General features: G+C 69.2%; 86 protein-coding genes, 4 tRNA genes and 1 pseudogene (2 of these 91 cut by a window edge). 51 read left to right on the forward strand and 40 right to left on the reverse strand.

Going from position 1 to position 115343, the window contains the following annotated elements; genetic code table 11:
• Positions 1-341: the beginning of a flagellin N-terminal helical domain-containing protein gene (locus AC4D2F_RS14435; protein ID WP_490911150.1), read on the reverse strand. Its footprint begins 499 nt before the window's first position; 341 of the gene's 840 nt are visible here — the first part of the coding sequence; its start codon is at positions 339-341; the stop codon falls past the left edge of the window.
• Between the two features lie 269 nt (positions 342-610).
• Here AC4D2F_RS14435 and AC4D2F_RS14440 point away from each other — a divergent pair, with 269 nt between their 5' ends.
• The 5 genes from AC4D2F_RS14440 to AC4D2F_RS14460 all read left to right on the forward strand — a co-directional run bounded on the left by AC4D2F_RS14440 (position 611) and on the right by AC4D2F_RS14460 (position 6132).
• A complete protein-coding gene (locus AC4D2F_RS14440) occupies positions 611-2869 on the forward strand; it encodes a putative bifunctional diguanylate cyclase/phosphodiesterase (protein ID WP_490911151.1) in 2259 nt (752 codons plus the stop codon).
• Positions 2870-2985: 116 nt separating this feature from the next.
• Positions 2986-3483, forward strand: coding sequence for a flagellar protein FlgN (locus AC4D2F_RS14445; protein WP_490911152.1), 498 nt, complete (start codon positions 2986-2988; stop codon positions 3481-3483).
• Between the two features lie 7 nt (positions 3484-3490).
• A complete protein-coding gene (gene flgK, locus AC4D2F_RS14450; protein WP_490911153.1) occupies positions 3491-4876 on the forward strand; it encodes a flagellar hook-associated protein FlgK in 1386 nt (461 codons plus the stop codon).
• 12 nt (positions 4877-4888) lie between these two features.
• Positions 4889-5764, forward strand: coding sequence for a flagellar hook-associated protein FlgL (gene flgL / locus AC4D2F_RS14455; protein ID WP_490911155.1), 876 nt, complete (start codon positions 4889-4891; stop codon positions 5762-5764).
• Entirely contained in the window at positions 5761-6132 is a 372-nt protein-coding gene (locus AC4D2F_RS14460) for a flagellar assembly protein FliW (RefSeq protein WP_490911157.1), read from the forward strand. Before flgL ends, AC4D2F_RS14460 begins: the two co-directional genes overlap by 4 nt.
• 135 nt (positions 6133-6267) lie before the next feature.
• Here AC4D2F_RS14460 and AC4D2F_RS14465 read toward each other — a convergent pair whose 3' ends face one another.
• Positions 6268-7107, reverse strand: a complete 840-nt coding sequence (locus AC4D2F_RS14465) for an aldo/keto reductase (protein WP_104166964.1) — start codon at positions 7105-7107, stop codon at positions 6268-6270.
• 120 nt (positions 7108-7227) lie between these two features.
• Between AC4D2F_RS14465 and AC4D2F_RS14470 the strand changes: the two genes are divergently transcribed.
• Positions 7228-8895, forward strand: coding sequence for a hypothetical protein (locus AC4D2F_RS14470; protein WP_490911159.1), 1668 nt, complete (start codon positions 7228-7230; stop codon positions 8893-8895).
• Here the strand turns inward: AC4D2F_RS14470 and AC4D2F_RS14475 are convergent.
• Genes AC4D2F_RS14475 through AC4D2F_RS14490 form a run of 4 tightly spaced genes read right to left on the reverse strand, consistent with a single transcriptional unit; the run spans position 8889 to position 11930 of the window.
• Positions 8889-9344 carry a hypothetical protein gene (locus AC4D2F_RS14475; RefSeq protein WP_104166968.1) on the reverse strand — a complete coding sequence of 152 codons (456 nt, stop codon included), beginning with the start codon at positions 9342-9344 and terminating at the stop codon, positions 8889-8891. The two genes, AC4D2F_RS14470 and AC4D2F_RS14475, sit on opposite strands and share 7 nt — an antisense overlap.
• Before the next feature lie 7 nt (positions 9345-9351).
• Positions 9352-9936 (reverse strand): bacterial proteasome activator family protein, encoded by a 585-nt coding sequence (locus tag AC4D2F_RS14480; RefSeq protein ID WP_104166970.1) that lies wholly within the window; start codon positions 9934-9936, stop codon positions 9352-9354.
• Between the two features lie 36 nt (positions 9937-9972).
• Positions 9973-10575, reverse strand: a complete 603-nt coding sequence (locus AC4D2F_RS14485) for a response regulator transcription factor (RefSeq protein ID WP_490911161.1) — start codon at positions 10573-10575, stop codon at positions 9973-9975.
• Positions 10572-11930: a sensor histidine kinase gene (locus AC4D2F_RS14490; RefSeq protein WP_490911163.1), complete on the reverse strand. Its 1359-nt coding sequence runs from the start codon at positions 11928-11930 to the stop codon at positions 10572-10574. Before AC4D2F_RS14490 ends, AC4D2F_RS14485 begins: the two co-directional genes overlap by 4 nt.
• 113 nt (positions 11931-12043) lie before the next feature.
• Between AC4D2F_RS14490 and AC4D2F_RS14495 the strand changes: the two genes are divergently transcribed.
• Entirely contained in the window at positions 12044-13051 is a 1008-nt protein-coding gene (locus AC4D2F_RS14495; RefSeq protein ID WP_490911164.1) for an ABC transporter ATP-binding protein, read from the forward strand.
• Positions 13052-13083: 32 nt separating this feature from the next.
• Positions 13084-13857, forward strand: coding sequence for a hypothetical protein (locus AC4D2F_RS14500; RefSeq protein WP_104166978.1), 774 nt, complete (start codon positions 13084-13086; stop codon positions 13855-13857).
• Positions 13858-13925: 68 nt separating this feature from the next.
• Here the strand turns inward: AC4D2F_RS14500 and AC4D2F_RS14505 are convergent, their stop codons facing one another.
• The 3 genes from AC4D2F_RS14505 to AC4D2F_RS14515 all read right to left on the reverse strand — a co-directional run bounded on the left by AC4D2F_RS14505 (position 13926) and on the right by AC4D2F_RS14515 (position 17582).
• Entirely contained in the window at positions 13926-14135 is a 210-nt protein-coding gene (locus AC4D2F_RS14505; RefSeq protein WP_104166980.1) for a YbdD/YjiX family protein, read from the reverse strand.
• Positions 14135-16411, reverse strand: coding sequence for a carbon starvation CstA family protein (locus AC4D2F_RS14510; RefSeq protein WP_490911165.1), 2277 nt, complete (start codon positions 16409-16411; stop codon positions 14135-14137). Before AC4D2F_RS14510 ends, AC4D2F_RS14505 begins: the two co-directional genes overlap by 1 nt.
• 196 nt (positions 16412-16607) lie before the next feature.
• Positions 16608-17582: an NAD(P)H-quinone oxidoreductase gene (locus AC4D2F_RS14515; RefSeq protein ID WP_490911166.1), complete on the reverse strand. Its 975-nt coding sequence runs from the start codon at positions 17580-17582 to the stop codon at positions 16608-16610.
• 63 nt (positions 17583-17645) lie between these two features.
• On the opposite strand from AC4D2F_RS14515, the gene AC4D2F_RS14520 reads away from it, so the two are divergent.
• Positions 17646-17733, forward strand: a tRNA-Ser gene (locus tag AC4D2F_RS14520).
• A gap of 107 nt (positions 17734-17840) precedes the next feature.
• On the opposite strand, the gene AC4D2F_RS14525 is transcribed toward AC4D2F_RS14520, so the two are convergent.
• Positions 17841-19274, reverse strand: a complete 1434-nt coding sequence (locus AC4D2F_RS14525; protein ID WP_490911167.1) for a DUF2252 domain-containing protein — start codon at positions 19272-19274, stop codon at positions 17841-17843.
• A gap of 303 nt (positions 19275-19577) precedes the next feature.
• Between AC4D2F_RS14525 and AC4D2F_RS14530 the strand changes: the two genes are divergently transcribed.
• From AC4D2F_RS14530 to AC4D2F_RS14540, 3 genes are all read left to right on the forward strand, one after another.
• Positions 19578-21173, forward strand: coding sequence for an MFS transporter (locus AC4D2F_RS14530; RefSeq protein ID WP_490911168.1), 1596 nt, complete (start codon positions 19578-19580; stop codon positions 21171-21173).
• Positions 21174-21210: 37 nt separating this feature from the next.
• Positions 21211-21876, forward strand: coding sequence for a septum formation family protein (locus AC4D2F_RS14535; protein WP_490911169.1), 666 nt, complete (start codon positions 21211-21213; stop codon positions 21874-21876).
• Between the two features lie 220 nt (positions 21877-22096).
• On the forward strand, positions 22097-26689 hold the full coding sequence (locus AC4D2F_RS14540; protein ID WP_490911170.1) for an ExeM/NucH family extracellular endonuclease: 4593 nt from the start codon (positions 22097-22099) through the stop codon (positions 26687-26689).
• Positions 26690-26836: 147 nt separating this feature from the next.
• Here the strand turns inward: AC4D2F_RS14540 and AC4D2F_RS14545 are convergent, their stop codons facing one another.
• Positions 26837-28900: an FAD/NAD(P)-binding protein gene (locus tag AC4D2F_RS14545; protein WP_490911171.1), complete on the reverse strand. Its 2064-nt coding sequence runs from the start codon at positions 28898-28900 to the stop codon at positions 26837-26839.
• Positions 28901-28990: 90 nt separating this feature from the next.
• Between AC4D2F_RS14545 and AC4D2F_RS14550 the strand changes: the two genes are divergently transcribed.
• From AC4D2F_RS14550 to AC4D2F_RS14560, 3 genes are all read left to right on the forward strand, one after another.
• Complete coding sequence (locus tag AC4D2F_RS14550; RefSeq protein WP_490911173.1) at positions 28991-31078, forward strand: prolyl oligopeptidase family serine peptidase; 2088 nt, start codon at positions 28991-28993, stop codon at positions 31076-31078.
• Positions 31079-31193: 115 nt separating this feature from the next.
• Positions 31194-31281, forward strand: a tRNA-Ser gene (locus tag AC4D2F_RS14555).
• Positions 31282-31410: 129 nt separating this feature from the next.
• Positions 31411-31923 (forward strand): helix-turn-helix domain-containing protein, encoded by a 513-nt coding sequence (locus AC4D2F_RS14560; protein WP_490911174.1) that lies wholly within the window; start codon positions 31411-31413, stop codon positions 31921-31923.
• A 42-nt stretch (positions 31924-31965) separates the two neighbouring features.
• Here AC4D2F_RS14560 and AC4D2F_RS14565 read toward each other — a convergent pair whose 3' ends face one another.
• Positions 31966-33030, reverse strand: coding sequence for a hypothetical protein (locus AC4D2F_RS14565; protein WP_490911176.1), 1065 nt, complete (start codon positions 33028-33030; stop codon positions 31966-31968).
• A gap of 288 nt (positions 33031-33318) precedes the next feature.
• A complete protein-coding gene (locus tag AC4D2F_RS14570) occupies positions 33319-35433 on the reverse strand; it encodes a RecQ family ATP-dependent DNA helicase (protein WP_490911178.1) in 2115 nt (704 codons plus the stop codon).
• Between the two features lie 48 nt (positions 35434-35481).
• On the opposite strand from AC4D2F_RS14570, the gene AC4D2F_RS14575 reads away from it, so the two are divergent.
• Positions 35482-36933 (forward strand): phosphomannomutase/phosphoglucomutase, encoded by a 1452-nt coding sequence (locus AC4D2F_RS14575; RefSeq protein ID WP_104166996.1) that lies wholly within the window; start codon positions 35482-35484, stop codon positions 36931-36933.
• A 105-nt stretch (positions 36934-37038) separates the two neighbouring features.
• Here AC4D2F_RS14575 and AC4D2F_RS14580 read toward each other — a convergent pair whose 3' ends face one another.
• On the reverse strand, positions 37039-38880 hold the full coding sequence (locus tag AC4D2F_RS14580; RefSeq protein ID WP_104166998.1) for a phosphoenolpyruvate carboxykinase (GTP): 1842 nt from the start codon (positions 38878-38880) through the stop codon (positions 37039-37041).
• Positions 38881-39171: 291 nt separating this feature from the next.
• Here AC4D2F_RS14580 and AC4D2F_RS14585 point away from each other — a divergent pair.
• Both AC4D2F_RS14585 and AC4D2F_RS14590 read left to right on the forward strand, forming a co-directional pair.
• Positions 39172-39247 (forward strand) — tRNA-Arg (locus tag AC4D2F_RS14585).
• 91 nt (positions 39248-39338) lie between these two features.
• Positions 39339-40757 (forward strand): dihydrolipoyl dehydrogenase family protein, encoded by a 1419-nt coding sequence (locus AC4D2F_RS14590; RefSeq protein ID WP_490911180.1) that lies wholly within the window; start codon positions 39339-39341, stop codon positions 40755-40757.
• Positions 40758-40770: 13 nt separating this feature from the next.
• Here the strand turns inward: AC4D2F_RS14590 and AC4D2F_RS14595 are convergent, their stop codons facing one another.
• From AC4D2F_RS14595 to upp, 3 genes are all read right to left on the reverse strand, one after another.
• Positions 40771-41304 carry a SixA phosphatase family protein gene (locus AC4D2F_RS14595; RefSeq protein ID WP_181033593.1) on the reverse strand — a complete coding sequence of 178 codons (534 nt, stop codon included), beginning with the start codon at positions 41302-41304 and terminating at the stop codon, positions 40771-40773.
• Between the two features lie 37 nt (positions 41305-41341).
• Positions 41342-42154 carry a winged helix-turn-helix domain-containing protein gene (locus tag AC4D2F_RS14600; RefSeq protein ID WP_104167004.1) on the reverse strand — a complete coding sequence of 271 codons (813 nt, stop codon included), beginning with the start codon at positions 42152-42154 and terminating at the stop codon, positions 41342-41344.
• A gap of 453 nt (positions 42155-42607) precedes the next feature.
• Entirely contained in the window at positions 42608-43243 is a 636-nt protein-coding gene (upp, locus tag AC4D2F_RS14605) for a uracil phosphoribosyltransferase (protein WP_104167006.1), read from the reverse strand.
• A 23-nt stretch (positions 43244-43266) separates the two neighbouring features.
• Between upp and tadA the strand changes: the two genes are divergently transcribed.
• The 5 genes from tadA (at position 43267) to AC4D2F_RS14630 (ending at position 48590) form a co-directional block, all read left to right on the forward strand.
• Positions 43267-43761 (forward strand): tRNA adenosine(34) deaminase TadA, encoded by a 495-nt coding sequence (gene tadA, locus AC4D2F_RS14610; protein WP_490911184.1) that lies wholly within the window; start codon positions 43267-43269, stop codon positions 43759-43761.
• Positions 43762-43822: 61 nt separating this feature from the next.
• Positions 43823-44311 (forward strand): pyridoxamine 5'-phosphate oxidase family protein, encoded by a 489-nt coding sequence (locus AC4D2F_RS14615; RefSeq protein WP_490911185.1) that lies wholly within the window; start codon positions 43823-43825, stop codon positions 44309-44311.
• A 59-nt stretch (positions 44312-44370) separates the two neighbouring features.
• Positions 44371-44460, forward strand: a tRNA-Ser gene (locus AC4D2F_RS14620).
• A 564-nt stretch (positions 44461-45024) separates the two neighbouring features.
• Positions 45025-45981: an AAA family ATPase gene (locus AC4D2F_RS14625; RefSeq protein WP_490911186.1), complete on the forward strand. Its 957-nt coding sequence runs from the start codon at positions 45025-45027 to the stop codon at positions 45979-45981.
• Between the two features lie 173 nt (positions 45982-46154).
• Positions 46155-48590 carry a S8 family peptidase gene (locus tag AC4D2F_RS14630; protein ID WP_490911187.1) on the forward strand — a complete coding sequence of 812 codons (2436 nt, stop codon included), beginning with the start codon at positions 46155-46157 and terminating at the stop codon, positions 48588-48590.
• Positions 48591-48656: 66 nt separating this feature from the next.
• Here the strand turns inward: AC4D2F_RS14630 and AC4D2F_RS14635 are convergent, their stop codons facing one another.
• The 6 genes from AC4D2F_RS14635 to AC4D2F_RS14660 form a co-directional block, all read right to left on the reverse strand.
• Positions 48657-48809: a transposase gene (locus tag AC4D2F_RS14635; protein WP_490911188.1), complete on the reverse strand. Its 153-nt coding sequence runs from the start codon at positions 48807-48809 to the stop codon at positions 48657-48659.
• 519 nt (positions 48810-49328) lie between these two features.
• Positions 49329-50039 (reverse strand): Fic family protein, encoded by a 711-nt coding sequence (locus AC4D2F_RS14640; RefSeq protein ID WP_490911189.1) that lies wholly within the window; start codon positions 50037-50039, stop codon positions 49329-49331.
• A gap of 443 nt (positions 50040-50482) precedes the next feature.
• The gene (locus AC4D2F_RS14645) at positions 50483-51223 is read right to left on the reverse strand and encodes a hypothetical protein (RefSeq protein ID WP_490911190.1); all 741 of its coding nucleotides are present in this window, start codon (positions 51221-51223) and stop codon (positions 50483-50485) included.
• Complete coding sequence (locus AC4D2F_RS14650) at positions 51220-51705, reverse strand: hypothetical protein (protein WP_490911191.1); 486 nt, start codon at positions 51703-51705, stop codon at positions 51220-51222. The genes AC4D2F_RS14645 and AC4D2F_RS14650 overlap by 4 nt, the downstream gene beginning before the upstream one ends.
• Positions 51702-51905, reverse strand: a complete 204-nt coding sequence (locus AC4D2F_RS14655) for a hypothetical protein (RefSeq protein ID WP_490911192.1) — start codon at positions 51903-51905, stop codon at positions 51702-51704. The genes AC4D2F_RS14650 and AC4D2F_RS14655 overlap by 4 nt, the downstream gene beginning before the upstream one ends.
• A 316-nt stretch (positions 51906-52221) precedes the next feature.
• Complete coding sequence (locus AC4D2F_RS14660) at positions 52222-52512, reverse strand: hypothetical protein (RefSeq protein WP_490911193.1); 291 nt, start codon at positions 52510-52512, stop codon at positions 52222-52224.
• A 175-nt stretch (positions 52513-52687) separates the two neighbouring features.
• On the opposite strand from AC4D2F_RS14660, the pseudogene AC4D2F_RS14665 reads away from it, so the two are divergent.
• Both AC4D2F_RS14665 and AC4D2F_RS14670 read left to right on the forward strand, forming a co-directional pair.
• Positions 52688-52993 (forward strand): annotated as a pseudogene (locus tag AC4D2F_RS14665) (phage integrase central domain-containing protein); the annotation flags it as partial.
• Positions 52994-53008: 15 nt separating this feature from the next.
• The gene (locus tag AC4D2F_RS14670; protein WP_490911612.1) at positions 53009-53671 is read left to right on the forward strand and encodes a site-specific integrase; all 663 of its coding nucleotides are present in this window, start codon (positions 53009-53011) and stop codon (positions 53669-53671) included.
• Positions 53672-54145: 474 nt separating this feature from the next.
• On the opposite strand, the gene AC4D2F_RS14675 is transcribed toward AC4D2F_RS14670, so the two are convergent.
• From AC4D2F_RS14675 to AC4D2F_RS14700, 6 genes are all read right to left on the reverse strand, one after another.
• On the reverse strand, positions 54146-55054 hold the full coding sequence (locus tag AC4D2F_RS14675) for a hypothetical protein (protein ID WP_490911195.1): 909 nt from the start codon (positions 55052-55054) through the stop codon (positions 54146-54148).
• A gap of 7 nt (positions 55055-55061) precedes the next feature.
• On the reverse strand, positions 55062-56054 hold the full coding sequence (locus AC4D2F_RS14680) for a hypothetical protein (RefSeq protein ID WP_490911196.1): 993 nt from the start codon (positions 56052-56054) through the stop codon (positions 55062-55064).
• 762 nt (positions 56055-56816) lie between these two features.
• Complete coding sequence (locus AC4D2F_RS14685) at positions 56817-57593, reverse strand: hypothetical protein (protein WP_490911197.1); 777 nt, start codon at positions 57591-57593, stop codon at positions 56817-56819.
• 224 nt (positions 57594-57817) lie between these two features.
• Positions 57818-58615 (reverse strand): hypothetical protein, encoded by a 798-nt coding sequence (locus tag AC4D2F_RS14690; protein WP_490911198.1) that lies wholly within the window; start codon positions 58613-58615, stop codon positions 57818-57820.
• Between the two features lie 15 nt (positions 58616-58630).
• Complete coding sequence (locus AC4D2F_RS14695) at positions 58631-64387, reverse strand: DUF6531 domain-containing protein (protein ID WP_490911199.1); 5757 nt, start codon at positions 64385-64387, stop codon at positions 58631-58633.
• Positions 64388-64672: 285 nt separating this feature from the next.
• A complete protein-coding gene (locus tag AC4D2F_RS14700; protein WP_104167018.1) occupies positions 64673-64954 on the reverse strand; it encodes a pyrophosphorylase in 282 nt (93 codons plus the stop codon).
• 217 nt (positions 64955-65171) lie between these two features.
• Between AC4D2F_RS14700 and AC4D2F_RS14705 the strand changes: the two genes are divergently transcribed.
• The 4 genes from AC4D2F_RS14705 (at position 65172) to AC4D2F_RS14720 (ending at position 76069) form a co-directional block, all read left to right on the forward strand.
• A complete protein-coding gene (locus tag AC4D2F_RS14705) occupies positions 65172-68306 on the forward strand; it encodes a hypothetical protein (RefSeq protein ID WP_490911201.1) in 3135 nt (1044 codons plus the stop codon).
• Positions 68303-69652, forward strand: a complete 1350-nt coding sequence (locus tag AC4D2F_RS14710) for a hypothetical protein (protein WP_490911202.1) — start codon at positions 68303-68305, stop codon at positions 69650-69652. Before AC4D2F_RS14705 ends, AC4D2F_RS14710 begins: the two co-directional genes overlap by 4 nt.
• A 58-nt stretch (positions 69653-69710) precedes the next feature.
• Positions 69711-74003, forward strand: coding sequence for a type VII secretion EssC family protein (locus AC4D2F_RS14715; RefSeq protein ID WP_490911203.1), 4293 nt, complete (start codon positions 69711-69713; stop codon positions 74001-74003).
• 83 nt (positions 74004-74086) lie between these two features.
• Positions 74087-76069, forward strand: a complete 1983-nt coding sequence (locus tag AC4D2F_RS14720; protein WP_490911205.1) for a serine/threonine-protein kinase — start codon at positions 74087-74089, stop codon at positions 76067-76069.
• 58 nt (positions 76070-76127) lie between these two features.
• Here the strand turns inward: AC4D2F_RS14720 and AC4D2F_RS14725 are convergent, their stop codons facing one another.
• Positions 76128-76895 carry a type 1 glutamine amidotransferase domain-containing protein gene (locus AC4D2F_RS14725; RefSeq protein ID WP_490911207.1) on the reverse strand — a complete coding sequence of 256 codons (768 nt, stop codon included), beginning with the start codon at positions 76893-76895 and terminating at the stop codon, positions 76128-76130.
• A 77-nt stretch (positions 76896-76972) separates the two neighbouring features.
• On the opposite strand from AC4D2F_RS14725, the gene AC4D2F_RS14730 reads away from it, so the two are divergent.
• The 7 genes from AC4D2F_RS14730 (at position 76973) to AC4D2F_RS14760 (ending at position 87252) form a co-directional block, all read left to right on the forward strand.
• Positions 76973-77428, forward strand: a complete 456-nt coding sequence (locus tag AC4D2F_RS14730) for a 23S rRNA (pseudouridine(1915)-N(3))-methyltransferase RlmH (protein WP_490911208.1) — start codon at positions 76973-76975, stop codon at positions 77426-77428.
• Positions 77429-77503: 75 nt separating this feature from the next.
• Positions 77504-78256: a DUF4232 domain-containing protein gene (locus AC4D2F_RS14735; protein WP_490911210.1), complete on the forward strand. Its 753-nt coding sequence runs from the start codon at positions 77504-77506 to the stop codon at positions 78254-78256.
• Between the two features lie 59 nt (positions 78257-78315).
• Entirely contained in the window at positions 78316-83328 is a 5013-nt protein-coding gene (locus AC4D2F_RS14740) for an Lhr family helicase (protein ID WP_490911211.1), read from the forward strand.
• Positions 83321-84139, forward strand: coding sequence for an Fpg/Nei family DNA glycosylase (locus tag AC4D2F_RS14745; protein WP_104167036.1), 819 nt, complete (start codon positions 83321-83323; stop codon positions 84137-84139). Before AC4D2F_RS14740 ends, AC4D2F_RS14745 begins: the two co-directional genes overlap by 8 nt.
• A gap of 39 nt (positions 84140-84178) precedes the next feature.
• A complete protein-coding gene (locus AC4D2F_RS14750) occupies positions 84179-85087 on the forward strand; it encodes an RluA family pseudouridine synthase (protein WP_490911212.1) in 909 nt (302 codons plus the stop codon).
• Positions 85088-85241: 154 nt separating this feature from the next.
• Positions 85242-85877: a DedA family protein gene (locus AC4D2F_RS14755; RefSeq protein WP_258069811.1), complete on the forward strand. Its 636-nt coding sequence runs from the start codon at positions 85242-85244 to the stop codon at positions 85875-85877.
• Entirely contained in the window at positions 85840-87252 is a 1413-nt protein-coding gene (locus AC4D2F_RS14760; RefSeq protein ID WP_490911213.1) for a TspO/MBR family protein, read from the forward strand. The genes AC4D2F_RS14755 and AC4D2F_RS14760 overlap by 38 nt, the downstream gene beginning before the upstream one ends.
• A 38-nt stretch (positions 87253-87290) precedes the next feature.
• On the opposite strand, the gene ppc is transcribed toward AC4D2F_RS14760, so the two are convergent.
• The 3 genes from ppc to AC4D2F_RS14775 all read right to left on the reverse strand — a co-directional run bounded on the left by ppc (position 87291) and on the right by AC4D2F_RS14775 (position 91029).
• Positions 87291-90116: a phosphoenolpyruvate carboxylase gene (gene ppc / locus AC4D2F_RS14765; protein ID WP_490911214.1), complete on the reverse strand. Its 2826-nt coding sequence runs from the start codon at positions 90114-90116 to the stop codon at positions 87291-87293.
• A 170-nt stretch (positions 90117-90286) separates the two neighbouring features.
• Complete coding sequence (locus tag AC4D2F_RS14770; protein WP_104167040.1) at positions 90287-90640, reverse strand: DUF202 domain-containing protein; 354 nt, start codon at positions 90638-90640, stop codon at positions 90287-90289.
• Positions 90641-90642: 2 nt separating this feature from the next.
• Positions 90643-91029, reverse strand: coding sequence for a YidH family protein (locus tag AC4D2F_RS14775; RefSeq protein ID WP_258069912.1), 387 nt, complete (start codon positions 91027-91029; stop codon positions 90643-90645).
• A gap of 223 nt (positions 91030-91252) precedes the next feature.
• On the opposite strand from AC4D2F_RS14775, the gene AC4D2F_RS14780 reads away from it, so the two are divergent.
• The gene (locus tag AC4D2F_RS14780; RefSeq protein WP_104167044.1) at positions 91253-92443 is read left to right on the forward strand and encodes a hypothetical protein; all 1191 of its coding nucleotides are present in this window, start codon (positions 91253-91255) and stop codon (positions 92441-92443) included.
• Between the two features lie 16 nt (positions 92444-92459).
• Here the strand turns inward: AC4D2F_RS14780 and murJ are convergent, their stop codons facing one another.
• The 3 genes from murJ to AC4D2F_RS14795 form a co-directional block, all read right to left on the reverse strand.
• Positions 92460-93977 carry a murein biosynthesis integral membrane protein MurJ gene (murJ, locus tag AC4D2F_RS14785; protein ID WP_490911215.1) on the reverse strand — a complete coding sequence of 506 codons (1518 nt, stop codon included), beginning with the start codon at positions 93975-93977 and terminating at the stop codon, positions 92460-92462.
• Positions 93978-94105: 128 nt separating this feature from the next.
• Entirely contained in the window at positions 94106-95266 is a 1161-nt protein-coding gene (locus tag AC4D2F_RS14790) for an acyl-CoA dehydrogenase family protein (RefSeq protein WP_490911613.1), read from the reverse strand.
• A gap of 42 nt (positions 95267-95308) precedes the next feature.
• Entirely contained in the window at positions 95309-96094 is a 786-nt protein-coding gene (locus tag AC4D2F_RS14795; protein WP_104167048.1) for an SDR family NAD(P)-dependent oxidoreductase, read from the reverse strand.
• Positions 96095-96239: 145 nt separating this feature from the next.
• On the opposite strand from AC4D2F_RS14795, the gene AC4D2F_RS14800 reads away from it, so the two are divergent.
• Together AC4D2F_RS14800 and AC4D2F_RS14805 are read left to right on the forward strand one after the other, a co-directional pair.
• Positions 96240-97265: a glycoside hydrolase family 76 protein gene (locus tag AC4D2F_RS14800; RefSeq protein WP_490911217.1), complete on the forward strand. Its 1026-nt coding sequence runs from the start codon at positions 96240-96242 to the stop codon at positions 97263-97265.
• Positions 97266-97277: 12 nt separating this feature from the next.
• Entirely contained in the window at positions 97278-98510 is a 1233-nt protein-coding gene (locus AC4D2F_RS14805; RefSeq protein ID WP_490911218.1) for a saccharopine dehydrogenase family protein, read from the forward strand.
• A gap of 6 nt (positions 98511-98516) precedes the next feature.
• On the opposite strand, the gene AC4D2F_RS14810 is transcribed toward AC4D2F_RS14805, so the two are convergent.
• A complete protein-coding gene (locus AC4D2F_RS14810) occupies positions 98517-99119 on the reverse strand; it encodes a YdeI/OmpD-associated family protein (RefSeq protein ID WP_490911219.1) in 603 nt (200 codons plus the stop codon).
• A gap of 91 nt (positions 99120-99210) precedes the next feature.
• Between AC4D2F_RS14810 and AC4D2F_RS14815 the strand changes: the two genes are divergently transcribed.
• Complete coding sequence (locus AC4D2F_RS14815) at positions 99211-99924, forward strand: VOC family protein (RefSeq protein WP_490911221.1); 714 nt, start codon at positions 99211-99213, stop codon at positions 99922-99924.
• 57 nt (positions 99925-99981) lie between these two features.
• On the opposite strand, the gene AC4D2F_RS14820 is transcribed toward AC4D2F_RS14815, so the two are convergent.
• Positions 99982-101499 (reverse strand): GDSL-type esterase/lipase family protein, encoded by a 1518-nt coding sequence (locus tag AC4D2F_RS14820; protein ID WP_490911223.1) that lies wholly within the window; start codon positions 101497-101499, stop codon positions 99982-99984.
• 305 nt (positions 101500-101804) lie between these two features.
• On the opposite strand from AC4D2F_RS14820, the gene AC4D2F_RS14825 reads away from it, so the two are divergent.
• The 3 genes from AC4D2F_RS14825 (at position 101805) to tgt (ending at position 104618) form a co-directional block, all read left to right on the forward strand.
• Positions 101805-102344 carry an NUDIX hydrolase family protein gene (locus AC4D2F_RS14825; RefSeq protein ID WP_104167058.1) on the forward strand — a complete coding sequence of 180 codons (540 nt, stop codon included), beginning with the start codon at positions 101805-101807 and terminating at the stop codon, positions 102342-102344.
• A 117-nt stretch (positions 102345-102461) separates the two neighbouring features.
• Positions 102462-103316 (forward strand): DUF6707 family protein, encoded by an 855-nt coding sequence (locus AC4D2F_RS14830; protein ID WP_490911224.1) that lies wholly within the window; start codon positions 102462-102464, stop codon positions 103314-103316.
• 99 nt (positions 103317-103415) lie between these two features.
• Positions 103416-104618, forward strand: a complete 1203-nt coding sequence (gene tgt / locus AC4D2F_RS14835; RefSeq protein WP_490911614.1) for a tRNA guanosine(34) transglycosylase Tgt — start codon at positions 103416-103418, stop codon at positions 104616-104618.
• A 51-nt stretch (positions 104619-104669) separates the two neighbouring features.
• Here tgt and AC4D2F_RS14840 read toward each other — a convergent pair whose 3' ends face one another.
• Complete coding sequence (locus tag AC4D2F_RS14840; RefSeq protein WP_490911226.1) at positions 104670-105200, reverse strand: hypothetical protein; 531 nt, start codon at positions 105198-105200, stop codon at positions 104670-104672.
• Positions 105201-105278: 78 nt separating this feature from the next.
• Between AC4D2F_RS14840 and AC4D2F_RS14845 the strand changes: the two genes are divergently transcribed.
• From AC4D2F_RS14845 to AC4D2F_RS14870, 6 genes are all read left to right on the forward strand, one after another.
• Complete coding sequence (locus AC4D2F_RS14845) at positions 105279-107549, forward strand: L,D-transpeptidase family protein (RefSeq protein ID WP_490911228.1); 2271 nt, start codon at positions 105279-105281, stop codon at positions 107547-107549.
• Between the two features lie 175 nt (positions 107550-107724).
• Positions 107725-108390 carry a TetR/AcrR family transcriptional regulator gene (locus AC4D2F_RS14850; protein WP_104167064.1) on the forward strand — a complete coding sequence of 222 codons (666 nt, stop codon included), beginning with the start codon at positions 107725-107727 and terminating at the stop codon, positions 108388-108390.
• Positions 108387-108833, forward strand: a complete 447-nt coding sequence (locus AC4D2F_RS14855) for a hypothetical protein (RefSeq protein ID WP_490911230.1) — start codon at positions 108387-108389, stop codon at positions 108831-108833. Before AC4D2F_RS14850 ends, AC4D2F_RS14855 begins: the two co-directional genes overlap by 4 nt.
• 20 nt (positions 108834-108853) lie before the next feature.
• Positions 108854-109801 (forward strand): TIGR01777 family oxidoreductase, encoded by a 948-nt coding sequence (locus AC4D2F_RS14860; RefSeq protein ID WP_490911232.1) that lies wholly within the window; start codon positions 108854-108856, stop codon positions 109799-109801.
• Positions 109802-109805: 4 nt separating this feature from the next.
• Positions 109806-110633 (forward strand): hydroxymethylpyrimidine/phosphomethylpyrimidine kinase, encoded by an 828-nt coding sequence (locus AC4D2F_RS14865; RefSeq protein WP_490911235.1) that lies wholly within the window; start codon positions 109806-109808, stop codon positions 110631-110633.
• A gap of 10 nt (positions 110634-110643) precedes the next feature.
• Positions 110644-111219 (forward strand): DUF6328 family protein, encoded by a 576-nt coding sequence (locus AC4D2F_RS14870; RefSeq protein WP_490911237.1) that lies wholly within the window; start codon positions 110644-110646, stop codon positions 111217-111219.
• 34 nt (positions 111220-111253) lie between these two features.
• Here the strand turns inward: AC4D2F_RS14870 and AC4D2F_RS14875 are convergent, their stop codons facing one another.
• Positions 111254-112747, reverse strand: coding sequence for a helix-turn-helix domain-containing protein (locus tag AC4D2F_RS14875; protein WP_490911239.1), 1494 nt, complete (start codon positions 112745-112747; stop codon positions 111254-111256).
• Positions 112748-112871: 124 nt separating this feature from the next.
• Between AC4D2F_RS14875 and aceA the strand changes: the two genes are divergently transcribed.
• Together aceA and aceB are read left to right on the forward strand one after the other, a co-directional pair.
• The gene (aceA, locus tag AC4D2F_RS14880) at positions 112872-114206 is read left to right on the forward strand and encodes an isocitrate lyase (protein ID WP_490911241.1); all 1335 of its coding nucleotides are present in this window, start codon (positions 112872-112874) and stop codon (positions 114204-114206) included.
• A gap of 42 nt (positions 114207-114248) precedes the next feature.
• On the forward strand, positions 114249-115343 hold the 5' portion of the coding sequence (gene aceB, locus AC4D2F_RS14885) for a malate synthase A (protein WP_490911243.1). It continues 534 nt past the right edge of the window; only the first 1095 of its 1629 coding nucleotides appear in the window; it begins with the start codon at positions 114249-114251; the stop codon falls past the right edge of the window.

The raw sequence follows: 115343 nt of genomic DNA on the forward strand, positions 1-115343 counted from the left end.
GTTGTGATCGCCGTTCGAGCCTCGGTGTTGTTCGAATCGTTGCCTGCCTGGACCGCAAGGTCGCGCATGCGCTGCAGGATGCTGTGGACCTCGGTCAGCGCACCTTCAGCGGTCTGGACCACGCTGATGCCGTCCTGGGCGTTGCGGGCTGCAACTCCCAGGCCACCGATCTGCGAGCGCAGGCCCTCGGAGATCGCCAGACCAGCGGCGTCGTCGGCTGCACGGTTGATGCGGAGACCGCTGGACAGCTTCTCGAGCGACTTGGACATATCGCCCTGGGTGCTGGAGAGGTTGCGGTATGCGGTGTTGGCCGCGGTGTTGGTGTTGATCTGGAAACCCATGATGTATTCCTCCGTGAAAGGGTTGCTATCGCAGGCCCATCCATGGGCCTGCAACCGTAGCTATCGGAAGCGGTCCCACGGAGTGTTAGGAATCCGTCGAACTTTTTTTCCGTGCACGTGAAGCGGCGTGGTCAAACTCAAGGAAGCCCCAGTTTTCGCCGTGGGTTGGGCCGGAACAGGCCGGATCGGGGATCGGGCCCGCGGGGCGGCCGTAAGCTCGCTGTTCGGTCAGGTGCCTGATCCTGATCCTGAACGGAAGGAAGTGCCGGATGCATGCTGATGCCCGTGTATCCGATGGCAGCAGTGTCACGCAGCCGCAGATCTCCCGGATCCCGGTGATCGTGCTGGTCACCATCTCGGCGCTGTATGTCGTCGCCCTGCTGCTCGGCGCCCTGGTGCGGTTCGACGTCCTCGGCGTGTGGCTCGGCGTCATCGCCGAGCTCTCCGCCGTCGCCGTGTGCATTGCCGCGGTCCTGAGGACCCGCCTGTCGCGATGGCAGGTGGTGCTCGGAGCCGCGGCCGTGACCGCCTACACCGCAGGCGATGTCTACTACCTGTCGACACTCAACGGGCAGCAGGCCCACGACGTCGTCTCGGCCGCGGACGTCGCCTACCTCGCCTTCTACCCCCTGATGCTCGGCGCCCTCGTCGTGACCGTGCGGAAGCTGAAGGGCGCGGCCTGGCCCCTGCTGCTGGACAGCCTGGTGGGAGCACTGGCCGCCGCATCCCTCATGGCCCTGATCCTCGCGCCGGTCCTGCGGTCCGGCGCCGGCGGCGGCACGACGTTCGGGATGGTCGTCGTGGTCATCTACCCGCTGCTCGATCTCCTGCTGATCACAGCCGTCGGCGGCCTGCTGGCCTCCCGCGGGCTCGATCTCGGGCCGCGCTGGTTGGTGCTCGTCGTCGGCCTGATCCTCTTCGCCGCTGCGGACATCGGCTTCGCGCTGGGCGCGCAGGAGTACGCCGTCGGCTCGATCGTCGACAGCGGGTGGATCCTGGGTATCGTCGCCATCGCGCTGTGGATCGACGGCGTCGCCCGCGCCGGGACGACCTTCCGCCACCAGGACCGCGGGCTGCCCGCCTTCACCACGCTGATGGTGTCCACGACCTCGGCCCTCGCAGTCCTGATCATCGGGTGCCAGATGCCCATCTCGCCCCTCGCCCAGGTCCTCGCCGCCCTGACCCTTCTCCTCGCCGCGGCACCCCTCCTGTTCAGGAACCGGCTGCTGGTCACCCTCGCGACCACGGACGACCTCACGGGACTGCCGAACCGCCGGGGATTCGTCACGGACCTTCACGGACGCCTGGGCAAGCATCGACCCGGCGCCCTGTTCTTCCTGGACCTCGACCGCTTCAAGGACGTCAACGACGCCCTGGGGCACAACGTCGGGGACGCCCTCCTCGTCCAGGTCAGCGAGCGCTTCGCCGGGGCGCTGAGGCATGACGATCTCCTCGCACGCCTCGGCGGCGACGAGTTCGCGGTGTTCCTCGACGGCCTGTCCCAGAAGGAAGCCCTGATCGTGGCGCGACGACTGGAAGCAGAACTCGCGGAACCCATCCGGGTCGGGACGGCCTCCCTGAAGATCAGCGTCAGCATCGGTATCGCCCTCACGCCCGAGAACGGCTCGGACATCAGCCTCCTGATGCGGAAGGCGGACATCGCCATGTTCCGGGCGAAGGCCACCCGCAGCGGACACCATCTCTACAGTTCGATGGACGACGACGGCGGCGCCCGGAAGCTCAGGACCCTGCAGGAGCTCCGCACGGCTCTGGTCGAGCGGCAGTTCGAACTGCACTACCAGCCCAAGGTGCACCTCTCCGACCACGCCGTGACCAGCGTCGAGGCCCTGGTCCGGTGGAACCACCCTGTTCTCGGCCAGCTGCCGCCGACGTCGTTCCTCCCCCTGGCGGAGGAAGCCGGCCTCATGCCCCAGCTCTCCGAGCTCGTGCTCGAGGCCGCAGTGGACCAGGTCTCGCGATGGCATGCCGACGGGCTGGCGATCAGCGTTGCCGTGAACCTGTCCGGGTCCTGCATCCAGCAGTATCTGCCCCGGCAGATCCTCACCCTGCTCGAGCAGCACAACACGCCGCCGGAGTGCCTCATGCTCGAGATCACCGAGGACATGCTGATGGCCGACCCCGCCCATTCCGCGAAGATCCTCGCACGCCTTCGCAGCGCCGGTATCCAGATCTCGATCGACGACTTCGGGACCGGTTACAGCTCCCTGGCGTACCTGCGCGACCTTCCCGCCGACGAGCTGAAGCTGGACCGCTCCTTCATCACCGCGATGCGCACCGACCCACGCGCCGGCGGGCTCGTGGGTTCCATCATCGACCTCGCACACAGCCTCGACCTGCGGGTGGTCGCCGAAGGAGTCGACAATGCAGAGACACTCGTGGAACTGCGTGCGCTGGGGTGCGATCTGGCCCAGGGCTTCCACTTCGCCAAGCCGCTGCCGGCCGCGAAGGTGGTCCCCTGGCTCACCAGGCATGCCCGGCCCGCAACGGCCACGAGCGTTCTCGGATGAGCGCCTGCTGGTGGGTTGTCGGCGACGCGCCTGACGACAATCCCTTACATCGCTGCAGGCACCGCCGATAGTTCTCCCGGTTCCACCGTTCGTGGCACCGGGGAGGAGGTAGAACCGTGAGCGCCCAGAATCTGTCGGCACTGCTCTGGCAGGAGCGTGAACTGCTCGAGCTCCTCGTCTTCAAACTCGAGGAGGAACAGCTCCTCCTCACCTCCGGCAGGACCCGCTGGCTCCACCACGCCACCCGTGAGGTGGAACAGGTGCTCGAGCGGCTCCGCGACACAGGCCTCGCCCGTGCCGTGCACGCCTCCGGTGTCGCGAAGGACTGGGGCATCGATGGCACCGCCACCCTCCGTGAGCTGGCCGCAGCAGCCCCCGACGAACCCTGGGGTGAACTGCTGACCGCGCACCTCCAGGCGATGACGGTCCTCGTGGCGCAGATCGGTGCGCTGCGCGACAGCAACCAGCACTTCCTGAAAGCGGCCAGCCGATCCGCCCAGGAGACCCTCGCGGGGATCGGCACCGGCGCAGGCACATACGCCGCAGACGGCGCTGCGGCCCGCGGTCACCGCCAGGGCCACGCACAACCCACCCTCCTCGACAAGGACATGTAGCGCGACGATGAGCACATTCAGCGGACTCACCACGGCGTACTCCGGACTGGCCGCAGCGCGCGCAGGCCTCGACGTCACCGGGCAGAACATCGCCAATGCGACCACGCAGGGGTACACGCGGCAGCGGCTCGAGACCGCTTCCGCCGCCCCGGCCCGGCCCTCGCTCTTCACCACCGGCATCCGTCCCGGCGAAGGCGTCCTCACCACGGGCATCGCCCGACTCGGAGACGCCCACCTCGAGGCACGCGTCCGGATCACGGCCGGCGCCGCCGGCTACACCGCTGTCCGCGCGCAGGCCTTCGCCACACTCGAGGACGGGCTGCGGGAGCCCGGCGCCCACGGCGTCTCGGCGTCCCTCCAGGACTTCTGGGCCGGCTGGCAGGAGGTCTCCAACGCACCCGAGAAGGGCGCCCCGGCGTCGACGCTGCTCGCAGCCGCAGGGCAGCTCACCTCCCGCATCGCCGCGGGCTACCGCGAGGTCGAGACCCAGTGGGCAACCTCACGATCCGCGGCCACCTCCCTCGCCACCGAGGTCAACGACGCCGCCGCGCTGGTCGCCGACCTCAACCGGCAGATCCGCTCCGCCGTCAACGCCGGTACCTCCGCCAACGAACTCATGGACCGCCGCACCACGCTGACGGCGACTCTCGCAGGGCTGACCGGTGCCACGGTCCGCGACAACGCGGACGGCACGACCGACGTCCTCGTGGCCGGCAACCCCCTCGTCTCCGGCACCACCGCCCTCACACTGCAGGTCACCGGACCGGCTGGGCTCGGCGGCGCCGGGACCGTCCAGGTCGAGTGGTCGCACCGCCCGGGGACTCCGGCCGGCGTCGAGAGCGGAGAGCTCGCCGCGACGCTCTCCCTCCTCGCCCCCGCCGGCGACGGCGGTCCCCTCGCCCAGGCAGCGGCCGGGTACAACGCATTCGCGACGACGCTCGCCGACCAGGTGAACACACTCCACAGCGACGCAGGCAAGGGTCCGTTCTTCGCGTACCAGCCGGACCGCGCCGCCGCCTCCCTCGACGTGCTGCCGACCCGCCGCGAGGACCTCGCGACCGGCGCACCGGGAGCGGGCGGCCTCGACGGCTCCGTGGCCGACAGCATCTCGGCGCTCGGCACGGGCAGCGGATCGCCCGACGCCGCATGGTCGGCGTTCGTCGTCGATCTCGGTGCCGTAGCGCGCACCGAGCGGCAGGCCTACTCCCTCGCTGAGGTCTCCGCCACCAGCGCCCTGCAGCAGCAGCTGAGCGCCACCTCGGTCAGCATGGACGAGGAACAGGTCAACCTGCTGCAGTACCAGCACGCCTACCAGGGCGCCGCGCGCGTGATGACGGCCGTCGACGAGATGCTCGATGTCCTCATCAACCGCATGGGAATCGTCGGACGCTAGGGAAAGGCCACCATGATCACGCGCGTCACCAACCACACCATGATGCAGGGAGCCCAGCGCTCACTGCAGCACAACCTCGCGCGGCTCGCCGAGCTGCAGGAGAAGGCGTCCAGCCAGAAGGCGATCAGCCGCCCGTCCGACGATCCGGCCGCCGCAGGGGAGGCGCTGCGCGTCCGCGCCGAGATCCGCGCGAACGAGCAGTACGCCCGGAACATCTCCAACGGCGAGGGCTGGCTCTCGCAGCTCGACAACGCGATGACGACGTCGAAGCGTGCGCTCGACCGCGTCAACGACCTCACGCTGCAGGGCTCGAACTCCGCCCTCCCCCCGGCCGCCCGGGAAGCCCTCGCACTCGACGTCAAATCCCTGCGCAGCGAACTCGCTGCCCAGGCCAACGCGACCTACGCCGGCCGGTTCCTGTTCGCCGGGAACACCGACGCCGACGATGCCCTCCGTGCGGATCTCACGTTCGAGCCCGGCGGGACGGTGGAGCGGAGGGTCGGCCCCGACCAGAACATCCGCGTCGATGCGGACGGCACGGCCGTCTTCGGCAGCGGCACCGGCTCGGTCTTCGCCCTGCTGGACGCCATCGCCGCGGACCTGGACGCCGGCAAGGACGTCTCGGTGCACCTCGCGCCGCTCCAGCAGCGCATCCAGGCCCTCACCACCGAGCACAGCGAGATCGGCACCCGCCACGCGCGCCTGCTCGAAGCCAAGGACGCCGTCGCCGATGCCTCGCTGACCCTCGAAGGAGAACGCGCCACCGTGGAAGACGTCGACCTCGCCTCCATCATCCTGGACCTCAAGCTCCAGGAGACCGCCTACCAGAGCGCGCTCGCCGTCTCGGCCCGCGTGCTGCAGCCCTCCCTGATGGACTTCCTGCGATGAGGGCCGCGTTCGTCACCCCTCCCCCGGGGCTCGCGCCGCTCACGGACTTCCACCTCGAGCAGGTGCAGGGCGCGGACGGGCTGTTCACGCTCACCGCGGCGCTGGACACCGGCGTGCGCCTGTTCCTCCTCGACGCCGCCACGTACGTCCCGCAGTACAGCCCCCGCTTCTCGGACGCGCAGCGCGACGTCCTCGGAGCGGACGTCCCGGAGGCCCACCTGTTCGTCGTCGCCAATCCCGGTCCCAGCGGTACCACCGTCAACCTGGCCGCGCCGATCGTCCTGGATCCGACCACGGGACGCTGCGCTCAACTGATCCTCGAGGGAACCGACTACCCGCTCCGGGCGTCCCTGGCCCAGGCCGCCTGACAACGGATCGGAGACGGAAAGAGCCGCCCGGCGATGCCGGGCGGCTCTTGTCATCTCACGTCGTCGTGCAGGTGTGGCGGGTCGCGCTGTCGCGCACCCACCACAGCTGCTCAACGAGCGGACGGTGCGCGGAGGCTACGCGAAGTCGGCCGTCGCGGGATCGGCGCCGATGCGGCCGGCCGCGCCCTTGTCGAGCCCGTTGATGGCCTCGATGTCCTCGTCCTCGAGCTTCACATCGAGGGACTCCCAGTTCTCGATGATGCGCGACTCCGTGACGGACTTCGGGATGACCACGTTGCCGAGCGCGAGGTGCCAGGCGAGCACGACCTGCGCGGGGGTGGCGTTGCGCTTCTGCGCGATGTCCTGCAGCACGGCGTCGTCGAGCAGTCCCTTGCCGGAACCGAGGGGCGACCACGACTGGTGGAGGATGCCCTTCTCGGCCTCGAACGCGCGGAGCTCGGCCTGGTTCAGGAAGGGGTGCGTCTCCACCTGGTTGATGGCCGGGACGACGCCGGTGGCGTCGATGATCTCGTTGAGGGCCTCGATGGTGAAGTTCGAGACGCCGATGCTCTTCACGCGTCCCTGCTTCTGCAGCTCGATGAGGGCCTTCCAGGTGTCCAGGTACTTGCCCTGCTTGGGCTGCAGCCAGTGGATGAGGTAGAGGTCCAGGGTCTCGAGGCCGAGACGCTCCATCGACTCCTCGAACGCCTTGAGGGTACTCTCGTAGCCCTGGTCGGCGTTCCACAGCTTGGTGGTGATGAACATTTCGTCGTGGCTCAGGCCGGACGACGCGATGGCACGGCCCACGCCGGCTTCGTTCCCGTAGATCTTGGCGGTGTCGATGTGGCGGTAGCCGACCTTGAAGGCCTTGCCGACGACGTCCTCGGCAACGTTGTCCTCGACCTGCCACACACCGTAGCCGAGCTGCGGGATCGTGTGGCCGTCGTTGAACGTAAGATTCGGTGATGTAGTCATATAGGCGGGAACCAACGATGCAGCCCGTTTATTTCTGTTCCCACCGACAACTATCAGCCAGCGTGCTTTCGGACCGGCCCTGGCGGCCGCGCCGGTCGGCCCGCGGGACGGGGGTGGGACGTGCTCGACGACGACCAGGCAGCCCTGCATGACGCCGCCTACCGGTATGCCTTCCGCCGATCGCTCTCGGCACGGCTCGCGTCCTCCGCCGCCCGCGAGGCCATCGAGTCGCTGGACGCCGGACCCGTCACCGGACCTCCCGGTCCGGGCGACGACGGATTCTCCGCACCCGAGGCCGGCTCGGACCGCGACGCCGTCCTGCGGGCGACCAGGGCCGTCCTGGAGCGTTACCTTCCCTCGACGCTGCCACCGCGCGCCGGCGGCGATGCCTCCCTGCAGGCGGCCCTCTCCGACCTCTCCCCCGCCGACCGCGAGCTCCTCCTCCTGCACCATTGGGACGGTCTCACGGCCGAGGACGCCGCGCGGGTGGCCGGGGGCGAGCCGGGACGCCTCCCCGCCGTCGAGGCCGCCTGCGCCCATCCTGCCCTGCGCGGGAGTGGGACGGCCGGTGAGCTGCCGTCCGGCGCTGCGCTCTCCGCCGCACTGGCCGCCGCCGACCCCGCCGCCGTGGTCACCTCCGAGGACCTCGCCCGCAGCCGCCGCGGCCTTCCCGGCATCGGAGTCGCGCCGTCGACCGATGAGCGGCGTGCCTCCCCTCCGACGAGCGAGCGGCGTGCCGCCGCCACCCCAGGCACCCCAAACACCCGGGTCACCCCGGCAGTACCCGCCGCTGCTGCGGCGGACCACGCCCCGGCGGTGCGGGAGGACCTCCCCCGGCTCCTCGCCCGCGCCGGGATCCCCCGCGGGCGGGTCCAGGCGGTCCTGGGGACCCTCCTCCTGCTCGTCGTCGTCGCGGGTCTGGCCACGGCCCTCATTCCGCGCGCCGCCCCCGGCCCTGCGGGCGACGTCGAACGGCTGTTCGCCCTCGCCGACGTCGTGGCCGTCGTGTCCGTCGCAGCTGTCGAACCCACGACGGTCGACGGCGAACTGCGGATGCTGCAGGCCTCCTCCGTGGTGCAGATCGTGAAGGGGGACGCCGACGGAACCACCCTGACCGTCGACGTCACCGGGCGGAGCACTCTCGAGCGCCCCTACGGCCGGGAACTCTTCCCACCGGACCGACTCGTGTTCCTGGTGCGTGATGGCGACGGCGTCCTCTCGCCGATCGAGGGGGAGGGGTCCGTCCTGACGCTGATCGACCGCCGGTCCCCGGAGGCGGCGACGATCGACGGAGACCCGGCGCCGCTGCCGGACGAGCTCCGCGACGCCATCCGTGCCCTACCCGCGGAGGAGCTCACGCTGGACACGAACGGGAGGGCACCGGGGTCGCTGCCTGCCGAGTCCGTCGTGGGCACCCGCCCGGCCGAGGGCCGCGACGTCCAGAACCTGCCCGCGGACCGGCTCGGCACGTTCCGCGTCCTGCCCGCGGGGGACGGCCGGGCGTGCGTGGTCTTCGAGTACACCGGGCGGTCGGTCCTCCTCCGCTGGCCCGAGGGCTTCTCCGCCTACGAGCGCATCGAGGTCCTGTCCTATCCGAACGGGGACCCCCGGCGCGGTCGGCAGGTGCTGACGGTCCTGAACGACCGCGGCTACCCGTACGTGGACGAGCAGCGGCAGGCCCCGTTCATCGGCGGCATGCCGACCGGCGAACAGGGCGAGTGCGGCGGACAGGAGCTCGAGGTCTGGGACATCGCCGTGGAACCCGGGACCACGCTGCTGTCCTACTGACCGCCGGGCATCGCCCGCTCGGCCTCCTCGACGTCCTCCGCCACGAGCTGGGCGCGGCGGCGTACGTTGTCGAGGCCCGAGGACGCGACCCCCCACCGTTCGCCGTCGAGCCTCGTCATCGCAGCGGCCTCCGCGGTGGTCGCGAGGGTGTTCCCGGCCCGGGACAGCGCCCGGTGCACCTGCAGGAGGGCGCCGGGGATGTCGAGGCCCGTACTCGGGGACGAGGCCTGGGCGCTCACGCAGATGGCCCGCACACGCGGCAGCATCGCGCCGAGCTCGTCGGCGACCGCCACGAGCTCGTTGTAGACGTCGTCGTCCTCGATGCCTTCGAGAATCTGGTGATAGCGGTCGAGGCCCCGGCGGAAGCGGTCGTGCGCGCGGCGCCACACCCCGGTGCCGAGCTCGGCGTCGTCCCTGCGACCCTGCCGCGCCGCTGCGAAGAATGCCACCTGGCTGTTACAGGTACTGGCCGGGGCCGTGGCCCTCGGCCTGGTTCGAGGCGGCCTGCCGGCCGGGCAGGGTGCGTTTCGGTTCGCCGTCCTCGCCGATGACCACACCGGGGGCTATCACGGTGCCGGGAGGAAGCTGGCGGAGCTGGAGGCGGGCCGCCAGCTGCTGGTTGGCCATCTGCTGCGCCGCGAGCGCCGTCTGGATGCCGTGGAAGAGGCCCTCGAGCCAGCCCACGAGTTGCGCCTGTGCCACGCGCAGCTCTGCGTCGGTGGGAACCACGCCCTCGTCGAAGGGCAGGTTGATACGATGCAGCTCCTCGACCAGCTCCGGGGCGAGTCCGTCCTCGAGCTCCCGCACCGAGCGCTCGTGGATGGAGGCGAGCCGGGTGCGGCCGGCGTCGTCGAGCGGCGCGCTGCGGACCTCCTCCAGCAGCTGCCTGAGCATGGTACCGATCCGCATGACCTTGGCCGGTTCGTCGACGAGGTCCGTGAGCGAGGCCGTGCGCCCCTCGGCGGGCACGGGGAGGCTCTCGCCCTCGGCGGGTGCCGCGGGCGCCGGGTCGGACGGACTGGCAGGCTGCTGTTCAGTCATCCCGCTATGCTCCCACAACCGTCCGGGGCCGATACGTCAGATCCAGCCCTGCTCCCAGGCGAGCGTCGCGGCCTCATAGCGTGACGGCGCGTCCAGCTTGGTCATCGCGGAGGACACGTAGTTCCGTACCGTGCCCGGCGCCAGGTGGAGCTCGCGGGCGATCGTCTGCAGGCTTGCCCCCTGCCGGCTGTGCCGCAGGACGTCGAGTTCGCGGGCGGTGAGCGGACACGATTCGCCGGTGAGGGCACTGGCCGCGATGTCCGGATCCACGTAGCGGCGGCCCGCGGCGACATCCCGGATGACATCCGCCAGCTTGTCGGCGGGGGTCGACTTCGGGACGAACCCGGACACCCTGCTCGCCAGAGCACGGCGCAGCACGCCGGGCCGGGCATGCCGGGTGACGATCACAACCCGCGTCGCCACCGTCCGGAGGATCTCCTCCGCGGCGTAGATGCCGTCGGTCGGCGGCATCTCGAGGTCCAGGACGCACACGTCGGGGGTGTGCTCCTTCGCGAGGCGCGTCGCGTCCGTCCCGTTGTCCGTGCTCGCCACCACCTCGAGGTCCGGTTCCAGTCCCAGCAGTGCCTCGAGCGCACCACGGATGAGATGCTCGTCGTCGGCGAGGACCACCCGGATCACGTCCGGTCCCCTCGGGCACCGGTGGTCCCGGCGAGGGCGGAGGCAGCTGAGGAGACCACGGCCGTCTCCGTCGGTGCAGCCGGCACGGAGACCGGGCCAGGGGTGGCGCGGCTTGCACCCGAAGCCCCGAGGGCGGTGCCCGGGAGCCCGGGTGTGGTGGCCGTGAGCACGAAGAGCCCGTCCTCCTGCCGGACCTCGATCCCTCCCCCGACGGCTTCGAACCGCCGTCGGAGCCCGTCGATGCCTGATCCGCCGGGGCGGGCTTCGGCGCCGACGCCGTCGTTGATCACGGTCAGGACGGATCCGGTCCCGGTCCGGGCGAGGCGCAGCGTGACCGCGATCGCCTCGCTGTGACGGAGGATGTTGGTCGTGGCCTCGCGGATCACGAGGCCGAACAGGGTCCTCTCCTCCGCGGGCAGCGTATCGGCGTCGACGTCCACCGAGCATTCGATGCCCGCGGCGCGGAGGACCTCGGCGGCATTCGCGGCCTCGGCGGAAAGGGACACCGTCCGATACCCGTGAACGAGGGCCCGGGTGTCCTCCAGCGCGGTCCGGGCCAGCTGCTGGGCCTCCGTGATCTGGACACGTGCCCCTTCGGGATCGGCGTCGAGCAGTCGGCCGGCGAGCTCCGTCTTGAGCGCGATGACCTGGAGGTGGTGACCCTGGATGTCGTGCAGGTCCGCTGCGAAGCGCAGCCGCTCCTTGGCCACTGCGAGCTCCCCGGAGGTGCGGCGGCTGTCGTCGAGGCGCAGCACGATGTCCCACCACCAGATACTCGCCACGAAGAGCATGGGGGTCATCAGGGCCCAGACGGCGAGGGAGGCCACGGTGCCGCCCTCCCAGGACGGACCGCCGACCGTGTGGCCGAGCAGGAGTCCGAGCGGCCCGTGCACGAGGAGCACAACCAGCCCGACACCGAGGATCCACCACCGGGGCCGCAGCCCGACGACGACGGCCAGTGCGTTGCAGGCCAGCCAGAGCGGGACGGCCCCCACCCACAGGGTGTGCGGCTGTCCGAGGCCGATGAACCAGAGGGCGCCGCCCGGCAGCAGCAGCCACAGGGTGTAGTGGCGCGCAGGCAGTCCGCCGCCCAGGCCTCTCCTGAAGAACCAGCAGTAGCGGACCAGCGATGCAGCGGAAGCCAGCGCGAGCACGAGGATCACGAGGTCGGGCAACTGCAAGCCGTACTCGCCGCCACCGAGCATCACCAGGGTCGAGACCGCCGTCACGAAGAGTCCGTAGGCTGCGATCGTCCCGACCGTGTAGCGCCAGGTCGCCCTGACTCCGCGCCCGGGCTCCGGCTGCTCCGTCGTCTCCCCGTTCCGGGTGCTGCGTCGAGCAGTGAAAAGCGCCATGGTCACCATGGTAGGACCATGACATTTGTCATGGTCCCGGTGTGGAGACCATCAGGTGAGGTCATGACGGACGGCCACTGACGCGTGCCGGCGCGGCTGGCGAGGATTGACCCATGACCACATCACCCAGCACCCAGGCATCCCCGTCCAGGCAGGGCCGGCGGGCCGCGTCCGAGGCACCCGCCGACACCATCGCGGTCTCGGCCGAGGGCCTGCGCTGCGCCTACGGCTCATTCGAGGCCGTGCGCGGCATCGACCTGTCCATCAGGAACGGGGAGTTCTTCGCGCTTCTCGGCACCAACGGCGCAGGCAAGACCACCACCATGGAGACACTCGAGGGGCACCGCCGTGCCTCGTCCGGCAGCGTGTCGGTCCTGGGTGGCGACCCCTACAGCGACAGGGCCTCGATCCGCCCCCGCCTCGGCATCATGCTGCAGGAAGCCGGGTTCGCCGACGACCTCACGGTCGAGGAGACCTGCCGCCTCTGGCTCCGGCTTTCGTCGGCCCATCCGCGGACCGGGAGCCAGGCGGAGGTGATCGCGAGCGGACTGGAGGTCCTCGACCTCGCGGCGAAGGCGACCACCCGGGTCAAGATGCTCTCGGGCGGTCAGCGGCGGCGCCTCGACCTCCTCCTCGCGACGGCGAACGAACCGGACCTCCTGTTCCTCGACGAACCCACCACGGGCCTCGACCCGGAATCCCGGGAACGGACGTGGGAGCTCGTCCGGGGCCTGAACGACGCCGGGACCACGGTGGTCCTCACGACCCACTACCTCGAGGAGGCCGAGAGCTACGCGGACCGGCTCGCCATCATGCACGACGGTCGGATCGCCGTGGAGGGCACCCTTCCGGAGGTGCTGCGGCGCGAGCCGTCGGTCATCTCCTTCGAGGTGGATGCGTCCGTCGACGTCCTGCAGCTCGGCGGCCTCGGGCTGTCCCCCGACTTCACCCCTACCCCTGCCCGGACCCGGGTGACCGTGCCGTCCCTGGACCTCCAGCAGGACCTCTGGAGGGTCCTGTCGTGGGCGGAGGGGGACGGCGTCCGCCTCGACCGCCTGTCCGCGTCGGAGGCCTCCCTCGCCGCGGTCTTCCGCCGGGTCAGCCTCGGCGACACCGCCTAGCTCCCGATCCAACAGTCCGACAGGAGAAAACCATGACCACCCTCGCAGAGGCCCACTCGACGCCCCGCGGTCCTTCCGCCGCCGGCCGCATCACGTCCATCGCACTCATGGAGCTGCGCATCATCTTCCGCAACAAGACGGTGCTCCTCGGCGCCGTCCTCATGCCGATCGCCATGGCCGTGTACTTCTTCTACTTCGGTGCGGAGCAGATGGTCGGGCCCTCGGCCACCGCCGTCATGGCGGGATTGACCCTCATGATCGTCGCCCTGCTCGGCGTCTACCTGACCGCGACGACGACGATCGCGACGCGGCGCGAGGAGCTCTTCCTGAAGCGGCTGCGCAGCGGTGAGTCCTCCGACACCGTCATCTGGCTCGGCATGCTGGCACCGATCGTCGCCCTCGTCGCCGGGCAGCTCGCGATCATCGCCGTCGGCTTCGGGGTGGCGGGGATGGACGCCCCGGCACGGCCGCTCGTGGTGCTCGGCGCCGTCCTCGGGTTCCTCGCCCTCTGTGCGACCGCCGGCATGCTGACCAGCATCTACACGCCCTCCGCGGCGGCCGCCCAGATCACCACCCTCCCCTTCCTCGCGGTCGTCATCGGCACCTTCTTCTGGACCGCCTTCGACGACGGTTTCGAGGCCGTGTCCCGGCTGACCCCGGGCGGCGCGCTGCAGAACCTGCTGATGGCGGGGTGGGGCGCCACCGAGCTGGACCTGACAGTGGCCGGTGCCGCCGCCGCCCTCCTGGCATGGATCGCGCTTCCCTACCTGGCCGCCGCGAAGCGCTTCCGGTGGGAGAAGCGCTGACCTCCCGGGGACGACGAAGCCCGACGCCGATCCTCCGGCGTCGGGCTTCTTCGTGCGTGAGGTGCCGACTAGCAGCAGCGACCCTCCGGGTTGGCGTCCTGGCGGTCCGTCTTGTCCCGCCAGAACTCCCGCTCGGTCATGGGCCGGCCACCGGCGTGCGTGCGCTCGTGGTGGTCGAGGTACGCCTGGTAGGCGTTCTCCCCCATGATGCCCTTGAACAGCCAGGCCAGCTCCCGTGCGGTGTCGCGCACCCGGGTGAGGCTGTGCGGCACAGTCATCAGTGGCCCGTCCTCGCCGGACGCTTGCCGGGTTCGAGGGCCGCCCACTGGGCCTCCAGGTCCTTCTCGGCGGGGGTGGCGATCAGGCCGGCCGGCGCGAAGACACGCGAGGCCACGGGAGCATCCTCGGCATCCGCCCCGCCACCGTGCCGGTAGGCCTTGATGGTGGCGATGATCGAGGTGGTGATCACGATGATGGCCAGCACCACGAAGACGATCGACAGTGTGCCCTGGATGAAGGTGTTGCGGACCACCGCCTCCATGGCGGCGACGGTCTGCGCTGCGCCGAAGCTCTCCTCCCCCGCCGCGAGCGCGTCGCGGAACGCCCTGTGCTGCGCCCAGTAGCCGATGGCCGGGACCGGCGAGAAGATCTTCAGGAACGACGCCGTGATGGTCACCACGGCGGCGAACGCCAGCGGCAGGGCGGGGATCCACAGGAACTTGAAGTACCCGCGCTTCGCGCAGATCGCCATGCAGACCGCGAGCGCGATCGCCGCCAGCAGCTGGTTCGCGATGCCGAACAGCGGGAACAGCGTGTTGATGCCGCCCAGCGGGTCTGTGACGCCCATGATGAGGATCGCCCCCCAGCCGGCCACCATGATCGCGGTGCAGATCCACGCCCCGGTACGCCAGGAGGTGTCGCGGAAGCGGGGCACGAAGTTGCCGATGCTGTCCTGCAGCATGAACCGCGCCACGCGGGTACCGGCGTCGACCGCCGTGAGGATGAACAGGGCCTCGAACATGATCGCGAAGTGGTACCAGAACGCCATCATCCCCGCGCCGCCGAAGACGCCCTGCATGATCTGGGCGATGCCGACGGCCAGGGTCGGGGCGCCACCCGTGCGGGAGACGATCGACTCCTCACCGACGTTGGAGGCCATGGTGCTGAGCGCCTCGGGAGTCAGGCTGACGCCGGTCAGGCCGAGGCCGTTGACGAACGCGACCGCACCCTCGATGGTGCCGCCCGTCGCTGCCGCCGAGGAGTTCATGGCGAAGTAGATGCCGCGGTCGATCGACAGCGCCGCGACGAGGGCCATGATCGCCACGAAGGACTCCATGAGCATGCCGCCGTAGCCGATGAAGCGCGTCTGGCGCTCCTTCTCGATCATCTTCGGCGTGGTACCGGAGGCGATCAGGGCGTGGAACCCGGAGAGCGCACCGCAGGCGATGGTGACGAAGAGGAACGGGAACAGCGTGCCCGCGACGACCGGGCCCTGCCCCGAGCTCGCGTACTCGGTGACCGCGGGGACACTGATCTCGGGACGCGTGACGACGATCGCGACCGCGAGCATGATGATCGTGCCGATCTTCATGAAGGTGGAGAGGTAGTCGCGCGGGGCGAGCAAGAGCCAGACCGGCAGGACGGCGGCGATGAAGCCGTAGATGATGATGCCCCAGGCGATGGTGATGCGGTCGAGCGTGAAGAGCTCGACGCCCCACGCCGTCTCGGAGATCCAGCCACCGCCGATGATGGCGAGCAGCAGCAGCACGAACCCGATCACGGACACCTCGGTGACCTTGCCGGGCCGGAGGTAGCGCAGGTAGACGCCCATGAACAGGGCGATCGGGATGGTCATCGAGACGGAGAAGACGCCCCACGGGCTCTCGCCCAGGGCGTTCACGACGACGAGGGCGAGGATCGCGACGATGATGATCATGATCGCGAGGGTGGCGATGAGCGCCGCCGTGCCGCCGATGACGCCGAGTTCCTCGCGCGCCATCTGGCCGAGCGAGCGGCCGCCCCGGCGCATGGAGAAGAACATCACGAGGTAGTCCTGCACCGCGCCCGCGAAGATCACGCCGATGATGATCCACAGGGTCCCGGGAAGGTAGCCCATCTGCGCGGCGAGCACCGGGCCCACGAGGGGGCCGGCTCCGGCGATGGCGGCGAAGTGGTGGCCGTAGAGGACGCGGCGGTCGGTGGCGGCGTAGTCCTTGCCGTCGGCCTTGTACTCGGCGGGGGTCGCACGACGGTCGTCCGGCTTCAGCAGGTTCCGCTCGATGAACTTCGAGTAGAACCGGTAGGCGATCAGATACGTGCAGACCGCCGCGAAGACGAACCAGATGGCGTTGACGGTCTCCCCGCGGACGATCGCGAGGATGGTCCAGGAAACACCGCCGAGGAGGGCGATGCCCACCCACAGGGCGATCTTCGCCGGCGTCCACCGGCGGTCTTCTGCTTCAGCCCGCTGCGGGTCGACGGCGACCGGCGGCAGGTTCGGGTCCGTCACCAGCACGTCGGCGTGCCGGTGGGACCCGTTCTGCTTCTTACTCATGTTGCTCCTCGAAGGCGAGAGTGTGATGCACACGAAGGTAGCAACTTAGTGAGGCGTACATCACAGCGCAAGCCCTTCGAGCCGTGGGTTGCGCCGAACGCGCCCGGACCTGCGGCGAGTGGGCGGCGCTTCCCGCCACTTCCCGGCGCTTCCAGCCGCCTCCGGTGCCGAACCCGGCCCGTGGGAACCAGCGATCCTAGGTCATGGTCAGCAGGACCTTGCCGGTGTGCTCCCCGGAGTCGAAGTAGGTGTGCGCGTCCGCGACCTCCGCGAGCGGGAAGCTCCGGTCCACGAAGGGCCGCACCGCTCCGGACGCCACGAGCGGCCAGACGTGCTCCTGCACAGCGCGCATGATCGCGGCCTTCTCCGCGACGGGACGGGACCGCAGCGTGGTGCCGGCCACGCTCGCACGCTTGCCCATCAGCGCCGCGAGGTCGAGTTCCGCCTTCGCCCCGCCCTGCAGCCCGATCACCACGAGCCGCCCGCCCGTGGCGAGCGCATCGAGGTTGCGCGCCAGGTATCCCGCGCCGACGACGTCGAGGATGACGTCCACGCCCCGACCGTCCGTTGCCGCCCGGACCTCCGCGACGAAGTCCTGGTCCCGGTAGTTGATCAGGGATCCCACGCCCAGGGACCGGGCGACGTCGAGCTTGGCAGCCGATCCCGCTGTGACGTGCGGGACCGCACCGAGGGCGAGGACCACCTGGGTCGCCATCAGGCCGATCCCGCCGGACGCCCCGTGGATCAGGACGTGGTCACCGGCCTCGAGTCCGGCCTGCAGCACGAGATTGGACCAGACGGTCGCGGCGGTCTCGGGGAGCGCGGCGGCCTCCACGAGGCCCACGCCCGCCGGCGCCAAAATCACCTGCCCCGCCGGCACGGCGACCTGGTCGGCGTATCCGCCGCCGGCCAGCAGTGCGACGACGGCGTCCCCGACCGCGAAGCCGGTCTCGCCCGGGTCCGCCACGTGCCCCGAGACCTCCAGCCCCGGGACGGCGGACGCCCCGGCGGGCGGCGGGTAGAAGCCGCGCCGCTGCTGCACATCGGCGCGGTTGAGGCCCGCGGCGAGGACGTCGATGAGCACCTCGCCGGCGGCCCGCACCGGTGCGGAGACCTCCTCCACCGAGAGCACCTCCGGCCCACCAGCCCCCTCGATCACGACTGCGCGCACGCCGACCTCCACTCTCTCCCGGGTATTTGGGCGTCACCTGCCCCGCATGAAACACTAACGGCGGGAAGGTTGTCCGAGCGGCCGAAGGAGCTGGTCTTGAAAACCAGTGGGCGGTTACCCCGTCTCAAGGGTTCGAATCCCTTACCTTCCGCGAGAGCGCCGCACCTGCGCTGACACGAGGCCGGTCGGGCCGATCGAAGGATCGGCCCGACCGGCCTCTGTCGTTGCGCAGGCCTTCTCGCGGGCCGGACGGTATGCCTATACGGCGTCGGATGCCTCCAGGCGGCCCGAACGGACCGCCTTCGCGAAGGCCTCGTAGTCGCGTTCGTTCTGATCGGAGTAGCGCTGTGAGAAGTCGGTGACGGAGCGGTCGAATTTGTCGCTCTTCCCGAGGTAGGCGGAGATCGCGATCGGGTCGCCGGAGCGGGCGTGCGCCCGGGCCAGGGTCCAGCCGCAGGCGTCGGCGTAGAAGGTCAGGGCGAGCGGTCTCATCTCCTCGACGACGGCCGAGCCCTTCATGTCGCGCAGTTGCCGCCAGTACAGGTACCGGTTGTCCTGTACACCCTTGGTCCATCCCAGGAAGATGTCGCTCGCGGCCTGCATCATCCGCTGCCCCTGCACCACGCGCTCGCCCGGCTGCTTGAACCGGCTCTTCGGCAGGTGGTCCTCCAGCACCGACCTCGTGGCCTCCTTGACCTGCAGGAACAAGGGATCCTGCTGGTCGCGGCCCTGCAGCAGGGCGATGAACGCCCGCGTCCCGACGCTGCCGACCCCCACGACCTTCCGGGCGACGTCGACGACCTCGAAGCGTTCCAGCAGCTGGCGCCGGTCGGCGGGCAGGGTGGCACGGTAGGACCGCAACTGCTTACGGATGGCGGGTCCCACCTCATCGGGCGACATACCGTACACCTCGCCCAGCTCCCGCACCGGGATGACGATCGGTGGCTGACTGACGATCCGGTACTTCCCGTCCACGAGCTCGGCAAGTTTGGACAGTGCGTGCAGGCTGTCCCGGGCGCGGGCCTTGTCGACGTTCCGTCGAGCTGCCTTCGCCCCGCTCTCAGCCTTCTTCAGGGCCTTGCCCTTCTGGGTACCCACGGCCAGGTCCATGGCTTCCATCAGCCGCTCCTCGGAGAAACGGGCGTACCAGATGTCCAGCGTGCGCATCTGCGCGAACCCCGCCATCGCTTCGCGGTAGGCCCGCACGGCCGTGAGCGTCACGTCGCGCACCTCCTCCGCGGTGAACGCGTTGTTCCGTGCAGCGATCGTGAAACTCGCGGCCATGCGCTTGACGTCGTACTCGAACGGTCCCGGAAGGGTCTCGTCGAAGTCGTTCAGGTCGAACAGCAGGTTCCGCTCCGGCGAGGCGAAGACGCCGAAGTTGGACAGGTGGGCGTCCCCGCACAGCTGGGAGACCAGGCCCGCCCGCGGAGTGTCCTTCAGGTCGGCGGCCATGATCCTGGCCGCACCCCGGTAGAACGTGAACGGTGAGGCCATCATCCGCCCGTGCCGCACCGGCAGGAGATCCTGGTCGCGGGTGAGGTTCTGTTCCTCGAGCAGCGCGACCGGATCCGGGCGGTCGGACGAGGGGACCCATCCCTTGTGGCCGGAAACCGGCGACTTCTCCCGGCATGCCTTGCCCCTCGCAGCACGTTCCTCGGCACTCCTGTGCTTGACCTTGGTCTCGGCCATGATCGGTGGCCTCCCTCTTCCGTCAGGGAACCGGCACCGGGGGTCCGGGGGGCGGTCCGTGCTCAGCGCGCGAACGCGCCCTGTCTTGGTGTTCCACGGCGAACCCGGCGGAATGACGAGTGCGCCGCCGGTCACGGTAGTGCTCACGATCGTCGTGTACCTCCTCCGCAGGGGGTGACCACGCGGACCGCTCGGCCATCGCCGTCGGGTGGGGCTTTGTCCTCTGGCCGGACCGCCCGGAGGGCGGGAGACTTGTCCGGGCCCCTACGCCATCCCGAATCCCGCGAGTCGAGCAGGTACCTGATGAGCCTTCCGAGCAGAGGCGGCGTCCAGACGGCGCCGTTCAACCAGCGACTCGCCCTGCTGCTGGCGACGGCGATGTTCGTCCTGGTCGTCGACACGTCGATCATGAACGTCTCGATCTCCGCGGTGGTGGACGACATCGGAGCGACCGTCAGCGGGCTGCAGTCGACGATCGCCCTCGAGGCACTGGTCTCGGCGGCCTTCATCCTGATCGGCGGCAAGATCGGCGACCTGATCGGCCGGAAGCGCGCCTACGTGATCGGGCTGTGCTGCTACGCCATCGGCGCCGTGGCGATGACCCTGGCCCAGAGCCTCCTCCCGATCATCATCTTCTGGGCCCTGATCGGCGGCCTGGGTGCCTCGCTCCTCCTCCCCGCCATGCAGTCCCTCATCCATGGCAACTTCGAAGGAGACGCCCAGAAGCGGGTCTACGCCCTGGTCGGCGCCTCGGCAGCGATCGCCGCCGCCGTCGGGCCTCTGCTCGGCGGCTTCATCACCACGTTCCTGTCCTGGCGCGTCGCCTTCCTGCTCGAGGCCCTCCTCATCGTGGTCGTCCTCTCGGGGATCAGGCTGGTCCGCGACGTCCCGTACACGGGTCCCCGGGAACTGGATGTCGTCGGATCGATCCTGTCCATCGTGGGCATGGGCGGAGTGGTACTCGGCATCCTGGTGTGGCAGGAGGGCGGCGAATCGGTGGGAGCCCTCCTGGCGGTGGGCGTCGTGGGACTGGGCAGCCTGGTCTACTGGCTCGTTCAGCGCAAACGCCACAGCAAGCCGACGCTGCTGGACCCGGACCTGTTCCAGGCGAAGACCTTCCGCTTCGGCGCCACCGGCCAGATGCTCCAGCAGATCGCCCTGGGGGGCACGATGATCGTGCTGCCCATCTACCTGCAGATGGTGCTCGGCTACAACGCGATGGAGTCAGGGCTGTCGATCGCCCCGCTCTCCCTCACCATGTTCGCCGTCGCCCTGCTGGTCGGGAAGAAATCCGGCGCGCGACGCCCGGCGGGTCTCATACAGTGGGGCTTCCTGCTGCTGCTCGTGGGTCTGGCACTGCTGGTCCCGGTCGTGCCGCGCGCGGACTCCGGCTGGTGGCTCCTGATCCCGCTGGTCATCGCCGGTGGCGGGCTCGGACTGCTGGTGTCCCAGCTCAACAACTACACCCTGTCCCCCATTTCGGACGAGCGGGTCAGTGAGGCCGCCAGCGTGAATTCGGCCGCGGGATCCTTCGGTCTGTCGTTCGGGCTCGCCTTCGCCGGCGGGATCATGCTGGCGTCGCTCTCCACCATCTTCATCGGCATGGCGACCTCCAGCACCGTCCTCCCGTCCGCCGAGCAGCAGCAGGTGGCGACGGCCCTCGAAGAGGACGCCCAGGTGGTGAGCAACACCCAGCTCGAGGAGATCCTCGTGGGCCAGCCGGAGGAGATCCAGGACGAGATCATCCGCATCAACACGGAGGCACGGCCCCTTGCCCTCCAGATCGCCCTGTTCGTCCCTATCCTCGCCGGGCTCGCAGGGCTCGTCACATCCTTCCGTATGATGCGGATCCCCGACCCCAAGCCTGCCGGTACCGGCGGGGGGAGCGTCCTGGGCTGAGTCCCCGACCGCCGGGTCGGGGCGTCGCGCCTCGACAGTGGCCTCCGCCGTGGTGCCCCGCGCCGTCGTGCGGTACTGTCCCGAGGAGCAGCAGCCGCGCCACGAATGCGTGGCCTGGGACAGGGGTTCTATGGGTAGCCGGCAGGGCGGACGGGCGTCGCGGCGCCGTCGGGGTGCAGCGGTGTCGGTCCTGGCGTCGGTCGCGACGACCGCCCTGATCGCAGGGTGCGGCGTCTTCGGGTCGGAGGAGCCGGAGCGCCGACCCGGCTCCACCGGGACGGCCGAGACCCCCACGACGGAGCCGGAGCGCCGCGCGGGCTCCGCCGGGACGGCCGAGACCCCCACGGCGACCTCCCCGATCGCCGTGGGTGATTGCATCAATGATCCCGGCATGGAGGACCACTCGGACATCGCCGTGATCCCGTGCGATGAACAGCACGTGTTCGAGGCCTTCGCCACCACGCAGATGCCCGAGGGCGAGTATCCCGGCCAGGGCGGGGCCAACACCGCGGCCACCGACTTCTGCGCCGAGGAGTTCAAGAGCTTCATCGGCGTGGACTACGACACCTCCGTCCTCGAACTGCTCTATTTCTATCCCGTCGAGGAGAGCTGGGACGCCGAGGGCGACCGGGAGATCCTGTGCTTCGTCGCGGAACAGGAGGAGACGCCGGTGACAGGAACTCTGCGAGATGCGGGTCGATAGCACCATTCGTCCATGGATGACGGCCAGAGGCCCCGGATCTTCCGGGGCCTCTGGTGTTTTAGTAACCCGTTGTTAACGATGTTCTGGTTGGCTACTCCTGGGGATAGGAATGTCACCTGCGTCACATACGGTGCACATGCCAACACGTCCACCCACCACGGGTCGGCGGGCTTCACTCGCGGCCGCTGTCGCGGCCATCGTCAAGGAGAAGAAAGAACGAATGGCTAATTCGTCATGGAAGGGAGCGCTCTGTGCGGCGCTGTCGGTAGGGCTCATGGCCTCACCGATGATCGCACTGCCGGCCAACGCGGTCGAGACACCCCCGGGTACGGCGTCCGTCACAGGAGACGGCGTCATCATCAACGAGGCGTACCTCACGGGCGGTTCTTCGGGAACACCCCTCAGCAACAAGTACGTGGAGCTCTACAACCCGACCGACGCTCCGGTGAGCCTCGACGGCTGGTCGCTGCAGTACCGCGCACCGGGCTCCACCGCCACACCCGGTGCCACCGTGCTCCGCGGCACCATCCCGGCCAAGGGCTACTTCCTGATCCAGGGCGGCAGCAACGGTGCGAACGGCGCGGCCCTGCCCGCCCCTGACCTCACCAGCGGCTTCAATCCCGGCGCGCCGGGCGGCGTAATCATCCTGGCGAACCAGACCACCAGTGTCGGGGTCCTGCCGCTGGGCAGCATCGTGGGCACGCCCGGCGTCGTCGACGCCCTGGGTTACGGCACCGCGAACGCCTTCGAGGGCACCGCCGCCGCCACACCGGGCGCGGGCAGCACGAAGTCCGCCAACCGCACCGGATTCGTGGACACGGACAACAACGGCGCCGACTTCACGCTGCAGGACACCACGCCGATGAACGCGACCGGCCAGGCCGGCACGCCCACCCCGACGCCGACCCCGACGCCGACTCCGACGCCGACCGACCCCCCGGTGCCGGGCGTCGTCACCCCCATCCGTGACATCCAGGGCTCCGGCTCCGCCACACCCCTGGCCGGACAGACCGTCACCACGCGCGGGAAGGTCACCGCGGCCTACCCGACGGGCGGCTTCGCGGGCTTCTACCTCCAGGCCGCCGGCAGCTCGGCAGCCGCCGACCAGACCGCCTCGGACGCCATCTTCGTCTACTCCCCCGCAACCGTCGGCTCCGTCGCCGTGGGCGACTACGTAGAGGTCACCGGCATCGCCGGCGAATTCTTCAACCTGACGCAGCTCACCGTCGCCGCAGGCGGCACGGTCAAGCTCACCGAGCCCGCCGAGGAAGCGAAGGCCTCCGCCATCGCGCTCCCCGCCACGGATGCCGCGCGTGAAGCAGTGGAGGGCATGCTCTTCCAGCCCTCCGAGGCCTTCACCGTGGCCGACAACTACGCCCTGAACCAGTACGGCGAAGTCACCCTCGCGGCCGGGGCCGAGCGCCTCCGCCAGCCGACCGACGTCGCACGCCCCGGCACGCCCGAGAACGCTGCGGTCATCGCCGACAACGCCGCCCGGAGCATCAGGCTCGACGACGGTGCGTCCACCAATTTCTTCACCCAGGTCAACCGCGGCGAGGTGCTGCCGTACCTCACGCCGTCGCAGCCCGTCCGCGTCGGCTACAGCGCGCAGTTCACCTCCCCGGTGGTCCTCGACTACCGCAACAGCGCCTGGAAGTTCCAGCCGCTGGCCGAACTCGACGGCGCCCGCCCGGACGGGGTCCAGCCCGTGCAGTTCGCCGGCGAGCGCCCTGCCGCCCCCGAGGAGGTCGGCGGGAACGTCAAGATCGCCTCGTTCAACGTGCTGAACTACTTCGCGACCACCGGTGAGCAGCTCACGGGCTGCACCTACAACACGGACCGCGCGGGGAACCCCATCACGGTGAGAGGCGGATGCGACGCCCGCGGCGCCGCGAACCAGGAGAGCTTCGAGCGCCAGGAGGCGAAGATCGTCTCGGCGATCAACGCACTCGACGCCGACGTCGTCACCCTCATGGAGATCGAGAACTCGGCGAAGTTCGGCAAGGATCGCGACTTCGCCCTCAAGACCCTCACCGACGCGCTCAACGAGCAGGCGCCGGGCACCTGGGACTACGTCCGCTCCCCCGCGGCCCTGCCGGCGCTGGAGAACGAGGACGTCATCCGCACGGCCCTGATCTACAAGAAGGCCACAGCCGAGCCCGTGGGCGAGTCCGTCATCCTCGACGACAACGTGGTGTTCACCAACGCGCGCAAGCCCCTGGCGCAGGCCTTCAAGCCCGTCGGCGGGACCGAGGACGAGACCTTCCTCGCCATCGTCAACCACTTCAAGTCCAAGGGATCCGGTCCGAGCTCGGGCACCAACGCCGACACCGGTGACGGCCAGGGCGCGTGGAACGCCGCGCGCGTGGACCAGGCCCGGGCCCTCGTCGCATTCGCCGATTCCATGAAGACGACGGCGAAGACGGACAAGGTCCTCCTGACCGGCGACTTCAACTCCTACACGCAGGAGGACCCCATGCAGGTCCTCTACGAGGCGGGATACGTCAACCAGGCCGAGAAGGACGACAGCTTCTCCTACGTCTTCTCGGGCCTCAGCGGCTCCCTCGACCACATCCTGGCGTCGCCGACGGCGGACGCCACGGTGTCCGGGGTGGACACGTGGAACATCAACTCCGTCGAGTCGGTGGCCCTCGAGTACAGCCGGTACAACAACAACGTCACCGACTACTACCAGGCGGATCCGTACCGCGCCAGCGACCACGACCCCGTGGTGGTCGGCCTGAACCTCGCACCGGCCGATACCACCGCGGAACTCAACCTGCTGAACATCAACGACTTCCACGGTCGCATCGACTCCAACACGGTGCGCTTCGCCGGGACCGTCGAGAAGCTCCGTGCCGAGTTCGGCGATGAGAAGACGGCCTTCCTCTCGGCCGGTGACAACATCGGCGCGTCCCTGTTCGCTTCGGCGCTGCAGGACGACCAGCCGACGATCGACGTCCTGAACACCCTGGAACTCCGCGCATCCGCCGTGGGCAACCACGAGTTCGACAAGGGCTTCGGCGATCTGACCGGCCGTGTCGCCGACGCCGCGGACTTCTCGTACCTGGGCGCCAACGTGTACACCAAGGGCACCACCGAGCCCGCCCTCGACGAGTACTCGATCATCACGGTCGACGGCGTCGACATCGCGGTGATCGGTGTGGTCACCGAGGAGACCGCGTCACTCGTCAGCCCCGGCGGCATCGCGACCGTCGACTTCGGGGATCCTGTCGAGGCGGTCAACCGCGTCGCGCAGGAGATCGAAGCACAGGACCTCGCCGACGTCATCGTCGCCGAGTACCACGAGGGTGCCGGGGACGGCGCCGTCGAGGGTGCAACCCTGGAGCAGGAAGTCGCAGCAGGTGGCGTGTTCGCCGAGATCGTCACGGAGACGACGCCCCTCGTGGATGCCATCTTCACCGGCCACACGCACAAGCAGTACGCGTGGGACGCCCCCGTCCCCGGCGCCGCAGGCGAGACCCGGCCCATCCTCCAGACCGGGTCCTACGGCGAGTTCGTCGGCCAGATCACGCTGACCGTCGACACCACGACGGGCGACGTCGCGTCCTACACGGCCCGCAACGTCGCACGCTCCACCGAGACGGATGCAGCCCTCGTCGCGGCCTACCCGCGCGTCGCCGCGGTGAAGACCATCGTCGATGCGGCCCTCGCGCAGGCGAAGGTCATCGGCGACCAGCCGGTCGGTGCGGTCACCGGGGACATCACCACGGCCTTCACGGGTGCAACCCGTGACGACCGCGCCAACGAGTCCACCCTGGGCAACCTCGTCGCCGACTCCCTGCGGGCCAGCCTCGCACCGGCCGAACGCGGCGGTGCGCAGATCGGCGTCGTCAACCCGGGCGGGCTCCGCAACGAGCTCTACTACGCTCCGGACGGCGTCGTGACGTTCGCCGAGGCGAATGCGGTCCTGCCGTTCGTCAACGACCTCTGGACCACCACCCTGACCGGTGCGCAGTTCAAGGCGATGCTCGAGCAGCAGTGGCAGCCGGACGGCAACACGCGGTCCTTCCTGGCCCTCGGCCTGTCGGACAACGTGAGTGTCACCTACGACCCGGCCCTCGCCCGGGGTTCGAGGATCACCTCGGTGACGATCGACGGCGCACCGCTCGATCCGGCCAAGGACTACCGGATCGGCACGTTCAGCTTCCTGGCGCAGGGTGGCGACAACTTCACGGTCTTCCGTGAGGGCACCGACACCCGCGAATCGGGACTCGTTGACCGTGACGCGTGGATCGACTACGTGCGCGCCAACAGCCCGCTGTCGCCGTCGTTCGACCGCCGCAGCGTGCAGGTGCAGGGTGCCCCGACCACGGTGAAGGCCGGTGACGCCGTCTCCTTCACGGTGTCGAAGCTGGATCTCACCTCACTCGGCAGCCCGACCAACACCACGCTGGCCGCGAGCTTCGTGGCTGCGGACGGCACGGTCACCGAGCTGGGCAGTGTCCCGGTCACGGCCGGCAGCGCCACGGTGAACCTCACCGTTCCCGCAACGGCAAGCGGACAGGGGCGCATCGTCCTGACGGCCGCTCCGAGCGCGACGACCGTGACCCTGCCGGTCACCGTCGAGGCCGTCACCCCGACGGAACCGCCCGTGCCGCCCGCACCGGAGAAGCCGGAGAAGCCGGTCAAGCCCGTCAAGCCGGAGAAGCCCGTCAAGCCCGTCAAGCCGATCAAGCCCGGCAAGCCGGCCTGCTCCGAACCGACGGCACCGGCCGAGGGCGCGAACAACGGCAGCTGGGTCAGCTACCGCGCGCACCTGGCGAACTACGACCGCTGCCTCAAGGGCTAGGTCGGCCGCCGGTCGCCCCGCGACCGGTCGGAGATGACAGAGGGACCCCCGCCGGTTCGATACGGGCGGGGGTCCCTCTGTCGTTCGACGTGCCGGGTGCGGACTCCGTTGTCCGTCCGGCCTTCCGCCCCTGACCGGAGGCGGGCGTCAGCCCGCCGCCGACGCGTCAGCTGGGGTCCAGGCCTCGTTCAGCTCGGCCCCGGAGCGCCGCTCGCCCGACGACGGAACCACACGCGGTGTCCGCGTCGACGCCCGGTCCAGGACGGCGCCCGCGATCGCGTCGGCGTCGAGCAGGGTCCTGCTGCCCGCCTCCAGCGCCGCGCCGGCGTGGGCGGCGATCGCCGTGCCCCACTGCACGGACGTGAGCTGGAGGCCGATGACGAAGAGGGATTCCTGCTCCCGGCCGGATCGGTCGACGGCCCGGTACGGCGGCGGGGTGACATCCAGCCCGTCGGAGGTGACGGGGGTTCCGGTCTCCCCCATGAACGTCGCCGGCCGGACGATCCCCTGCTGCAGCATCTGGCGCATCAGCGGGGAGAGGCTCGTGGACACCCGGTTCGCCGGCATCATCGCCTCGACGAGATAGTGCGCCGTGAACGAGTCCCCCGAGACCCACGGTGAGGCAGCCCGGAACAGACCGGCCTCCGGGTCGAAACCGAAACCGGGGTTGGGCCCGACGAAACGGACGATCCCGGCCCGGACGAGCGCCGCGAGCTGTGCGATGCGCAGCGGGGGCGGGCCGCTCGCAAGGCCCTCGACCAGCGGCTCGAACCACCCGCGCAGCTCCGCGTTCCAGGACGAGACGGAGATCCCGCCGTCCGCCACGGCCTGCTTGATCACCGTGCGCCCGGCATTCAGGGCACCGATCGCCATCTTGAGCGGGTCGTCCTCGCCCTTCGCCGACCCCGCGGCATCCGCGTCGAGGTAGGCGAGCACCGTCGCGGTGAAGGCTGCGCCGTCCGCGAAGCGACGTCCGGCGAAGGGGTGGGCGAGGGCTTCGACGTCGAGCCTCAGCTCCACCGGCACGGCCCGCGCGACGGCCTCCCCGGCGGCGGCCTCCCAGCCCGGTCCGTCGCTCACGAGGGCAGCATCGAGTCCGGCGAGGAACGTATCGGGCGGCGTGAGGAGCGCAGCAGGCGCGGTGCGGCTGAGGGTCGAGTAGTAGGTCCAGAGCACGTCGCGGTGCAGGAGGGGCCAGAGGTCGTGGTCGAAACCCGGCTGGACGCCGGACGCCCGGAACGCGAGGGCGTGTTCGGGGGTGCAGAAACGCAGCACGACGCTGCGCGGGAAGTACGAGTCGAGGGACGCCTTCGCACGGTAGGGGACGCCGCGTCTCGACCCGGCCACGAGGCGGGGCTCCTTCCCGGACGGCGTGTAGACGAGCCGACCGTCGTCCTCGCTGGAGAACCGGCCGCCGCGACCCTCCGTCAGCTGGATCATGGCGTCGAAGAAGTTGAGCCCGAGTCCGCGGACCAGGACGGTCTTCCCCGCCGGAAGGCGGTTCCAGGCGACGTCGGCCGGGACTGCGGGCGGCCAGTACTGCAGTCCGTGCCGCGCCGCGGCGTCCTGGAGCCGGCCCTGGTCCGGGGTCAGGGTCGCCGCGAGATGGCCGAGCGCCAGGACGACGTCGTCGGCATCGAACTGCGACCCGTCGTCGAGGGTGATCCGCCACTCCCGGCCACCGCGTCCGGCGGAAGCGTCGCGGTGTCGAGCCGCCGCGCTGTGGTCGAGGCCGACCGCCTCGTTGCGGTGATGGACCACTGCGACACCCGGCGGCGCCGTCCGCACCACCTCGGTGAACACCCAGGCGAGGTACCGGCCGTAGAGCGCCCTGCTCGGGAAGTCCCGCGAGGCGAGTCCCCTGCATTCCGCCACGTCGTCGCCGTCGAGCCCCGGGACGAGGCCGGCGACCGCACGCTCGCGCCACGCGTCGAAGGACAGCCCCACGGACGACTCCGGGATGCTCGCGGCCGGGGCCCCGACCGGCACCACCGTCGGATACAGGCAGGGCGTGTTCATCAGGAAGAGCCGTGACTGGTCCGGGCGCCAGACGTGGCCCGGCCCGGGGTCGTGCGGTTCGACGACGCGGATGACCAGCGCGGGAGCGGACGCCCCGAGGGCCCGATGTCCGGCGATCAGCCGCTCGACCACGGAGGTGCCGCGAGGTCCACCACCGATGACGGCCACCTGTCGTGCGTCCTGATTCTCCACCTTGCAAGAGTATCCAACGTGGCGCCTGCGCCGGTCCGCCGGGGATGCCGGGCTTGGTGACGCTTCCACGTCCCTGCATAGGATGGGCGCATGACGCTGCACACGGATGACCCCGCCATGACGGACGACCCCTTCCTCTGGCTGGAGGACATCTACGGCGAGCGCCAGCTCGACTGGGTGCGCGCCGAGAATGCCCTGACGGAGGATGCGCTGGTCACCCCGGACTTCGGGGTCCGCGAGCGCGGGATCCTCGAAGTGCTCGACTCCACCGACCGCATCCCGATGGTGGGCAAGCACGGCGACTTCTACTACAACTTCTGGCGCGACGCCGCGCACCGGCAGGGCATCTGGCGTCGCACGACCTGGGAGAGCTATGCCTCAGACGACCCGCAGTGGGAGCTCCTCCTCGACGTCGATGCCCTGAGTGCCGCCGAGGGCACGGACTGGGTCTGGGGTGGCGCGCTCTTCCTGCGCCCCGCGGACGGCGAACCCCACGGGCGGGTCCTCGTGGTGCTCTCCCCCGACGGAGGCGACGCCGCACGGTACCGCGAGTTCGACCTCGACACCCTGGCCTTCGTGGACGGCGGGTTCGACATCCCGGCGGCCAAGAGCCGCATCACGTGGGCGGGGCCGGACACCCTGTATGTCGGCACCGACTTCGGGCCCGGCTCCATGACATCGAGTTCCTACCCCCGGACCGTCCGCACCCTGCAGCGCGGCGGCAGCCTGGACGACGCCGACGAGTACTTCGGCGTGGACGAGGACCACATGATGGCCCTCGTCCTGCACGATTCCACTCCCGGCTTCGTGCGCGATGTCGCCGTCGACACCATCGACTTCTACACGCGCCGCACCTACCTCCGGCGGGACGGGTCGTGGCGGCTGATCGAGGTGCCGGAGGACGCGAGTATCTCCCTGCACCGCGAATGGCTGATCGTGCGCCCCCGCACGGACTGGACCGTCGACGGCAGCACGCACGCCGCCGGGTCGCTGCTCGTCATCGGGTTCGAGGCGTTCCTCGCCGGCGGGCGCTCCTTCGCCACCGTGTTCGCCCCTGACGCGTCGACGTCCCTGCAGTCCTGGAGCTGGACCCGGGACTACCTGCTGTTGAACCTGCTGCGCGACGTCTCCTCAGAGATCCGCATCCTCGACCCCGCGCAGGGCTGGGCGGCGGAACTCCTCGACGCCTGCCCGCCGCTGCACTCCGTGGACGCCTACGCCGTCGACGACGAGGACGACGACGCCGGCAACGACTACTGGCTGATCGCCACCGGCTTCCTCACACCCTCGACGCTCTACCGCGGGACCATCGGCGGGGACCACACCGCCGTCAAGTCGTCGCCGTCGTACTTCGACGAGGACCGCTACGCGGTCGAGCAGCACTTCGCGGTCTCCGACGACGGCACGCGGGTCCCGTATTTCCAGATCGCCGCGAAGAACCTGGTGCTCGACGGCGGGAACCCCACCCTGCTCTCCGGGTACGGCGGCTTCGAGCACTCCATGACGCCCGCCTACAGCGGCGTGATCGGCCGCGGCTGGCTGGACCGCGTCACCGACGACGGCCGCGCCGGTGTCTACGTGCTGGCGAACATCCGCGGCGGCGGCGAGTACGGACCCGCGTGGCACCGCGCAGCCCTGCACGCCGATCGGCACCGCGCGTACGAGGACTTCGCGGCGATCGCCGAGGACCTGGTGCGGCGCGGCGTCACGGCGCCGGCCCTGCTGGGCTGCACCGGTCGGAGCAACGGCGGCCTCCTCGTGGGCAACATGCTCACCAACTACCCGCACCTGTTCGGCGCCGTCTCCTGCGGTGTCCCGCTGCTGGACATGCGCCGGTACACGAAGCTCTCCGCCGGGTACTCGTGGATCGCCGAGTACGGCGACCCGGACAAGCCGGAGGAGTGGGAGTACGTCCGGACGTTCTCGCCCTACCACCTGCTGCGCGACGACGTGGCCTACCCGAAGACCCTGATCTGGACGGCGACGAGCGACGACCGCGTGGGGCCTGTCCAGGCCCGCAAGATGGCCGCGAGGATGAAGGACCTCGGCGTCGGGAACGTCTGGTTCCACGAGGCGCTCGAGGGCGGGCATGCGGGTGCGGCGGACAACCGGCAGGCCGCAAGGATGCACGCCATGAGCTTCGAGTTCCTCTGGCGGGCCCTGACCGGCTCCCTCTGACCGGCGGCGATCCCCCCGCCCCGCCCGACCCGTCGCCGGTCCGTCCGGGGCCGGGTGCCTGTTTTGCTTGTGCCGACACCTTCCGGGTAGCCTTGGGACGCTAGCGATAGCCGATGGAGACGTGCCAGAGCGGCCGAATGGGCTTCACTGCTAATGAAGTGTGGGCCTAAAGCCTACCGGGGGTTCAAATCCCCCCGTCTCCGCTGGAAGAGCCCCTAGAAATAGGGGCTCTTTTTTGTGACCTTCCCGTAGGATCGAAAATCCTTCCCGTGGCGCTCGGATTAGTGCGCAAACCCCGTAGACAAGCTTCACTACCGGGGTAATGTCAGGGAATGACAACGAAGAAGGAAACGATCAGACACCTGGGTCGACTGATTAGTCAGGGTCTGCAAGACGCGGGACTCACACAGGCTATGGCAGCGGAGAAGTTGGGGACGTCGAGGCGTTCAGTGAGCAACTGGGCTGCGGGTGACTCGTGGCCGACCGCGAAAGTCCGAGCACAGCTTGAGCAGATCCTGGGGTGGAAGGAGCACTCGTTGCAGGAGGCGTTGGCCTCGTCCCTTGGTGAGCATGGGATTCCGTTGACGACGTTCACTGACGCTCATATGAGGGGTAAGGGTGCGTCCGAGACGTGGCCGCAGGCGAGTACGGAGGCGTTGGTGTCTGAGCTATTGCGCCGCTTTCACCGGCAGGAGGACAGGATTACGAAGTTGCAGCGTGAGTTGGCGTTGGTAAAGGAGGAGGTGCTCGCTCAGCCTGACTCTTCATTGGCCGCGCATCGCACGGGGCCGTCGATGATCGCCCTGTGGCGGGCGGAGGCCGAGGGTGAGAGCCGTACCGTCTAGGAATTGCCGCCGGGGTGACGCGGGCCCGTCGGCGTCCGGACCCTACGGTGCTGGCCGGGGACGGAGCGCGCCGACGGTTGTCCCGTTCTCCGGTCGGACGGCGTCCCGTGTCCGGGGGCCCGCCAGCAGGAGCACCAGGGCCACGAGGTAGGCCACCAGGATGGGTGGCTCGTTGGGGTCAGCGGCTGTGGCACCCGGGATGCCGGCTCGGGACTGGAAGGCGAGTTGAGCCATATAGCTGAGCTGCTGCAGCGTGCCGGAGGCCAGGAGGGTCCCGCCCAGGAGGTAGCCCCACGGTTGCTGCCGCCACAGCTGGACCGCAGCGAGCAGGTAGGCCGGCACGATCAGGACGAGGTCTGCGGCGTAGGACAGGTGCAGGCCGGAGGCAGGCTGGACGAGAAGGCCCTCCGACGGGACTGTCCCCGTCAGGGCGAACCGGGACGCGTAGTACGTCCAGATGCCACCCAGCCCCAGGCCCAGCAGACCCAGGACGATCGCGGCTGCCCGGGCGGGGAGGCGGTGCCGGAACCGCCGGGCCAACTCCTCCTGGTCCGCGCTGCCCAGGGCGAGGGCGAGGGCGTAGACGGCCATGGCCAGGACGGCCGCATGGAGCAGGAAGGAGGCGGTGAATCCCAAACCAAACACGAACAGCGTGTAGGTGTAGAGGGTATAGGCCAACGCCCCGGTCCAGAGGATCCAGCCCCGCAATGATCCCCGGGTGGCCAGCCACAACGATCCCGCAAGCGCCGGCACGGCCACTGTGAGGGTCACAGCGTCCATGCCGCGGAACATCGCCACCACCGACGGCGGCTCCTGATACAGGCCACGCACCGTCAGACCCATCAGGCTGGACGCCAGCAACAGAGCGGCGATGGCAGCGGTCAGCAACCGAGGAATCCGCCCGGGGCGGACAGGCACGATGCTGTGTGGCTGGTCGGCAGAGGCCGGTGCCCGTCCGCAGTCACGGCCGGTGTCGTCGCTCGCATGCACCGGCCGGGCACGCGAGCGAGCCCGCCGCGCGAACGCAGCCGCCTTGGCGGCCGCCCTGCGGCACAGGGCGATCACGCGTCGTGCCAGGGATTCTTCGGCGAGGGGAGGAACGCTCATGCGGATCAGACTCCTGATGCAGGCAACGGCACGACGAGCGCGAGGTCCACGGTGATGGACCGGCGGGGCAGACACCAGCATCACCGGCGTCCGCCGCGCCGGGCAGGGCCCAATGTCCCGAACCGCACCCGACACCCCGGATGCCCCCGGCGCTACACCCAGCCCAGCCGACACCTCAGCGCCAACAGCAGCGCCCGGGATGCCCCGCAGCAGCCCTGAGTGTCAACGCTCCCCCGGCCCCGCCGACGCCCAAGGGCTGCTGCATCCAGCCCCGCCGACACCCCGGAGCTACGCCTTGAGCGCCAGTGCGAACGGCAGCACCCCGGACGCCCCGGCAGCGCGCAGCGCCCGCCCGGCCTCCGTGATGGTCCACCGGCTGTCCGCGAAGTCGTCGACGAGCAGCACCGGCCCGGGGTTCGCCGCGAACCATGCGGCGCCCTCGTCAGGGACGGCGAAGTGATCCCACACGGAGGCGAGCCGGAACGCGCTGTTGCCGCCGGGCTGCCCCTGCGGAAACCCGTGCGGCGTGGTCAGCTGCCCGAGATAGGGGATGCGGCCCACACCGGCGAGCGCTTGCGCCAGGGACCCGACGAGTTGGGGACGCCGCCGGGAGGGGACGCTGACGACGGCCACGGGCCGCTCCTCCCAACCCCACTGGGCCAGCACGCGCACGACGGCTTCGACGACCGCCGGATCGAGCGGGGCGTCGGGTGTCGCGTCCGCCAGGAGTTCGCGGAGCCTGTTGCCCCAGCCGAGGTCGGTGAGGCGTGCGAGGGCGCGGCCCGGAAGGCTGACCTCGTCCGGCTTCAGCTTCCCCTTGAGTGGCACACCGAGCTTGTCCATGCCGGACGGCCACTGGCCGCGGGGCTCGAGCTCCACGCCGACCCTGCTGAGGGCCTGGTTCGCGGAGTCGGATGCCTCGCGGGCCACCTCGTCCGAGTACCAGGGGCCGGCGCAGTTGTCGCAGCGGCCGCAGGGGGTGGCGGCGGGGTCGTCGAGGGACCGCGAGAGGAACTCCATGCGGCAGGCCGTGGTGTTCTCGTAGTCGAGCATCGCCTTCTGTTCCACGACGCGCGCCTCGCTGATGCGGCGGTACCGCTCGGCGTCGTATTCCCAGGTCGCCCCGGTGCCCTCCCACCCGCCGGTGACCTTGCGGACCGCGCCGTCGACGTCGAGCACCTTGAGCAGCAGCTCGAGCGGCGAGCGCTTCAGGTTCACCCGGGTCTCGAGTGCGGGGGTGGACAGGACGACACCGGGCTGGAGGGCGTCGATCACCCGGAGCGCGGCGTCCTGGGACGGCATCGAGGCGGTGGCGAAGTACTCCCAGATGTCGCGGTCCTCTGCGCCGGGCAGCAGCAGGACGTCCGCGTTCGGCGTCCCGCGCCCGGCGCGACCGACCTGCTGGTAGTAGGCGACCGGGGACGAGGGCGCCCCGAGGTGCACCACGAACCCGAGGTCGGGCTTGTCGAAGCCCATACCCAGGGCGCTCGTGGCCACCAGGGCCTTCACCTCGTTGTTCTTGAGGGCTGCCTCGGCGGCCTCGCGGTCGGCCGGATCCGTGCGCCCGGTATAGGCCCGGACCGCGTGACCGTTCTCCCGGAGGAGACGCGCGGTGTCCTCGGCGGCGGAGACCGTGAGGGCGTAGATGATGCCGCTCCCCGGCAGGTCCGAGAGGTGGGTGAGAAGCCAGGCGAGACGCGATCGCGGACTCGGCAGGCGCAGCACCCCGAGCCGCAGGGACTTCCGGGCGAGCTCCCCGCGCAGCGTGAAGACGTCGGTGCCGCCCGCTCCCAGCTGCTCCTCGACGTCCTTCACCACGCGCGAGTTGGCGGTCGCGGTCGTGGCGAGCACGGGCACCCCGGCGGGCAGCCCCATGATCAGCTCACGCAGGCGCCGGTAATCCGGCCGGAAGTCGTGCCCCCAGTCGGAGATGCAGTGGGCCTCGTCGATCACGAGCAGGCCCGTCCGCCGCATGAGTTCCGGCAGGTGCTGCTCGCGGAAGGACGGGTTGTTGAGGCGCTCGGGGGAGACGAGGAGGACATCCACCTCGTCGGCCTGCAGCTTCGCGGTGATGTCCTGCCACTCGGTCTGGTTGGCCGAGTTGATGGCCTGCGCCCGGACACCGGCCCTGGCCGCGGCCGCGACCTGGTCCCGCATGAGCGCGAGGAGCGGCGAGACGATCAGGGTGGGCCCCGCGCCGCGCGCGCGCAGGAGCAGGCTCGCGACGAAGTACACCGCCGACTTGCCCCACCCGGTGCGCTGGACCACCAGCGCGCGTCGGCCGCCCTCCACGAGGGCCTCGATGGCCTCGAACTGTCCGTCGTGGAACCGTGCGTCCGGCGACCCGACGAGGGTGGTCAGGATATCGGTGGCTTGCTCGTTCAGCGTGGTGGTCGGCGACATCTCCCCAGTATCCCAGCCGCCTCCCCCACTCCCCGCGGTGCAACCGCTATGTGCACAGCTGTCGCTCCGGCACCAGCCGATACACTTCCAGACGTGACTACAACCTTCGATCTCTCTGCATCCTTCAAGGCCTACGACGTCCGCGGCATCGTCGGTGAGACCATCACCGCCGACTCGGTCCGGGCGGTCGGAGCAGCCTTCGTCGACTCGCTCGAGCTGTCCGGTGAGACCATCCTCGTCGGCGGAGACATGCGGCCGTCGTCGCCCGAGTTCTCGAAGGCGTTCGCCGAGGGTGCCACCCGCCGCGGGGCGAACGTGGTCTACCTCGACCTCATCTCCACCGACGAGCTCTACTACGCCAGCGGTACCCTGAATGCGGCCGGTGTGACGTTCACCGCCAGCCACAACCCGGCCCAGTACAACGGGATGAAGATGACGCGCCCCGGTGCCGTCCCCGTGTCCTCGGAGACGGGCCTCAACGACGTCCAGGAGCGTGCCGAACGCTACCTCGCAGACGGCTCGATCCCCGCCGCCGCGGTGCAGGGCACCACCGGCGTGCGCGACGTCCTCGAGGAGTACTCGCGGTTCCTGCGCACCCAGGTGGACCTCTCGTCGTCGCGCCCGCTCAAGCTGGTGGTGGACGCCGGCAACGGCATGGCAGGCCTGACCACCCCCGCCGTCCTCGGCGACAAGATCCTGCCCGCCCTGCCGTTCGAGATCGTGCCCCTCTACTTCGAGCTCGACGGCTCCTTCCCCAACCACCCGGCCAACCCGCTCGAGCCGGAGAACCTCCGCGACCTGCAGGCCGCCGTCGTCGAGCACGGCGCGGACATCGGGATCGCGTTCGACGGCGACGCCGACCGCTGCTTCATCATCGACGAGCTCGGCCAGCCCGTCTCACCCAGCGCCATCACCGCGATGGTCGCCCGCCGCGAGATCGCCCGTGCGCAGGCCGCCGGCGAGGCCGAACCCGTGATCATCCACAACCTCATCACCTCCCGCGCGGTGCCGGAACTGATCAGGCACGACGGCGGCCGTCCGGTCCGCACGCGCGTGGGCCACTCCTTCATCAAGGCCGTCATGGCGAAGGAGGGCGCCGTGTTCGGCGGCGAGCACTCCGCCCACTACTACTTCCGGGACTTCTGGAACGCGGACACAGGGATGCTCGCCGCGATGCACGTCCTCGCGGCCCTGGGCGAGCAGGACGGGCCGCTCTCGGAGCTGGGCCGCGAATACGAGCCCTACTTCTCCTCGGGCGAGGTCAACTCGAAGGTCGAGGACCTCACGGCGTCCATCGCCCGGGCGCGCGCCGAGTTCGAGCAGGACGGCGTCGTCGTCGACGACCTCGACGGGCTGACCTTCACCCCGGACCACGGGAACTGGTGGTTCAACCTGCGCCCCTCGAACACCGAGCCGTACCTCCGGCTCAACGCCGAGGCCGTGGATCCCCGGACGCTCCAGGACCTCGTGCAGCGCGTCCTCGGGGTCATTCGCGACTGACCCTCCGCGCGGTACCGGCCGGGAGCGCACGTATGGCGGGTCCCATCACTCAGGACCCGCCACAGGTGCGCACTCACCGAGGACCGGCGTCGTCGGCCCCTGATGTCAGGAGACGCTGAACCGTTCCTTCAGTTCGTGGAGCTGGCCCCGGAGCTCGTCGGGCAGGGACTCACCGAAGCGGTCGTACCACTGCTCGATGCCCCGGAGTTCCTCGGCCCATTCGGCGGCGTCGACATGCACGGCGGCCTCCACCTCGGCCGGCGTCATGTCCAGTCCCGTGAGATCGAGCGCTTCCCCTGTGGGGACGAAGCCGATGGGGGTCTCGACGGCGTCCGCTGTGCCCTCCAGCCGTTCGATGACCCACTTGAGTACCCGCGAATTGTCGCCGAAGCCGGGCCAGGCAAAGCCTCCGGACGCAGTGCGGCGGAACCAGTTGACGAGGAAGATCTTCGGCAGGCGTGCCTGGTCCGCGCCGGCGCTGAGGGTGAGCCAGTGCCGGAGGTAGTCGCCGGCGTCGTAGCCGATGAAGGGCAGCATGGCCATGGGGTCACGGCGCACGCGGCCCACCTCGCCGGCAGCGGCCGCCGTGGTCTCCGACGACAGCGTCGATCCCATGAAGATGCCGTTCGCCCAGTTGCGCGACTGCGTGACGAGAGGGACCGTCGTCTTGCGGCGTCCGCCGAAGAGGATGGCCGAGAGCTCGACGCCGTCGGGCCGGTTGAACTCCTCGGCGAGCATGTCGATCTGGTCGATCGGGGTGCAGAACCGGGCGTTCGGGTGCGCGGCGGTGTGATCCATGTCCGGCGTCCAGTCGCGGCCCTGCCAGTCCGTGAGGTGGGCCGGCACCTCCTCCGTCATGCCCTCCCACCAGACGCCGCCGTCGTCGGTGAGGGCCACGTTCGTGAAGACCGAGTTGCCCTTGGCGATGGCGCGCATCGCGTTCGGGTTCGTGTGCCAGCCGGTGCCCGGGGCGACGCCGAACAGGCCTGCCTCGGGGTTGACGGCCCGCAGCTCGCCCTCCTTCCCGAAGCGCATCCAGGTGATGTCATCGCCCAGGGTCTCGACCTTCCAGCCGTCGATCGTGGGGTCGAGCAACGCGAGGTTCGTCTTGCCGCATGCCGAGGGGAACGCCGCGGAGAGGTAGTAGGTCTTGTCCTGGGGTGAGGTGAGCTTGAGGATCAGCATGTGCTCGGCCAGCCAGCCCTCGTCGCGGGCCATGACGGATGCGATCCGCAGCGCGTAGCACTTCTTGCCGAGCAGGGCGTTGCCGCCGTAGCCGGAACCGTAGGACCAGATGGAGCGCTCCTCGGGGAAGTGGACGATCCACTTGTCCTCGTTGCAGGGCCATGGGACATCGGCCTCACCCTCGGCCAGGGGTGCGCCGAGCGAGTGGAGGGCAGGCACGAACGCGGCGTCGAGTTCGGTCATGCGGTCCAGGACGGGGGTGCCGATCGTCGCCATGATGCGCATGGACGTGACCACGTAGGCGCTGTCGGTGATCTCGACGCCGAACTTGGGGTCCTCGGCGTCGAGGTGGCCCATGACGAACGGGATGACGTACATGGTGCGCCCGCGCATGGCCCCGGTGAACAGGCCGGTGAGCTTCGCCTTCATCTCGGCCGGATCCATCCAGTTGTTCGTGAAGCCCGCTTCCCGCTCATCCTTCGAGCAGATGAAGGTCTGCTCCTCCACCCGGGCCACGTCCCTGGGGTCCGAGAACGCCGCGAAGGAGTTGGGGAAGGTCTCCGGGTTGAGCCGGATGAAGGTGCCGCTCTCGACCAGACCATCCGCGAGACGCCGGTTCTCGGCCTCCGACCCGTCCACCCAGACGACGTCGGCGGGCTGCGTCAGCTGCCGCACCTCCTCCACCCACGCGAGCAGGGCCCGGTGGGTGGTCGGCGCAGTGGGGGGTGTGTCGACCGTGAGCTGCCGTACGGGATCGCCCATTACTCTTCCCTTCGTTGGGTGCCTGGTGTGTACCGATGCTAGGGGCGGGATATTTCATGTGAGGGTCCGATCGGCGGAGCATGCACCCTGGACCTGGGGTGTTCCGCGTCACTGCGCGGATGTCCAGCGCTTACGTTACGCCTCGCTGTGATGAAGGTCACGTAGACCGGTCTACCCGGGACTGGAGGGGTACGCTGATTAGGCGCCGCAGCCAATCCACGCTAGAGTTATTTACGGCCAAACGGCCGGTTTGTGGGACTCATCCGCCCGGCGGATCGACGAACTGCGAATGCGTGCGTAGCTCAACGGATAGAGCATCTGACTACGGATCAGAAGGTTGGGGGTTCGAATCCCTTCGCGCGCACCACGGTCGAACCAGACCACGAAAGGCCCCGACTCCGGTCGGGGCCTTTCGCATGTGGGTTGCTCCCGGGTGGGGCGGATGGAAGGCTCTGCCTATGAGCGAACCCCAGAGCATCGATGTCATCGTGATCGGCGCCGGCGCAGTCGGCGAGAACGTGGCGGGCAGGGTGGTCGAGCGGGGACTCTCGGCGGTGCTCGTCGAGGCCGATCTCGTCGGGGGTGAATGCTCCTACTGGGCCTGCATGCCGTCCAAGGCCCTCCTCCGCCCGGGCACCGTCCTCAACGCGGCCCGCGGCGTGGCCGGCGCACGGGAAGCTGTGACGGGTGTACTCGACGCGCAGCAGGTACTCGAGCGCCGCACCTCCTTCACTTCCGACTGGGACGACTCCTCACAGGAGGAATGGGTGACCTCGACGGGCATCACCCTGGAACGCGGCTGGGCGAAACTCACCGGTGAGCGCGAGGTCGTCATCGGCCACGGCGACGGATCCGAGACCAGCTACCGCGCGAACCACGCCGTCGTGCTCGCCACGGGCTCCACGCCGACGGTCCCGCCCGTCGACGGGCTCGCCGACCTCGACTACTGGACCACCCGTGACGCGACCTCCGCGAAAACGATCCCCGCAAGCCTCGCCGTCCTCGGCGGCGGCGTGGCCGGCGTCGAACTGGCCCAGGCCTATGCTCGACTCGGCGCGGAGGTCACCGTCATCGCCCGCAGCGGGATCCTCGGCAATTACCCGAAGGAAGCCTCGGACCTCGTCGTCGATGCCCTCCGCGGTGAAGGGCTCACCATCCTGACGGACACGGCGACGAACGCGGTGCGCCAGGCGGACGGCGGCTTCGTACTCGACGTCGGCGACGGCCGGACCGTCACGGCGGAGAAACTCCTCGTCTCGACCGGGCGGCACCCGCACACCTCCGGACTCGGGCTCGAGAGTATCGGCCTGGACCCGAAGACGCTGACCCGGGACGCCACCGGACGCGTCCCCGACGCCGGCGGCTGGCTGTACGCGGTCGGCGACGCGGGCGGCGTGGTCCAGCTGACGCACCAGGGGAAGTACGAGGCGCGCGTGACCGGTGACGCCATCGCGGCCCGCGCCCGGGGCACCCTCGGCGATGCCGCCGAGGACTGGAGCGCCTACGCCTCGACGGCGGACCGGACCGCTGTCCCCCAGGTGGTGTTCACCGACCCGGAGATCGCCATGGTGGGGCGCACCCTCGAGCAGGCGCGGAAGGACGGCGTCAACGCCTCCGAGACGTCCCTCGAGATCGCCGTCGCCGGGTCCGCCCTGCACTCCGACGGGTACAAGGGCTGGGCGCAGATGGTCGTCGACGAGGACCGGAAGGTGCTCGTGGGCGTCACCTTCGCCGGGCCCGAGGTGTCCGAGATGCTCCACGCCGCCACGATCGCCATCGTCGGGGAGGTGCCCCTCGACCGCCTGTGGCATGCCGTGCCCTCCTACCCCACCGTGAGCGAGGTGTGGCTGCGGCTGCTCGAGAAATACGGGCTGTAGCGGACCGGACCCGTCAGCGGAGAGTCGATGCCCGGCGGACCACGAAGTCCGTGACGTCGGCATCGCGCCCGTCGAGCTCCGCCCAGGGACCGTCGAACGCCATGACGGTGAGGCCCGACGTCGGGTAGTCCGTCGCGAGATCCATGACCGCGCGTTCGCTGGAGCGGACGGAAGCCAGCCGCATCGCCAGGTCCTGAACGCCGGGATTGTGCGCGATGACGAGCAGGCTCGTCACGGTCTGCGGCACGTGGTTGATGAGGGCGAGCATCTCGGAGGGACGGGCCGCGTAGAGCTCGTCCTCCAGCTTGGGCGTGGGCGCTTTGTCCCCCAGCTCCTTGCAGACCCAGGTGCAGGTCTGGCGGGTGCGCAGGGCAGTGGAGACGAGGATGAAGTCGGGGACGGCATCGTGTTCCAGCATCCAGCGCCCCACGAGCGGGGCGTCGGCGTGGCCGCGCGAACTGAGCGACCGCTCGTGGTCGGGGATGCCCTCCTGGAACTCGGCCTTCGCGTGGCGCAGCAGCATGAGTCGTTTCAGGTGGGAGGCCATCCTCGCAGTCTAGGGCTTCCCCGGCGTTCCCAGCAGCCTAGATGGAGTACTCGGGCGCCGCCCAGACCACTACTTCGGGGTGGTCGTAGAAGCGGTAGCCCTGGCCGCGGACGGTGCGGACGGTGTTCGCCAGGCGGCCCAGCTTCGAGCGCAGGCGGCGGATGTGCACGTCGATGGTGCGCTCGTTCGGCACCTCGTCGGCGTTCCGCCACAGGCCGCTGAGGAGTTCCTCCCGGCCCACGGTGCGGGTCGCGTTCTCCACGAGGTAGTTCAGGAGTTCGAACTCCTTGAACGTGAGGTTCAGGGTCTCGCCGTCCAGGTGGACCTCGCGCCGCGACAGGTCGATGAGCACTCCCGTGGGGCGGGACTGCTGCGCCCGGGACGGCGCGGGCACGGCCTCGGGGCGGGCACGGCGGGCGACGGTCGGATCGCCGAGCGCAGCGCGGACGACGTCGATGTCCGACCCGGGAGCATCCGCCGGGGCGAGGGCGACGGCCGCGTGGCTCTCGGCGGTCGGCACGAGGGAGCGCACATAGGCCCGCACGTCCTGCGCAAGTTTGGCGAAGGTGGTGCCCGCAGCCGCGGCGGTGGCCTCGTCGAGGGCGACGTAGAGCACGAAGCCCCGCGCGGTCGTGTCGCCGGTGACCGCCTGGGGGCCCGGCACGCCGTTGGGCGCGACGACGGGGACGGGCGCCGTCATGGCCGGCGCGATGTCCCCGCCGGGGACGGCCTGCAGGCGGGACTGGGGGCCTTGGGGCTGCTGCGCGTGACCGTGCCCGAAGGACGGGCGTGCCTGGCGGTTCTGGGGCGAGCGGAGGGAGATATGGACGTAACCCGGATTAACTGACATTGAACCAACCTCGTGAAGTGTGCCGTCATCGCGGCTCGAATGCGGGATGTGCCCGGTCGGGATGAAGAGGATCGCCCGCCGTTGGGCCTGAAAGTGCGTAAAAGGGTTGGGGTGTAACCGTTACGCGTGCATTCGAAGACAGCAGCGGCCTGCTCCGGACGGGACGCCCGGGGAGGAGACTGCGGCTGCACATGCGAGTGAAAGGGTGTTCACGTGACGAATTATTGCATGTAACAATTGGCTACGCGCAAGTAACAAAGGTCGATAGTCCAGCATGCGGACGCCTTGCGCGGAAGACGGAACGCGCGTCGACGCGAGCCGGTCCCTCTGAAATGGCGCAGTACGTCCACGCTCTGGGCCGAACAGGACCGATTCGTCCGATTGCAAGCCCCCGGGAGGGCCGACGGCCGAGCACGCCGAGCCGTCACGAGACGAAGCGGCCGGGCGGAAGTCCTAGCCGACGACGCCGTAGAGGCGGTCTCCGGCGTCGCCGAGACCCGGGACGATGTACGACTTCTCATTGAGCCGCTCGTCGATCGAGGCCAGGACGATCGTGACGTTGCGGCCCTCGAGCTCCTCCTGCAGCGTGGCGAGTCCCTCGGGCGCGGCGAGCAGGCAGATGCAGGTGATGTCCGCGGCTCCCCGGGCGAAGAGGAACTTGATGGCCTCGCGGAGGGTGCCTCCCGTGGCGAGCATCGGGTCGAGCACGAACACCTGGCGCCCGGTGAGGTCGTCCGGCAGTCGCTCGGCGTACGTGATGGCCTCGAGGGTCTCCTCGTTGCGGGCCATGCCGAGGAAGCCCACCTCGGCGGTCGGCACGAGGCGCGTCATGCCCTCGAGCATCCCCAGGCCGGCGCGCAGGATGGGGACCACGAGGGGGGTGGGCTTCACGAGTCCGACGCCTTCGGTCCTCGTGACGGGCGTCTCGATGGACACGGTCTCCACGCGGACGTCACGCGTGGCCTCATAGGCCAGCAGGGTGACGAGCTCCTCGGTGAGGAGCCGGAACACCGGCGACGACGTGTCCTTGTCCCGGAGAACCGTGAGTTTGTGGGCTACCAGGGGGTGGTCGACTACCAGTACACGCATGCCTCAAAAGTACCATTGGAGCCATGTCCCCCTCCCTCCTCCCTGTCCTCCCCGAGCACCGGGCGTGGATGGGGCTGGCCCTGGAGGCGGCCGCACTGACCCGCGCGAGCGCCGACGTGCCGATCGGCGCCGTCGTCATCGGGCCCGACGGTGAGGTGCTCGGCACGGGCTGGAACCAGCGCGAGGAGCTCGGGGACCCGACGGCGCACGCCGAGGTGCAGGCCATCCGCGTCGCCTCCGCCCGCCTCGGCGCGTGGCGGCTCGAGGGCTGCACCCTGGTGGTGACGCTCGAACCGTGTGCCATGTGCGCCGGCGCCTCCGTCCTGGCGCGCATCCCCCGCGTGGTGTTCGGGGCCTGGGACGAGAAGGCAGGAGCGTCGGGCTCCGTGTTCGACGTGCTGCGCGAGCGTCGGCTGAACCACTGGACCGAGGTCTTCGCGGGGGTACGCGAGGACGAGTGCGCCCAGCTGCTCACGGAGTTCTTCGCCGCCCAGCGGTCCGGCTCCGGCCCGGGGTGATGACCGGGGGCATAGTGCGTAGGCTGAGGAGATCCGCAGCATCCCCTTCGAAGGAGTAGACGTGGCAGATCAGCAGGACGGCTTGAAAGAAGTACAGGACATCCTCGGCAAGACCGACATCGCGATCCTCACCACCGTGAGCCTCGACGGCCAGCTCGTGAGCAGGCCCCTCGCGCTCCAGGCGAAGGACTTCGACGGCGACCTCTGGTTCTTCACGGAGGACCCTTCCCCCAAGGCCGACGAGATCCGCGCCAACCCGCAGGTCAACGTCTCGGCGAGCACCGGCAAGGGGTACGTCTCGATCGCGGGCACGGCGACCCTGACGAAGGACCAGGCGAAGATCGACGAGCTGTGGGGGCCGTCGGTGTCCGCGTGGTTCGAGAACGGGCGCGAGGATCCCGCCGTCGCCCTCATCCACGTCGACGCCGACACCGCCGAGTACTGGTCCATGGACGCGCCGCGCGTCGTCTCGGCCGTGAAGATGGTCAAGGGCCTCGTGACGGGCACCAAGCCCGACGTCGGCAAGAACGACGTGGTCGAACTCCCCTAGGGCTTCCCCCGCGCCCCGTTTTGGGTCTGGGGCGCTGCACCCGGTAACGTAGTGGCGTTGGTGACGTGTCCGAGCGGCCGAAGGTGCAACACTCGAAATGTTGTTTGGTGTAAAAGCCAACGTGGGTTCAAATCCCACCGTCACCGCCACCGAAAACCCCCGGGAAACCGGGGGTTTTCTCCATTTTCAGGAGATCTGTGGTGCATCAGTGGTACACGTTCCAGGGAAGCAAGGCGCTTGGAGGTGTACCGCGCTGCCGCTCGCATTCGGGTTCGTTGTCATCTGACGCCCGAGGATCTCAGAGGAGCGGCTCCGGATCTCGTTTGGCGTCTCCCTCGGCCAGGGCGGGCGCTGAACAATCTGGTCAGTATCAACGTCTGAGCCAACGGCATCAGACGTTTCCCCAACGGAGGAGCCCTTTCGGTCGAGAGCCGTGGCGAGATGACGTTGGTCATGGACCGGCAGTTGCGCCGGATTCCTAACACGGAATGGTGCTGATGTACCGGCTCGGGCTGAGCCGTGTGCGCATCGATGACTTGGTGTCCGCCGAACCCGCCACTGACGGTTCGTGTTAGGTGCCCCAGACCGCCATGACGCTTTTTTGTAACGACCCTGCTCCGAGATTCACAGCACTACCTACCCGTCACCGCATGACCGGCCCCGCCGGTAGAGTATCCAAAAACTGAACCGTACTGGGTGGAGGGAGGCAAACCATGGCGCGCGCAGACCTGCTGCTCGACCTTGTGGAAGCGGAGCGTCGTGGAGACCGAGACCGCTTCCGCATCTTGGTCGAAGCCGTAATAGCCGAAGAGCGTGCTAATCAGCATCATCTTGTTGCTGACCGTCTTTCGGATCTCATCACCACTACAGGGCAGAGCCACGTCCGCGACGACCGCGCCGCAGCGATTCGAGACTTAGTGCAGGAGGTGGTTCCTAATCGTCGATTGGATGACCTGGAACTTGGGCCTGTGCCGCGACGAGTTGTAACGGAGCTGATCGAGGAACAGAAGCGGGCCGACTTACTGCGCAGTTACGGAATCGAGCCGCGAAATCGACTGCTGCTCTCTGGGCCGCCGGGCAACGGTAAGACCAGCGTTGCTGAGGCCATCGCCGCAGAGTTGATGCTGCCGTTCTACGTCATCCGATATGAAGGTGTCATGTCCAGTTTCTTGGGTGAAACCGCCGCCCGACTTGATAACGCCTTTGAGTTCGCGCGGACCCGTCGTTGCGTCCTGTTCTTCGATGAACTCGATACCATCGCCAAAGAACGATCCGACGAGCATGAGACCGGTGAGATCAAGCGCGTCGTATCGACTTTGTTGCTACAGATCGACCGGCTCCCGTCTCATGTCCTACTTGTCGGCGCTACCAACCACAGCGAATTGCTCGACCGCGCCGCCTGGAGGCGCTTTCAAATCCGCGCTGAACTCGGCTTGCCCGGCCGCGACCAAGCTACACGCTTCCTGGAGCGCCTCGCCGCTCGACTTGGCGGTGAGCTCGGATTCTCGCCACGAACTTTGGCCGACAAGCTTGCTGGATCGAGCTACTCCGATTTGGAAGAATTCGCCTTGGACGTACGTCGCAGGGCGGTGCTGGAGCTGCCGGATAGCAATCTGCGACGGATAGTCCAGGAGCGCCTTGAGCACAAGCGCGATCAGGCGGCGAGGTGACTGACGAGCGTCGACCGCTTCTGGTTTTCGGGCCGCCTACAGTTGCAGATCGTCCCCCGCTGCCTCGGCAACAAATGCCGCAATTGTCCACGCCGAGCGTAAGTCGTCAAAGAGAGCGGCTCACCCCTCAATTTACAGAATTGACCGGAGCGTTCAAGGCTGAAAGAGCACGCTTGGCCGCTGACACCTCTGATGAGGTCGACCCAGAGCTTGTGGTTGTGTTTGACTTAGCTGGCAGCGTTAAAGACTTTCGCAATGCAATCAATCGGATTGAGGGACTAGAGTTTCTGTCCGAGCTGCTCGGGGACCAGTCCGATCCCGACGATGATTTCAACATCGTCGAGGGCGATGGTTTGCGAACGGACAAGCCCGTTACTCACTCCCTTTACCTGATGATGTCCAATACCAAAGCGACCACTGAGCTTCTGGATCTTTTTAAAAGATGGCAGAAGAACCCATCAGAACCCTTCGACCACGGACTGGGCAAGTTCAAATCGGCTTTCAAACAGCTGACTGCTATTCGACGTTGGGGACCGGAAGACCGCATTCGAGAGACTGGTCTGCGCGAGCAGTGGCAGGAAACCCTCGAGGTTATCGGCCAATCTTTTAGCCCCGTACTCGTCGAAATTGAGTTATGGTTTCGCCGTGAACCCACGGAGCGTGCTGTGGCGCAAGCACAGGTTGAGCAGGTGGTCAGGGCCAGCGGCGGGCGTGTCCTCAGTACCTCGCAAATCGGTGAAATCAGTTATCACGCGCTGCTAGTCGAGCTGCCGATGCAGCAGGTCCAGGCAGTACTCGACAATGGTGCTGCGGCGATTCAGTTGCTGGCCACTGACAATGTCATGTTCGTCAGCCCATACACGCCAATGAATATAGCGCCAGCCACCCTCGACCCGGTCTCTACTGTGGCACATCGATCAGGAAAGCGAGTAGAGGGATTACCTCGAATCGCCCTGTTGGACGGGTTGCCGTTCGTGAACCACGATGCTCTCGCCGGCAGGCTATTGGTAGATGATCCTGACGGGCTCAGCGAGAATTACCCGTTGTCCTCACGTAATCACGGCACATCAATGGCCTCGCTCATTATTCATGGTGACCTTTCCGCACCCGGCGAACCACTCGACCGACCTTTATATGTTCGGCCGATCATGCAGCCCCACGAGTTCAACACGGGATGCGAGCAGGCAATACCGGATGAGCTACTTACCGACCTACTTCATCGTGCCGTCAAACGCATCGTTGCGGGGGACGGGAGACAGGATGCGGCCGCACCCAGCGTCCGAATCATCAACCTCTCAATAGGCTCGCGAACCAGAGCTCTTGTACGGAGGATGAGCCCGGTCGGCCGCTTGCTCGACTGGCTCGCTCACTCCTACAACCTTTTGTTTGTTGTAAGCGCCGGCAATCACCTTGATCCCATCACAATGCCCATTGAGGCCGCTGGCTCCGCTGACGCTGCGCGATCAGCCGCAGTTCGCTCGACATACAATGCGTCGCTGCTACGGGGCATACTTCCTCCAGGAGACGCACTAAACGCTCTGACGATCGGCGCTACTCATGAGGACGGGTTGAGTGACATCGACGTGCCCGACACCGTATGGGACATCACGCATCCAAACGCACCAGCTCACTATGGCGCCACCGGGCCTGGAGTCGACCGCTCCGTTAAGCCTGACTTTCACTTCGAAGGAGGGCGGGCACTCTATACACGCCCGGTCTTGCGTCCTGGGAACACTACGGTTTCCGTCCACCTTGCGCCCACAGGGGCAGCAGGTCCCGGTCACCAAGTGGCCGCCCCTGGGCGAGCAGGGGCAACGAACAACACGGTTTTCACAGTCGGCACGAGCAATGCGACCGCACTGGTGACGCGCGAAGCGAGCCGCCTGTTTGATGTCCTCGAAGCGGGCCAAGCGGACGCCAGAGATACACCGCTGCCTGACCCCCAGTATCACCCTCTGCTCGTGCGTGCTCTTCTTGTCCACGCGAGTAATTGGGGCGAATGGGAACAAAGACTCCGACAAGAACTTGGACTTACAGATCAACGCACCCGCCGTCATCTGACGGCTCTGCTTGGTTACGGAAGCCTCAATACAGACCGGCTTGGAAACGCCGCAACGAACAGGGCCGTCCTAGTTACCGGGGGACTAATCTCACGAAACCAACGCCATACTTATGAGCTACCGCTACCTGCTTCGCTTCGAGCACGCGCTGAGTGGCATCGCTTCACAATCACTCTCGCGTACATGGCGCCCACAGTTGGTCAGCTCACCCGTTACCGCGGCGCGAAGGTCTACTTTGCCACGCCCGATACAGGCCTCGCCGGCGGTGACAGGATCGACGCCGAGCACCACTCGGTAAGGCGAGGAAGCCTTCAACACGAGATAGTGCAAGGTACGCGGACAATGATCTTCGGTGACGGTGACACTTTCCCCATTCACGTCGAATGCATGGACGACGCCCAGCGGCTCGGATCTGGGAAGAACGTTCGATACTCTCTCGTCGTCTCTGTCGAGACAGCAGAACGAACCTCGACCACCATCCACGATGAAGTTCGCGCGAGACTGCGGCAAAAAGCTCGGGACCGTGCACTCAGCCGGGTGCAAGGCTGATGTGTTCAGCGTAGTAAATCTAATCCCGCGAGCACTCTTCATCAACCGTAATTGAGCCCTTCTCATCTAAGCGTGGTTGATTCGTTTCGCGCGGTAGAGGCGGTGGCCGCCGGCGGCGAGTAGGTAGCGGAGTCTGTAGTTAGTGAAGTTGCGGAAGCCTCGGGCGATCCGTCTGGTGGTCTCGATAACGCCATTGACGCCCTCCGTTGGACATTGCAAGCATCATTAGTGTCGAAGTAGGTTAAGCTCGCGGCCTTCCAGTGCCGCAGGGTCCGGCCGAAGCGGGCGATCTCGGAGATCGGGCAGGTCGGCAATGCCGTGAGGATTCCGGCGATTAGGGCCCTGCCCGTCTCGGGCTTGGCGTGATAGATCCAGCGCACCTGCGGGTAGCACTGCCGGGCCAGTGTCAGTTCATGGTGGGAGTCCCAAGACTGAGCTTGGCATCGAGTCTTGCAATGTCACATGCCTCCCTCCAGCCCGCTCGTTCCATAATCGCCGGTCGCCGACAAATTATCCACGGCGCCAGCGCTGCCATGACAAAACCCGATGGTGGCATCACGAAGGTCACCCACAACATAACTGACACTATGGTGTGGGCTTGGAGTGTCCGAAAAGAACACGAGGAACCCCATGAAGGTGGCGTGCATACAAGGGGAACGGATAGTAGTCCCGCTCAGGTCGCGCCGCAGATTCCAGCCCGTTTGAGAGGGGTCAAACCCTGCTCACGGAGCAGGTCCTTCAGGCTGTGTGCTCGTTCAGGATGTAGGCCTTGGCTAGCCGATCATGGAACGAGTCGGTCAGCGAGGTGTCCTGCTCGTCGACGGGAATCGTCAGCAGCTCTCGGGCTCCGGAACTGAGCAGCAGACTGTTAGCTACGAACAGCGCGGTGCGCTTGTTGCCGTCCTCGAAGGGCTGCGCCTTGGCCAAGTTCACGAAGAGATCCAGGGCCGCTTCGCGTGTGTCCGCAGGAGCGACCCGCAGTGATTCCTGGAGCAGCTGCTCGAGGCTGGCATCGGTCATGGCGTCGGGCGTGTGGCGTCCGTAGCGGGTCCCGACGCCGACCTGCTGGTCGAACGTCCTGAGCTGACCCGGGTGGAGCGCACCACTACGAGTGATCTTCGCGTTCACCGTGCAGACGAAGTCCACCGTGACGCGCAGCTGTGGCTGTCGCGACTGCTCGATGATGAAGTGGGCGACGTCGCGCAGATCCTTCAGCAGAGCCAAGTCCGGGCGTGAAGTGACTCCCGCAAGGCTTCCGGAGCGGAGAAAGTTCTCCGTGGCCTGACGGCCCGTGATCAGCCCGTCGAACACCTTGCCCGAGGAGTACACGACTCCGGTGAGGTCGGCGACGTTGATCGCGGACACACTGGTGGCTGCATCAGGTCCCGGCTGATGCGCGCCTTCCTCCTGCGCTGTCGCCGCAGGAGCCCTCTTCCTCGTCTTTGACACGGCGCCCTCGTCTCTCGGGTCGTTCTACCTTGTGGGGCGGGCCACCCTGGACTCCGGCTCCTGGGGAGGTAAGTCAATGAATCGTTGGTTCGTCTTGAGACGGTTCTGCAACCGCCCGCGTCATACACTCAGTGTCGTGGCTACATATGAACCCGCTGAACTCGCTCGGGAACTCGGCTATACGGATGAGCAACGGCCCGGCAAGGTCGTTCGGGCTTACCTCCGAAAGAAGTACCCGGACCATCCGAAGTACCAGCGGTGGATACTTGATGAATCCCAGGCTGCCGAAGTTCGTGCCAACGTCCCTCGAAAGGGCTGACTGCTCCGACCAGCGAGGGGGTCAGCTAGCACTTCGTCGGGTCGGCCGGCGCTCTCCATCGGCGGGAGAACACCGGGCAACCCCTGATGGTCGTCGGGGCATCGACCACCATATATTCCTATCCCTACAAGGCTGCCGGGCCCCTTCGATCTCCACCGACATCGTCGGCACTACGGACCTGCCTGACGAGCGGCGGCGGTTCCAACAGAGACAGCTTCATGACCTGGGGCGAGGTCGGACGCCCCAGCTCTCGATCGAGGGTTACTTTGAGCCCAGCCGCCAAGATCTCACGTCGCAGGATACTGAGCACCCGGTCCCTCCCATCCGGGCCGTACCGCTTGCGAGGAGCTTTAGCCGCATCGCGGATTGATTCGGGCCTATCGTCCATGTCTGCACTGCGTGGCGGTGCCTTCTGTGGTTCTGAGAGGATCTTCAGCTCCTTGGCCGCCTCAATAAGTTGGTCGATGGCGTCATCCCCCATCCGGGTGAACGATTCTTGCCAGACTGCGTCCAGCAGCTCCTTCTCCTCGGGAGCTGCCGTCTCGCTCTTTGCCAATTCGCGGAGCATCTTGAGACCGTAGCCATTCATCATCTCGTTTTCCGAGAGCGTGGCCTCCAGCGCCCACTGGGCGCGCGTCCACCACTCGGAATTGGCGACACCGACCCTCTTCTGCTTTCGTCTGGGCCTGGCGCCCTTCGTCGGGGCCATCACCGGCTCCTTCTGGTGCAGGCGGGAGACCAAGCCAAGGGCGACAACGACAACAACCACCAGAAGTACCACGCAGACAACGACGGCTACCCACAGAATCCCGGATTCAGAGCGCGCCCAGGAAAATCTGCCTAGGTCGGGCGTTGGGTTGTTCATGAGTCAATGGCTTCGTCGAGGATCTTGATTATTGCTGTGAGCCGTTCAGGGGCTACGACGGCCAGCGCCTTCACGGCGAAACCACGCACCTCGGAGAGTCTCTTAATCCGCACATGGGGAAGCACCGCTTCCACTTCCGGGGGAAGCGAGGCGTCCTCGTGGAGCAAGTACTCCGGGTCCACACCGAAGACTTCGGCGATGGCGCGGAGGCACTCGTCCGGAATCTCCTGAATCTTACCGTTCTTGAGTAACGTCCATCTGGTGCGGGAGACGTATTGGCCGGCTTCTTTCGTGCCGAACCCAATCGTCTTATAGTTGTGCGGTCGCCCCGACTTGTCTGGGATGACATCCAAGAGCAGATTAATTTTCGGGGCAACTATTCGGGCCCACCGGAGCTTCTCTTCCTCAGTAAGCTTTCGCTTCGTAGCGTGCGGGAGGTTGACGTCGCGCTGGTCCCCGCCATGGCTGTCAGACGATTTCACGACCTACCCCTGAGCTCATCAAGGTTGACTGAATCGAGATGAGCCTCAACGATTGGCCCGAGGTAGGCGACGCCGTTGACGTCGAGGATCGTGAGAAGCTCGACGAGCTTCACGGCTCGCTCCATGTCGAGCTTCACGGTGAATGAGTGGCGCGGGCCCTTTGACGGGCGGCCGCGGCGGGTGTTGAGGAGTGATGCCATAGGGCTGAGTCTGCCCCATTCTAAAATCACAAATTCACGCATCTCGTCTATTCTGACGAGTCATCCTCATAAACCAGGATTTATTCGACCATGCGGATACTTAACATAACTCAGACATATTTGACAAACAGTTCTTAGCCTCCCGGCACGGCAGAGTCACGGGCGTGGGCCGACCGCGTACCAGTGCTTCCTGCACCAGCCGGCATCGACGGTGACGGAGGTGCCGGAATGTACGTGCTCGCCACTGAACGCCCCGGCACCCGCCTCGTCGTATCTCACCCCCTGGGCTTGGTGCTCCGCCACTGCAAGAGAGTGGTCACCTCTCGTATTCAGTCCCTCCATCCCTGCGGTTCATATCGGCAATCTGGCTGGCGACCCTGGCCCCGTCGATCTTCCGCTGCATCTCCAGGCTTCGGACCTTCCACTGCTCATAACTTGGGCCGCTGTAGCGGCCAAGGGCGTCACAGTCGCGACGCTGGTGAGTGGCGAACGATCGACGCTGGAAGTCCTCAAACCTGCCCTCCAACGTGGACCCGTCCTTGAACTTGACGCTCTTGAGGAACTTCACGAGCAAGTGGGGCTGAGCTCCGAGGATCTCCCGGCGCATGCCGTCATAGTTCGGCGGGGCAGGTGGTGGGTTGTCTTGAACCTGCTGCTGGATCTGCTCGCGCAGGGCCAGTAGTTCCCGCTCCCGAGCCCTGCTGACTCGCTCCGCCTCGTCAGCCCGTCGGATTGCCTCTCGGGCCGCAGAGCGCTCATTCGAGACCTCCTGGTGAGCTTCTGTGCGTGCCGCATACGTCAACCGTAGTGACGCAAAAGCCACCATCTCAGAGCTCGGCCCTCAGCGGCTCGAGCAGCACAAGTCAAAGATCACGCCATCGAGCTACCACTCTGTCGAAAGCTCCTGGCGCATTCATGTCAAGCCGAGGTGGGGCAGCTTTGCAGTGGGAGCAATCTCCAGGCGCGATCTACAGACGTGGCTGAACGAGCTCGGCGACAGACGCTCTCACACGACAGTCGCAAGAGCTCGGGACCTCATCGCCGGAATCCTAGACCACGCCGTTGAAGACAACAGAATTACGAAGAATCCGGCACGCGGTTTGGTGATCAAGAAGAAGCCGATCCCAGACGAGGTATTCCTTACGCACGCCCAAGTCGATTCGCTGTCCCAAGAATCGAAGTATCCCGACCTGGTGCTCTTTCTTGCGTACACGGGGCTCCGGTGGGGAGAAGCCACGGCACTGAGAGTCCGAAATGTGGCCTTGTTGAAACGAAGAGTAAATATTCGCGAAGCCGTTGCCGAGGTAGGTGGCAAGCACGTTCTGGGTACCGTCAAGAACCACGAGCGACGCACCATCGCCTACCCGGATTTCCTCGACTCTGCCATCGCGGCCGCCTGCGCGGGCAAAGGACAGGAGGACCGGCTTTGGAGCGCCGACGGCGGTGGTTTCCTTCGATCTGGCAACGATTCGGGCTGGTACGCCGCGGCGGTAAAGCGTGCACAAGCAACCGACGAAACCTTCCGACGAGTGACGCCGCACGACCTGCGGCACACGGCGGCTTCGTTGGCGATCAGCGCTGGGGCCAATGTGAAAGTCGTGCAGCGGATGCTCGGCCACAAGTCGGCCAAGGTCACGCTGGACACTTACGCCGCCCTGTTCCCTGACGATCTTGACAACGTCGTAGGCGCCCTTAACCGGCAACGTCTGGAGCAGTTACGGGACAAGCAAATTTTCGATGATATCGACCTAGAAGGTGATCACTAGGTAGCTCGATCACTAGGAGGCGGGAGCACACCACCAAAGTTCTGACTGATGCAACAAAGAAAGAGAACGACGTACATACAGAAAATCTGGAGCTTGCGCTAGAGACCCGAGCTTCGCGCCGGCATCACTGAAGCTTCATCCCTCAGCACTACAGACATAGTCATCGTGCCGCTCAGACATCAAGGATCGGTGCTTACCCTGACAAAAAGAAGTGCCCCGGTATAGACCGGGGCACTTAAAAATATAGGATGAGCCTATTTTGGACAACCAACAGAGGCTAATTTGCGCCTACGCGAGGTCCCAGCGACCTTAGTGAATAGAATTCACGGCTCAAAACGACCGAAGCTTGCTCGCGTTCTCTGTTATTTGGTGCCTTCAGGTGTAAGAGTGCGACTCTTCACCGTCCTTCCAACCCACGCTAAGCGGACCGGATCAAGGCCAACACTACCTCCAACTAGCGAGGGCGTGCAAGCCCTAACGGCGCTTAAGGGTGGCTTGCCTCCGTGCAGCTTCCTTCTCTCGGCGCGCCTCACGGTTGCTGCGCTTGCGAGGTTCTGGCGGGGCGGGACGCGGAGCTTCATCAACTTTGACGGCCGTGACGCCCTTGCTCTGGCCACTACGCACATGCCCGTCCGGGCTGACGTTCACGTATGCGCCCTTACTAAAGCGCCAATTGGCAGTCAGCGAAGACAGTTGTGACACGTTCGGCGCTGCCTCCACATCCCAGTGAAAACCGGTGGGAAGCGTGAAGCCGGCGATTGTAAGACTGTCATTTCCGTGTCTGGCAGCGGTCTGATTCCACGGGCGGGACTTTTCGTCCTTCAACTGGCTAGGTAGACCGTGCGCTAGCTCGAAAACCTTCCTATTTTCTTCAGAACGCAAATCCAGCCAATCGCGCCGCGGGGAGAACATGTGGAGGGGCAGCACCCGACAGTCACGGTGGGAATCGCAATTGCCCTCCGAGTGCCAGGCGTCATACTCGAGCAGCACCTCGGAAGGTGGGGTGAAACCGTCAAACTGTGCGAAGAACACCTTATGCCTCACGACTCGGGCGAGCGAAATCACATTAGAGGAATGATACTCTCCAGTGGGATTGAGCAAAACCTGAGCTTTTCCAGTTTGAAACACCGCGTCGTAATTGCGATGGAGGATGCGGTAGAGCCGGTCTGCCTCCCATGGCTCAAGTATGGAAAATTTTCGGTTTGGCTCTCCCTTGTTCCGACTGACCCTTGGGACGGTGCGAAAGATCTCAACATTCAGATCTTTGGCTATCGCGAGTTTGCGGATACCTTCTAGCCACTCGCGTTGCTCGGAAGTAATAGAGCCGTCAGCATCTGTGATCTCGGGGGGCGCGACAATGCATATTCCACCCGTCATAGTCACATCCGCCTTACATAACCTTGGGTAAGCGTGCCACTACGGCGAGCTCGATGGACAACCGCGAAAGCTCCTCGCCCGTCATTGCATCAACGTAGCGATGAGCGAGGCTTCGGATGCGCTCGACATCATCCTCCTCGGCCACAGGGACATCGACGCGCTCGATCAAGTTATGCGGCACGTCTAGACTGTTCTCCGCGAAGAATGACCGCAGTATCGCTACAGCGTGGCTCTTCAATCTGGCAGTCCACAGCGGTCGATAGATTTTGGGTAGTGCCGCACTTGGCCCCCCTACTGAAGCCCAACGATCAAGACGCTCGAGGTTATGATCCGAAACTTGTTTCTGAGCCTTGATAAAACTAATTCGAAGGCGCCTCATATCGTCCGAGGACACTGTTGGGATGACGGGCAGACCCTGGGATTGTTCATTCGTGGACTCACGAGCTCGCCCTAGTGCCTCATCCCACACGAAGGTTACTCCAGCGCTGTAATCGAACACCGCCCTCCACAGATCCGCACGAAGGCGACCACGTCCCACTGAATTGGGGGACTCCTGCGTATCTATATTAGCCGACTTAGGTCCCTCATCCTGGGTTAGGCGGATTCGCTCATTCGGACTGGCGCCTTCAGTAACCAACAAAGATGGGAACAGTGTGACGAAGTGCCAAATACTCGGCGAACCATAGTCGGCTTCATCAAAGACCTGCGACGTCAGCTGTAAGAGGCGGTTCTTCAACACAGGGACTGCCATCGAAGTCCAGTCCGATTTTGAGGTTTCTTCTGCCTGACGGAACGCTTCCACTATCAACGGATTGGCCTCGTGGAGGGGACGACGTGGCTCAATTCCAGCGACGAGCGCTGAAACGGCTTCCCGCTGGAGCCACCCGCGCACAGCCGCGCCTTCACCGACGGCTTCCTTTGCGGCGGCGAGTACCTCGTCCTCGTTTTTGTTCAGAAGAGCGGCAACTTGTTGCAGTGAGGCGCGTCCGTAGCGATCTTGGTCCATAGGTGAGAGGCTACCGTGTGACGGCAGTGTCGATCGTACGACGGCCTAAGCCACCCAACAAGCCCAGCAAGCGCGAGGCCTCTCTTCATACTCGCATTCAGGAATTCTTCATTCGAAGGCACGCATCAGTGGTGCATCAAATTCGAAGGACAGCATTCAAGCGACCGAATTTGGAGGAGCTTGTACGACCCGCCGCCCGCGGGCTGCATCGCCCGGGACCCGCGTCTCGCGCGATCAGCGCTGGGGCTAAGGTGAGGATCGTGCAGCGGATGCCATGCCACCGAGTCGGCCGAGGTCACATTGGACACCTACGCCGCCCTGTTTCCCGATGACCTAGACAGCGTGGTGGGTGCCTTCAGCCGCCAATGGCTTGAGCATCTCCACCCTGAGCCGACTGGTGGGGCACGGGGTCAAAGTATGTCGCTGAGCCGACCGTCCGTGGTGCATTTTGGTGCAGGAGTCCCTGTGAGTACCTGTTCCTCGCTGTGAAAAGGCCGGTCAAAAAGGTTGATACTTCGGGCTCTTCTAGGTCGTTCCCAACCTATGGTCGATCACTGTAGTGGGTTCAAATCCCACCGTCACCGCCACCGGAAAGGCCCCGCAGCCCTGTAAGTACAGGGATGCGGGGCCTTCTGCTTCGGCGGGGAACCGGAGCGCGGGTGCCGCACAGCAGCCCCGACTTCCCGGTGCTGTCGATGATCACCCGGCAGCGATGCTCTCCCGGCCGTTCCCCGGGAAGCCTGAGCTCCCGGCCCAGAACAACTAGCGGGTTGTCAGGCGGGTACCTTCGGCCTGATTGCCTGTCTCCCAGTCCTGTCCGAACGAGGACGATCCCGGATCCGCGAAAAATTCGGCCAGTGCCTCTTCGACGGCCACGACTTCGTGAACCAGTCGCAGGGGCATGAAACCCTTCGGACCGCCCATCGGTATCTCCACCGAGTGATCCGCCACCGGCCCGGTACGCACCAGGACCGCCCAGGATCCTTCGTCGGCGGCGTCGGTGGTGCGATGGCAAATAAAGCCCGGGTGTACCGCACCGGCCACCTCGAACCGCGCGTCCCGCCGCTCGACGGACAGACGCCCACCCTTCGTGCCGTTCAGGGCATGCAGGGCAGCACCAGCCGCTTTCCGCGCCTCCGCGACGGTGCTCATGCCTCGACCGTCCACTGTCCAGGCAGCAATCGCGGGCGCCGGCTTCCCGTTCTTCGCAGCGATCCGCCAGGCAACGCCCAGATGCGTCCCGGCGACGAAGCCTCCTATCCAGGCGATGCCCGCGGCCCCAGCCGCGTCGGCGCGGGCGAGAAGCACCAGACCGACCGCCAGAGCGCCGAGCAGGCACAGCAACGCCAGCCAGGCGTGACGCACCCCGAACCTGAACAGACAGAGGCCCAGCAAGACGCCCGCAGCGAGAGCTGCGAACGCGGGCCAGGACGCCTCGAGTTGCCCGAAGACGATCAGCGCGACAGTACCGCAGGCAATGGCGGCGCCGAGGACAAGGTATCCCAACCCCGATTCACGTTTACGCGCTGGTCGTTTCATATTCCTGTCCATCGTCCCTGACTTACCGTGCCGACACCTTCTCACCGCGTCTCCGCCCCTGGTCGTATCGGACCAGGACGATGTGTCGGTCGCGTAGATCTTCATGACGTCGCCGTTCGGCCATCATTCGAGGGCTGGGGACCGCTGGCTCCGGACTCCAGGCATCGACAGGACCATCGATGCGAACGGGATAGCAATCGGTGCCGGCGTATACGGGCCGTCGCCTAGAAGAAACGAAGGTCCTGGGCTTGAGCGCCGCTCTCCCAGGCCCAGCCGGTCAGGTCCTTGGCTCCCTGGGTCTCGAAGAATCCGTTGAGGGCCTGCTCCGCCACTTCGGTGGGAACTTTCACTCCCTGCGGCACCCTGCCCGTCAGACCATGTGTATCCAGGCGGATCGATACTTCGTCGTTCTGGTGGGGAATATGAGTGAGCACTGACAACGTCTCAAGGTCTCGACCGTCCGAAGCGATGTGTACGACAAATCCTTCCGCCGCGGCGCCCCAGGCCTCGAAGCGACGGTGACCGAGAACGACGACGAACCGACCGTCCTCGAGACTCTCCCAGCGCCCCAGTCGGGACAGCGCCCGCTGTTTGGCTTCCGCGACACTGTCGATCGCTTCTCCGGCCACGACCCACGTGGACGGTGAAGCCTGGTGACGACGGTTGTATCCGAAGAAGGCGAGTTCCTTCCCGATGACGTATCCGATGGCGGACACCGGAACGGACAGGAGGGCAAACCCCCGCCAGGGGGCGGGCGCGAGGAGCAACAGAGCCAGTCCAGCAAGAATTACACCGTAGATGAGCCAGGCCGGCCCGCGGATGCCCGTACGAACACCTACAGCACCACTGATCAGTAGCCCCGCTCCCACTACTACGATCGCCGGCACGAGCGCCTCGCGCGGCACATAGCCGACCAGCAGAAACAACAACAGGACCAGAAGTATCGCGGGAATCAGCAGGCGGAGCCGGAATTCACGTGACTCACCTGAACCACGCAATCGAGCAGATTTACGGTTGTCCATCAATTTCTCCGCGTCTCAGTTTCCAGCAACGAAAAACTTGGCAACATCCAGTCCCGATCCCGTCGTCGTTCCATAGAGCGAGGAACGTACCAACGCCATCGAGTTCGGGCCGCCACTCGCGAGCCCCGACAACGTACTGACGTTCGTTCGTGCCGCTTGCTGGAGTGTACTGGATGAGCTGGGTCCGCCAGGTAGGTGGGTGAGCGCACCACCGGTGACCCCCGACCACCCTACGTCGGCCCATGTGACTGCTTCCCCGGAGATGAACTTGTCAGTCACGGTACCCGCGATCGCACCACCACTTCCAAGCGCAGTGGTTGCTGCCGCAGCCTGAAGTGTAGGCCTGGCGCCTGCGGCAGTGAGCGTATATGCGCCATGACCGCCTGCACGAGCCAGGGTCCCGCCAGCAGGTCCCGCCAGCCCGCCCACAGCGCCGCTCAAAGTACCGCCGGCTACGGATCCAGCGAAGGACCGCCAGTTATCGACTCTGCCCCCGTTCTTGATCAGATGAGTCGCAGCGCCACCAACAGCACCCGCTACCCCATTGACACCCGCATTCACGGCGACGTAGCTGCCGAGTCTCGAAACTGATGACGCCGTAGCAGCGGCGGCCCGCCCGGCAGTCAGCGCCCCACCTCCGAGCAGCCCGACAGCCCCCATCGCAGCAGATTGCGCCCAATTGACATCGCCGGTGGTGGCCTTCTGGATGACGACATCGGCGCCGAAGCTCATCAATCCCATACCTGCGATCTGCCCGCCCGGGACGAACATCAATGCTGCGCCAGCCACGACGGCCAAGCCGCCGACGAGATACGCATTATCGTCCGCCCACTTCTCGACCGCGGCGACGGCTCCGCCTGCAGAGCCGTCGTAGGCCTTGAGGTCCTCGTCGGTGAGGGGCCGTAGCCCCGTGGGGTCGGTGACGTTCAGCGGGTTGTTGCCGGCATAGGCGTAGGGGTTGCCGTCCCAGCCCGCTCCGAGGACGGGTGCGAGCGGGTCAGTGGACAGGAAACCCCTCGCCCTCGGATCGTACGCGCGTGCTCCGAGCCACTCCAGGCCCGCAATGTCCACCCCGCCGTGACGGGTCAGGCTGACACCCACCGGCAGTCCACCGACCATCCCGGTCGAGGTGCTTCCGGGTGCGGGGTCGGGGATCGCGGGGGCACCCAGAACCGCCCACGGGTCGGCCTCATCGGTGGGGCGGGCGGCCCGCCAGCCCGACGCCGTCCATGCCTCCCCGATTCCCGTCACACCGCCGGGCAGGGACAACACCTGTCCACCAGCGACACCTGCGAGGCCGCTGGTGGGAGTAAGGCCAGTGCCGCCGGAGGTCGTCGGGGTGATACCCGTGAGGGTGGGTATGGGGTTGGCGGTGTCCCACCACAGCCGGGCGCCGTCGATGCCGGCGAGCTCGCCGAGGGCGTCGACCCACAGCTCGTGCCGGGACGTGACCTCGCCGTCGGGGGTGCGGTCGCACGTGCTCTTCAGGTAACCGGTGGGGCCCCATGCGTATTCGGTCCAGGACCCCTCTGGGCGGATGAGCCGGGTGCGCCGGCCGAGTCCGTCGTGGACGAATTCCGTCCGTGACCCGTCGGCGCCGGTGATGGCCAGGAGTTGTCCTGCGGCGTCGTAGTCGAATACCCGCGACCCTGCCGGGGTGGCCTCGCGGACCAGTCGTCCACCGGCGTCGTACTCCCACTCCGACGTCGACTCCGCCTGCGGTGCCGGTGCTTCCGAGCCACCGATCGCGGAGGTGGTGGCGGTGATGAGCTGCCCGGCTTTGTCGTACCCGTACCGTGTGACCGCCCCGGCGCGGGTCAGCGCGGTGATGCGGCCGTCGTCGTCCCGACCGATGAGCGTCACGTCCGTGCCGTCTGTGCGGGCGGAGGAGGTTGTGCGGCTGTGCTCCGACAGGTTCCCGCCCCGGTAGGCCCATTCCTGGGCGAGGTTCCCGGCGGTGACACCGGTGAGGCGCCCGGACGCATCGTGGGTGAACAGCGCGTCCCCGAGCAGCGGGTTGGTGACGGTGGTGATGCGTCCGGCACCGTCGCGGGTGTAGGTGGTGGTCGTACCCCGGGTGTCGGTGAAGGAGATCCGGTTCCCGTCGGCGTCGTACGCCCACGACAAACCCTGCCCGCCGCGGGTACGGGAGGTGAGCTGCCCGCGCCGGTCGACGGCGAGTTCGTGCTCCACGACCAGCCCGTCGGCGTCCCCGCCCGCGCCCACGTTGCCGGTGTGGTCGGTGATGACCACCCGCCGGTTCATGACATCGCGCTCGATCGAAGCCACCAGTCGTCCGTCGACACTGGTGGTGGCCTCCTGGCCGGCGGCGTCGTACGTCCAGGTGGTGGTGTGACCGTCGGGGTCGGTCTGGGACAGTTGCCTGCCGGCCGGGTCGTAGGTCGCGGTGGTGACCCGACCCAGCGGATCGGTGACGGAATCGACCTGATCGGTCTGGGTGTGGGTGCGGGTGGTCACCCCGCCGAGGGGATCGGTGATCCGGATCAGGCGACCGCGGGTGTCGTACTCGAAGCGTGTCTTTCCGCCGACCCCGTTGGTGGTCGAGACGAGTTCTCCGGCGGTGTTGTAGGCGAAGCGGCGGGTCCCGTACCAGGTGTCCTGGGAGTAGGTGAGCCGCCCGCACGCGTCGTACCCGTACCGGGCTGTGCCACTGCCCGGGGTGCGGCGCAGGACGAGCCGCCCACACGGATCGTAGGTGAAGGTCTCGACCTCACCCGTGGGCAGGGTCCGGGAGGCCACGCGCTGGTCGGCGTCGTAGGTGAGTTCGGTGACCGCCCCGGTCGGGTCGGTGGTCCGCCATGGGCGACCGCAGACGTCGCACTCGTACCGGGTGATTGCTCCGGTAGGACTGGTGATGGAGGTGATCTTTCCCGCGACGTCCCGGCCCAGGACCGTCAGCCCGCCCTCGCCGTCGAGGAGTTCGACCGGATTCCCGGCTGCGTCATAGGTGGTGAGCTCCGCCGTGCCGTCCGCGCCCTGGACTTTCGTGGGGCGCCCGTACTGATCGAAGCTGTAGGTCGTGGTCGCGAACGCGTCGGCGAGGGTCGCCGTCCCGGCGGTCCGGTCCGTGGTGGTGTCGGTGCGGACCCCGGTCGGGTCCACGACGGCGGTCAGGGCGCCGACCCGGTCGTATTCGCGGACCCAGTCGTGTCCGGCCGGGTCGGTGATCCCGACCAGCCGGGACAGGGTGTCGTGGGTGAAACCCCAGCGGGCGCCGTCGGACAGGACCGCCCCGGTGACGTTCCCGAGCTCGTCGACCACCCGAGAGATGGTCCGGCCGAGGGGGTCGGTGGTGCGGACCAGGTCCCCCGTCGGCCCGTACTCCAGGCTCGTCCGTCCCCCGTCGGGGGCGATCGACGCCGTGAGGCGCCCCGGCGGGTCGTGCTCGAACGCCCACACCGCCCCGTCCGGGTCGACCTGGCGGACCAGCAGACCCTTGCTGTCGTACACGAACCGGGTCTGCGCCCCCGACGGGCTGATCGCCGTCACAGGGCGGCCCGCCTGATCCCGGACGATCCGGGCGACATCGCCGACGGCGTTGCGGGTGGCGATCAGGTCCCCGAACCCGTCGTACTCGAACCCGACACTCACCCCGACCGGGTCCGTCACCCGACGAAGCTGCCCGTCCTTCCAGTGGAGTTCGGTCCGCCCGCCCAGGGCGTCGTCCACCACGCAGGGATCCCGGGTAATGCCGCCGGCACCCTCGTCGGCGTACTCGTACGTGATGACGGACCCGGTCGCAGTGACCAGGGTGATCAGGCGGTCGTGCTCGTCCCACCCGTAGGTCAGATCCGCGCCCTCCGGGGTCACCGTCCGGGTCCTTCGGCCCCGGTCATCGTAGCCGTGGACCGTAACGGAGCCGTCGCGCTCGGTCAACGACACCAGGTTCCCGTGCACGTCGTAGGCCATGGACTGGCGCCGGTCCTCCGAATCCAGGACACCCACCAGGCGTCCCTTGGCATCCGCGACCCACGAGTTCGACCGGGACCCGTCCTCGTCCGAGACGACCGTGACCCGGCCCGGCAGATACGCGAACCGGACCCGCCGCCCGTGCTGGGTGAGTTGCAGGACCACCCTGCCTTGCTCGTCATAGGAGTTCTCCGCCTCCACAACCCCCGCGGCGGACACCACCGCGTCGATCAGACCGGCCTCGTTCCACCGGTACGTGCGCGTCCCGGTTTCGGTGCTGACAGTCACCAGCCGGCCGGCGTCGTCGTACCCGTACTCCACCCGACGCCCATCCGAAGCCCGCACGACGGCGGCCCGCCCGTCCACGTACTCGACGTCCAGGAACCGCCCCCGCACATGCGCCAACCGGCTGATCAGCCCCGCACCATCGGAAGCACCATCGGCGGGCGTACTTGCATCGGAGAAGCCGGCATCAGAGTCGGCTGCGTCGACCGGCGCCTCCCTGTGAACGGAGACCGTGCGGCCGGGACCGGACCCGGCACCCAGCCACACGCCGGAAACGCTGAACACCCACCAGGCACCCCGGTTGTCCCGGACCACCAGGACCTCGGAGGAACCCTCCGGCACCGAGTCCAGTTCCCCGAGGTGCGCAGCGGTGGCGGGTTCCCGGGTGAGCCAGTAGTTCTCGCCCACGGCCCGACCCCAGGCGTCCCCGGTGCGGGGGAAGTCGACGGCCCGGCCGTCGGCCACGACCCAGCGGGCACCCTCGTCCGAAAGGCTCAGGTGCTGGTCCAGGACCGAGGCCCAGCCCGGACCGAACACCCCCGCCGTCTCCAGGCCCGAAGCGAGCGAGTTGTACATGCGCGAGAGCACCAGGCTCGAGGCGGCCCCCGTGAACCCCAGGTCGGTCTCCGGTTCGATGAAGTTCCCGGTGGCGGTGTTCACCGGATCGTTCGCGTACCCGCTGGTCGGCATCGCGCCCGCCGCCGCGGGCGGGTCGATCGTCAGGGCGGACCGGGACGCGCTCACCCCGGCCGCCGCCAACGCCTCGTTCAGCGCCGCGTCCGAGACGGTCGAGACGTTCCCCTCGCCCCCGGCGGCCGCGAACGCATCGGCGATCGTGACCGCCCACGCCGCGTCGTTCTCGTTGGCGGTCAGGAACGCCCGGTACGCGGCCAGGACTCCCGAGGCCTCCAGGGACCCCCACGAGCAACTGGACGCGAAATCGGAGAGGTGCCCTTCCAGGGAACCCGGCGCCGACGCCAACCCGTCATCCAACCCGCGGGAGTTGGTGGCGAAGGTGCGCAGGTGCTCCGGGCGCGCCGACGACGTCCCGCCCCCACCGCCCCCGGACCCGCTACCGGGCCCCGGGGTCTCACGGGATCCCGTGGACGCCGACGCAGGGGCGAACGACGGCGCCTTCCCCGGGTCCGCGTTCGGCCGTTCCTCCTCACCGACAAGCCAGTCCCAGCCCTTCTCGAGCGCGTTGCGGTCGTTGTGCTCGCGCACCCACTCGTTGTTCTCCCGGCGCCGGGCGTCCTCCTCGTGCGCGGCGTCGATCATCTGCCCCACATAGCCGGCCACGGTCCGCAGGGCCGATGCCAACGCGCTTGCGTCACTGGCCGCGGTAGAGCCATTGGTCTGGAAGACCTCGGAGAAATGTCCCTTGAAATCCTCTTTCGCCGCCGTGACATAGGAGGTCCGGGTCCCGGACTGGTTCTCGAGCCGGGTCGCGGCCGACTCGAAAGCCCGCCGCACCGACCCGGCCACCCCGTGACTGAACCGGCCACCATTGGACGCATCCGACTCCGGCAACAACGGCATCTCAACGAATTCGGTCACAACGAACGCCCCCCCAAGGAACAAGAACAACAGCAAGAAGAAACCATCGACCATGCCGGCAGACACCCGCACGGGAAAAGCACGAAGAATAGAGACCTACAAAGAAAGGGACCCACACCGGACAAGGCCGGCGCGGAGGACGCCCCGCACACGGCAGGACAACCCAAAAAAACCCGGTCCGGGAGAACCCAGCGCCGGGGAGACCACTTTCCGTGACGGACGGGCTGACCGCACCACGCAGACGCGTGGAGCGGTCAGCCCGACCTCACAGCCGCGACGACGTGCTCAGGCTCCGCCGCCCGCGGAGAAGATGTCCTGGGAGATCTTCTGCAGCTGCGTCCGCAGCTCCTCGAGCTCCTGCTTGGCCTTGTCCAGGGCGGCCTTCGTCTCCGGCCACGTCGACCCACGGAACTGCTGAGCCAGCGGCCCGTCCCAGATATTCGGATCGGACAGGATCTTTCCCTGCGAATCCAATGCCGAGATCTGATCGGTGAAACCACCATTGATGATCGACTGCACCTGACCGATAGCAGCCTTCGCCTGCTCGGTCGACAACACACGCGACATGAAAAATATCCTCCCCAAGAGACAACCGCTTCAATGCCGGACGAACAACCACCGGCGAGCGGACGCACGCGACGCTACCAACACCGGTCCATAAAAGCCACCACAGCCACAAACACCATTCCGGGACACCAGGAAAAGCCCTTCGAGAGCGCCGAACAATGAATATGTTCGCGCGTGAGTATGATGCTCGAGGCACCGAACGGAATTGGGGACGATCATGGCCACACGGTCTCGCACGCACCAGCACAACTCGAGACGCCGTGGCGCGCCGGGACGGGGGCTGGGCGCCGTCGTCATCGCCGCAGGACTGATCGCCACGACATCCTGTACGCCGACTCCCGAGCCGGAGCCGGTGTCCGATCCCGTCAAGCTCCTGCAGCACGTCCGGGTGGGCCTCTCCCCCGCCGCCGGCATCGAGACGATCGAAGGAACCACCATCTCGGTGAGCGCCACCGGTGCGTCCTCCACGGAGAACACGGAGTACAGCACGGCCGACACGGTGGGCGAACTGCCGGTGCGGGTGAGCCTGCAGTACCGGGCCGGGGGGAAGTCCGGTTCCGACCTCGCCGAGCTGCAGGGCCATACCGGTCCGGTGGAGATCGACCTGACGCTCGAGAATCTCACCGTCGAGCCACGGACCATCGAGTACGACGCCGCGGGCCAGACCCGCTCCGCCACCGCCCTCGTGGGCGCCCCCCTGACGATCGCCGCGTCGACGAAGCTCGAGGGCGTCCGGACCGACGACGTCACCCCGGGCTCCGCCGATGGCACGGCCGGCACCAATGGCGTGCTGAGCAGCACCGAGGACGGCGCCGCCGTCGTGCAGTGGGCGACGGTGCTGGCGCCGCCCCGCTCCGGAGCGAGCACCACGCTGCGCCTCGTGGCCGACGTCGAGGACTTCCAGGTTCCCGCTTTCGATCTGGCGGTGCAGCCGGGCCTCAACACCGACCTCAGCGCGGACGGCGTGATCACCGACGCGTTCTCCTCGGGGACCGGTTCCGAACTCGACCTGCAACGCCGCACCATCGCCCTCGTCGCAGATGTCAACATCGTGCTGACTAAGGCAGGGGCCACCATCACGGACGTCCGGCAGAACCTGGAGACGACCTCCGAGACCCTGGGGGTCGAGACCGCCGGTGAGCTGCGCGACAACTCCCAGGCCCTGGCCCGGACCATGCAGGACCTGAAGGACCAGCTGCAGTCGCTCGGCTCGGATCTGGAAGCCGCGACGAGCACGACGCAGTCCACCACCCTGTCGCAGTTGCAGCAGACCGTGTCCGCGGTGGACTCGATGCTGGGAGACACCTCGGCTGCACCCACGACGGTCCCTGTCAACGGCGACGGCTGCACCGCCGAGGTGCCCAGGCCCGGGCAGACGGCCACCGTGTACTCGAGCATCCTGACCATGGCGGCCCAGCTCGATGCCTACGCGAAGGTCAGTGCTGACTGCCGGGACATGGTGGCGGACTCCCTCAGGACCACCGTGGGCCCCGAGAACCCGACACCGGAGGAGTGCGCCGCACAGAGCTCGGTGACCTGCTCCCTCCGCGGCTCCGCCGTCACCGTCACCGCCGCGCTGGTGGGACTGGTCGCGAAGAGCGACGCTCTCGTCGCGAGCCTGGACTTGACGTCGCTTCCGCGAGCGCTCAAGAATCAGGAGGCATCAGAAGGCTCGCTGGCGGAGGTGAGCGAGGTCCTCGAGGCGCTGCTCGAGACCACCGCGGCCGACGACGACTACACGGCGGCCCTCGCTACCGTGGAGGACGCGATCGAGTCCGCGCGCGACTCCGTCACCGCGACCCGCGACGCATCCGCAGCAGCCCGCGACAGCATCGACGAGCTACGGGACAGGCTGGAGGTCATCGGCGGGACGGCGACGGCTGCCAAAAGCGAGTTGGCCGACGGCTCGCTGCTGGACGGGTCGATGATGCAGCAGAGCCAGCGGCTCGCCGACGAGCTGTGCCGACTGGCCGACGGCAAGTTCCCGCGCAATGGCCGGCTGTCCACCCGGGACGCGGAGCAGCTGCGCTCCTACCTGACGTCCACGCCGTGCGAGCCGACCGAGCAGACCGAGCCGACCCCTTCACCCGAGCCGACCGAGCCCACCCCTTCACCCGAGCCCCCTGCGCCCACGCCCACCGGATCCGCGCCGGGCACCCCAACACCCGAGCCCACGGACTCCACGCCCAGCAACCCCACACCTGCGCCCACGGACTCCGCGCCGACCGTGCCCGCACCCCCGGTGCCCACCCCGGACGGGTCCGCAACGGACGACCCCGCGCCCGGCGTGTCCGCGACGGACGGAGCCTTGGCGGGCGCCACGATGGACAGGGTCATGCAGGTCGAGCTGCTACCTCCGCTGGACGGGATCCCGCCGCTCGGCTTCGACGACCCGCTGGATGTCCGGCTACGCGACCAGGCCACCGCCTGGGACTCCGTCCTCGCCGCCGTCGACACCACCGACCCCGACCAGGAGATCGCCCAGGCGTTCGACGCCCTGGACACCACGATCGACGACACCGAGGCCGGGCTGGACGCGGTCGAGGACGCCGTGGAGGCGCTCGACGAGACCGCCACCGCGGATGTCACGAGCATCGAACGCGAACTCGAGGACCTGAAGGACTTGCTGGGCACAGCGATCGTGTCCTCCGAAGGGATCGGGGCAACCCTCACGGAGCTGAAGGCACAGCAGGACGGGCTCGGAGCCGAGATCACGAAGTCCCTCGGCAAAGTATCGGCCGACACGAAAGCCGAGATCGACAAGACTGTGGGTAACCAGGTGCGCGAGGTCGCCGAGATCGGAGACGCGGGCTCCGCGTCCGTGATCACGGCGTTCGACCGCTCCATCTCCGGCCTGAAGGTCACCTCGGACGAGGTCGTGACCGACGCCGGGGGGACCGTGGACAAGCAGCGGATCGACCTGAACCAGCGGGGTGCCGCCCTGGCCGCGAGCCTGGACGAGAGCACGCAGGCCTCGCTCGCGAACATCGCCTCCAGCACGTCCGGCTCCACCCGCGATGTCGAGGGTGCCGGTGCCCTGCTGGCCTCGAGCCTCAACAACGTGATGCTCGATCTCGGCGACCGCTCCGTGAACGGCTCCGGCCTCCTCGGCTCCATGGCCACGAGCGCCGCCAAGGCGGACACCGCCGATTTCCAGCTGGCCCTCGCCTCCCAGAACGCCGAGGGGTACACGAACATCCGTTCCCGGGACGTCGCCGGGCTGCTGCTGCGCCAGGCACAGTTCAAGGCCTCCCTCGCCGCCGTCGAGGAACTGCCGCCCTTCCATCTCAAGGTGCCGGAGGGCGCGACCTCGCAGACCCTCTACACGCTGACGATCGACGCCGGCGCATGAGCCCGCGCACCGGGCTCATGACGCTGGTCGTCGCCGGGGCGGCCGTCCTCGTCGCAGCCGTGATCGCCGTGACCGTGATGCTGAACCGCCCCGCGGAGGCCATCCGGCCCGATCCGGTGGCCGCGACGGTCCCCGTCGCCCTGGACGCCGACGGTCTGCCCGAGGACGTGTCGATCGGCGTCGTCGTGACGTTGGGCCAGTCCGGCGAGCCCGGCTCCGAGTACAACCGGGCGGCCCAGGGCGCGGTCGTCGCCGGCCAGCGCTTCGCCCAGGGAGGCGCCGCGGTCGCCCTCCCCACCGAGAACGACCGCGGCACGGAGGACGGCGCACGCGCCGCTGTCCAGGCGCTCGCGGAGCAGGGCGTGTCCGGCATCGTCGTGGCGAGCTCGGGCCCGCAGGCCCAGGCGGCGGCCCGTACCGCCGCGGACCTCGGCCTCCCGGCCATCCTGCCGTACGCGCAACCGTCGGAGCCCGCGCCGTCCGTCTGGACCACGATGCCGTCCGGCAGCTCCGTGGAGGTGGCCCTCCGGACCGCGGTGAACGGCAGGAGCAGCGTGCTGCTCGTCGTCGACGGCGGTCCCACCCCGACGTCGGTGCCGACCGCGCAGACCCTCGACCTCCGGGATTTCGACGACGTGACGGGCCTGGCGCAGGAGGCCGCGATCCTCACCGGCGACCAGCAGCGCGCACCGGACGCCCCCGCGGGCACCGGGTCCGCAGGCGTCGCCGGTCCCGCGGACGCCGTGGTCGTCTCGGCCGCCACACCGCAGCGGCTGGCCCGCCTGGTCCAGGCCCTGCAGTCCCGTGACGTCTCCGTACCCCTGATCCTCCCGGACGGCGCGACAGCCCCGGCCTTCGCCTCCGCGCTCTCCGAGCTCGACGGGACCGCTTCCGGGCAGCTGGTCGGCATCGCATCGTCCGCCGGCGACAGCGCCGCCCTGCAGCAGGATGCCCAGGGGCGCGGGATGTCCGCCTTCCTGTCCGCCGTGCGCCTCGCGGCGGGAGACGCGGACATCAAGAACCTGACGGGTGACGCCCCGTTCTCCGCCGATGCGTGGGCGGCGGACCCGGCCAGCCACGACGCCGTCGTCGCCCTGGTACGGGCGACCGCCCTGGCCGGCAGCGCCGACCCGGCGGAGATCGGCGAAGCCCTCCGCGCCGTCTCGCTGGGCCCCGGCGAGGGCCTTGCCGGGCCGCCGCTGGACTTCTCGCGCCCCGAGGCGCTCACCGCCAAGGCCCTGCCGGTCTATGCGTCCCCCCAGGATCTGGGCCTGCGGCCGGCGGACGAGAACGCGCCGCGCCTCGTCTGGGTGCCGGCACCGGCCCCCACGCCGACGAGCCCCTGACCGATCTCCCCCGGTCCGCCCTCAGCGGACGGGCCCCACCGACAGAAGGAACGCCACCGTGCGTGTGCTGATCGATCTGGACGAGCGTCGCTTCGAGTGCGAGGTGGCGCACGCCGCGCCGGCCACGCTGGCCGACCTGGTGGAGACCGCCGGCGGGCCGCGCCTCGCACCCGACGAGTCCGTGTTCGTCGACGAGACCGAGGTCCGCGGTTCCACCCCCGTGTCGGAGCTCGTCCTCCTGGAGGGCAGCCGCGTCGCCCGGGCGCCGTGGCAGGTGCCCGCGCGCATCCACGGCTGGAGTGTGACCCTCGCCGGCGGGCAGCACGCCGGCAGGGTGGTCGACGTCCCGCAGGGGCGCGAGATGCTCATCGGCCGGTCCCCGCACGCGGACCTCACCCTGCCTGCCGAGAGCGCATCGTGGGAACATTGCCGCCTGCGCCGGGAGGACGACGGCGTGCGGGTGCTGGACAGCGGATCGACGAACGGCACCCTCGTGGACGGTGAGAAGGTGGGGGACGACGGCGTCCTGGTCCCCGAGATCGCCACGATCACCGCGGGCGGGACGGTGCTCCTGCTGCGCCGGTCCCTCGACGAGACACCGGCCCCCGCGCCGGGCAGCCTGCACAACCTGACGCCCGCAGCGACGGCGCCCTTCAACCGGCCGCCCCGTCCCGGGAAGGCTCCGGCGGCCGACGCGCTGGTCCCTCCGAGCCCCAAGGACGTCCCGCCGGCCAGCAAGTTCAGCTACATCAGCGTGCTCGCCCCCCTCGTGATGGCCGTGGCCATGGTCATCATCCTGCGGGACCTCCGCTTCGCGATGTTCGCCATGCTCAGCCCAGTGATGGCCGTGGGCATGTGGTTCGAACAGAAACGCCGTCATGCCCTCGGCCTCAAGGACGAGGACGCCCGCTTCACCGGGGCGATCGAGGAGTTCGAGCAGCAGATCCGTACGGCGGCCGAGACCGAGACCGCCCTGCGCCATCGGCTGATCCCCGACCCCGCGACCGTCGTGCGGCGTGCGGCCCTCCCCGCCACCTCCCTGTGGCAGCGCCGCGCCGACGCGGACGACTTCCTGGCCCTGCACGCCGGTACCGGCGACGTCCCGTGGAAGCCCCCGGTGGAGCGGGGAGCGGGCCCGCGGCTGCACGAGAAGGTCAAGGACTCCCTCATGGCCGCGCGCCTGCAGGCCGCCCCCGTGCTGGTGGACCTGACCGACGCCGGCGTGGTGGGCATGGTCGGACCGCGGGAGGGGACCCTGGCGCTGGCCCGGTCCCTCCTCGCCCAGGCCACGGTGCACGTAGGACCGGCGGACCTCACCGTCGGCGTTTTCTGCGACGCCGGGCGCGCCGACGAGTGGGAGTGGGCCTCCTGGCTCCCGCACACGCGCCAGGCCGGCAGCAGCACGGGCCAGCGGTGGATGTCCGCGCACCGCGAGACGAGCCTCGCCATGCTGCGCACGCTCAAGGACACGGTCACCGACCTGCCCACACCGGCCCTGCTGGTGGTCCTGGACTCCGAGGTCCTCACCGAGGGCCGGGACGCCCCGGCCCGCGCACTGCTCGGCATGGGCCGCTCCATGCCCGGGGCCTCCCTGACGGCGCACCAGCGCACGTCCCGGGTGGCGGGCATCGTCATCGCCACCTCGGAGGAGCAACTGCCGGCAGCCTGCACCACCATCATCAGGGTGGGTGCGGACGCGGCGGCCACCGTGGAGCAGCCGGAGGACCTGACCCGCGTGGACGACGTCATCCTCGCCGGTCTCGACGAGGAGGAGGCCCTGCGCTGCGCCATGCGCCTCGCCCGCTTCGACGACCCGGAGCTCAGCGTGCCCGGGGCCTCGCTGCCCGCCCTCGTGCGGCTCCCCCGGCTCCTGGGCTACGAGCGCCCGGACCCGGCGACCATCCGCCGCATGTGGGAGGCATCCCCGGGAGTGTCCACGCCGATCGGCACGGACGAGAACGGGACCCTCACGCTGGACCTCGTCAAGGACGGCCCGCACGGCCTGGTGGGCGGCACCACCGGCTCCGGCAAGTCCGAGTTCCTGCGCTCACTCGTGGCCGGCCTCGCAGCCCGCAACGATCCCACGCGCCTGAACTTCATCCTCGTCGACTTCAAGGGTGGTGCCGCCTTCAAGGCCTGTGAGCGCCTTCCGCATACCATCGGCACCATCTCCAACCTGGACGAGCAACTGGCCGACCGGGCCCTCCTGGCCCTGGAAGCGGAGATGGAGCGGCGCCAGCGGGTCTTCGCGGCGGCCGGCGAGGGCATCGACAACCTGAATGCCTACCTCGCCACGAATCCGGCCGAGCCCATGCCGAGGCTGCTCCTCGTGATCGACGAGTTCGCCATGCTGGCCAAGGATTTCCCGGACGTGCTGAAGGCGCTCGTCAGCGTGGGAGCCGTGGGCCGGACACTGGGCGTACACATGATCCTGGCCACGCAGCGCCCCGCCGGCGTCGTGAGCGAGGACATCCTCGCGAACACGAACCTCCGCGTGGCGCTGCGGGTGCAGAGCCGCGAAGACTCCAGCAACGTCATCGGCGTGCCCGCGGCCTCGGCGATCGGCCGGGCCCAGATGGGCCGGGCCTTCGTGAAGCTGGGGCAGGACGAGATCACCCCCGTGCAGACGGCCCTCGTCACGGGACGCGTACAGGTGGGCGGCGGCGCGGCAGTGGATGTCCGGGAGGTGCGTCGGTTCGGTGTCCCCGTGGCCCCGGCGGCGCCGTCGGCACCCGCGACGTCGGACGAGAACGACCTCGACCTCCTCATCGACGCCGTGGTCGGGGCCAACGCCGACGCCGGCTATGCGCCGCCGCGTCAGGTCTGGCCGGAGGCCCTCGGCGAGCGCGTGGAGCTCGACGGTTTCCTCGCTGAAGGGGACGACGACGGCTCGGCCGACCCGGATCCCCTCCGCCTCCCGCGAGTGGGCGGCGTCCGCGGCTCCTCCGTGCTGGTGACCCTCATGGACGAGCCGGAGCTGCAGCGCCAGTCCCCGGCGGGCTGGGACCTGTCCGCCGGGAACCTGATGCTGATGGGCGTGGCCGGTTCCGGCACCACCACCACGCTGGCGTCCATTGCGCTGTCCCTCGCCCGGGACACCGATCCGGCCGACCTGGACCTGATGGTGCTCGACCTGGGCTCGCGGGCGCTCGAGGCCCTGGAGGGCCTGCCACACACCGTGGCCTACGTGGGGTCCGGTGCCGGAGCCAAGGAGCAGCAGGCCCGCTTCCTACGGCACCTGCACGCCGAACTGGAGCGGCGCCGCGCGGAGCCGGGCACCCACCGCCGCACCGTGGTGCTGCTGGACGGCCTGGCATCGCTGCGGGACGAGCTGCAGGACTACGAGGGGCAGCAGCTGCTGGACCTGCTGTACCGTGCGTACGCCGACGGCCCGGCGCTCGGACTCTCCTTCGCGGTGTCCACCACCCGCGCCAAGGCGGTGCCCTCGGCCATGAACGAGGTGACCCTGCAGCGGTGGCTGTTCCGCCTGGCGGACACCTACGACTACTCCTCCCTCGGCGTCCGGGGCAAGCAGATCCCCGCCGCACTCCCCGGCCGCTGTGTGGACCCCCGCAGCACGCTCCAGATGCATGTGGCGACGCCCGGCATCGGCATCGCGGCGGCGGTGGAACGGGTACGGCAGAACTGGGCCCACGCCCCCGCGAAGTCCCGGGCGATCAGGCGCCTGCCCGCGGACGTCACCCTGCAGGATCTGGGGGTGGAACCGCAGTTGGACGCCGAGCCGTGGCGCATCCCGATCGGGCTCCAGGAGGCGGACCTCTCCCCGGCGTTCCTGGAGGTCTACGAGGGCGAGCACGCGCTCATCGCCGGGCCCGCCCGGTCCGGGAAGTCCACCCTGCTCATGGCTCTCGCCGCAGCCCTGCGGGGGACGGCCACACCCCAGGGGGTGGCCCAGGTCTGGGGCATCTGCGACCGCCGTTCTCCCCTGGCCTCCGCCGCCCTCGACCGGACGGCCGTCGGCGCGGACGAGGTGCCGGCGTTGCTGGCCTCCCTGCGGCTCGAGCGCGGCCCGGTGTTCCTCCTGATCGACGACGCGGAGCGCTTCGAGGACCCTGACCAGTCCATCGCGGGCATCGTGGCCTCCGGGCAGGCGGGCCTGTGCGTCGTCGCTGCAGGACGGGCGGCGGACCTGCGCGGACTGTACGGCCATTGGACCAAGACGGTCCGCAAGTCCCGCCTGGGCGTGCTGCTGCAGCCGGACGTGGACTACGACGGCGAACTGCTGGGCACGGCACTCCCCCGGAAGGCGCCGGTGGCGATGACTCCCGGACGCGGATATCTCGGCGTGGGCGGGCAGGTGGCCCTCGTCCAGTCGATCAGCCCCGGCTGACCGGCACCTACGATGACAGGGGCGCCGACGCGGGTGTCCACGGCAGAGCAGACCGACGGCGTTGGAGAGATCGAGGGAACGGTATGCAACTCGCACAGACGGGCCAGGCACTCGGGGCGTCCTACCGCTTCGGCGAACGGGTGGGCTCCGGTGCGGTCGGCGAGGTATGGACCGTCACCGCGACCGACGACCGCATCCTCGCCGCGAAGGTCCTGCGCCCGGAGCACGCCGACGACCCCTCGCTCGTGGAGCGGTTCGTCCGTGAACGGTCCGTCCTGCTCGGACTGCAGGACTCCTCCATCGTCACGGTGCGCGACATGGTGGTGGAGGGCGCCCGGTTGGCCATCATCATGGACTACGTCGCGGGCGGCTCGCTGCGGGACGTGGTGCGGGAGGCCGGTACGCTGCGGCCCGCAGACGCGCTGGAGGTCACCGCCGAGGTACTCGACGCGCTGGCGTTCGCCCACGCGCGGGGCGTGACGCACCGCGACATCAAACCGGACAACGTGCTCCTCGCCCAGCCCTGGCCCGAGTGGACCCCGGGCGACGTACGGGTCTCCGACTTCGGCATCTCCGACGTCGTGGGCGAGAGGATCCGCCAGACGACCGGCCTCATCGGCACCCCGCAGTACATGCCGCCCGAGCTCATCAGCCAGGGCCGCTCAGGCCCTCCGGGCGACATCTATTCCACGGGGGTCCTGCTCTACGAGCTCCTCGCCGGGCGCACCCCCTTCGCCGGCCCGGGCACGGATTTCAGCGTCGCGTACCGCCATGTCTCCTCACGCCCGCCGAGGATCCCCGTGGACGACGCCCTCTGGGACGTCCTGGCCGGGCTGCTGTCCAAGGACCCCGCGGAGCGGCCCACCGCCCCCGAGGCGGCAGCGACGCTCCGGCGTCTCGCGGCCCGCCTCGCCTCCAGCGCGCCCCTCACGCGCGGGGAGGCCCCGGCAGACTTCGACGACGTCGACCGCCCCGCCACGGTGGTCCGGGGGGCCTTCACGGACGCGGACCTCGCCGCCCTGGCGTCCGCACCGCCCGTGCACGAGGACACGGAGGTCCCGAGCCTCGGGGACGCGGGCAGCGCGACCATCGCCCGCCCCATGCCGCGCCGCGACGTGCGGCCCCTGGCCGAGGCCCGGCCCGAGCCCGAGGAGGCGCCCCCGTTCTGGCGCACGCGCACGGCGCTCCTCCTCGCGGGGACCGCGGTGCTCCTCCTCGTGGGGATGGTCGTCGGGTTCGTGGTCCTCAGCCCTGGAGAGCAGCAGGCCGCCTCGGGCGGCTCCGGCGATCCACTGACCGCCCAGACGCAGGACACCGCGTTGCCCACCGGGCTGACGATCTCGCGGGCTGCCGCCTACGAGCCCTCCTCCGGGCGGGTCCGTCTGACGCTCACCTACGCGGCCCAGAAGGCGCCGCTGTCCGGGGAGTTCCTCGAGGTGGTCCCCGCGATGGCGGAGGGTGAGGCGTGCCCCGCCGTCACCTGGGAAGGTGCCTCCGTGAAGCGCAACCAGGCCTCGATCACCGGGCTCGACGTGGCCTGCGGCTGGACGCTGTCGGACCTGCAGGTCCCGGCGGGCGGGTCCGTCCAGGTGACCGCCTCGGTGCCGGCGCAACCTGCCGACCAGCAGGCACTCGACGCGTGGGTGCGCGGCGGCTCCGAAGCGACGTCGGCCGCGACGCAGGACCCGACCGTCACAGGCACCGCCTACCCCGTCCAGCGCCTGACGGGCGTGGAGGTCCGCACCCCGGCGCGGGTGGTGACGCCGAGCCCCCTGAGAATCACCCTCATCCCGGTGTGGGCCGGGGGCCCGGACGAGCTGAACCCGCTCTACGTCAGTCCGGCAGCCGGCAAGCCGTCACAGATGCTCACCGCCGTCACCGGCGGCGAGCAGGGGATGCGGTTCGCCGACGGCTGCGGCGGTGCACTCGCCGTCGACAGTTCTGGGCTCACCGTCACGGCCCTGCAGATCACGCCCGAGTGCACCGTGCGCGCCAGCGTCGGGAACTTCACCGAGCTGCAGTCGCCCGCCTTCGACATCACGTCTCGGGAGGACGCTGCCAGGTGACGGCAGCAGGGGTTCGCACCTCACCCGGAGCCGGCCGGCTCCGGGTGAGGTGGCGGGGTCAGCTCTCGTCCTCCGCCGCAGCGGCCTTGAGCGCGTCCTTCTCGGCGCGCAGCGCCTCCGTCTCGTGCTGCTCCTCGGCCTTCTCCTGGTGGATGACCTCGGCCAGGAGCTTCTCCATCTCCTTGGCCACGCCCGCGGCCGACGCCGGGTTCTGCCCGGTCACCAGTCGCTCGTCGACGACGACCTTCTCCTCGAAGGCATCGGCGGAGACGTGGGTGGCGCCCTGCTCCTCGAGCCGATCCGCCAGGAAGAACGGGATGACCTTGTCCTTCCCCACAGCGACCTCTTCGTCATTGGTGAAGGCAGCCACCCTCCGGCCCTCGACCAGGCGGAGACCGTTGTCCAGTTCGACGTCCAGCAGGCCCGCTGGTCCGTGGCAGACCGCACCGACCAGGCCCCCCGCGTTGTAGATGCCGGCGACAAGTTTCCGCAGGCCGTCGCTGTCCGGGAAGTCCCACATGGTGCCGTGGCCGCCCACCAGGTAGACGGCGTCGTACTGGCCGGGATCGACGACGTCGACACGGGCCGTGTTGTAGAGGCCCGCCCGCGTGGTCTCGTCCTCGGTGAAGGCCACCTGGATGGGGTCCTTCGTGTCCACCTCGTCGCGCGGTGGCTGGCCGCCCTGGATCGAGGCGAAGTCCACGAAGTGCCCGGAATCCTTGAACACCTTCCAGGGGTGCGCGGCCTCGGCCACGTTGTAGCCGGTCTTCTCCCCCGTGTCGCCGAGCTCGGAAACGCTGGTCAGAACCATGAGAATTTTCTTCATGTAGTGCTCCTTTCGTCCGCTTTCCACCCTACGGGGCTGGTTCTCGCAAGGCGTCACCCGGGCGATAACCTGAACGAATGGCAATCCGGGTGCTCGCAGTGGGCCGCAAGCATGAGAGCTGGGTGTCCGAGGGAATCGAGCGGTACTCCAGGCGGCTGAAGAAGCCCTTCGATCTCTCCTGGCAGCTCATCGCCCATTCGGCACGGGAACACGATGCAGCGCGCAAGGAGGAATCGGAGCGGCTCATCGCCAGGCTCGGGACCGACTACGTGATCCTCCTCGACGAACGCGGCAGGGCCATCGACTCGCCTGCCCTCTCCCGGACCCTGCTGAAACCGCTCGAGGCCTCACGCAGCGTCACGGTGATCATCGGAGGCGCATACGGCGTGGACCAGCAGGTGCACCAGCGGGCCGATTTCACCTGGTCCCTGTCTCCCCTGGTCTTCCCGCACCAGCTCGTACGACTCATCCTCGCCGAGCAGGTGTACCGGGCGCAGGAGATCGCGGGCGGGCGCTCGTACCATCACGAATAGGCCGCCGAGGTAACGATCTCGGTACGACGTGTCGGACCTCTGTGGCGTCGGGGGCCGCGGCCGTAGGGTGAGCCCATGACTACACTGCTGGGGAGCAAGCGTTGGATCGCGGCCATTGCGGCTGCTGGAGCACTCGTCGCCGTGAGCGGCTGCGCGGCGTCGGATCCGGGGGCCGGAGAACCGGCGGCATCGACGTCCGAGACCGCGACCGAAGCACCGACGCCGTCCGGATCACCGTCCACGGAACCGTCCTCGGAGTCGACGGCGCCGGCCACGACACCAGCGCCGGAACCGTCGGCCACGGCCACGGCCTCGCCGTCCACCGCACCCACGACCGCCCCCGCGGACGCTGCGGTCCCCGCGCCGAGCGCGTCGCCGTCACCCGAGGCGTCCACGCCGGCCGTGGCAGGCACCTGCACTGCCGCCCAGCTGACGGGGTCCGTCCAGGACCAGGCGGGCGGCGGTGCCGCCGGGAGCGTGTACCGCACACTCGTGCTGACCAACGCCTCGGATCAGGGGTGCACGGTCGCGGGGTACCCGGGAGTCTCCTCCGTCGACGGTTCGGGCAACCAGATCGGCGCCCCCGCGGACCGGGACGGGACGGCTTCTGCGCCGGTGCTCCTCGCCCCGGGCGGCTCAGCCACGGCCACCCTGAGGCAGACCAACGCCCAGAACTACGGCGCGGACTGCGGCCTCACGCCCGCGACCGGCCTTCGCGTCTACCCGCCCGGCGCCACCGACTCGCTCGTCCTGCCCCAGGCGCTTCCGGCCTGTTCGGCCGCATCGATCGTGCTGATGACGATCAGTCCCCTGCAGCCCGCCGCCTAGTCCTTTCCTGCAGGTCGGCGTCCTGACCGAGTGTCGGTGCGCTGGGGCATGATGAGGGAGTGACGCAGGTACTGACGAGGTTCACCCCCGCAACCCATGAGTGGTTCGCGGGAGCCTTTTCCGAACCCACTCCCGCCCAGGAGGGCGCCTGGTCCGCCATCTCCGCGGGATCGAACGCGCTCGTCGTCGCACCCACCGGCTCGGGCAAGACCCTCGCCGCGTTCCTCTGGGCGCTGGACCGGCTGATCGCCTCCGGCGAGGGCAGCGGCGACGTCGAACCCGAGTCAGCGACCCCCGCCAAGGGCCGGAAGGCCCCGGCGAAGCCGAAGCGCAGCACGCGCGTCCTCTACATCTCGCCCCTGAAGGCGCTCGGCGTCGACGTCGAGCGGAACCTGCGGGCCCCGCTGATCGGCATCACGCAGACGGCGAAGCGCCTCGGCCTGCCCGCGCCCAGCATCACCGTCGGCGTCCGCTCGGGCGACACCCCGCAGGCCGAACGCCGGGCCATGCTGACGCGGCCGCCGGACATCCTCATCACCACGCCCGAGTCCCTGTTCCTCATGCTGACCTCGAAGGCACGCGAGACGCTCCTGGAGGTGGACACCGTCATCATCGACGAGGTCCATGCCGTCGCGGGTACCAAACGGGGCGCGCACCTGGCGGTGTCGCTGGCCCGCCTCGACGCCCTGCTCGAGAAACCCGTGCAGCGCATCGGGCTCTCCGCCACGGTGGAGCCGAAGGAGACGGTGGCCCGCTTCCTCTCGGGCAACGCCCCCGTGGAGATCGTCGCCCCGCCGTCGAAGAAGCAGTGGGACCTGACCGTCACCGTGCCGGTGGAGGACATGACGGAGCTCGGCGGTGCGGCGGCGAACACCGAGGACGACGGCGACGCCGTGCCCCAGGCGAGCATCTGGCCGCACGTCGAGGAGAAGATCGTCGACCTGATCGAGCAGAACCGGTCCACGATCGTCTTCGCCAACTCACGCCGCCTCGCCGAGCGCCTCACCGCGCGGCTCAACGAGATCCACGCGGAACGCCGCGAGCGCGACGCCGTATGGGCGGCGGGCGGTGACCCGGCCGCCGTCGAGCCCGCACCCGCCCCCTCGTTCGCGCACACCACCACGACGCCGGCGCAGATGATGGCCCAGGCGGGGCAGACCACCGGCGCCGAGGCGCTCCTCGCCCGCGCCCACCACGGATCGGTCTCCAAGGACCAGCGCGCCCTGATCGAGGACGACCTCAAATCGGGACGACTCCGCTGCGTGGTCGCCACCAGTTCACTGGAGCTCGGCATCGACATGGGCGCCGTGGACCTCGTGGTGCAGGTCGAGTCGCCACACTCCGTGGCGAGCGGCCTGCAGCGCGTGGGACGCGCGGGCCACCAGGTGGGCGAGGTGTCGCAGGGCGTGCTCTTCCCCAAGCACCGCGGAGACCTCATCAACACCACCGTCACGGTGGAGCGCATGCTCGCCGGGCAGATCGAACCCCTCTACATCCCCACCAACCCGCTCGACATCCTCGCGCAGCAGACCGTCGCGGCCGCGGCGCTCGGCACCATCGACGTCGAGGAGTGGTTCGACGTCGTCAGGACCTCCGCGCCGTTCGCCACCCTGCCCCGCTCCGCCTTCGACGCGACCCTCGACCTGCTCGCCGGACGCTACCCGTCCGACGAGTTCGCCGAACTGCGCCCGCGCATCATCTGGGACCGCGTGGAGGGCACCATCACCGGACGGCCCGGAGCGCAGCGCCTTGCCGTCACCTCGGGCGGCACCATCCCCGACCGCGGACTGTTCGGCGTGTTCCTCGTCGGCTCGGAGGGCGAGGGCCCGCGCGCCGGCGGCCGCCGCGTGGGCGAGCTGGACGAGGAGATGGTCTACGAGTCACGCGTGGGCGACGTCTTCGCCCTCGGCGCCACGAGCTGGCGCATCGAGGAGATCACACACGACCGCGTGCTGGTCTCCCCCGCCTTCGGCCAGCCCGGCAAGCTCCCGTTCTGGAAGGGCGACTCCCTCGGTCGGCCCGTCGAACTGGGGCGTGCCCTCGGCGCCTTCCGACGAGAGATGTCCGGCGCCACACCGGAGAAGGCGCAGGAGCGGTGCGAGAGGATCGGGCTCGACACCTGGGCGTCGGGGAACCTCATCACCTATCTCAGCGAGCAGCGCGAGGCCACCGAAGTGGTGCCGAACGACAGGACGCTCGTGGTCGAACGGTTCCACGACGAGCTCGGCGACTGGCGCGTGGTCCTGCACAGCCCCTTCGGCATGCCCGTGCACGCACCCTGGGCGCTCGCCGTGGGCGCACGGCTCGAGCAGCGCTACGGCATGGACGGATCGGCGATGGCCTCGGACGACGGCATCGTGCTGCGCGTCCCGCTCATGGACGACGAGCCGCCCGGCGCCGACCTGTTCCTGTTCGACGCCGAGGAGCTCGACGGCATCGTGACGGCCGAGGTGGGCGGGTCCGCGCTCTTCGCGTCCCGTTTCCGCGAGTGCGCGGCCCGCGCCCTGCTGCTGCCCCGCCAGAATCCGAGCAAGCGGACCCCGCTGTGGCAGCAGCGGCAGCGGTCGGCGCAGCTGCTCGACGTCGCCAAGAAGTACCCGACGTTCCCGATCGTCCTCGAGACCGTGCGCGAGGTCCTGCAGGACGTCTACGACCTCCCCGCCCTGAAGGATCTCGCGGCCTCGCTCGAACGCCGGGAACTGCGGATCGTCGAGGTCACCACGCAGCAGCCCTCCCCGTTCGCGCGCTCCATGCTGTTCGGCTACGTGGCGTCCTTCCTGTACGAGGGCGACTCCCCGCTGGCCGAGCGCCGGGCCGCCGCGCTCTCGCTCGACCCGACCCTCCTCAACGAGCTGCTCGGCCGGGCCGAACTGCGGGAGTTGCTCGATGCCCGGGTCATCGCCGACACGGAACTCGAGCTGCAGCGCCTCAAGCAGGACCGCCTCGCCCGGGGGCTCGAGGGCGTCGCCGACCTGCTGCGCCTGCTCGGACCCCTGACCGTCGAGGAGATCGCCGAGCGCCTCGCGGCACCCGCCGACGAGCAGGCCGCCGCCTCCGCCCTCGTCGACAGCGCCCCGCCGTCAAACGCGACCCTCCGGGCTGTCGGCGACGGCGCGGACGACGAGGCGTCCCCGTCCGTTGCGTCCCCGTCCGAGGATCCCTCGGACGAGGAGCTGCTCGCCGCGGACGTTCCTGCCACCCCGAATCCCGTGAGGGCCTCACCGGACGTGGTCCGCGGGCACGTGGCCGCCCTCGTGAAGGCCAACCGCGCACTGACCGTCCACATCGGCGGCGTGGAGCGCATCTCGGCCGTCGAGGATGCCGCCCGCCTGCGGGACGCCCTCGGTGTCCCCCTGCCCATGGGCATCCCCCTGGCCTTCATCGAGCCCGTCGACGATCCGCTCGGGGACCTCGTGGGGCGCTACGCGCGGACGCACGGTCCCTTCACGGCCTCCGAAGCGGCATCCCGCCTGGGCCTCGGCGTCGCCGTCGTCGCCGGATCGCTGCAGCGCCTCGCCGGCGCCGGCCGCGTGGTCGAGGGCGAGTTCCGCCCCGCCGAGTCGGTGCCCGTGCTCGACATCTCGGCGGCATCCGGCGCCGAGCCCGGCACCATCACCGTGCACGCGCCGGCCGCCAGCGAGTGGTGCGACGCCGAGGTCCTCCGGCGCCTGCGCCGCCGGTCGCTGGCCGCCCTCCGCCAGGAGGTCGAGCCGGTGGACCCCGCCGCCTACGGGCGGTTCCTGCCCGCCTGGCAGCACATCGGCTCCGGCCTGCGCGGCCTGGACGGCGTGGTCACCGTCATCGACCAGCTCTCCGGCGTCCCTATCCCCGCCTCGGCGTGGGAGCCGCTGATCCTCGCCCAGCGCGTGGCGAACTACGCGCCTGCCATGCTCGACGAGCTGACGGCCACCGGCGAGGTGCTGTGGTCCGGCGCCGGGTCACTGGCCGGCAACGACGGCTGGATCGCCCTGCACCTGGCCGAGAACGCCCCCCTGACCCTCCGCCCCGACCCCACCTTCGAGCCGACGGCCCTCCACACCGGGCTGCTCGAGCTCCTCGCCGGCGGCGGTGGGTACTTCCTGCGGCAGCTCACCAACCAGCTCGACGTGCAGGAGGCGACGTCGGACACCGCCGTCGTCACCGCGCTGTGGGACCTGCTGTGGGCGGGCAGGATCAGTAACGACACGTTCTCCCCGGTGCGCGCCCTCCTCGCGAACGGCAAGACGGCCCACAAGCAACGACCGGTCCCGGCCCGCGCGCGGACCTCGCGGGCCGGGCGGCTGGGCCGTGCCCCCGGCAAGTCGTTGACCGGGGCCTCGATGCGCCTGAGCGTCGCGGGCGACGACGCCGCTACCGGCGGCTACCAGCGGGCCACTCCTCCCCTGGCCGCCGGCCGCTGGAACATGCTGCCCGCGGTCGAGGCGGAGACGACCCTGCACGCCCACGCGCAGGCCGAACTGCTCCTCGACCGCTACGGCGTCGTCACGCGCGGGGCCGTCGGCAACGAGGGCATCCCCGGAGGGTTCGGCCTCATGTACAAGGTGCTGGCGCGGCTCGAGGAGATGGGACGGTGCCGGCGCGGCTACTTCATCGAGCACCTCGGCGCCGCGCAGTTCGCCGTGCCCGCCACGGTGGACCGCCTGCGCTCCTTCAGCGCCGACAACCAACTGCCCACCGCCCAGGACGTCCTCGGCGGGGAGGCTCCACCCCTGAAGGCGGTGGCCCTCGCGGCCACGGACCCGGCCAACCCCTACGGCGCGGCGCTGAGCTGGCCGCAGGCCGACGGCGGTCACCGCGCCGGGCGGAAGGCCGGGGCGCTCGTCGTGCTCGTGGACGGGGCGCTCGCACTGTACGTGGAACGGGGCGGCAAGACGCTGCTGGCTTTCACCGAGGACGTCGACGTCCTGCGGGCGGCAGCGCTGGCCCTGGTCACCATCATCCGCCGGGGGGCCGCGGACAAGATGGCCCTCGAGAAGGTCAACGGCGGCGAGATCCTGGACACGGACATCGGGCGAGCGCTCGCCGACGCCGGCTTCTACACGACACCGAGGGGACTGAGGATCCGTGCCTGAGGGGGATACCGTGTGGCGCGCCGCCCGCGAACTGCACCGCGCCCTCGCCGGGAAGACCTTGACACGCTGCGACATCCGCGTGCCCCGCTTCGCCACCGTGGACTTCACGGGTGACACCGTGCAGGAGGCGGTGTCCCGCGGGAAGCACCTGCTGATCCGGGGCGGGGGCGACGACGGCTGGGACATCCACTCGCACCTCAAGATGGAGGGCCTCTGGCACGTCTACGCCCGCGGGGAGAAGTGGCGGAGGCCGGCGTTCAAGGCGCGCTGCATCCTGGAGACCGAGGACGCCGTCGTCGTCGGTTTCGAACTCGGCTTCCTGCGGGTGATCCCCCGCGCCGAGGAGGACGACGCCGTCGGATACCTGGGACCCGACCTGCTCGGCCCCGACTGGGATGCGGAGGAGGCGTTGCGGCGGCTGAGGGAGCAGCCGGAGCGGCCCATCGGCCTCGCCCTGCTCGACCAGCGGAACCTCGCGGGCATCGGCAACGTCTACCGGTGCGAGCTGTGCTTCCTCGCCGGTGTCCATCCGCTCACCCCGGTGGGCGAGGTGCCGAACCTGCCGCGCATGGTCGAGCTGTCCAAGAAGCTCCTCGAGGCGAACAAGGAGCGCAGCACCCGGGCGACGACAGGACAGCTCCGCGGCAACACGCTCTGGGTGTACGGGCGGTCCCGACGGGGCTGCCTGCGCTGCGGCACGCCCGTCGCGCTCGAACAGCTCGGGGACAAGGAGACCGAACTGCGCGAGCTCTACTACTGTCCGCACTGCCAGCCGCGATTGGATGCCCCTGCCGGCGCGGCATTACCCTGACCAGGTGGACGGATTCGGACGGGTGATGCGCTGATGGCGATGAGATCACCCCTGCCCGTACGCAACGGCGTCAACGCGACACGGCTCCGCCTGCCGGCGGAGGGTCCGTGGGAGACCGCCCTCGACTACATCCTCGACCGTTTCGACCACGTGGATCCCGAGGGCATCGGCGAGCGCTTCGACCGCGGCGAGGTCGTCGCGCTGGGCGGCGAGGTCCTGACACGGTCCACCCCGCTCGGTGAGCACACCTTCGTCTGGTACTACCGTGAGCTGCCGGTCGAGGAGCGGCTGCCCGTGGAGCTCTCCATCCTGCATCAGGACGATCACCTGCTCGTCGTCGACAAGCCGCACTTCCTGCCGACCACGCCGGGCGGCATGTACGTGGCGGAGTCCGCCCTCGTGCGGCTGCGCGTGGAACTCGGCATCCCGGACCTGATCCCCATGCACCGGCTGGACCGTATGACGGCCGGCATCCTCATGTTCTCCGTCGATCCGGACACCCGCGGCGCCTACCAGCTGCTCTTCGAGAACAGGCGCATCACCAAGGAGTACCGGGCCGTGGCGCCCGTCCGGCCGGAGCTGCGGCTCGACGACGAGCCGCAGGACGTGCGCAGCAGGATCGTGAAGTCCCGGACCTACCTGCTGGCCCAGGAGGTCGAGGGACCGGCGAACACCCACACCACGGTGAGCCTGCTGGATCAGCGCGCGGACCGCGGCCTGTACCGGCTGCAGCCGCACACCGGGAAGACCCACCAGCTCCGGCTGCACATGGCGTCCCTCGGGCTCGGCATCGTCAACGACCCGTTCTACCCGGTGCTGCACCCGCAGGCGCCCGACGACTACACCCGGCCGCTGCAGCTCCTCGCGCACAGCATCGCGTTCACGGACCCGGTGGACGGCACCGAGCGGGGCTTCGAGTCCGGCCTCACCCTGGCCTGCTTCGCCTGACCCTGCCCTGATCCGTACCGACTCCCGACCGGGTTCTCCACGGGTTCTCCACCGGGTGCGGGACCGTTTTCTCGACCGTGTTCGTCCCCTGGCCCGGACCGGTTTCCTCCCGGGGCCCCGGCGGTGCCCCGGGTCCGGACGGTACATTTGCGGAGTGGACCTGCCCGGAACGGACATCCCCGACCCGCTCTACCTCCTCGTCATGTTCGCCGTCGTCGTCGCCGATGTGGTGCTCCCCGTCGTGCCCTCCGAACTGCTCGTGATCGGCGCCGGCACCATGGCCGCCGACGGCATGCTCCTGCTGCCCGTCGCGGGCCTCGTCGCATGGGCCGGCAGCTGGCTCGGGGATGTGGCCCTGTTCCTCCTGTTCCGGCGTCGGCTCACGCATGTCCTCGACCGCTTCCGCTGGGGGCGCCGGGTCCACCGGGGGCTGCGTGAGGCCATCGCGAAGGCGGGCTCGTCGCCCACCTACGCCGCCGTCGTCGCCGTGCGCTTCCTGCCCGGCGGGCGCACCGCGAGCGTCTCCGCGGCAGGCATCGCCGAACTGCCCCTCCGCCCCTTCATGCTCGCGGCGGGCACCGGAGGGGCGCTGTGGACGGCATGGCTGGTCGGCCTCGGCTTCGTCGCGGGCGCTTCGACCGGGCTGCCCGCCTGGATGGGCGCGCTGCTCGGAATGGTGGTCGGTACGCTGGTGGGAGCCATCACGGCAGCAATCATCGCCCTGAAGAGACACCGGAAGGCCAAGAACGCGCATGAGCACCCCGAAGAACCCGGGTCCGAGGCTCCCTGACAAGCCGGTCAGGCCTCCGACCGTCGCACAGGAAGCTCCCGCCGCCCCGCGCTCCTCGGAGTCGACGGGTGTCCTCGAACGCCTCAAGGCCGCGCAGCCACGGGGTGCCGGTGCTGCCGACCACGACGGGCCCGACCGCCCGGCCGAGGCGACCACGGCGGCGAGCGAAGGAAGGTCCGGCGGCGTGGGGTACGGCGCCTCACGCGCGGACGGCCACGACCGGGCCGATGCCTCGCGCGGCCCGGGTGCCGCCGGCAGCAGGAACGACCCCAGCGGCGGCACCCGCACCCTCGATGCGCCCACCGGGGCCGAGGGCAGCAAGGAGATCCCGAGCCGCCAGGGCAGCGACGACGGCGGCGCGGCTGCCGCCGAGCGGCTCCGGGTCGCGGCCGTCCGGGCGAGGGCAGCGGCCGTCCGGGCGAGGGCAGCGGCCGTTCGTGCGAGGGAAGCGGCCGGAGTGACCGGCCGGGCCATCCACCACGGCAGCAGCGCGACGGCCCGCCAGGTCTCCTCCTGGGACCGGGACGTCGTCCGGCAGGTGGTCGTGACGGTATGCGCCCTCGCCTGCATCCTCGGGTCGGCGGCGGGTGTCGGCGCCTTCGGCGGCCCGTCGATCCGGGACGCCGCCGGCGGCCTGTTCGCCCCGGACGCGACGCTGCTGGCGCCGTCGTCGGCGGCCTTCTCCATCTGGAGCGTGATCTACGTGGGCCTGGTGGCGTACACGGTGTTCCAGTGGCTGCCGTCGCAGCGGAGGACAGACCGCCAGCGGGGCCTCGGCTGGACCGTGGCGGCCTCCATGCTCCTCAACCTCGCCTGGATCCTGAGCGCACAGGCCGGCCTGCTGACCTTGAGCCTCGTGGTCATCATGCTGCTCTTCTTCGCACTCCTGTCCGCCGTCCGGACCATGAACAACCACCCCAACGAGACGCGGCTCGAGGGTGCGCTCGTGGATACGCCGATCGGTCTCTACCTGGGCTGGGTGCTCCTGGCGGCGGCCGCGAACTGGGCGGCGTTCCTCACGGCGACGGGCGCGGACCTCTTCGGCTGGTCCGGTGTCGCGTGGTCCATCCTCGGGATCACGGCCGTCCTCGTGACGGCCGCCATCATCTGCTCGACGGACCGCGGACGCCTTGCCGTGGCCGTGGCGACCTCGTGGGGGTTGCTGTGGATCGCCGTCGAACGGGTGCTGGGCGAGCCGTTCGCGATGAACCTGGCGTTCTTCACCGTCCTGGCGATCTTCCTGCTGCTCATCACGGCAGGCTCGCGCCGCCACCGGGTGGACCACGAGTATCGGCACTGGCTGCGGGCGCAGCAGGACGCCCGGCGCGAGCCCGTCCACCTGGGGGGCGGCGACTACGAGGACTCGCGCTACTAGCCGGGTGGGCGGGCGCGGGGCTGAGCCCAGCGCCGGGCTCAGCCCGTGTTGCGCATCCCCGCGGCGACGCCGTTGATGGTGATCAGCATCGCGCGCTGGAGCGGCCCGTCGGGCTGCCCGCCGTCGGCCTCGGACCGCACACGGCGCAGCAGTTCCACCTGGAGGTAGGAGATCGGGTCGAGGTACTGGTCGCGCACCGCGAGGGACCGCTTGAGGACCGGCTGGTTGTCGAGCAGTTCGTGTTCACCCGTCAGCTGCCTGATCTCGGCGAGCGTGAGTTCGTACTCCTCCCGGATGACCCCGAACAGGTGCTGCAGGTCGTCCGGCACGAGGGCCTCGACGTAGTGCGCGGCGATCTCCAGGTCCGTCTTCGCGAGGGTCATCTCCACGTTCGACACCACGGTGCGGAAGAAGTGCCAGCGCTCCAGCATCTCCGCGAGCAGTCCCTCATGGCCTGCCTCCCGCGCAGCGCGCAGTCCGGAGCCGACGCCGAACCAGCCGGGGACGATCTGCCGGGACTGCGTCCAGCCGAAGACCCACGGGATGGCGCGGAGCCCAGCGAGGCCGCTGCCCGAATCCGGCCGCTTGGCGGGACGCGAGCCGATGTTGAGCGAGCCGAGCTGCTCCACGGGCGTGGAGGCGAGGAAGTACGCCGGAAGGTCCTCGTGGTCGATCAGCGAGCGGTAGCGGGCGAACGCGGCGTCCGACACCGTCTCCATCACCTCCGCCCAGCGATCCCGCTCGTCGTCCGACGAGCGGGGCGTGCGGTGCAGTGCGGAACCCTGCATGACCGCGGCCAGGGACAGCTCGAGGTTCTCCCGGGCGAGGGCGGGCAGCGAGTACTTGTCACTGATGACCTCGCCCTGCTCGGTGAACTTGATCTCGCCCTCGAGGACACCGTTGGGCTGGGCGACGATGGCGTCGTACGTCGGCCCGCCACCCCGGCCCACGGAACCGCCGCGGCCGTGGAACAGGCGAAGCCCCACCCCGTGCTTCGCGGCGACGTCGCGGAGGAGCCGCTGCGTCTTGTGGATCTCCCAGAGGCTCGTGAGCACGCCCGATTCCTTGTTGGAATCCGAATAACCGAGCATCACCTCCTGCACGTCACCGCGCAGGCGCACCACCTCCCGGTACGTGGGATCGGACAGGAGCGTGTCCACGATCCGGGCGGAGACCCGCAACTCGTCGACCGTCTCCAGGAGCGGCGCGAAGCCGATCTTCGCGAACGCGCCGGAGTCGGCGCCCCCGGAGCCGTTCCCGACGACGTCGACCAGTCCGGCCTCGCGGGCCAGCACCACCGGGGCGAGCACGTCATCCGCGCCGCGCGTCATGGAGACGATGTAGGTCTCGATGACGTCGGGGCCGTAGGTCTCGAGTGCGGAGGCGATCTCGCGGAAGACGTCGAACGTGCGGCGTGCGGCGTCGTCGAGGGGAGGGTTCGCCGTCGCCAGCGGACGCCGGGAGGCCAGTTCGTCCGACAGCGTGCGGAGGCGGTCGGCCCGGGACAGCTCGAGGTAGGGGACCTCCAGCTCGCCGAGCCGGTCGGTCAGCTGGGCGATCACGTCGTGGTGCATGTCGGCGTGTTCGCGGATGTCGAGGGTCGCGAGGTGCAGCCCGAAGGACGAGATGACGCGCGACGCGGTGGCCAGGGCGCCGTCCGCGGCGAGGCCCGCCGCGTGCTCCCGGAGGGAGTCCCCGACGAGCTCGAGATCCGCCAGCACCTGTGCGGTGTCGTTGTAGTCCCGGCCGGGCTCGTGCGCCGAATGGTTCTGCACCCGCGCGGCGGTGTTGAGGAGCTTGGCCTTCACGCAGGTCAGCTTGAGCCGGTAGGGCTCCTGGGCGTTGAGCTCGAGGATCCGCTTGTCCAGCCGGGGGAGGTTCGCCAGGTCGCGCTGGATGGATGCCGTCAGCTCCTCGGACGCCGCGACGATCGCGGTCGAGGACGAGAGCGAGGAGATGAGCCGGTCGATGAAATGGATCGCGATGCGGACGGCCTGCTGGTTCTGGATCTGCAGGATCTCGCGGGTCACGGCCGCGGTGACATTCGGATTGCCGTCACGGTCGCCGCCGATCCACGAGCCGAACCGGAGCGGGGCCCCCTCGGCGGGCAGCGCCACGCCTTGCTCGGCGAGGAGGTCGGAGAGATCCTCGAGCAGTTCGGGCATGGACGTGGTGAGGATTCCGCCGAGATAGTAGATGGCGTTCCGGGCCTCGTCGATCGGCGTGGGCCGGACCTGCCGCAGTTCGTCCGTCTGCCAGATCAGGTCGATGACCTCGGCGAGCCGCCGGTCCTGACGGCGTCGGCGCTGGGAGCCCTCCGGCGTGGCCTCCGCGAGGATGTCCGACAGGAGGCGGAGCTTGTCCAGGACCGACCGCCGCGACGCCTCGGTGGGGTGCGCCGTGAAGACGGGGCGCACGTCGAGGGAGGCGACGACGCCGGCGAGCGCGGCGGGACCGGCGTCGGACGCGATGCGGGAGACGGTCTGCGCGAGCCAGCCGTCCTCCTCGGGCCGTGCACGCAGGCCGCGCACGCGGTGGACCTGCTCCGCGGCGTTGGCCAGGTGGAAGTAGGCGGCGAAGGCCCGCACCAGGTCCGTCGCCTGGTCGATGGGCAGGTCCGCGAGCAGCTCGCGCACGCGACCGGCCAGCTCCGCGCGCTCACCGGCGTCGCTGACGCTGCCCGATTCCTTGGACTGCTTCGTGAGCAGGCGGACGCGTTCCACGAGGTCCAGCAGCTCCTGCCCGTGCTGCCGCACGAGGGATTCGCCCAGCAGGGTGCTGACACGCCGCACGTCGGCCCGGAGTTCGGCACTGACGTCTCCTCCCGCATCGCCGAGCCGGTCGCCGACGGGTGGGGCTGTCACTTCGAGGGGCACTGTCACAACGGCCTGCTTTCAGGTCACGGAAAACGGGCGTATACGGCACTGGATACGACGGATGATGGTCGGATTTTACCCGGCGATGTGGCGCCGACCTCACCCGGTCCGTCATGTGAAGCGGCCCCGGCCGGTGCACCCTGCCTCATGCCCGGCGATCAGCGCAGGGGCAGGGCGACGACGACGACGAGTGCCAGCGCACCGAGCAGCGCCACGGCGGCCGTTGTCCCCAGGACGCCGACGACGTCGGCCTCGATCCGCCCGACGCGGATCCCGCGGGCGCTGCGCCGGTAGCGACGGGCCTGCCCGGCGGTGATGGCCAGGGCCGTCGCGGCGGTCAGCAGGGTCAGCCCGAGGGGGAACCAGCCGTAGCGGGGCACCCAGCGGAGCAGGAGGACGCCGGCGACGACCAGCGCGAGCATGGTGCGGTTCCAGGCCAGCGTCGTCCGTTCGGGCTGCAGCCCGGGATCGGCGTGCGGTCTCGGGACCGGGTCCTCCTGCGGCGTGTGCACGGTCAGGCGTTGCCCAGGACCACGACGAGGAACGCTGCGGCGACGAGGGCGCCCCCACCGGCGAGGACGGGGACGAGGATCGACAGGGGCAGCGGGGCCTGCCGGCGCATGGCCCGTTCGACGGCGAGCCAGCGGACGCCGGCCGCGACGGCCAGGACCATCGCGAGCAGCAGGAGCACGACGGCGAGCGCGGTCCGGACCGGGCTCGCGAACGTGTCCGAGGTGAAGGCCTCGACGGCGACGCCCCCGGCGAGGAGCGCGAGCGCCGTCCGGATCCACGCGAGGAACGTCCGCTCATTGGCGAGGGTGAACCGGGGGTCCGGCTCGGTCCCGCCGCCGAGGATCCGCGCGGACCAGCCCCGGCGGCCGGGGGGCGAGGCGCCCTCGATCGCGGGTGCGCCGGCTGCCTCCGGGGCGGGTTCGGACGGTTCGTCCCTCGATGACCTCACGGGCCCATGGTAGGGCCGGCCGACGGCGGCGGGGTGTCCTGCCGTGCCGGTGGACCTCCATCCGCCTGCGCCGGTGGTCCTGGGCGCAGGGACGTTTTGCCTTTTCACGCCATAGTACGGTTGGCTGGGAAGCCGCCGATCGCCCCCCACCGTCGAGGTCCACATGCATCAGCCGCAGGAAGGTCCGACGACCCGGTCGGGCCGAATTCCCGCGACACCCCAGGCCCGACGTCGCGTCCTGATCGTCGCCACGGGCCGGGATCGCGGCGCACTCGCGGCCGCCCGCGCCTTCCGGCGCGCGGGCTGGTACGTCGGCGTGGGAACCCCCGAGGGTGGGGGATCGCTCGGCGCGTCGGCTGCCTGCGACACCACGTTCCACGTGCCGCGTCCCCGTGACGGGAGCTCCGGCTTCATCGAGGGTGTCCGTGGAGCGGCGGAAGCAGGGGCCTTCGACGTGGTCTTCGGCGGAGGGGACGACTGGATGGCAGCCCTCGCCGCCTACCGGTCGCAGATCCCCGTCCCGGTGGCGCACCCGGACTTCGCCGTCGTCGCGACGGTCCTGGACAAGCTCAGGCTCGCTCAGTTCGCCGGGAAGGCCGGGCTGGCGTCGCCTCACACGGAACTCGCCACGGACGAGGCCCTTGCGGGCTGGTCCGGGCCGGTGGTCGTGAAATGCAAGGAACACTGGGCGCCCCAGCAGACCCATCCGCTGCGCATCGAGGCCAAGCTGTTCGGCTCCCCCGCCGCCGCACGACCCCAGGTCGAGAGGATCCGGGCAGCCGGGGCGCAGGCGATCCTGCAGGAGCCGGTCGAGGGGACGCTCGGAGCGCTGATCGGCGTCTTCCACGGAGGCAGGCTGCTCGGCCGCACCCAGCAGGTGTCGACGCACCTGTGGCCCACCCCCAACGGCGCCTCGGCCCGGGCGTCCACCGTCACCGTCGACGAGGTGCTGGTCGGGAAGGTCGAGTCGATGCTCCTCGACATCGGCTGGCACGGCCTCGTCGAACTCCAGTTCCTCACCGGCGACGACGGTGTCCCCCACCTGATCGACTTCAACGGACGGTTCTACGGCTCGCTCGCGCTGGCCGAGTCCGCGCGGCCCGGCCTGGTGCACAACTGGGCGCTGGCCGCGATCGGCGCGGAGCCGTCGTCCCTCGCCGACGCGACACCCGGGAAGCGCTACTCGTGGCTCACCGGCGACCTGCGGCGCGCCCGCATCGAACGGCGTCATGGTCTCCTCCGCGATCTCGCCGACAGCATCCTCTGGTCGACGCGCGCACGCCACAGCATCTGGGATCCCCGCGATATCGGCCCCTCGGTGAGCCTGGCGCTCCGGCGGTTCCGCCGCCCCTGAGGATCGGCCGGAGCCGTCACCGCCGGCGCGCGGCCCTCACCATCTCGAGCGGCACGAGCCGCTCGGGCGCACGCGCGAGGACCAGGCCTGCCACGTACACGCCGAGGATCACGGTTCCGACCAGCGTGCCCTGGACGAGCGGGGAGGCGCCGTCGGTCGCCGCCAGGACCGCTGCTCCACCCACGGCGGCAGCAGTGCCGATCGCCGCGGCGCGTGCCACGAGGGCGAGGGCAGACCGGACCTCCACCGCCGCGTGCCGGCGCGCGAGGAGCCAGGCGTTCGCGACGGCGGCGAAGACGAGCGAGGCCGTCGTCGCCAGTGCGATGCCGGCCACGCCCATCACCGGTGCGAGGAGGATGTCACCGACGACGTTGATGACCATGGCGGCGAGCGACACGAGGACCGGCGCGCGTGAATCACCGAGCGCATAGGACGTGCTGACCATCACCTGCCGGACCCCCATCGCGACGAGGGCGGGTGCGTACCAGAGGACCGCGACGGCGGTGGCGCCGGCGTCGTCGGCCGTGAACTCCCCGCGTCCGTAGGCGACGAGCGAGAGCGGCAGCGCCGCCACCATCAGCACGATAGTCAGCGGTACCAGGATCGTGACGGTGACGGACAGCCCGCGGGACACGAGGCGCCTGACCTCCTGCACGTTGCCGGCGGCCGCCCCGAGCGCCGGATAGAGCGGCACGAGAAGGGAGGCGATGAGCAGGGTCTCCGGCAGGTTGACGAGGCGCCAGCCGTAGGACAGGGCCGTGATGGCGCCGTCGCCCAGGGTCGATCCGACCGCCCGGTCGACCAGCGAATTCACGTTGGCGATCGCACTTCCCACCAGCAGCGGCGGCATGAGCCGCGCGATCTCCACGAACCCCGGGTGCCGCACCTCCCACCGGGGCCGGACGCGCAGACCGAGTGCGTGCAGGGGTGGCAGCTGCAGCGCCAGTCGCGCAGCGGATCCGACCACGAAGCCGACGGCGAGCGCCTGGATCCCGTACTGCGGGCCGAACAGTCCGGCCGCCCCGATCATGATGATGTTGAACGGCACCCCCTGCAGCGAGGACCAGACCACCCTGCCGTGGGCCTGCGCGACGGCAGCCAGGAGGTCGGTGCCGGCGATCAGGACGGTCGCCAGCAGCACGATCCTGGTCAGGGTGACGGTGAGTTCTGCCTGTTCGCCCTCGAACCCGGGCGCCAGCACCGCCGTCACGGGGGCCGCGAGGATCCCCACGACGACGGCACCCAGCCCGAGAACCACCATGGTCACGGTGATGGCGGTGTCGAAGCTGCGGTGCCCGCGGCAGCGCGGACCCTCGGCAGCGACCTCGCGCGCGATGACGGGGGTGACGGAGCGGGCCATGGCGTAGGCCACCAGACCCAGCACGACGTTCATGAGTCCCTGCGCCACCAGATAGGCGTCGAGGGACGGCCCCGCGCCGTAGACCGCGGCGATGACGACGTCGCGCACGAAACCGAAGACCGTGGAGACGGCCGTCAGGGCGGTCACCACGACGGCGGCACGCGAGACGCTCACCCGACCGCCTCCCGATGTCATGCCCAGCCAGAACCTCGATCATTCAAGCATGACGGCCGTCTGGAGGGCGAAACGGGTGATCCCCGACCCCGCCATCGATCAGGTGCGGGCACGGAGTCGGCTGCGGGTCAGGCGAAAGCGGAGATGCCCGTCAGCGCCCTGCCCACGATCAGGCTGTTGATCTCGTAGGACCCCTCGTAGGTGTAGACGGCCTCCGCGTCGGCGAAGATCTTCGCCATGGAGAAGTCCGTCACGATCCCGTTCCCGCCGAGGATTCCCCGCCCGAGTGCCACCGTCTCGCGCATCCGGGCCGTCGTGAAGGACTTGGCGAAGGCGGCCTGCGGCATGTCGGACGCGCCCTGCTCCTGCAGCTGGGCGATGCGGGTCATGACCCCGAGGCTCGCCGTCGTGTTGCCCATCATCGTGACGAGCTGGTCCTGGACGAGCTGGAAACCCGCGATCGGCCGGCCGAACTGGTGCCGCTCCACGGCGTACTGCCGGGCGACGTCGAACGCGGCCAGTTGCTGGCCGACGGCCTGCCAGCCGACGAGGATCCGGGACCCCAGCAGGAGCTGCCGCGTGTCGTCGAAGGACGCGATGCCGGCGAAACGGTCGGCCTCGTCGACGCGCACGTCGGTCAGCGTGATGTCCGCGTTCTGGACCGTCCGGAGCGCGGTCTTGTTCGCGATGACGGTGCGCGTCACCCCGGGCAGCGTCGCGTCGAGGATGAAGCCCCGCACGCCCCCCGTCTCCGTATCCCGCGCCCACAGGAGCATGTAGTCGCAGAACGTCCCGTTGCCGATCCACCGCTTGGCACCGTTGAGCACCCAGGTGTCGCCGTCGCGCGTGGCGGTGGTCGCCATGCCGCCGGCGACGTCGGAGCCGTGCAGCGGCTCGGTGAGCGCGAACGCCCCCGTGATCGTCAGGTCCATGGCGTCCTGCAGGAGCCGCGCCTTCTGCTCCGCGCTGCCGAACAGGTGCAGGGCCTCGACGAAGAGGTCGTGGTGGACCATGAAGAACGTCGCGATCGAGGTGTCCGCGCGGGTCATCTCCGCGATCACGAGGCCGCTGAACAGATGGCTGTAGCCCTGCTGCACCGGCGTGCTGAGCTGCAGGTCCGCGAGCTTCGGCAGGAGCTCGTGCGGGAACTCGGCCCGGTTCCACCAGTCGACGGCGCGCGGCGAGACCTCCTTGTCCAGGAAGTCCCGCACGTCCTGCAGTTTCGAGCGCTCGCGGGCGGGGAGGAGGAATTCGAAGCCGAGGAAATCGGCGGTGGGCAGCTGGCTCATCATCGAGCCGTCCTTTCGATCGAGCTGAGACCGGGAGCGGCGCTATCTCGGCGCCATGCGGATGGCACCGTCGAGGCGGATCGTCTCACCGTTGAGCATCTGGTTCCCGACGATGTGTGCGGCGAGCGCCGCGTACTCGACGGGCTTGCCGAGCCGGGACGGGTGCGGTACCTGGGCGCCGAGGGAATCCTGGGCCTCCTGCGGCAACCCGGCCATCATGGGCGTCTCGAAGATCCCGGGGGCGATGGTCACCACGCGGATCAGGGACCGCGCGAGTTCACGCGCGAGGGGCAGCGTCATCGCCGCGACCCCGCCCTTCGACGCGGCGTAGGCCGGCTGTCCGATCTGGCCGTCGAACGCCGCGACGGACGCGGTGTTGATGATGACGCCGCGCTCGTCCGAGCCCCCGAGGCCCCGGACGGTGGGGGTGGCGGCCATTGCTTCGGCGGCGAGCCGGACGACGTTGAAGGTGCCCACGAGGTTGACGGTGATGACCCGGGTGAACTGTTCGAGCGGCAGGACGCCGTCGCGCCCGAGGACCTTGCCGGGTGTGGCGATCCCGGCGCAGTTGACCACGATCCGCAGCGGGCCGAGGCCTGCGGCGGCGTCCACGGCGGCCTGGACCTGGGCGGGATCGGCGACGTCGGCGGCGACGAAGCGCACGCGCTCGCCGCTCGGGTCCAGCTCCGCGGCAGCGTCGGCGCCGGCGGACTGCGGCAGATCCACGAGGACCACCGCCGCGCCGTCGTCGACCAGCCGGCGGGCCGTGGCGAGCCCGAGCCCGGAGGCGCCACCGGTGACGAGGGCCACTGCTCCCCTGATGTCCATGCCTGGTCCTTCCGCATTCGATGGACCGCCGTTGGTCCATCCACGCGCCCAGCGTACTGTGACGTGGCCCACTGCGCACCCGGCGGAGGATCTGCTGCGCATCCTGCCCAATCCGGCAGTACTCCGGCGTGACTAGGGTGGTCACATGCCCATTCCCGACCACGCGGCCGCCGCCGCTGCCCGAAGCGTCCGGCACCTGTTCGCCCGGCGGAGCCTGCGGGTGCCGGGGACGCGCCTCGCGGCGGTCGCCTTCCCAGCACCGACCAGTCCCCGGAGCCACTGGCACTACTGGTGGCAGGCGCACTACCTCGACTGCCTGCTGGACGAGCACCAGCGCGATGCCGGGTCGGGCGCGCTGCTCGAGGCCCGGAAGCTGGCCCGCGGCATCTGGCTGAGGAACGGCGGCCGGTGGCGCAACGCCTACTACGACGACATGGCCTGGCTCGCGCTCGCCCTGCAGCGCCTGGACGCGCTGGACGGACGGCGCCGTCCGCGGCGCGGCGTGCGGGTGCTGGGTGACGCGCTCCGCTCGGCGCACACCCCGGACCTCGGCGGCGGCGTCTACTGGAACACCACGCGCGACTACAAGAACACGCCGAGCACGGCCCCCGCGGCCCTCTTCTTCGCACGGGCAGGAGAGACCGGGCGGGCGCAGGAGCTGCTCGACTGGCTGAGGGATCGCCTGTTCGACGCCGCGAGCGGCCTCTACCTCGACGGCGTCAAGGCCGACGGCCGGGTGGAGCGCTCGCTGCACACGTACAACCAGGGCACGGTGCTCGGCGCGCTGGTCGCCGTCGGCGGACCGGCCGGGCTGCGGCACGCGGCGGACCTCGCCGCAGCGGTGGCCGAGGAGGTCGCCGACGGCGACGGCGTGCTGCCGCTGGCGGGCACGGGCGACGCCGGTCTGTTCACGGGGATCCTGGCGCGCTACCTCGCACAGGCCGCCGCGGCGGAGATCGGCGCGGCGCCGGCCACGGAGGCCCGGGCCGTGCTCGCCGCGACGGCGGAGCATGTCTGGTCCGGCCGCCGCACGGACGCTTCCGGGATGCTCGTCTTCCCGCCGCGGCAGGACGGACCGGTCAGCCTGTCCTCCCAGCTCCAGGCCTGGATGATCCTCGAGGCAGCGAGCACGAGCCGCGCACAGGAGGGGAAGGCCCATCGCCCCGGGTGACAGACTGCTCGCATGGAGAACCCACCCCGCGACCACGACCTCGTCATCTACGGAGCGACCGGTTTCGTCGGCGAGCTGATCGCCGCCTACCTCGCGACGCACGCCCCGGCCGGCCTGCGGATCGGGCTCGCGGGCCGGTCGACGGCCAGGCTCGAAGCGGTCCGCTCGCGGCTGCCGGCCGCGGCGCACGCATGGCCCCTCATCGAAGCGGACTCAGGGGACACGGGCTCGATCACCGCCCTGGCCGAGCGCACCCGGGTGCTCTTCACCACCGTCGGCCCCTACGCGAAGTACGGGCTGCCGGTCGTCGAGGCCTGCGCGCGGGCGGGCACCCACTATGGCGACCTGACGGGCGAGGTCTCCTTCGTCCGGGAGGCGATCGACCGCTGCGACGCCCTGGCCCGGTCGAGCGGCGCCCGGATCGTGCACTCGTGCGGTTACGACTCCGTGCCGTCCGATCTGGCGGTACTGCTGCTCCATCAGGCGGCAGAGGCCGACGGCGCCGGCGCCCTGACCGAGGTCCAGCTCGTCGCGACGGCCAAGGGCGGCATCAGCGGAGGCACCCTCGACTCGATGCGCGTGCAACTCGACGGGATGCGGTCGAGCGCCGCGCTGCGGTCCCTCATCGCCGACCCCTATGCCCTCAGCCCGGACCGCGTGCGGGAGCCCGCGACGCCGCAGCCGGCGGACGCCGGTCCGGTGAGCCGCTCCGGCGACGGCCTGTGGACCGCGCCCTTCGTCATGGCCGCCGCGAACACCCGGATCGTGCGCCGCAGCAACGCCCTGCAGGACTGGGCCTACGGCCGCTCCCTGCGGTACGGCGAGGTGATGGGCGTGGCCCGCGGCCCGGCGGGGGCGGTCATCGCCGGGGCGACGGTGCTCGGACTCGGCGCGTTCGCCGGTGCGATGACGTTCCCGGTGACCCGCCGCCTGCTCGACCGCGTGCTGCCGGCCCCGGGGACGGGCCCGAGTGCCGGCACACGGCGCAAGGGGTGGTTCCGCTCCCAGGTGACCGCCCTCACCGAGGGCGGTCACCGGTACCGGGCGGTCGCTGCCGGTCCCGGCGATCCGGGCTACGCCGCCACCGCCGTCATGGCGGGTGAGACGGCGCTGGCCCTGGCACTGGACGGCGACCGGCTCCCCCGGGTGAGCGGATCACTGACGCCGGCCACCGCGCTCGGCGATGTGCTCGTGCAGCGGCTCCGTGCAGCCGGCCACACCTACGAGGTGGCCAGGCTGGCCTGACCGACGTCAGTCGCCGGTCGTCGAGCCCTTCCCCTGCGGGTAGAGCGCCTCCCCGCGCGCCAGCATGGCGACGAACTTCGTGATGTTGCGTTCCTTCGCCGCGTCCGTCCTCAACTGGGACAACCGGAAGATCATGGCGTAGCGGTTCTGCGAGGACAGGGTGCGGAAGGTGGCGAGCGCGGCGTCGTCGGCCTCGATCGCGGCGAGGAGTTCGGGCGGCATCTCGGCGTTCGCCGGTCCCGAGTAGGCCCGCTCCCACCGGCCGTCGGCCTGCGCGGCCGCCACCGCCCGCTCGCCCGCCTCCCGCATGCGGCCCTCGGCGCGGAGCCGCTCGATGTGACCCTGGTTGCGGACGGACCAGATGCTCCGCGGACCGCGCGGCGTGAAGCGCTGGAAGTAGCTGTGCTCGTCCCGGGACTTCGCCTGCCCGTCGATCCACCCGAAGCACAGCGCCTCGTCGAGCGCCTGCGCGTAGGTGAGCCGGGTCGTCGTCCCGCCCTTCTTGTGCTCGATGAGCCAGACCCCGGGCGAGGAGGCGTGGTTCTCCTCCAGCCAGGCCCGCCATGCGGGGGCGTCGGGCAGGAGGAGTTCGGGCAGTTCGGCCTTCATGCGATCACCCTAGGACGACTCCGGTCATTGCGGAACCGGGTGCTGGCATGCTGGACGGACCCGGACCTCACCCCGACCCGAAGGAGGACCGATGCTCCGCGTCCGCCCCCTCGTCCATACGCCGGACCTTCCCGGTGCGGCCCGCTTCTTGCGGACACTCGGTCTCGCTCCGGCGCAGCACCCCGTGCCGACTGCCTCCTGCGCCGTGTTCGACGCCGGGAGCGGCCGCGTGGCCCTCCACGCCTGCACGCCGGGCAGTGAGGAGGACGGCACCGTGACCCTCGCCTTCGACGTCTCCGACGTACGGGAGTTCGCGCGCCGCACCGCGGAGGCGGGCACCGCCGTCGGGTTCTCCGACGACGGCCACGGCCTCGCCGCCCGCGTCACCGCGCCGGACGGGCTGTCCTTCCTCGCCGGCGTCGGGCCGCGCGAGACGGGTGCGCCGCCGTCGCCACTGGCGGTCCTCGCGCTCTGGCACACGCCCGACGTCGGACCGGCCGCGAAGGTGCTGGGAGACATCGGGGGGAAGCCCAGGACCAGCTCCGGTGCCGGCACCTGGCACGACTTCCGGGCGAAGAACGGAGGCCTCGTCGCCGTGAGCGCCGGGCCGCGCACCGCTGTCGACCTGGCCTTCGAGTACGACGGCGATGTGCGGGGGATCCTCGCCGGCCTCGCCGCGGGTGGCCCCGAGGCCGTCGTCGTCGAGGGTGCGGACGGACGATCGCTGCGCGTCCGCGCCCCCTGGGGCGCGGAGGTCCGGATCACCGAGTGGCAGCGGGATTCATCCGGCCGCACCGTGCACTGACCGGGCGCCCCGCGGCGCATCACGAACGAGGGGTCACGTCCGCCGCGGTGAGCCCGCCTACCGCCCGAGTGCGGCCCCGAGCTGCGCGGTGTACAGCGTGGCGACCGCATTGTGCCCGTCCTGCGACAAGTGCACATCGTCCAGGTACTCGGCGTTGGCTGCGCTGGCGAGGCCCGCGACCGAGATGAAGGTGACGCCGTGCTGCGCGGCGTTCAGCGCCAGCACCTCGTCGATGTGACGGCGCTGGACGTGCGAATCATCGCTGCGGGACATGACCCCGTTGATCACGATCCTGCTGTTCGGGTACATCAGCTTCAACTTGGCCCAGAGGGCCGTGCTGTCGGCGATGACCTGCGCGTCCGACTTCCACGATGTCGCGTCGTTGCCGCCCATGGAGACCAGCACCAGGCCCGGGGTGCCGCCAGGGAACGGCATCAAGCCGTTCCGGACCGCGGTCCAGCCGGTTCCACCGGCCCCGACACTGGCGGTCGAATAGCCCATCCCCCCGAAGGCGAGGTGCGAGGCCTGATCGGAGAAGCCCATGGCGCGGGCACCCTGCTCGCTCCAGGAGTCACCGTCGAGCTGTGAATCGCCGTAGAGCACCACCGACGTCGCGGTGGCCTCGACGGAGGTGAAGGGGTAGACGGACGACCCCGGGGGCGCGGCTGGCGGGGCGACTGCCGGCGCGCCCGTCGTGATGATGCCTTTCTGGAACTGGGTGTAGGTCCCTGCCTCGTCCTTCCAGGTATCGCTCGTCGGCCAGCCGTACCTGCCGAAGTTGCTCTCCAGCGTGGTGAAGTGCCCGGTGTCGATGCTCCTCGCACCGGTTGTCGGGCCCCACACGATCATGCCCCCCTGGAAGCGTTGGTAGTACCCACCCTGCCAGGCGGTCTTGTTGCCGGTCGGCAGGCCGAGGAAGGATTGGGCGCCGCCCTTCTGCTCGTAGTAGGTCTGGATGCCACCGTTGGTGGTGGCGAACACCTGGCCGCGGGACCAGAAGACCTTGCCGCCCTCGAAGTCCTGCCGCACGCCCTTCGGGACGGCGACCTCTCCGGACGTGGGATAGCCCAGGAAGCCGCGCTCGTACCGGTTGGCGGCGTAGTAGCTCCTGATGCCGCCGAAGACGGTCTGGGCTCCGGTCGCAGGCGACCAGTAGATGTACCCGTTCTGGAAGTGCTGGAGTCGGCCGCCACGTACGGAGAGCCCGCCGGCGTCGCCGGTGGGGAAGCCCAGGAAACCCCTGGTCCACCCGGTGGCCGAGTACCGGGCACCGATGGCGTCGTCGAGCACGATCTGCGCGCCGGTGCTTCGGGTCCAGAGGACATGGCCTTTCTGGAAGCGCTGGGAGCAACTGATCCCGTCACAGCTCTTGTAGCCGAGGGGGTCGCCGAGCACGGCGCGGTTGGCGTTCCATTTGAGGTACGTCTGGCCATCGACGGTGTAGCCCGCGACCCGGAGCAGGGGTGGGGGTTGCGGCGGGACGGCCGCCTGCGCGGGGGGTGCAAGAGCCCCCGCCCCCGACCACAGAACAAAGGTTGCTACAGCAACGGCGCCGAGCCTCATCATCCTGGACATCAAGACCCCATAACTCGCGAAAGCGTTACTGAGACCCTGATGCGTCAATACGGAACGATCACCCCGCCTGCCTGTTTCGTTCCGTGTTTCGGTGACTATACGGGCGTATCGCGCTCTTGTGACCACCAATCGGGCAGGGAATTCTTCGACAGCGGCTTTCCGTCCGAACCCGGAGACCGCGTCGGCCTGCCTTTATCGGGTGAGGAGTTCCTCGACCGCTCCTGCACCTCCGGGCGGATTCAGCCGCTGGCCGAAGAACCGCGCGCCGCCTGCCCCGGGCGGAGGCACTGCGATAGAACTGGGGTATGAACGTTCGTACCCCTGACCCCAATCCGGGTTGGCTCTCCGAAGATGACCTGTACGAGGCCCGCCGCCGCCTGCCGATGGTGTACGTGGAGGCGATTCCCGTGCGGTGCGACGCCCTCGGGTACGTGAACGAGGTGGGACTGCTGCTGCAGGCCAGCGAGCAGGGCGAGATGGTACGCACCTTCGTCTCAGGACGCGTCATGTACCGGGAGACCATCCGGGCCGCACTGCTGCGACACCTCGAGAAGGACCTGGGGCCGCTGGCCCTGCCCCAGCTGCCGCCGTCGCCCGTGCCGTTCACGATCGCCGAGTACTTCCCCTCCCCCTCGGAGACGGGACTGACCGACGACCGCCAGCACGCCGTCGCCCTCGCGTACCTGATCCCCGTCACCGGGGAGTGCAACCCGCGCCAGGATGCGCTGGAACTGTCCTGGCTGACGCCGTCCGAAGCGCTGAGCCCGTCGATCCAGGCCGAGTTCTCGGGAGGACGCGCGGACCTGCTGCGCCAGGCACTCGCCCACGCCGGCTGGGGACGCTGAGCCGACGGCACCTGCCGGCTCCTCGTTCCCGTATCGTCGTATGGGCGCGCTGGGGCGCCGGGAACATCCAGGGGGCTAGAGGCAGAGGTTGGCACGACGTACATGATGGTTAACAGGGTGGACAGGACAGGACTGCGCGCGGTCCCGGCGGAGATGCTGGCGGCCGGTGATCTGCTGGCGCTCCCCGACGGCGGGGACACGGCCGAGGTCACGGCGATCGGGATCGAGAACGACGACTTCGGGGTGCCCGCACTCGTCGTCGCGACGGTCGCCGGAGACCACCGCATCACGATCGCCACGGGCTCGATGGTCTATGTGGAGCCCGCGGACGCCGAGATCGGGGTCTCCGCCGTCGCCGCCGACCACGGATCCCCCGAAGCGCTCGTCGCCCAGGTGGCCCAGGCGCACCCGGACAGCACGGACATCCAGGACGTCGCCGGGCGGTTGGCCCGCGGCATCAACCTCAAGTCCGGCAGCAACCTCCAGGACCTGCACCAGCTCGCGCTGGCCCTGTTCGTCGACGAGGGCGACGCCGCAGCGGCCCTGGGCATCGCCGACCTCCTGGCGGAGCTGCCGTTCGACGGCAACTTCGGCCGCTGGAAGTGGATCGAGGGCGGCCTCGCGATCGCCGCCTACCTCACCCGGCACGACGAGGAGCGCTCCCTCCGCTACTCCGCCGCGATCCGCGCGGCCGACGACGCCGAGACGGACCCGCTGCGCGCCAAGACCAGCGCCATGTACCGGCAGCGGCAGCTCAACGAACCCAATGTCTACGACCCCGAGATCCTCCGTGCCTCAACCGCCGGACGGATCGACGTCGAACGCGACTGGCGCGTGCTCCGCATCGGCGTCCTGCTCTACCTGCGCGCCCACGGCGGCTCCGAGACACTGAGCCGGGACGTGCTGGAGCGGCGCATCGCCGCGGAGCTCGCCGCCGTCGCCGCCCTCAACGCGCAGCTCGCCGAGCGGTAGCGGTCCGGCCGACCGCCGTCGGGCTGGCAAAATGGGGTGGTGCATCCACAGTCCCAGCAGTCCTCGTTCGCCTTCTCCGTCCGTCACCGCCTCGAGGACATGACGCCGGGAGCCGGGAGCGGCGGGCCGCGGCACGGGCGCACCGGGACGATCACCACCCCGCACGGCGAGATCCGCACGCCCGCCTTCATCCCGGTGGGCACCAAGGCGACCGTGAAGGCCGTGCTGCCCGCGGCGATGGCCGAGCTCGGCGCCCAGGCACTGCTCGCCAACGCCTACCACCTGTACCTGCAGCCGGGCGCGGACATCCTCGACGAGGCCGGCGGGCTCGGTGCGTTCATGAACTGGCCCGGCCCCACCTTCACCGACTCCGGCGGCTTCCAGGTCATGAGCCTCGGATCGGGGTTCAAGAAGGTGATCACCATGGACGTCCCGGTGGACTCGGACAAGGCGGGCGCCGACGACCGCGTCGCCGTCGGCAAGGAGCGCCTCGCGCACATCGACGACGACGGCGTCTGGTTCAAGAGCCACCTCAACGGCGACCGACACCGCTTCACGCCGGAGATCTCCATGCAGGTGCAGCACCAGCTCGGTGCGGACATCATGTTCGCCTTCGACGAGCTGACCACCCTCATGAATTCGCGCGGCTACCAGGAGGAGTCCCTCGAACGGACCCGGCTCTGGGCCCAGCGGTGCATCGTCGAACACCAGCGGCTCACCGAGGAGCGCAGCCACCGCCCCTACCAGGCCCTGTTCGGGGTCATCCAGGGCGCGCAGTACGAGGATCTCCGACGGAAGGCGTCCGCCGATCTCGGCGCCATGGACTTCGACGGGTTCGGCATCGGCGGTGCCCTCGAGAAGGAGAATCTCGGGACGATCCTCGGCTGGTGCAGCGACGAGCTGCCCGAGGACAAGCCGCGCCATCTGCTCGGCATCTCGGAGCCCGACGACCTCTTCACCGCGATCGAGAACGGCGCGGACACCTTCGACTGCGTCTCGCCCACCAGGGTGGCCCGCAATTCCGCGTTCTACACCCCCCACGGCCGCTGGAATCTCTCCAACGCACGGTTCAAGCGGGATTTCACGCCCCTCGTCGACGGATGCGACTGCTACACCTGCGGGAACTATTCACGCGCCTACATCCATCACCTGTTCAAGGCGAAGGAAATGGTGTCCGCGACCCTCATCTCGATCCATAACGAACGATTCGTCGTGCGCATGGTCGACGACGCCCGCGAGGCCATCGACAACGGGACGTTCCACGAATTGAAAGCCGAAGTGCTGGGGTCCTACTACCGGTAGAACTCGTTCCTGACAGGAAGCTGCGGAATTCTTGTCGAATTGCGGGCCGGATCACGGGAGATCGCTGATAATCTCCGACTGTACGATATTCCCGGTCAGAAGCCCCTGGTTCCCGAACGTGGAGTTCACGGCAGGAAATGGGGGAACAATGCGGAGTCCCACGCCGCTCTTCTTGTGGACGGCCGCGGGCGTCCTCGCCCTTTCCGGCTGCACTTCGCCGCCCGCCGATGCGCCGGGCGCACCGGCATCAGGACCGTCGGCCCCGGGATCGACGACGGCGCCCGAACCGTCCGTCCCGGCGACGACGTCGGGGGCTGCGGCGACGGTACCGGGTCCGCCGGCAACGGTCGCCCCGGATCCGGGACCGAGTGTCGAGGCAACCCTCGAAACCGGCATGGAGTCCGTGCCCGCGAGTCCCACCGCCATCGCCAATGAGGCCCTCGGCGATGTGGTGTGCGCGGCGGATGCAGCGGGCGTCTGGTCCTTCTCCGGGACGCTGACGAACACGGCCGACACCGAGGTGACGTTCTCCGTCGTCGTCGCGGTCGGCAGCACCAGCAGCGTGGCCGGCCGCGCGCGCATCGAACGAACAGTACCAGCCGGCGGCACGGCTGAAGTCCGCGCTGACGCCTTCGCCGATGGGGCCCCAGCATCTTCCACATGTCAGGCGGTTGTCTCCCGGTGAACCATTCATCCACGTCCCTTCCGGCGCGCGCGCTCGCTGTAGTCTCGCTGGCCGCGCTCCTCCTCTCCGGACTCGCTCCGGGTGCGGCCGCGGCGCCCGCGCCCTCCGTCACGAGCACGGAGCAGAGCCCTCCCGCAACCACACCCCCGGCGACGGCCGATCCGGGCACGACTCCCCCTGCTGCCGGGCTGCGGACACCCGCGCCCGAGAGCCCGGAAGCAGTTCCGGAGCCGTCGACCTCCGGGACGGTCCCGTCCGAGCGTCCAGCGACAACGGCGCCTGCGGTCCCGGACCCGGCTGAACCGTCGGACCAGGCGCCGGTCGCCCCGGCCGGCACGGGAAGTGACGTCCCACCTGAGGGAACCGCACCGGAGGGAACCGCACCGGCGGTGCCCGAGGCGCAGGAGCCGACTGCCCCGGCGGACGCACGAGACTCCGAGGTCGGCGCTGCTGCAGCGGGCCCCTTCACCCCCATCGGAGGCATTGCCGCCAAGTGGAGGGCGCTCGGCGGGGCCGGAGGTGTGCTGGGAGCACCGACGTCCAACGAATCCTGCACTGCAGGACACTGCGTGGAGACCTTCGTCGGTGGAGAGATCCACTACACCCCCTCCACCGGAGCGCACGCCGTACTGCTCGCCTCCGGCAACACCGGCCCCCGGTGGGCAGCCGGCGGGGGCCTGCGCGCCTTCGGCTACCCGATCACCGATGAACAGTGCACCCCGGGCGGCTGCTCCCAGCGGTTCTCCAGCGGGATCGACCTCACCTGGAGCACGACGGCCGGGCACCAGCGGGTATGGACCCGGGGTGCCGTCGGTGGCGCGCTGTACAACCTGTACGGCGGCTACGCTGCCGTCGGCTACCCGTCCTCGGCCGAGATATGCGGCAAGCGGGACAACGGCTGCGTCCAGGAGTTCGGCGGACTCAGGATCATGTGGTCCGCGTCGTCCGGCGCCTACGGGGTATGGGCCCCCGGAGCGATCGGCGGCGCGTATTCGCGGACCGGCGCAGAGAACGGCTGGCTCGGTTATCCGACGTCCAAAGAGACCTGCGGACTGCGGTCGGCCGGCTGCAAGCAGACCTACCAGCGCGGGGTGATCTCCTGGTCATCCGCAACAGGCGCCCACATCAGCCGCGGCGGGATGCTCTCCGCCTGGGCAGCGCGCGGCGCCCAGAACGGTGTACTCGGCTACCCCCTCGAGAACGAGGTGTGTGGACAGCCGAACGGCGGGTGCGTCCAGAAGTACCAGGGCGGCTCGACCTACTGGTCCCCGGCGACGGGCGGACATTCGACGAACGGCGACATCGGTGCCCGCTACAGGAACCAGGGCGCCCACACCGGCTACCTGGGCTACCCGCTGGAAACCGAAGTCTGCGGACAGCGCAACGGTGGCTGCTACCAGCGGTTCCAGGGTGGCGTGATCCTCTGGTCACCCGCGACCGGGTCCCAGCCCGTGCGCGGAGGCATGAAGACCAGATACGAAGCGATGGGCCGGCATCTGAGCTACCTCGCCTACCCCCTGACGCCGGAGCGCTGCGAGGGCGGCACGTGCGTGCAACCCTTCCAGGGCGGCTACATCTCTTGGAACGGCTCCGCCAGCCGGGATCACCGGCACACCGAATGCACCACGCTCAACAATGGGCGTTCCAAGTACCCGACGGGCGGCGCGAAGAGGGTCCTTCTCACCATCGCCGGCGGGTACGGCCAGAGTTCCGCCAAGGCCGTGTACTGCCAGCGGGTGGCGGGAACCTATGTCACCGACTGGCAGACGGACGCGACGGTAGGAGCCAGCGGCTTCAAGCGGCCGGGAGTCCCCTCCGGGCCGACCCGCTTCAACTACTCCCCCACCGGGTCCTACTCCGTGACCGAGGCCTTCGGCCTGGGCAACCCCGGCACCGCGCTGCCCTACCGCACGCTCAACCCCCGCTCTCGCTGGGGCGGCAACCCCTACACGAGCACCTACAACAAGTACTTCGAGTCCTCCACCTGGGTGGGCTACGACGAGGACATGTGGTACTTCGCGACACGGGCGACCCACGACTACCGTCAGGGCGCCGTGATCAACTACAACCGGCCGCCGGACTCACCCATCGTCCAGGATGCAGGCTTCGCCATCTTCCTGCACCAGAACAAGGTTCCGACGGCCGGGTGCATCGCGCTCGACGACTGGGCCGTCGTGGACTACCTGAGGAAGTCGACGCCCGGGGACCGCATCATCATGGGCGTCGCATCGGACCTGTTCCGGTAGCAGCACTCCTGCCGCACCGAGAGGACCCCCGACGGGAGACCGGCGGGGGTTCTCCCGTTCCGGGGACCCCTCCGCGTGCTCCGGACGAACGGGGGACCCTCTGCCACGGCCCGGATTCGAACGTGTTCAGTTCTGGTTTACACTCGGAATTGAACACGTTCGAAAAAGGAGACCGATGCCCTCGCCGACGGCCAAGAGCGAAGCGACCCGGGAGTTGCTGGTCTCCACCGCGCTCCGGCTGTTCCGCGAGCACGGCTACGAGAAGACGACCATGCGGGCCATCGCCGCCGCCGCGGACGTCTCCACCGGAAGCGCCTACTACTACTTCGCCTCGAAGGACGACCTCGTCCACGAGCTGTACCGCAGCCTCCAGGAGGAACACCGCTCACTGGCCCTCCCCCGTCTCCGCGAGGGCCAGAATCTCGGTGAACTCCTGCGGATCGTCCTGAACACGGGGGTGGGCGTGATGGGTCCGTACCACGACTTCGGTTCGAACTTCATCAACATCGCCATCAAGCCGTCCGCGACGACGAGCCCGTTCGGCAGCGAGTCCGCCGTGGCCCGGGCCCGCGCCATCTCGCTCTTCAGGCAGGCCGTGGCGATGTCGCGGCCGCAGCCGCCCCTGGCCATCCGGGACGACCTCCCCGAACTCCTCTGGTACGCCTACATGGGCATCACCCTCTTCTGGGTCTACGACTCCTCCCCCGACCAGATCCGGACGCGCCGGCTCATCGACCAGGCCGCGCCGCTCCTCTCGAAGCTCGTGATCCTCTCCCGGCTTCCCGTGGTGCGGAAGATCGTCGAGGACATCGTGCAGCTGATCCGGGGGACCCGGCAATGACGGAGGACCCGGCAGGAACGGCGGACGCCGGGCGGCGCGCACCGAACCCCCGCCATCGGGTGACGTTCGGGATCGGCGCCGTCGCCGTCGGGTTCCTCGTGGGACTCTCCACCCTCGCGCTGGCCTTCGCCCTCTCCTGGGGGCCGGACGCCCCGGGCGTCTTCTTCCTGGCACTCTGGTACGGCGTCGGCGTCGGCGTGATCACCGGCCTGCCCCTCGGCATCGTGCTCGGGCTCCTGCTGCGCCCCGTCGCCAACCAGTGGGTGCACATCGGGGTCTTCTTCGCCGGCTTCACCCTGGTGTCCTTCGTCATCATCACCCTGCTGTCCCCGTCCCGGGTGCTCCTCGAGAGCCTCCCCATCGCCCTGATCATCGGAGGTGCGGGCGCCCTGGCCCGTGCCAGCGTCTGGAAGCTGGTCCACGTGCACGGAACCGAGCAATGAACCCTGCAACGAACCCTGCGATGTATGACGACACGACCATCCGAACGGTGGTCATCGCCGGAGCCTCGGGATTCATCGGGGCGGACCTGGTCCGGCGTTTCCGTGCCCTCGGGACGGAGGTCCGGACGATCGGCCGGTCCGGGCGCGTGACCTGGGGGGACACGGACGCCATCGCGGAGGCGCTCGACGGCGTCGACCTCCTCGTCAACCTGGCCGGACGCAGCGTCGACTGCCGGTACAACAGGCGGAACGCCGACGCGATCTTCTCCTCCCGGGTCGACACCACGGAGGAACTCGGCCGAGCCCTCGCACTGTGTCGCCGGAACGGCGGCACTCCGCCGGGTGTCTGGATCAACGCGAGCACCGGCACGATCTACCGCCACGCCACCGACAGGCCCCAGACGGAGCACGACGGTGACCTCGGCACCGGTTTCTCGGTGTCGGTCGCGCGGGCCTGGGAGCAGGCGCTGTCCGACGCGGACGTGCCGGGCATCCGGAAGGTGGCCCTGCGCCTGTCGATCGTGCTCGGACCCGGAAGCGTGATGACGCCGCTGGTCATGCTGGCGAGGACCGGGCTCGGCGGCCCGATGGGTCCGGGGACGCAGAAGTTCAGCTGGATCCACCTCGACGACGTCTTCCGTGCCATCGTGTTCATCGCCGGGACGCCCTCGCTGAACGGGCCGGTGAACGCGGCAGCCCCCGACGTCGTCACCAACGCCGAGCTCATGGCCGCCCTCCGCACGCGCCTCCGCATCCCGGTCGGGCTCCCCACCCCGGCATGGCTCCTCGAGCTGGGCGGCAGGATCATCCGGACGGAAGCAGAGCTGGTCCTCAAGAGCCGGTGGGTGGCCCCGCGCAAGCTCGTCGACGCCGGCTTCACCTTCGACCATCCGACGCTGGGACCGGCGCTCGACGACATCCTCACCCCGGACCGGGTGGCCGCCGTGGAGCCGAGTCGGGCAGACTAGGACGATGTCCGAACTCCAGCCCTCCGCAGCCCCCGCCGTCACCCTCACCATCGCCGGTTCCGAGGCCACGGGCGGCGCAGGAGCCCAGGCGGATCTCAAGACGTTCCAGGAGCTCGGCGTCTACGGCGTCGTGGCCCTCACCTGCATCGTCTCCTTCGACCCGAAGAACGAGTGGCAGCACCGCTTCGTCCCGGTGGACCAGCAGGTCATCGCGGACCAGCTCGAGGCCATCCAGTCCTGCTACCCCCTGCGCACCGTCAAGCTGGGCATGCTCGGCACCCCGGCGACCATCGACACCGTGGCCTCCGCACTGACGAGCCAGGAGTGGGACAACGTGGTCCTGGATCCGGTGCTCATCTGCAAGGGGCAGGAGCCCGGCGCCGCGCTCGACACCGACGAGGCACTCAAGGCGACCATCCTGCCGCTGGCGACCTTCGTCACCCCGAACCACTTCGAGGCGGAGTCGCTCTCCGGCATCAGCATCGGGTCACTCGAGGACCTGGAGGAGGCTGCCCGGATCATCCACCGCCGGAGCGGTGCCGTGGTCCTCGCCAAGGGCGGCGTGCGCATCGACGGCCCGGACGCCGTCGACGTCTACTTCGACGGCGAGACGCTCGAGGTCTTGTCCTCCCCCAAGGTGGGCGAGGTCGCCGTCAGCGGCGCCGGCTGTACCCTCGCAGCGGCGATCACCGCGGAACTCGCGAAGGGCTCGACACCGCTGGACGCCGCCCGCACGGCCAAGGCCTTCGTGACCGAGGGTATCCGCAACCGCATCGCCTCCAACGCCCCGTTCGATGCCGTCTGGCAGGGCGGCGCGGGGTCCACCCGGTAGCCGGCACGCGATGGGCGCCGCCGCGGGGCAGGAGAGCGCCGGAGCAGGGGCCACCCCGGCTCCGGCCGGCGCCGCCGGCGGGCAGGGATCTTCGGCGCGGCGTCCCGTGCACGACGACCGACGCGGCGAGAGCGGGAACCAGCGCCTGGACCGCAACTGGCAGGAGATGCTGCAGGAGCTGCGCGTGATGCAGGCCGGCATCCAGATCCTGGCAGGGTTCCTGCTGGTCCTGCCCTTCCAGCGGCGCTTCGAGGAGCTCGACGACCTCCAGGTGGCCGTCTACCTGTGCCTGCTGTGCCTGTCCGTGCTGATCCAGGCACTGTTGCTGTCCACCGTGAACCTGCACCGGGCGCTGTTCCGCCTCCATGTCAAGGGGACGCTGGTCAGGCACACCTCCGCGATCATCCCGGTGGCCACGGCGCTCGTGGGACTCGTCCTCGCGGGGACCCTGTGGCTGGTCTTCGACCTCGTGCTGGGCCGGACTGCCGGCCTCGTCGTGGCAGGAGCGCTCCTGCTCGTGGAGGCGGTCCTCTGGATCGCCTACCCCCTGGCCCTCCGCCGTCGCGCGCTCACGAAGCGCCGCTGATCCGCCGCCGAGGGCGGCCGGCAAGCGCCCCGCGTCAGCGCGAGTGCGCTGCGAGGAACGCGTACACCTCGGTCTCGTCGACGCCCGGGAACGCCCCCGGCGGCATCGCCGCGAGCAGGTGCGAGTGGGCTCGCGCGCTCGGCCAGGCATGCCCGGCCCACTCCCGCGCGAGATCCGCGGGCGGCCGGCGGCAGCATGACTCGTCGGGACAGAAGGACTTCTCGCGGATGTCCGTATCCCGTCCGCGGAACCATTTCACGTGCGCGTACGGCACCCCGATGCTGAGCGAGAACTCGCCGCTCGCCGCCCGCTCGGTCCGCGCCGTGCACCAGTAGGTGCCGCTCGGGGTGTCCGTGTACTGGTTGTACGCGCGGAACTTGTCCTGGACGTCGAACACCACGCGTGAGGTCCAGCGGCGGCACGACGGCTGACCCTCGATGGCGCCGGTGTGGTCCTGGGGGAAGGTCACGCCGTCGTTCTCGTAGGCCTTGTAGATGATGCCGCTCTTGTGCGTCTTCTGGAAGTGCGTGGGGATGTCGAGGTGCTCGGTGGCGAGGTTCGTGAAGCGGTGCGCGGCCGTCTCGTAGGACACCGCGAAGTTGTCGCGGATATCCTCCACGGAGATCTCCTTCGCCGCCTTCGCCCGCTTCAGGAACTCGACGGTGGGCCGCTCCGGGAGCAGGAGCGCCGCGGCGAAGTAGTTGGTGGCGACCCGTTGGCGCAGGAATTCGCCGTAGTTCTCGGGTGTCCGGTGCTCCAGGACGTAGTGCCCGAGCGCCTGCAGCAGCACCGAGCGGGGGTCGTGATCGGTCCGCTGCGACTGCGTGAGGTAGATGCGCCGGTTCTTGAGGTCCGTGACGGACCGGGTGGAATGCGGGAGGTCGCCCACGTGGTGCAGGGAGAAGCCGAGATGCGCGGCGATGTCCGCGATCAGGTGCTGGGACACGGGCCCCGTGCTGTACCCGACGGCGTCGAGCACGGTCTGCGCCTGGACCTCGATCTCCTGGAAGTAGTTGTTCCGCTCCCGCATGACGGCACGCAGTTCGGCGTTGGCCCGCCGCGCCTCCTCCGGCGTGGCCACCTGCTCGTTCAACCGGCGCTCGAGCTCTCCCTGCAGGCCCACGAGTGATTCCAGCACCTCCACCGGCAGCCTCGACGAGATGCGGACCTTCGGCAACCCCAGCGACTCGTAGAGGGGGCCGCGCTGCGCGCGCTCCAGCGCGATCTCCAGAGCGGCCCGGCGCGACGGCGGCTCCGCGCCGAGCAGTTCGTCGATCGTCACCCCGAGCGCCGCCGCGAGCCGCTGGAGCATGCCGAGCTTGGGCTCCCGCTTGCCGTTCTCCACGAGGGACAGCTGCGACGCGACCGTGCCGACGGCGGCGCCCAGGTCATCGAGGGTCAGGTCCTTGGCCTTGCGGAGGTGCCGCACACGCCGCCCCAGGCTGATGAGGTCCAGGGCCTCGCCCCCGACGTCCGGCGGGGTTGCGGAGGTCCCCGAGGCGGGCTGGGTCCAGGCGGAAGTCGTCATTTCTTGACGATAAGCGAAGAAGTGCGTTTCTTGCCAGAGCCGGAGAGTAGGAACGTCGGCAGAAGTGGCGAATTGTTGATTCCACACCCGCCGGGGCAGCCGGCCACCCACGAAGGAGACAGCAATGACGCAGGAACCCTCCCCCTCGAATCCCTCCACCGGGCTGCAGGGCCCGGCAGCGGACGCCGCCCGGGAACTGGACCTCGAGTGGTCGGCCGATGCGCGCTGGGAAGGCGTACGGCGCGACTACTCGGCAGCCGACGTCGTCCGCCTGCGCGGCACCGTCCAGGAGGAACACACGCTCGCGCGGCGCGGCGCCGAGAAGCTGTGGCGCCAGCTCACCGACGAGGCCCGCACCGGCGGGTACACCAACGCCCTCGGCGCCCTCACCGGCAACCAGGCCGTGCAGCAGGTCAAGGCCGGACTGCGCGCCATCTACCTCTCCGGCTGGCAGGTGGCTGCGGACGCCAACAACGCCGGGCAGACCTACCCGGACCAGTCGCTGTACCCGGCGAACTCCGTGCCCACCGTCGTCCGCCGCATCAACAACGCGCTGCTCCGCGCCGACCAGATCGAATGGGCCGAGGGCACCTCGACCGTCGAGGACTGGCTCGTGCCGATCGTCGCCGATGCCGAGGCCGGCTTCGGCGGGCCGCTCAACGCCTACGAACTCATGAAGTCGATGATCCAGGCCGGTGCCGCCGGCATCCACTGGGAGGACCAGCTCGCGTCGGAGAAGAAGTGCGGGCACCTCGGCGGCAAGGTCCTGATCCCCACCCAGCAGCACGTGCGGACCCTGAACGCGGCGAGGCTCGCGGCCGACGTCGCGGGGACGCCGTCGGTCATCGTCGCCCGCACCGACGCCGAGGCCGCCACGCTCATCACGTCCGACGTCGACGAGCGGGACCAGCCGTTCGTCACCGGTGAGCGCACGCCCGAGGGCTTCTACCACGTGCGCAACGGCCTCGAGGCGTGCATCGCCCGCGGCCGGGCCTACGCGCCGTACGCGGACCTGCTCTGGATGGAGACCGGCACCCCGGACCTCGACCTGGCGCGGCGCTTCGCCGAAGGGATCAAGGCGGAGTTCCCGGACCAGATGCTCGCCTACAACTGCTCGCCGTCGTTCAACTGGCGCAAGCACCTCGACGACGCCACGATCGCCACGTTCCAGCGCGAGCTCGGCGCCATGGGGTTCACGTTCCAGTTCATCACCCTCGCGGGCTTCCACGCCCTCAACTACTCGATGTTCGACCTCGCCCACGGCTACGCCCGCAACGGCATGAGCGCCTACGTGGACCTGCAGGAGCGCGAGTTCGCCGCCGAGTCCCGCGGCTACACCGCCACCCGTCATCAGCGCGAGGTCGGCACCGGCTACTTCGACCAGGTGGCCACGGCTCTCAACCCCGGCGGCAGCACGCTCGCGCTCGCCGGCTCCACCGAGACGCAGCAGTTCCACTGACCCTCCCCGCAGCATCGGCATCCGACCTCCCAGGAGCACACCATGAACGACCCCTACACCCTGAACGGCATCACCCTCACCGCGCCGCCCATCCGCCGCCAGGGCGAGATCCTGACCCGCGAGGCACTGGACTTCGTCAAGGCGCTGCACCGGGCCACCCACAAGCGCCGCGAGGAGCTCCTCGACCACCGGTGCGGTCAGCGCAAGGCCGTGGCGGCCGGCGCCGACCCGCACTTCCTGCCCGAGACCCGGCACATTCGTGAGGACGCGTCGTGGCGGGTCGCCCCGACGGCCCCGGGACTCGAGGACCGCCGCGTGGAGATCACCGGCCCCGTGGACCGCAAGATGACCATCAACGCCCTCAACTCCGGCGCGAAGGTCTGGCTCGCCGACATGGAGGACTCCTCGACGCCGTCGTGGTCCAACGTGATCAACGGCCAGCTGAACCTCCGGGACGCCCTCGCGGGACGGATCGGGTTCACCTCGCCCGAGGGCAAGGAGTACCGGGTCGAGGGCCCGGCGGACGCGCTGCCCACGATCGTCGTCCGGCCCCGCGGCTGGCACCTGCCCGAGAGGCACGTCCTCATCCAGGACGTCGCCGTGGCGGGGGGCCTGTTCGACTTCGCCCTCTACTTCTTCCACAACGCCCGCACCCTGATCGACCAGGGACGCGGACCCTACTTCTACCTCCCGAAGATCGAGAACCACCTCGAGGCGCGGCTGTGGAACGACATCTTCGTCCAGGCACAGCAGCTGCTCGGCATCCCGCAGGGCACCATCCGCGCCACCGTGCTGATCGAGACCATCACGGCGGCGTTCGAGATGGAGGAGATCCTGTACGAACTGCGGGACCACGCGGCGGGCCTCAACGCCGGCCGGTGGGACTACATCTTCTCCGTCATCAAGAACTTCCGCACCCGCGGCCCGCGCTTCGTCCTGCCGGACCGTAACGCCGTCACCATGACGGCACCGTTCATGCGCGCCTACACCGAGCAGCTCGTCCGCGCCTGCCACCGTCGTGGCGCCCACGCGATCGGCGGCATGGCGGCGTTCATCCCCCACCGGCGCGACGAGCAGGCCAACGCCCTCGCCCTGGAGAAGGTGCGGGCGGACAAGACCCGCGAGGCCGACGACGGC

The organism is Arthrobacter sp. TJ-263 (assembly GCF_058269155.1).

Coding starts and splice junctions, on each gene's coding strand:
- AC4D2F_RS14440 (WP_490911151.1), top strand. CDS start 611: ATGCATGCTGATGCCCGTGTATCCGATGGCAGCAGTGTCACGCAGCCG.
- flgK (WP_490911153.1), top strand. CDS start 3,491: ATGAGCACATTCAGCGGACTCACCACGGCGTACTCCGGACTGGCCGCA.
- flgL (WP_490911155.1), top strand. CDS start 4,889: ATGATCACGCGCGTCACCAACCACACCATGATGCAGGGAGCCCAGCGC.
- AC4D2F_RS14460 (WP_490911157.1), top strand. CDS start 5,761: ATGAGGGCCGCGTTCGTCACCCCTCCCCCGGGGCTCGCGCCGCTCACG.
- AC4D2F_RS14465 (WP_104166964.1), bottom strand. CDS start 7,107: ATGACTACATCACCGAATCTTACGTTCAACGACGGCCACACGATCCCG.
- AC4D2F_RS14480 (WP_104166970.1), bottom strand. CDS start 9,936: ATGACTGAACAGCAGCCTGCCAGTCCGTCCGACCCGGCGCCCGCGGCA.
- AC4D2F_RS14490 (WP_490911163.1), bottom strand. CDS start 11,930: ATGGCGCTTTTCACTGCTCGACGCAGCACCCGGAACGGGGAGACGACG.
- AC4D2F_RS14495 (WP_490911164.1), top strand. CDS start 12,044: ATGACCACATCACCCAGCACCCAGGCATCCCCGTCCAGGCAGGGCCGG.
- AC4D2F_RS14500 (WP_104166978.1), top strand. CDS start 13,084: ATGACCACCCTCGCAGAGGCCCACTCGACGCCCCGCGGTCCTTCCGCC.
- AC4D2F_RS14505 (WP_104166980.1), bottom strand. CDS start 14,135: ATGACTGTGCCGCACAGCCTCACCCGGGTGCGCGACACCGCACGGGAG.
- AC4D2F_RS14510 (WP_490911165.1), bottom strand. CDS start 16,411: ATGAGTAAGAAGCAGAACGGGTCCCACCGGCACGCCGACGTGCTGGTG.
- AC4D2F_RS14525 (WP_490911167.1), bottom strand. CDS start 19,274: ATGGCCGAGACCAAGGTCAAGCACAGGAGTGCCGAGGAACGTGCTGCG.
- AC4D2F_RS14530 (WP_490911168.1), top strand. CDS start 19,578: ATGAGCCTTCCGAGCAGAGGCGGCGTCCAGACGGCGCCGTTCAACCAG.
- AC4D2F_RS14540 (WP_490911170.1), top strand. CDS start 22,097: ATGGCTAATTCGTCATGGAAGGGAGCGCTCTGTGCGGCGCTGTCGGTA.
- AC4D2F_RS14550 (WP_490911173.1), top strand. CDS start 28,991: ATGACGCTGCACACGGATGACCCCGCCATGACGGACGACCCCTTCCTC.
- AC4D2F_RS14560 (WP_490911174.1), top strand. CDS start 31,411: ATGACAACGAAGAAGGAAACGATCAGACACCTGGGTCGACTGATTAGT.
- AC4D2F_RS14565 (WP_490911176.1), bottom strand. CDS start 33,030: ATGAGCGTTCCTCCCCTCGCCGAAGAATCCCTGGCACGACGCGTGATC.
- AC4D2F_RS14570 (WP_490911178.1), bottom strand. CDS start 35,433: ATGTCGCCGACCACCACGCTGAACGAGCAAGCCACCGATATCCTGACC.
- AC4D2F_RS14575 (WP_104166996.1), top strand. CDS start 35,482: ATGTGCACAGCTGTCGCTCCGGCACCAGCCGATACACTTCCAGACGTG.
- AC4D2F_RS14580 (WP_104166998.1), bottom strand. CDS start 38,880: ATGGGCGATCCCGTACGGCAGCTCACGGTCGACACACCCCCCACTGCG.
- AC4D2F_RS14590 (WP_490911180.1), top strand. CDS start 39,339: ATGAGCGAACCCCAGAGCATCGATGTCATCGTGATCGGCGCCGGCGCA.
- AC4D2F_RS14595 (WP_181033593.1), bottom strand. CDS start 41,304: ATGGCCTCCCACCTGAAACGACTCATGCTGCTGCGCCACGCGAAGGCC.
- AC4D2F_RS14600 (WP_104167004.1), bottom strand. CDS start 42,154: ATGTCAGTTAATCCGGGTTACGTCCATATCTCCCTCCGCTCGCCCCAG.
- upp (WP_104167006.1), bottom strand. CDS start 43,243: ATGCGTGTACTGGTAGTCGACCACCCCCTGGTAGCCCACAAACTCACG.
- tadA (WP_490911184.1), top strand. CDS start 43,267: ATGTCCCCCTCCCTCCTCCCTGTCCTCCCCGAGCACCGGGCGTGGATG.
- AC4D2F_RS14625 (WP_490911186.1), top strand. CDS start 45,025: ATGGCGCGCGCAGACCTGCTGCTCGACCTTGTGGAAGCGGAGCGTCGT.
- AC4D2F_RS14645 (WP_490911190.1), bottom strand. CDS start 51,223: ATGAACAACCCAACGCCCGACCTAGGCAGATTTTCCTGGGCGCGCTCT.
- AC4D2F_RS14655 (WP_490911192.1), bottom strand. CDS start 51,905: ATGGCATCACTCCTCAACACCCGCCGCGGCCGCCCGTCAAAGGGCCCG.
- AC4D2F_RS14660 (WP_490911193.1), bottom strand. CDS start 52,512: ATGCGCCGGGAGATCCTCGGAGCTCAGCCCCACTTGCTCGTGAAGTTC.
- AC4D2F_RS14680 (WP_490911196.1), bottom strand. CDS start 56,054: ATGGACCAAGATCGCTACGGACGCGCCTCACTGCAACAAGTTGCCGCT.
- AC4D2F_RS14685 (WP_490911197.1), bottom strand. CDS start 57,593: ATGAAACGACCAGCGCGTAAACGTGAATCGGGGTTGGGATACCTTGTC.
- AC4D2F_RS14690 (WP_490911198.1), bottom strand. CDS start 58,615: ATGGACAACCGTAAATCTGCTCGATTGCGTGGTTCAGGTGAGTCACGT.
- AC4D2F_RS14700 (WP_104167018.1), bottom strand. CDS start 64,954: ATGTCGCGTGTGTTGTCGACCGAGCAGGCGAAGGCTGCTATCGGTCAG.
- AC4D2F_RS14705 (WP_490911201.1), top strand. CDS start 65,172: ATGGCCACACGGTCTCGCACGCACCAGCACAACTCGAGACGCCGTGGC.
- AC4D2F_RS14710 (WP_490911202.1), top strand. CDS start 68,303: ATGAGCCCGCGCACCGGGCTCATGACGCTGGTCGTCGCCGGGGCGGCC.
- AC4D2F_RS14720 (WP_490911205.1), top strand. CDS start 74,087: ATGCAACTCGCACAGACGGGCCAGGCACTCGGGGCGTCCTACCGCTTC.
- AC4D2F_RS14725 (WP_490911207.1), bottom strand. CDS start 76,895: ATGAAGAAAATTCTCATGGTTCTGACCAGCGTTTCCGAGCTCGGCGAC.
- AC4D2F_RS14730 (WP_490911208.1), top strand. CDS start 76,973: ATGGCAATCCGGGTGCTCGCAGTGGGCCGCAAGCATGAGAGCTGGGTG.
- AC4D2F_RS14735 (WP_490911210.1), top strand. CDS start 77,504: ATGACTACACTGCTGGGGAGCAAGCGTTGGATCGCGGCCATTGCGGCT.
- AC4D2F_RS14750 (WP_490911212.1), top strand. CDS start 84,179: ATGAGATCACCCCTGCCCGTACGCAACGGCGTCAACGCGACACGGCTC.
- AC4D2F_RS14760 (WP_490911213.1), top strand. CDS start 85,840: ATGAGCACCCCGAAGAACCCGGGTCCGAGGCTCCCTGACAAGCCGGTC.
- AC4D2F_RS14780 (WP_104167044.1), top strand. CDS start 91,253: ATGCATCAGCCGCAGGAAGGTCCGACGACCCGGTCGGGCCGAATTCCC.
- AC4D2F_RS14790 (WP_490911613.1), bottom strand. CDS start 95,266: ATGAGCCAGCTGCCCACCGCCGATTTCCTCGGCTTCGAATTCCTCCTC.
- AC4D2F_RS14795 (WP_104167048.1), bottom strand. CDS start 96,094: ATGGACATCAGGGGAGCAGTGGCCCTCGTCACCGGTGGCGCCTCCGGG.
- AC4D2F_RS14800 (WP_490911217.1), top strand. CDS start 96,240: ATGCCCATTCCCGACCACGCGGCCGCCGCCGCTGCCCGAAGCGTCCGG.
- AC4D2F_RS14805 (WP_490911218.1), top strand. CDS start 97,278: ATGGAGAACCCACCCCGCGACCACGACCTCGTCATCTACGGAGCGACC.
- AC4D2F_RS14810 (WP_490911219.1), bottom strand. CDS start 99,119: ATGAAGGCCGAACTGCCCGAACTCCTCCTGCCCGACGCCCCCGCATGG.
- AC4D2F_RS14815 (WP_490911221.1), top strand. CDS start 99,211: ATGCTCCGCGTCCGCCCCCTCGTCCATACGCCGGACCTTCCCGGTGCG.
- AC4D2F_RS14820 (WP_490911223.1), bottom strand. CDS start 101,499: ATGTCCAGGATGATGAGGCTCGGCGCCGTTGCTGTAGCAACCTTTGTT.
- AC4D2F_RS14825 (WP_104167058.1), top strand. CDS start 101,805: ATGAACGTTCGTACCCCTGACCCCAATCCGGGTTGGCTCTCCGAAGAT.
- tgt (WP_490911614.1), top strand. CDS start 103,416: ATGACGCCGGGAGCCGGGAGCGGCGGGCCGCGGCACGGGCGCACCGGG.
- AC4D2F_RS14840 (WP_490911226.1), bottom strand. CDS start 105,200: ATGCGCGCGCGGCCGGCCACGCTGCTGGTGCTGCCGACCGCGACGACG.
- AC4D2F_RS14845 (WP_490911228.1), top strand. CDS start 105,279: ATGTCAGGCGGTTGTCTCCCGGTGAACCATTCATCCACGTCCCTTCCG.
- AC4D2F_RS14850 (WP_104167064.1), top strand. CDS start 107,725: ATGCCCTCGCCGACGGCCAAGAGCGAAGCGACCCGGGAGTTGCTGGTC.
- AC4D2F_RS14855 (WP_490911230.1), top strand. CDS start 108,387: ATGACGGAGGACCCGGCAGGAACGGCGGACGCCGGGCGGCGCGCACCG.
- AC4D2F_RS14860 (WP_490911232.1), top strand. CDS start 108,854: ATGTATGACGACACGACCATCCGAACGGTGGTCATCGCCGGAGCCTCG.
- AC4D2F_RS14865 (WP_490911235.1), top strand. CDS start 109,806: ATGTCCGAACTCCAGCCCTCCGCAGCCCCCGCCGTCACCCTCACCATC.
- AC4D2F_RS14870 (WP_490911237.1), top strand. CDS start 110,644: ATGGGCGCCGCCGCGGGGCAGGAGAGCGCCGGAGCAGGGGCCACCCCG.
- AC4D2F_RS14875 (WP_490911239.1), bottom strand. CDS start 112,747: ATGACGACTTCCGCCTGGACCCAGCCCGCCTCGGGGACCTCCGCAACC.
- aceA (WP_490911241.1), top strand. CDS start 112,872: ATGACGCAGGAACCCTCCCCCTCGAATCCCTCCACCGGGCTGCAGGGC.